Origin of the sequence: Rummeliibacillus pycnus, assembly GCF_044359855.1 — a bacterium.
Lineage (GTDB): Bacteria > Bacillota > Bacilli > Bacillales_A > Planococcaceae > Rummeliibacillus > Rummeliibacillus pycnus_A.
This window is the reverse complement of sequence record NZ_CP132291.1, coordinates 2,249,190-2,364,532: the sequence shown is the minus strand read 5'-3', so window position 1 is coordinate 2,364,532 and position 115,343 is coordinate 2,249,190. Positions and strand designations below refer to the sequence as shown.

The 115,343-nt window shown below is 35.3% G+C and carries 116 protein-coding genes, 2 riboswitches and 1 other annotated feature (2 of these 119 cut by a window edge); of the genes, 79 read left to right on the top strand and 37 right to left on the bottom strand.

The features are described 5' to 3' along the window. Window positions 1–113, bottom strand: the 5' end (the start) of a protein-coding gene (locus Q8X41_RS11525) for a VOC family protein (protein ID WP_397536485.1). Its footprint begins 274 nt before the window's first position; only the first 113 of its 387 coding nucleotides appear in the window; its start codon is at window positions 111–113; its stop codon lies beyond the left edge, outside the window. A gap of 18 nt (window positions 114–131) precedes the next feature. Beyond that, window positions 132–785, bottom strand: coding sequence for a YdeI/OmpD-associated family protein (locus Q8X41_RS11520; RefSeq protein ID WP_397536484.1), 654 nt, complete (start codon window positions 783–785; stop codon window positions 132–134). 149 nt (window positions 786–934) lie between these two features. On the opposite strand from Q8X41_RS11520, the gene Q8X41_RS11515 reads away from it, so the two are divergent. From Q8X41_RS11515 to Q8X41_RS11465, 11 genes are all read left to right on the top strand, one after another. Next, window positions 935–1,834 (top strand): hypothetical protein, encoded by a 900-nt coding sequence (locus Q8X41_RS11515; RefSeq protein WP_397536483.1) that lies wholly within the window; start codon window positions 935–937, stop codon window positions 1,832–1,834. A 145-nt stretch (window positions 1,835–1,979) separates the two neighbouring features. Next, window positions 1,980–2,483, top strand: coding sequence for a GNAT family N-acetyltransferase (locus tag Q8X41_RS11510; protein ID WP_397536482.1), 504 nt, complete (start codon window positions 1,980–1,982; stop codon window positions 2,481–2,483). Between the two features lie 21 nt (window positions 2,484–2,504). Then, on the top strand, window positions 2,505–2,744 hold the full coding sequence (locus Q8X41_RS11505; RefSeq protein ID WP_397540256.1) for a DUF3977 family protein: 240 nt from the start codon (window positions 2,505–2,507) through the stop codon (window positions 2,742–2,744). A 27-nt stretch (window positions 2,745–2,771) separates the two neighbouring features. Continuing rightward, window positions 2,772–3,317 carry a histidine phosphatase family protein gene (locus Q8X41_RS11500; RefSeq protein WP_397540255.1) on the top strand — a complete coding sequence of 182 codons (546 nt, stop codon included), beginning with the start codon at window positions 2,772–2,774 and terminating at the stop codon, window positions 3,315–3,317. Window positions 3,318–3,424: 107 nt separating this feature from the next. Then, window positions 3,425–4,132 carry a YjjG family noncanonical pyrimidine nucleotidase gene (locus Q8X41_RS11495; RefSeq protein WP_397536481.1) on the top strand — a complete coding sequence of 236 codons (708 nt, stop codon included), beginning with the start codon at window positions 3,425–3,427 and terminating at the stop codon, window positions 4,130–4,132. A gap of 419 nt (window positions 4,133–4,551) precedes the next feature. Beyond that, window positions 4,552–4,699, top strand: a riboswitch (cyclic di-AMP (ydaO/yuaA leader). A gap of 118 nt (window positions 4,700–4,817) precedes the next feature. Continuing rightward, the gene (locus Q8X41_RS11490) at window positions 4,818–6,647 is read left to right on the top strand and encodes an APC family permease (RefSeq protein ID WP_397536480.1); all 1,830 of its coding nucleotides are present in this window, start codon (window positions 4,818–4,820) and stop codon (window positions 6,645–6,647) included. A gap of 164 nt (window positions 6,648–6,811) precedes the next feature. Then, window positions 6,812–6,976 carry a hypothetical protein gene (locus Q8X41_RS11485; protein ID WP_397536479.1) on the top strand — a complete coding sequence of 55 codons (165 nt, stop codon included), beginning with the start codon at window positions 6,812–6,814 and terminating at the stop codon, window positions 6,974–6,976. Window positions 6,977–7,029: 53 nt separating this feature from the next. Further along, window positions 7,030–7,452 (top strand): GyrI-like domain-containing protein, encoded by a 423-nt coding sequence (locus Q8X41_RS11480; protein WP_397536478.1) that lies wholly within the window; start codon window positions 7,030–7,032, stop codon window positions 7,450–7,452. Window positions 7,453–7,731: 279 nt separating this feature from the next. Continuing rightward, window positions 7,732–8,508, top strand: a complete 777-nt coding sequence (locus Q8X41_RS11475) for a tyrosine-protein phosphatase (protein ID WP_397536477.1) — start codon at window positions 7,732–7,734, stop codon at window positions 8,506–8,508. Between the two features lie 564 nt (window positions 8,509–9,072). Beyond that, on the top strand, window positions 9,073–10,584 hold the full coding sequence (locus tag Q8X41_RS11470) for an MDR family MFS transporter (protein WP_397536476.1): 1,512 nt from the start codon (window positions 9,073–9,075) through the stop codon (window positions 10,582–10,584). Window positions 10,585–10,834: 250 nt separating this feature from the next. After that, window positions 10,835–11,707 carry a DMT family transporter gene (locus Q8X41_RS11465; RefSeq protein WP_397536475.1) on the top strand — a complete coding sequence of 291 codons (873 nt, stop codon included), beginning with the start codon at window positions 10,835–10,837 and terminating at the stop codon, window positions 11,705–11,707. 86 nt (window positions 11,708–11,793) lie between these two features. Here Q8X41_RS11465 and Q8X41_RS11460 read toward each other — a convergent pair whose 3' ends face one another. The 7 genes from Q8X41_RS11460 to asnB form a co-directional block, all read right to left on the bottom strand. Continuing rightward, window positions 11,794–12,231, bottom strand: coding sequence for a GNAT family N-acetyltransferase (locus tag Q8X41_RS11460; protein WP_397536474.1), 438 nt, complete (start codon window positions 12,229–12,231; stop codon window positions 11,794–11,796). A 205-nt stretch (window positions 12,232–12,436) separates the two neighbouring features. Then, complete coding sequence (locus Q8X41_RS11455; protein ID WP_397536473.1) at window positions 12,437–12,973, bottom strand: hypothetical protein; 537 nt, start codon at window positions 12,971–12,973, stop codon at window positions 12,437–12,439. 70 nt (window positions 12,974–13,043) lie between these two features. Beyond that, window positions 13,044–13,358: a DMT family transporter gene (locus Q8X41_RS11450; protein ID WP_397536472.1), complete on the bottom strand. Its 315-nt coding sequence runs from the start codon at window positions 13,356–13,358 to the stop codon at window positions 13,044–13,046. Continuing rightward, on the bottom strand, window positions 13,358–13,696 hold the full coding sequence (locus Q8X41_RS11445) for a DMT family transporter (RefSeq protein ID WP_397536471.1): 339 nt from the start codon (window positions 13,694–13,696) through the stop codon (window positions 13,358–13,360). The genes Q8X41_RS11450 and Q8X41_RS11445 overlap by 1 nt, the downstream gene beginning before the upstream one ends. A gap of 55 nt (window positions 13,697–13,751) precedes the next feature. Continuing rightward, window positions 13,752–13,851: riboswitch (guanidine-I (ykkC/yxkD leader) on the bottom strand. A 50-nt stretch (window positions 13,852–13,901) separates the two neighbouring features. Further along, window positions 13,902–14,243, bottom strand: a complete 342-nt coding sequence (locus Q8X41_RS11440) for a GIY-YIG nuclease family protein (RefSeq protein WP_397536470.1) — start codon at window positions 14,241–14,243, stop codon at window positions 13,902–13,904. An 18-nt stretch (window positions 14,244–14,261) separates the two neighbouring features. Then, window positions 14,262–15,017, bottom strand: a complete 756-nt coding sequence (locus Q8X41_RS11435) for a DUF2087 domain-containing protein (protein ID WP_397536469.1) — start codon at window positions 15,015–15,017, stop codon at window positions 14,262–14,264. 76 nt (window positions 15,018–15,093) lie between these two features. Beyond that, window positions 15,094–16,932 carry an asparagine synthase (glutamine-hydrolyzing) gene (asnB, locus tag Q8X41_RS11430; protein WP_397536468.1) on the bottom strand — a complete coding sequence of 613 codons (1,839 nt, stop codon included), beginning with the start codon at window positions 16,930–16,932 and terminating at the stop codon, window positions 15,094–15,096. A 247-nt stretch (window positions 16,933–17,179) separates the two neighbouring features. On the opposite strand from asnB, the gene Q8X41_RS11425 reads away from it, so the two are divergent. From Q8X41_RS11425 to Q8X41_RS11415, 3 genes are all read left to right on the top strand, one after another. Then, window positions 17,180–18,109 carry a 1,4-dihydroxy-2-naphthoate polyprenyltransferase gene (locus tag Q8X41_RS11425; protein WP_397536467.1) on the top strand — a complete coding sequence of 310 codons (930 nt, stop codon included), beginning with the start codon at window positions 17,180–17,182 and terminating at the stop codon, window positions 18,107–18,109. A gap of 201 nt (window positions 18,110–18,310) precedes the next feature. Next, window positions 18,311–19,666: an MATE family efflux transporter gene (locus Q8X41_RS11420; RefSeq protein ID WP_397536466.1), complete on the top strand. Its 1,356-nt coding sequence runs from the start codon at window positions 18,311–18,313 to the stop codon at window positions 19,664–19,666. A 125-nt stretch (window positions 19,667–19,791) separates the two neighbouring features. Then, window positions 19,792–20,655 carry a putative RNA methyltransferase gene (locus Q8X41_RS11415; protein WP_397536465.1) on the top strand — a complete coding sequence of 288 codons (864 nt, stop codon included), beginning with the start codon at window positions 19,792–19,794 and terminating at the stop codon, window positions 20,653–20,655. 36 nt (window positions 20,656–20,691) lie between these two features. Here the strand turns inward: Q8X41_RS11415 and Q8X41_RS11410 are convergent, their stop codons facing one another. After that, complete coding sequence (locus Q8X41_RS11410) at window positions 20,692–21,165, bottom strand: VanZ family protein (RefSeq protein ID WP_397536464.1); 474 nt, start codon at window positions 21,163–21,165, stop codon at window positions 20,692–20,694. Between the two features lie 136 nt (window positions 21,166–21,301). On the opposite strand from Q8X41_RS11410, the gene Q8X41_RS11405 reads away from it, so the two are divergent. The 11 genes from Q8X41_RS11405 (at window position 21,302) to Q8X41_RS11355 (ending at window position 31,606) form a co-directional block, all read left to right on the top strand. Further along, complete coding sequence (locus Q8X41_RS11405) at window positions 21,302–22,291, top strand: SEC-C metal-binding domain-containing protein (RefSeq protein WP_397536463.1); 990 nt, start codon at window positions 21,302–21,304, stop codon at window positions 22,289–22,291. Between the two features lie 193 nt (window positions 22,292–22,484). Continuing rightward, complete coding sequence (locus Q8X41_RS11400; RefSeq protein ID WP_397536462.1) at window positions 22,485–23,486, top strand: GTPase; 1,002 nt, start codon at window positions 22,485–22,487, stop codon at window positions 23,484–23,486. Window positions 23,487–23,862: 376 nt separating this feature from the next. Continuing rightward, complete coding sequence (locus Q8X41_RS11395; RefSeq protein WP_397536461.1) at window positions 23,863–24,738, top strand: hypothetical protein; 876 nt, start codon at window positions 23,863–23,865, stop codon at window positions 24,736–24,738. 82 nt (window positions 24,739–24,820) lie between these two features. Next, window positions 24,821–25,024 carry a hypothetical protein gene (locus Q8X41_RS11390; RefSeq protein ID WP_397536460.1) on the top strand — a complete coding sequence of 68 codons (204 nt, stop codon included), beginning with the start codon at window positions 24,821–24,823 and terminating at the stop codon, window positions 25,022–25,024. A 500-nt stretch (window positions 25,025–25,524) separates the two neighbouring features. Beyond that, entirely contained in the window at window positions 25,525–26,130 is a 606-nt protein-coding gene (locus tag Q8X41_RS11385) for a lysophospholipid acyltransferase family protein (protein ID WP_397536459.1), read from the top strand. Between the two features lie 121 nt (window positions 26,131–26,251). Beyond that, the gene (locus tag Q8X41_RS11380) at window positions 26,252–26,539 is read left to right on the top strand and encodes a helix-turn-helix domain-containing protein (RefSeq protein WP_397536458.1); all 288 of its coding nucleotides are present in this window, start codon (window positions 26,252–26,254) and stop codon (window positions 26,537–26,539) included. Between the two features lie 181 nt (window positions 26,540–26,720). Continuing rightward, window positions 26,721–27,260, top strand: a complete 540-nt coding sequence (gene lepB / locus Q8X41_RS11375; RefSeq protein ID WP_397536457.1) for a signal peptidase I — start codon at window positions 26,721–26,723, stop codon at window positions 27,258–27,260. 28 nt (window positions 27,261–27,288) lie between these two features. Continuing rightward, the gene (locus tag Q8X41_RS11370) at window positions 27,289–27,762 is read left to right on the top strand and encodes a low molecular weight protein-tyrosine-phosphatase (protein WP_397536456.1); all 474 of its coding nucleotides are present in this window, start codon (window positions 27,289–27,291) and stop codon (window positions 27,760–27,762) included. Between the two features lie 194 nt (window positions 27,763–27,956). Beyond that, entirely contained in the window at window positions 27,957–28,670 is a 714-nt protein-coding gene (locus Q8X41_RS11365) for a YebC/PmpR family DNA-binding transcriptional regulator (RefSeq protein WP_397536455.1), read from the top strand. Window positions 28,671–29,008: 338 nt separating this feature from the next. Beyond that, a complete protein-coding gene (locus tag Q8X41_RS11360; RefSeq protein WP_397536454.1) occupies window positions 29,009–30,712 on the top strand; it encodes a methyl-accepting chemotaxis protein in 1,704 nt (567 codons plus the stop codon). Between the two features lie 318 nt (window positions 30,713–31,030). Beyond that, the gene (locus Q8X41_RS11355; protein ID WP_397536453.1) at window positions 31,031–31,606 is read left to right on the top strand and encodes a YdcF family protein; all 576 of its coding nucleotides are present in this window, start codon (window positions 31,031–31,033) and stop codon (window positions 31,604–31,606) included. A gap of 209 nt (window positions 31,607–31,815) precedes the next feature. Here the strand turns inward: Q8X41_RS11355 and Q8X41_RS11350 are convergent, their stop codons facing one another. Next, window positions 31,816–32,850, bottom strand: a complete 1,035-nt coding sequence (locus Q8X41_RS11350; RefSeq protein ID WP_397536452.1) for a YecA family protein — start codon at window positions 32,848–32,850, stop codon at window positions 31,816–31,818. A gap of 217 nt (window positions 32,851–33,067) precedes the next feature. Here Q8X41_RS11350 and Q8X41_RS11345 point away from each other — a divergent pair, with 217 nt between their 5' ends. Beyond that, a complete protein-coding gene (locus Q8X41_RS11345; protein WP_397536451.1) occupies window positions 33,068–34,765 on the top strand; it encodes a M3 family oligoendopeptidase in 1,698 nt (565 codons plus the stop codon). Window positions 34,766–34,965: 200 nt separating this feature from the next. On the opposite strand, the gene Q8X41_RS11340 is transcribed toward Q8X41_RS11345, so the two are convergent. After that, window positions 34,966–35,733, bottom strand: a complete 768-nt coding sequence (locus Q8X41_RS11340; protein WP_397536450.1) for a hypothetical protein — start codon at window positions 35,731–35,733, stop codon at window positions 34,966–34,968. Window positions 35,734–36,068: 335 nt separating this feature from the next. Beyond that, window positions 36,069–36,337: a binding site (T-box leader), on the top strand. A 79-nt stretch (window positions 36,338–36,416) separates the two neighbouring features. Between Q8X41_RS11340 and Q8X41_RS11335 the strand changes: the two genes are divergently transcribed. The 4 genes from Q8X41_RS11335 to Q8X41_RS11320 all read left to right on the top strand — a co-directional run bounded on the left by Q8X41_RS11335 (window position 36,417) and on the right by Q8X41_RS11320 (window position 39,449). Continuing rightward, entirely contained in the window at window positions 36,417–37,277 is an 861-nt protein-coding gene (locus tag Q8X41_RS11335) for an S-adenosyl-l-methionine hydroxide adenosyltransferase family protein (protein ID WP_397536449.1), read from the top strand. A 145-nt stretch (window positions 37,278–37,422) separates the two neighbouring features. Further along, the gene (locus tag Q8X41_RS11330; protein WP_397536448.1) at window positions 37,423–38,502 is read left to right on the top strand and encodes an AI-2E family transporter; all 1,080 of its coding nucleotides are present in this window, start codon (window positions 37,423–37,425) and stop codon (window positions 38,500–38,502) included. Window positions 38,503–38,755: 253 nt separating this feature from the next. After that, window positions 38,756–39,223, top strand: a complete 468-nt coding sequence (locus tag Q8X41_RS11325; RefSeq protein ID WP_397536447.1) for a hypothetical protein — start codon at window positions 38,756–38,758, stop codon at window positions 39,221–39,223. 52 nt (window positions 39,224–39,275) lie between these two features. After that, window positions 39,276–39,449, top strand: a complete 174-nt coding sequence (locus tag Q8X41_RS11320; protein WP_397536446.1) for a hypothetical protein — start codon at window positions 39,276–39,278, stop codon at window positions 39,447–39,449. Window positions 39,450–39,679: 230 nt separating this feature from the next. Here Q8X41_RS11320 and Q8X41_RS11315 read toward each other — a convergent pair whose 3' ends face one another. Both Q8X41_RS11315 and Q8X41_RS11310 read right to left on the bottom strand, forming a co-directional pair. Continuing rightward, window positions 39,680–40,678, bottom strand: a complete 999-nt coding sequence (locus tag Q8X41_RS11315) for an anion permease (RefSeq protein WP_397536445.1) — start codon at window positions 40,676–40,678, stop codon at window positions 39,680–39,682. A 15-nt stretch (window positions 40,679–40,693) separates the two neighbouring features. Then, window positions 40,694–41,314, bottom strand: a complete 621-nt coding sequence (locus Q8X41_RS11310; protein ID WP_397536444.1) for a DUF47 domain-containing protein — start codon at window positions 41,312–41,314, stop codon at window positions 40,694–40,696. 243 nt (window positions 41,315–41,557) lie between these two features. Here Q8X41_RS11310 and Q8X41_RS11305 point away from each other — a divergent pair, with 243 nt between their 5' ends. From Q8X41_RS11305 to fumC, 4 genes are all read left to right on the top strand, one after another. Further along, the gene (locus Q8X41_RS11305; RefSeq protein WP_397540254.1) at window positions 41,558–42,085 is read left to right on the top strand and encodes a hypothetical protein; all 528 of its coding nucleotides are present in this window, start codon (window positions 41,558–41,560) and stop codon (window positions 42,083–42,085) included. Between the two features lie 18 nt (window positions 42,086–42,103). After that, the gene (locus Q8X41_RS11300) at window positions 42,104–43,639 is read left to right on the top strand and encodes a flotillin family protein (RefSeq protein WP_397536443.1); all 1,536 of its coding nucleotides are present in this window, start codon (window positions 42,104–42,106) and stop codon (window positions 43,637–43,639) included. A 236-nt stretch (window positions 43,640–43,875) separates the two neighbouring features. Then, the gene (locus Q8X41_RS11295) at window positions 43,876–44,418 is read left to right on the top strand and encodes a PCYCGC motif-containing (lipo)protein (RefSeq protein WP_397536442.1); all 543 of its coding nucleotides are present in this window, start codon (window positions 43,876–43,878) and stop codon (window positions 44,416–44,418) included. Between the two features lie 160 nt (window positions 44,419–44,578). Then, window positions 44,579–45,961 (top strand): class II fumarate hydratase, encoded by a 1,383-nt coding sequence (gene fumC / locus Q8X41_RS11290; protein ID WP_397536441.1) that lies wholly within the window; start codon window positions 44,579–44,581, stop codon window positions 45,959–45,961. 148 nt (window positions 45,962–46,109) lie between these two features. Here the strand turns inward: fumC and Q8X41_RS11285 are convergent, their stop codons facing one another. Next, on the bottom strand, window positions 46,110–46,958 hold the full coding sequence (locus Q8X41_RS11285) for a LysR substrate-binding domain-containing protein (RefSeq protein WP_397536440.1): 849 nt from the start codon (window positions 46,956–46,958) through the stop codon (window positions 46,110–46,112). Window positions 46,959–47,066: 108 nt separating this feature from the next. Between Q8X41_RS11285 and Q8X41_RS11280 the strand changes: the two genes are divergently transcribed. Then, window positions 47,067–48,047: a YeiH family protein gene (locus Q8X41_RS11280; RefSeq protein ID WP_397536439.1), complete on the top strand. Its 981-nt coding sequence runs from the start codon at window positions 47,067–47,069 to the stop codon at window positions 48,045–48,047. A 125-nt stretch (window positions 48,048–48,172) separates the two neighbouring features. Here Q8X41_RS11280 and Q8X41_RS11275 read toward each other — a convergent pair whose 3' ends face one another. Genes Q8X41_RS11275 through efeO form a run of 3 tightly spaced genes read right to left on the bottom strand, consistent with a single transcriptional unit; the run spans window position 48,173 to window position 52,044 of the window. Then, complete coding sequence (locus tag Q8X41_RS11275) at window positions 48,173–49,906, bottom strand: FTR1 family protein (RefSeq protein ID WP_397536438.1); 1,734 nt, start codon at window positions 49,904–49,906, stop codon at window positions 48,173–48,175. Further along, window positions 49,881–51,164, bottom strand: coding sequence for an iron uptake transporter deferrochelatase/peroxidase subunit (gene efeB / locus Q8X41_RS11270; RefSeq protein WP_397536437.1), 1,284 nt, complete (start codon window positions 51,162–51,164; stop codon window positions 49,881–49,883). The genes Q8X41_RS11275 and efeB overlap by 26 nt, the downstream gene beginning before the upstream one ends. Before the next feature lie 7 nt (window positions 51,165–51,171). Then, window positions 51,172–52,044: an iron uptake system protein EfeO gene (gene efeO / locus Q8X41_RS11265; protein ID WP_397536436.1), complete on the bottom strand. Its 873-nt coding sequence runs from the start codon at window positions 52,042–52,044 to the stop codon at window positions 51,172–51,174. A 607-nt stretch (window positions 52,045–52,651) separates the two neighbouring features. Here efeO and Q8X41_RS11260 point away from each other — a divergent pair. Continuing rightward, the gene (locus tag Q8X41_RS11260; RefSeq protein WP_397536435.1) at window positions 52,652–53,170 is read left to right on the top strand and encodes an RNA polymerase sigma factor; all 519 of its coding nucleotides are present in this window, start codon (window positions 52,652–52,654) and stop codon (window positions 53,168–53,170) included. Next, on the top strand, window positions 53,163–54,047 hold the full coding sequence (locus Q8X41_RS11255; RefSeq protein ID WP_397536434.1) for a DUF3298 domain-containing protein: 885 nt from the start codon (window positions 53,163–53,165) through the stop codon (window positions 54,045–54,047). The genes Q8X41_RS11260 and Q8X41_RS11255 overlap by 8 nt, the downstream gene beginning before the upstream one ends. Window positions 54,048–54,206: 159 nt before the next feature. Here the strand turns inward: Q8X41_RS11255 and Q8X41_RS11250 are convergent, their stop codons facing one another. From Q8X41_RS11250 to Q8X41_RS11240, 3 genes are all read right to left on the bottom strand, one after another. Beyond that, window positions 54,207–55,367 carry a class I SAM-dependent methyltransferase gene (locus tag Q8X41_RS11250; RefSeq protein ID WP_397540253.1) on the bottom strand — a complete coding sequence of 387 codons (1,161 nt, stop codon included), beginning with the start codon at window positions 55,365–55,367 and terminating at the stop codon, window positions 54,207–54,209. 82 nt (window positions 55,368–55,449) lie between these two features. Next, window positions 55,450–56,835: a Na+/H+ antiporter NhaC gene (nhaC, locus tag Q8X41_RS11245; protein ID WP_397536433.1), complete on the bottom strand. Its 1,386-nt coding sequence runs from the start codon at window positions 56,833–56,835 to the stop codon at window positions 55,450–55,452. A gap of 488 nt (window positions 56,836–57,323) precedes the next feature. Then, window positions 57,324–58,064, bottom strand: a complete 741-nt coding sequence (locus tag Q8X41_RS11240) for a FadR/GntR family transcriptional regulator (protein ID WP_397536432.1) — start codon at window positions 58,062–58,064, stop codon at window positions 57,324–57,326. Between the two features lie 568 nt (window positions 58,065–58,632). Here Q8X41_RS11240 and putP point away from each other — a divergent pair. The 9 genes from putP to Q8X41_RS11195 all read left to right on the top strand — a co-directional run bounded on the left by putP (window position 58,633) and on the right by Q8X41_RS11195 (window position 69,038). Beyond that, on the top strand, window positions 58,633–60,120 hold the full coding sequence (putP, locus tag Q8X41_RS11235) for a sodium/proline symporter PutP (protein ID WP_397536431.1): 1,488 nt from the start codon (window positions 58,633–58,635) through the stop codon (window positions 60,118–60,120). A 68-nt stretch (window positions 60,121–60,188) separates the two neighbouring features. Further along, complete coding sequence (locus Q8X41_RS11230) at window positions 60,189–60,881, top strand: VOC family protein (RefSeq protein WP_397536430.1); 693 nt, start codon at window positions 60,189–60,191, stop codon at window positions 60,879–60,881. A 160-nt stretch (window positions 60,882–61,041) separates the two neighbouring features. Further along, the gene (hflX, locus tag Q8X41_RS11225; protein ID WP_397536429.1) at window positions 61,042–62,310 is read left to right on the top strand and encodes a GTPase HflX; all 1,269 of its coding nucleotides are present in this window, start codon (window positions 61,042–61,044) and stop codon (window positions 62,308–62,310) included. Between the two features lie 456 nt (window positions 62,311–62,766). Then, window positions 62,767–64,254 (top strand): peptide MFS transporter, encoded by a 1,488-nt coding sequence (locus tag Q8X41_RS11220; protein WP_397536428.1) that lies wholly within the window; start codon window positions 62,767–62,769, stop codon window positions 64,252–64,254. A 380-nt stretch (window positions 64,255–64,634) separates the two neighbouring features. Next, entirely contained in the window at window positions 64,635–65,585 is a 951-nt protein-coding gene (locus tag Q8X41_RS11215; RefSeq protein WP_397536427.1) for an ABC transporter permease, read from the top strand. Then, window positions 65,578–66,528: an iron chelate uptake ABC transporter family permease subunit gene (locus Q8X41_RS11210; protein ID WP_397536426.1), complete on the top strand. Its 951-nt coding sequence runs from the start codon at window positions 65,578–65,580 to the stop codon at window positions 66,526–66,528. Before Q8X41_RS11215 ends, Q8X41_RS11210 begins: the two co-directional genes overlap by 8 nt. Next, window positions 66,525–67,286 carry an ABC transporter ATP-binding protein gene (locus tag Q8X41_RS11205; RefSeq protein ID WP_397536425.1) on the top strand — a complete coding sequence of 254 codons (762 nt, stop codon included), beginning with the start codon at window positions 66,525–66,527 and terminating at the stop codon, window positions 67,284–67,286. Before Q8X41_RS11210 ends, Q8X41_RS11205 begins: the two co-directional genes overlap by 4 nt. A 16-nt stretch (window positions 67,287–67,302) precedes the next feature. Next, complete coding sequence (locus Q8X41_RS11200; protein ID WP_397536424.1) at window positions 67,303–68,283, top strand: siderophore ABC transporter substrate-binding protein; 981 nt, start codon at window positions 67,303–67,305, stop codon at window positions 68,281–68,283. A gap of 146 nt (window positions 68,284–68,429) precedes the next feature. Continuing rightward, window positions 68,430–69,038 carry a phosphatase PAP2 family protein gene (locus Q8X41_RS11195; protein ID WP_397536423.1) on the top strand — a complete coding sequence of 203 codons (609 nt, stop codon included), beginning with the start codon at window positions 68,430–68,432 and terminating at the stop codon, window positions 69,036–69,038. A gap of 44 nt (window positions 69,039–69,082) precedes the next feature. On the opposite strand, the gene Q8X41_RS11190 is transcribed toward Q8X41_RS11195, so the two are convergent. After that, complete coding sequence (locus tag Q8X41_RS11190; protein ID WP_397536422.1) at window positions 69,083–70,288, bottom strand: MFS transporter; 1,206 nt, start codon at window positions 70,286–70,288, stop codon at window positions 69,083–69,085. 144 nt (window positions 70,289–70,432) lie between these two features. On the opposite strand from Q8X41_RS11190, the gene Q8X41_RS11185 reads away from it, so the two are divergent. Next, window positions 70,433–71,314 carry a LysR family transcriptional regulator gene (locus tag Q8X41_RS11185; protein ID WP_397536421.1) on the top strand — a complete coding sequence of 294 codons (882 nt, stop codon included), beginning with the start codon at window positions 70,433–70,435 and terminating at the stop codon, window positions 71,312–71,314. 99 nt (window positions 71,315–71,413) lie between these two features. Next, a complete protein-coding gene (gene zupT, locus Q8X41_RS11180) occupies window positions 71,414–72,223 on the top strand; it encodes a zinc transporter ZupT (protein WP_397536420.1) in 810 nt (269 codons plus the stop codon). Between the two features lie 77 nt (window positions 72,224–72,300). Here zupT and Q8X41_RS11175 read toward each other — a convergent pair whose 3' ends face one another. The 4 genes from Q8X41_RS11175 to thrC all read right to left on the bottom strand — a co-directional run bounded on the left by Q8X41_RS11175 (window position 72,301) and on the right by thrC (window position 75,514). Further along, window positions 72,301–72,936, bottom strand: a complete 636-nt coding sequence (locus Q8X41_RS11175) for an NAD(P)-dependent oxidoreductase (RefSeq protein ID WP_397536419.1) — start codon at window positions 72,934–72,936, stop codon at window positions 72,301–72,303. Window positions 72,937–73,014: 78 nt separating this feature from the next. Continuing rightward, on the bottom strand, window positions 73,015–73,428 hold the full coding sequence (locus Q8X41_RS11170) for an Rrf2 family transcriptional regulator (RefSeq protein WP_397536418.1): 414 nt from the start codon (window positions 73,426–73,428) through the stop codon (window positions 73,015–73,017). A gap of 125 nt (window positions 73,429–73,553) precedes the next feature. After that, on the bottom strand, window positions 73,554–74,465 hold the full coding sequence (gene thrB / locus Q8X41_RS11165; RefSeq protein WP_397536417.1) for a homoserine kinase: 912 nt from the start codon (window positions 74,463–74,465) through the stop codon (window positions 73,554–73,556). Further along, the gene (gene thrC / locus Q8X41_RS11160) at window positions 74,462–75,514 is read right to left on the bottom strand and encodes a threonine synthase (protein ID WP_397536416.1); all 1,053 of its coding nucleotides are present in this window, start codon (window positions 75,512–75,514) and stop codon (window positions 74,462–74,464) included. The genes thrB and thrC overlap by 4 nt, the downstream gene beginning before the upstream one ends. 228 nt (window positions 75,515–75,742) lie before the next feature. On the opposite strand from thrC, the gene Q8X41_RS11155 reads away from it, so the two are divergent. The 6 genes from Q8X41_RS11155 (at window position 75,743) to glpK (ending at window position 82,852) form a co-directional block, all read left to right on the top strand. Next, the gene (locus Q8X41_RS11155) at window positions 75,743–76,954 is read left to right on the top strand and encodes an MFS transporter (protein ID WP_397536415.1); all 1,212 of its coding nucleotides are present in this window, start codon (window positions 75,743–75,745) and stop codon (window positions 76,952–76,954) included. 319 nt (window positions 76,955–77,273) lie between these two features. Beyond that, window positions 77,274–78,032, top strand: coding sequence for a gluconate 2-dehydrogenase subunit 3 family protein (locus Q8X41_RS11150; RefSeq protein WP_397540252.1), 759 nt, complete (start codon window positions 77,274–77,276; stop codon window positions 78,030–78,032). Window positions 78,033–78,050: 18 nt separating this feature from the next. Next, the gene (locus Q8X41_RS11145; protein ID WP_397536414.1) at window positions 78,051–79,760 is read left to right on the top strand and encodes a GMC family oxidoreductase; all 1,710 of its coding nucleotides are present in this window, start codon (window positions 78,051–78,053) and stop codon (window positions 79,758–79,760) included. A 46-nt stretch (window positions 79,761–79,806) separates the two neighbouring features. Next, complete coding sequence (gene tatA, locus Q8X41_RS11140; RefSeq protein ID WP_397536413.1) at window positions 79,807–80,010, top strand: twin-arginine translocase TatA/TatE family subunit; 204 nt, start codon at window positions 79,807–79,809, stop codon at window positions 80,008–80,010. Window positions 80,011–80,025: 15 nt separating this feature from the next. Further along, window positions 80,026–80,955, top strand: a complete 930-nt coding sequence (gene tatC / locus Q8X41_RS11135; protein WP_397536412.1) for a twin-arginine translocase subunit TatC — start codon at window positions 80,026–80,028, stop codon at window positions 80,953–80,955. A gap of 403 nt (window positions 80,956–81,358) precedes the next feature. Further along, window positions 81,359–82,852: a glycerol kinase GlpK gene (gene glpK / locus Q8X41_RS11130; protein ID WP_397536411.1), complete on the top strand. Its 1,494-nt coding sequence runs from the start codon at window positions 81,359–81,361 to the stop codon at window positions 82,850–82,852. Between the two features lie 259 nt (window positions 82,853–83,111). Here the strand turns inward: glpK and Q8X41_RS11125 are convergent, their stop codons facing one another. Next, window positions 83,112–83,420, bottom strand: a complete 309-nt coding sequence (locus tag Q8X41_RS11125) for a nucleotide pyrophosphohydrolase (protein ID WP_397536410.1) — start codon at window positions 83,418–83,420, stop codon at window positions 83,112–83,114. A gap of 100 nt (window positions 83,421–83,520) precedes the next feature. Here Q8X41_RS11125 and Q8X41_RS11120 point away from each other — a divergent pair, with 100 nt between their 5' ends. Together Q8X41_RS11120 and menC are read left to right on the top strand one after the other, a co-directional pair. After that, on the top strand, window positions 83,521–84,669 hold the full coding sequence (locus tag Q8X41_RS11120; RefSeq protein ID WP_397536409.1) for a M20 peptidase aminoacylase family protein: 1,149 nt from the start codon (window positions 83,521–83,523) through the stop codon (window positions 84,667–84,669). 21 nt (window positions 84,670–84,690) lie between these two features. Then, a complete protein-coding gene (gene menC, locus Q8X41_RS11115) occupies window positions 84,691–85,797 on the top strand; it encodes an o-succinylbenzoate synthase (protein ID WP_397536408.1) in 1,107 nt (368 codons plus the stop codon). Window positions 85,798–85,859: 62 nt separating this feature from the next. Here menC and Q8X41_RS11110 read toward each other — a convergent pair whose 3' ends face one another. Further along, a complete protein-coding gene (locus Q8X41_RS11110; RefSeq protein WP_397540251.1) occupies window positions 85,860–86,345 on the bottom strand; it encodes a GNAT family N-acetyltransferase in 486 nt (161 codons plus the stop codon). 33 nt (window positions 86,346–86,378) lie between these two features. Beyond that, complete coding sequence (locus Q8X41_RS11105) at window positions 86,379–86,666, bottom strand: hypothetical protein (RefSeq protein WP_397536407.1); 288 nt, start codon at window positions 86,664–86,666, stop codon at window positions 86,379–86,381. A gap of 238 nt (window positions 86,667–86,904) precedes the next feature. Here Q8X41_RS11105 and Q8X41_RS11100 point away from each other — a divergent pair, with 238 nt between their 5' ends. Further along, window positions 86,905–87,831 (top strand): manganese-dependent inorganic pyrophosphatase, encoded by a 927-nt coding sequence (locus Q8X41_RS11100; RefSeq protein ID WP_397536406.1) that lies wholly within the window; start codon window positions 86,905–86,907, stop codon window positions 87,829–87,831. A 54-nt stretch (window positions 87,832–87,885) separates the two neighbouring features. Here the strand turns inward: Q8X41_RS11100 and Q8X41_RS11095 are convergent, their stop codons facing one another. Then, complete coding sequence (locus tag Q8X41_RS11095) at window positions 87,886–89,262, bottom strand: FAD-dependent oxidoreductase (RefSeq protein WP_397536405.1); 1,377 nt, start codon at window positions 89,260–89,262, stop codon at window positions 87,886–87,888. Between the two features lie 117 nt (window positions 89,263–89,379). On the opposite strand from Q8X41_RS11095, the gene Q8X41_RS11090 reads away from it, so the two are divergent. After that, a complete protein-coding gene (locus Q8X41_RS11090; protein ID WP_397536404.1) occupies window positions 89,380–90,087 on the top strand; it encodes a DsbA family oxidoreductase in 708 nt (235 codons plus the stop codon). Window positions 90,088–90,332: 245 nt separating this feature from the next. Then, the gene (locus tag Q8X41_RS11085) at window positions 90,333–90,980 is read left to right on the top strand and encodes an FMN-dependent NADH-azoreductase (protein WP_397536403.1); all 648 of its coding nucleotides are present in this window, start codon (window positions 90,333–90,335) and stop codon (window positions 90,978–90,980) included. Between the two features lie 267 nt (window positions 90,981–91,247). Here Q8X41_RS11085 and Q8X41_RS11080 read toward each other — a convergent pair whose 3' ends face one another. Together Q8X41_RS11080 and Q8X41_RS11075 are read right to left on the bottom strand one after the other, a co-directional pair. Further along, window positions 91,248–91,772, bottom strand: a complete 525-nt coding sequence (locus Q8X41_RS11080) for a YceI family protein (protein WP_397536402.1) — start codon at window positions 91,770–91,772, stop codon at window positions 91,248–91,250. A 103-nt stretch (window positions 91,773–91,875) separates the two neighbouring features. Beyond that, window positions 91,876–92,742, bottom strand: coding sequence for a VOC family protein (locus tag Q8X41_RS11075; RefSeq protein ID WP_397536401.1), 867 nt, complete (start codon window positions 92,740–92,742; stop codon window positions 91,876–91,878). A gap of 144 nt (window positions 92,743–92,886) precedes the next feature. Here Q8X41_RS11075 and Q8X41_RS11070 point away from each other — a divergent pair, with 144 nt between their 5' ends. The 6 genes from Q8X41_RS11070 (at window position 92,887) to Q8X41_RS11045 (ending at window position 98,411) form a co-directional block, all read left to right on the top strand. After that, window positions 92,887–93,192 (top strand): winged helix-turn-helix transcriptional regulator, encoded by a 306-nt coding sequence (locus tag Q8X41_RS11070; RefSeq protein WP_397536400.1) that lies wholly within the window; start codon window positions 92,887–92,889, stop codon window positions 93,190–93,192. Between the two features lie 79 nt (window positions 93,193–93,271). Then, window positions 93,272–94,210: a UDP-N-acetylmuramate dehydrogenase gene (gene murB / locus Q8X41_RS11065; protein ID WP_397540250.1), complete on the top strand. Its 939-nt coding sequence runs from the start codon at window positions 93,272–93,274 to the stop codon at window positions 94,208–94,210. Window positions 94,211–94,288: 78 nt separating this feature from the next. Continuing rightward, complete coding sequence (locus Q8X41_RS11060; RefSeq protein ID WP_397536399.1) at window positions 94,289–95,041, top strand: exodeoxyribonuclease III; 753 nt, start codon at window positions 94,289–94,291, stop codon at window positions 95,039–95,041. Window positions 95,042–95,154: 113 nt separating this feature from the next. Further along, complete coding sequence (locus Q8X41_RS11055; RefSeq protein ID WP_397536398.1) at window positions 95,155–97,521, top strand: penicillin acylase family protein; 2,367 nt, start codon at window positions 95,155–95,157, stop codon at window positions 97,519–97,521. Between the two features lie 171 nt (window positions 97,522–97,692). Continuing rightward, entirely contained in the window at window positions 97,693–98,064 is a 372-nt protein-coding gene (locus Q8X41_RS11050; protein WP_397536397.1) for a fluoride efflux transporter FluC, read from the top strand. After that, the gene (locus Q8X41_RS11045; protein WP_397536396.1) at window positions 98,064–98,411 is read left to right on the top strand and encodes a fluoride efflux transporter FluC; all 348 of its coding nucleotides are present in this window, start codon (window positions 98,064–98,066) and stop codon (window positions 98,409–98,411) included. The genes Q8X41_RS11050 and Q8X41_RS11045 overlap by 1 nt, the downstream gene beginning before the upstream one ends. A gap of 11 nt (window positions 98,412–98,422) precedes the next feature. Here Q8X41_RS11045 and Q8X41_RS11040 read toward each other — a convergent pair whose 3' ends face one another. After that, on the bottom strand, window positions 98,423–99,430 hold the full coding sequence (locus Q8X41_RS11040) for a P1 family peptidase (protein WP_397536395.1): 1,008 nt from the start codon (window positions 99,428–99,430) through the stop codon (window positions 98,423–98,425). Window positions 99,431–99,592: 162 nt separating this feature from the next. Between Q8X41_RS11040 and Q8X41_RS11035 the strand changes: the two genes are divergently transcribed. From Q8X41_RS11035 to Q8X41_RS11000, 8 genes are all read left to right on the top strand, one after another. Then, the gene (locus tag Q8X41_RS11035) at window positions 99,593–99,958 is read left to right on the top strand and encodes an ArsR/SmtB family transcription factor (protein WP_397536394.1); all 366 of its coding nucleotides are present in this window, start codon (window positions 99,593–99,595) and stop codon (window positions 99,956–99,958) included. Next, on the top strand, window positions 99,945–102,050 hold the full coding sequence (locus Q8X41_RS11030) for a heavy metal translocating P-type ATPase (RefSeq protein ID WP_397536393.1): 2,106 nt from the start codon (window positions 99,945–99,947) through the stop codon (window positions 102,048–102,050). Before Q8X41_RS11035 ends, Q8X41_RS11030 begins: the two co-directional genes overlap by 14 nt. 27 nt (window positions 102,051–102,077) lie before the next feature. Next, window positions 102,078–103,187 (top strand): GNAT family N-acetyltransferase, encoded by a 1,110-nt coding sequence (locus Q8X41_RS11025; protein WP_397536392.1) that lies wholly within the window; start codon window positions 102,078–102,080, stop codon window positions 103,185–103,187. A 161-nt stretch (window positions 103,188–103,348) separates the two neighbouring features. Beyond that, window positions 103,349–103,768: a transcriptional regulator MntR gene (gene mntR, locus Q8X41_RS11020; protein ID WP_397536391.1), complete on the top strand. Its 420-nt coding sequence runs from the start codon at window positions 103,349–103,351 to the stop codon at window positions 103,766–103,768. 28 nt (window positions 103,769–103,796) lie between these two features. Then, a complete protein-coding gene (locus Q8X41_RS11015) occupies window positions 103,797–104,654 on the top strand; it encodes a S1 RNA-binding domain-containing protein (RefSeq protein ID WP_397536390.1) in 858 nt (285 codons plus the stop codon). A 168-nt stretch (window positions 104,655–104,822) separates the two neighbouring features. Beyond that, window positions 104,823–105,758, top strand: coding sequence for a DUF1002 domain-containing protein (locus Q8X41_RS11010; RefSeq protein ID WP_397536389.1), 936 nt, complete (start codon window positions 104,823–104,825; stop codon window positions 105,756–105,758). 233 nt (window positions 105,759–105,991) lie between these two features. Further along, on the top strand, window positions 105,992–106,273 hold the full coding sequence (locus Q8X41_RS11005; RefSeq protein ID WP_397536388.1) for a GNAT family N-acetyltransferase: 282 nt from the start codon (window positions 105,992–105,994) through the stop codon (window positions 106,271–106,273). A gap of 178 nt (window positions 106,274–106,451) precedes the next feature. After that, the gene (locus Q8X41_RS11000) at window positions 106,452–106,937 is read left to right on the top strand and encodes a DUF4064 domain-containing protein (protein WP_397536387.1); all 486 of its coding nucleotides are present in this window, start codon (window positions 106,452–106,454) and stop codon (window positions 106,935–106,937) included. A gap of 293 nt (window positions 106,938–107,230) precedes the next feature. Here Q8X41_RS11000 and Q8X41_RS10995 read toward each other — a convergent pair whose 3' ends face one another. Then, complete coding sequence (locus tag Q8X41_RS10995) at window positions 107,231–107,863, bottom strand: TetR/AcrR family transcriptional regulator (protein WP_397536386.1); 633 nt, start codon at window positions 107,861–107,863, stop codon at window positions 107,231–107,233. A gap of 170 nt (window positions 107,864–108,033) precedes the next feature. Here Q8X41_RS10995 and Q8X41_RS10990 point away from each other — a divergent pair, with 170 nt between their 5' ends. Both Q8X41_RS10990 and Q8X41_RS10985 read left to right on the top strand, forming a co-directional pair. After that, the gene (locus Q8X41_RS10990; RefSeq protein WP_397536385.1) at window positions 108,034–108,486 is read left to right on the top strand and encodes a GNAT family N-acetyltransferase; all 453 of its coding nucleotides are present in this window, start codon (window positions 108,034–108,036) and stop codon (window positions 108,484–108,486) included. Window positions 108,487–108,570: 84 nt separating this feature from the next. Further along, the gene (locus tag Q8X41_RS10985; RefSeq protein WP_397536384.1) at window positions 108,571–108,906 is read left to right on the top strand and encodes a hypothetical protein; all 336 of its coding nucleotides are present in this window, start codon (window positions 108,571–108,573) and stop codon (window positions 108,904–108,906) included. 82 nt (window positions 108,907–108,988) lie between these two features. Here the strand turns inward: Q8X41_RS10985 and Q8X41_RS10980 are convergent, their stop codons facing one another. Together Q8X41_RS10980 and Q8X41_RS10975 are read right to left on the bottom strand one after the other, a co-directional pair. Further along, window positions 108,989–110,485, bottom strand: coding sequence for a succinate CoA transferase (locus Q8X41_RS10980; RefSeq protein ID WP_397540249.1), 1,497 nt, complete (start codon window positions 110,483–110,485; stop codon window positions 108,989–108,991). Window positions 110,486–110,746: 261 nt separating this feature from the next. Beyond that, the gene (locus Q8X41_RS10975; protein WP_397536383.1) at window positions 110,747–111,397 is read right to left on the bottom strand and encodes a LytTR family DNA-binding domain-containing protein; all 651 of its coding nucleotides are present in this window, start codon (window positions 111,395–111,397) and stop codon (window positions 110,747–110,749) included. 404 nt (window positions 111,398–111,801) lie between these two features. Between Q8X41_RS10975 and Q8X41_RS10970 the strand changes: the two genes are divergently transcribed. The 4 genes from Q8X41_RS10970 (at window position 111,802) to Q8X41_RS10955 (ending at window position 114,791) form a co-directional block, all read left to right on the top strand. Beyond that, the gene (locus tag Q8X41_RS10970; RefSeq protein WP_397536382.1) at window positions 111,802–112,587 is read left to right on the top strand and encodes a helix-turn-helix transcriptional regulator; all 786 of its coding nucleotides are present in this window, start codon (window positions 111,802–111,804) and stop codon (window positions 112,585–112,587) included. A gap of 105 nt (window positions 112,588–112,692) precedes the next feature. Then, the gene (yidC, locus tag Q8X41_RS10965) at window positions 112,693–113,544 is read left to right on the top strand and encodes a membrane protein insertase YidC (protein ID WP_397536381.1); all 852 of its coding nucleotides are present in this window, start codon (window positions 112,693–112,695) and stop codon (window positions 113,542–113,544) included. A gap of 115 nt (window positions 113,545–113,659) precedes the next feature. After that, window positions 113,660–113,905 carry a hypothetical protein gene (locus Q8X41_RS10960; protein ID WP_397536380.1) on the top strand — a complete coding sequence of 82 codons (246 nt, stop codon included), beginning with the start codon at window positions 113,660–113,662 and terminating at the stop codon, window positions 113,903–113,905. Window positions 113,906–114,047: 142 nt separating this feature from the next. Then, entirely contained in the window at window positions 114,048–114,791 is a 744-nt protein-coding gene (locus Q8X41_RS10955; protein WP_397536379.1) for a D-alanyl-D-alanine carboxypeptidase family protein, read from the top strand. Window positions 114,792–114,943: 152 nt separating this feature from the next. Here Q8X41_RS10955 and cls read toward each other — a convergent pair whose 3' ends face one another. Further along, window positions 114,944–115,343, bottom strand: the end of a protein-coding gene (cls, locus tag Q8X41_RS10950; RefSeq protein ID WP_397536378.1) for a cardiolipin synthase. The gene runs 1,058 nt beyond the window's last position; only the last 400 of its 1,458 coding nucleotides appear in the window; its start codon lies beyond the right edge, outside the window; it ends in the stop codon at window positions 114,944–114,946.

Sequence of the window (115,343 nt, the reverse complement as noted above, 5' to 3'; positions counted from 1 at the left end):
TCAGGCATATATGCTACTTTAATGAGTGAGAGGTCCGTAAACCATTCTTGATATTGTTCAATTGCTTCTTTTGCTTGTCCTTGGAACATTAGAAATGCTTTGGCGCCTTTCATATGACATTCCCCTTTTGTTTACGAATTTTTCTTTTGTGCTTGGCGGAAAAGTTCCTTTGTTTTAAATCCTTGTCCTAAAATGTCCTTCATTTCTTCTAGTCGATTCTTTTGTGTGTCTTCTCTTTTGGCACTATATACGTAACGTGCCCAATCTTTTTGATAGCCTGGGGTCAGTGATTCATAAAAAGAGAGTAACTTTGGGTCAGTTGATAAAGTTTCCTTTAGTTGTGGAATCATTTGGATATAATCATCGACACATTGGCTTTTGGCTGTTTTTTTCTTCCCTTTTTGCTTGTTATCAACTTTGATAGATAGAATGGAGAATGTGTCATCTAACGAAGATAGAGTGGCAAATTTATAGTCGCTACCCGCAATATATTTTTGTTCATCAACTGTTATAGCAGGGAAAATCGCATCACGATGGATGTAGGTATCATATGTTTTGTTGCCTTTTTTAGGGTAGACAAAGAATAGATATCCTTGCTCAGTAACCAATTGATGATCAATGCAATATTGTAAATAAGCGGTTAGTTCTTCGATTGAAAAGACAAATGCAATAACACGATCAAAGGGTTTAGTTGTAGCTTGTGTGACGCCATCTAATAAGAAATTATCGGGCGCGTTATGAAGATGGACTTTTGTGCTTTCAGTTAGTTTAAATTTTGAGTTCATGATAGACCTCCTTTGATGATATTATGCCATAAATGTTTGTAAATTCCTTGTCATTATATTTTAATTTCTATGTAATTCTTTTCCTTTACGTTTAGATATAATAAAAAGGGGAAGCGTAAGTATAGATAGACAAAAAAGAGGTGCAGCGAATGAAATATTCTAAACAAATTTTAAGTTGTATGCTAGCTGTGGGATTATTGAGTGCTTGTTCTGCAAATACCACGAAAAACGTTGGAAATAGTACAGATAATCCAATAGAAAAGCATGAACAAACAGATCAGGGCAAAGCTCAGGTAGAAACGAACGAAGAAACTACCAACACTGAAACCAAACAAACAGAAGATGCCCATGCATCTGCAGATGATTCATCAACTAATCAAAATGCAAATCCAAATGATAATAGTCAAACTGAAAAAAATGCAAACGATCAAGCAAAAATCATCAAGTCTATTAAAAAACAACTAAAAACGAATTTACCTGTGTCGCTCCCAAGTCAACTTCCATTAAAAGATGGGAAGTATTTAACTGCGACAACAAAAATAGAAAAAAACAAATATACAGTTGTATTTTATGAAAGTGATAAAGAAGTACCAGTAAATGATTCATTTTTAAAGAAGGCTCCAAAAAATTCGATGATTGCTAAATATACTGTAGTGAAATACAGCAGTTTAGAAAAGGCTAATGAGCAAATTAGCTTTGAAGACTTTAGTAAAGTCGGCGGGCAAAAAATGAATCTGGGACATAATATTATTGGCTATCAAGATGCAGGAGCAGGAGCATTATGGACCAGTTGGAACGAAGGTCGCTGGGCGATTGCTACCCATACAAGAACAACTAAATCAGAACTAGGACTTGAATTGGCGAAGCAAGCAGTGGACTATTTAGAAAAAAATACATTACCAATACCAAAACCAAATGGTTCCATTCGTTTAGATGCGATTAAATCAACAGGGAATAATGTTAAATGGCAAAATAAAAACATCGTGTATTCGATTGAGAAAGTAAAAGATCCAATTGATGCTTTGAAAATTGCAACATCAATGGAATAAGATTTAATGCTCATTATGGTTAAGAGAAAATAAGGTTCTTATAAGGAGCCTTATTTTTTTATGGAAAATATTACATGAATAAATCTGGTGTGCTATAATCTTCTAAATATTTAGGGGCTATTAAATAAACAAAGGGGGTATTTGTTTGCACATTAGACTGTTAAAAGAATCAGATGCTAGGGCATACCGAGAGCTGAGGCTAGAAGCATTACAAGATAGTCCTGAAGCTTTTGCTATTACATATGAAGACGAACTAAAAAAGCCGTTGGAAGACTATAGAAGTAGGCTTAGTCGAAGAGACTTTTGGACTTTTGGCGCTTTTGATAATGAAAAACTTGTTGGTGTTGTTACACTAATTAGAGAACAAGGGCGTAAATTGCAACACCGCTCATCTATTGTTGCAATGTATGTAACATCAGAAGGCCGTAGAAAAAGAATAGGAAGAAGCTTAATGCAATCGGCTATTCATCATGCTAAGCAAACAAAGGGAATTGAGCAAATTTATCTTTCTGTCGTAACCACCAATACAGCTGCAATCGGTCTATATCTATCGTTAGGCTTTGAAATGTATGGAACGGAAAAAAGAGCTATGAAATTCGGTGATTCAACATACTGGGATGAATATCATATGGTTCTGTACTTAATTTAGACTATGGGGAAAAGTATGAATATGAAATTTATCGAGTTTGGAATCGGGAATGCGTGGTCTATTCGTACAGAAACGGAGTTTGAAGACTGCACGGAAAATGAAGAAAGGGGCATTGTCGGTCCTATTCATTTTCAATCGGCGTATATAAGGATTTGGATAAGAAAGACAGTAATTATTTTGGATTTAAAAGAAGGTTTTAAGAAGACGAAGAAAAATAGGAATGCTTTTAAACTTATTTTCGGTATTGTGAGCCTTGGATGAATCTACTTTTTGAAAGGAACAGTACAGATGACGGTTATTTATTTTGTTCGCCATGCACATTCGACTTATACGCCTGATGAAATGGGAAGACCTCTTTCAGAGCAAGGGTTGCGTGATGCGGATATGGTTACAGAGCTTTTAGCTAAAGAAGCGATTGACTTAGTTATTACCAGCCCATATAAGCGTGCGATTCAAACGGTCGAAGGAGTGGCTAAAAGAATTGGGAGCGATGTTCGTATCTACCCTGATTTCCGTGAACGCTTGCTAACTATAGAACCTGTAGAGAGTTTTGAAGAGGCAATTTATAAAGTATGGACTGATCCATCCTTCTCATTTCCAGGAGGAGAATCTAACATCGAAGCGCAAAAACGCGGAGTAGAAGCTACGCTTGAAGTACTTGAACAGTATGAAGGAAAAAGAATAGTAATCGGTACACATGGTAATTTAATGGTTCTTATTATGCAATATTTTGATGAGCGTTTTGATTTTTCTTTTTGGCAGCAGTTAGCCATGCCGGATATTTATAAAATGGAATTTAAGCGGAATAACTTAAAGTCAGTAGAACGATTATGAAACGAATCTTAAAAAAGAAGGATCATGTATTTCCTAATGTAAAATATGAATCTATGTCAATTCCTCTTGATTTCTGTTATAAATAAGTAGTATTGGGGGGAATTATTTTGAGCAAATATCGAACATTATTATTTGATGTAGATGATACATTATTAGATTTTTCTGCGGCAGAGGATGAGGCCCTACATCGTCTATTTGCTGAAAATGGTCTAGACTTAACAGAAGAAGTTGAAAATTGTTATAAAGAGATTAACAGTGGCTTGTGGTCTGCATTTGAACGAGGAGAAATTTCTCGTGAAGAAATTGTTGATACACGTTTTAGTCTTCTTTTTAAAGAGTATGGTAAGGAAGTTGATGGTAAACAGTTAGGTGAACGCTATCAACAATTATTAGCAGAAAATCATGATTTTATTGATGGTGCATCTGATTTAGTACATCGTTTAGCATCTCATTTTGATCTGTATATTGTGACAAATGGAGTAACGAAAACACAATATAAACGATTAAAGGATTCAGGTTTATATCCATTATTCAAAGATATCTTTGTTTCGGAGGATACTGGGTATCAAAAACCGATGAAGGAATACTTTGACTATGTATTTGCGCGAATCCCAACATGTGATCTATCATCAACTTTGATCATAGGAGATTCTCTTTCATCCGATATAAAAGGTGGTTTAAATGCCGGAATAGATACATGCTGGTTTAATCCACATCATAAAGTGAATAAAATTTCGGTTCAACCAATGTATGAAATTGAACGTTTGGAAGACTTACATGCTATTGTTGAAGAACAACCTATTATTTCAAAGTAAATATTATTTAAAATAACTGCATCAACTTTGTATAATTCTGCAAAGTTGATGCAGTTTTATTATTGGTAATAACCTTTTTCATATAAGATGTTCGTGGTTTGAATTGATTTATTTAGACTTTTTCTTATTTATTGTGCAGGACTTAAAATGAATTATTGTGAATTGTGATATTCTCTACAATCGGTGCATTCAATAGGTGTCGCTTTTTGTATCGTTTGGCTGATGAGAACTTCGAAAATGGGTCGTCATGGCGATAAATTTACTAATTAAAAGCTTAACGTTCCCTTCTTATAGAATATAGCCTAAGCTGTCGAATTAATTTGAATATAAAAAAATGAAAATTTGTAAAATTTATTTGCTTTTTAGTATTTACTTTTTGGAGAAATGAGCGTAGTATAACCTCACAAATTAAGTTTCATATTTCTAAGTCGCTGAAGTATAATTCGCGGGGAAACCAATTATTTAGAATGTATAATTTACATACTTGGGGTGAATCCTTAAATAAGGTAGGGCTACTCATGGTCCGAATCCGACAGCTAACCTCGTAAGCGTTATAGGAGAAGAAAAATGGAGCTTGCTAGGCAAACCGTTATGTCTACAAGTCATTTTTGTTATGGCTTGTAGACTTTTTCTTTTCATTCAGCTAGAAGTAGAAACACATTTTTTACGGAGAAGGTGTTTATAATTGAAGTTTTCGTTAAAACGAATGTTAATAGGTAGACCATTAAAGTCTACAGAGTTAGGAGAACAAAAGCTAAATAAAACGAAAGCACTTGCAATTTTATCGTCTGATGCATTGTCTTCAGTAGCATATGGACCTGAGCAAATTTTAATCGTCTTAATGACTTTGGGGGCTGCAGCTTATTGGTATTCTATTCCGATTGCAGCTTTTGTAATCGTACTTTTAGTAGCTTTAATCCTCTCCTATAGACAAGTAATTTTTGCCTATCCACATGGTGGGGGAGCTTATGTTGTATCGAGGGAAAATTTAGGGGTGAACGCAGGGCTTGTATCAGGAGCGTCACTGTTAGTGGATTATATTTTAACGGTAGCCGTTAGTGTTTCAGCAGGTACAGATGCAATTACATCAGCATTTCCGGCATTACATGCATATAGTGTAGAGATGTCAATTCTATTTGTACTCATCTTAACAGTTATCAATTTACGTGGAATAACCGAATCGGCATCTGTATTAGCTTACCCGGTTTACCTTTTTGTAGCATCTTTACTTATATTAATTGTTGTTGGGATCTATAGAATTGTGACAGGTCAGGTTTCTCCAGATCTTCATGCACCAATTGGTACTCCTGTTGCAGGGATTAGTTTATTTATCTTGTTAAAAGCTTTTGCTTCTGGGAGTTCTGCATTAACTGGGGTAGAAGCGATATCAAATGCAATTCCTAATTTTAAACAACCAGCACCAATCAATGCCTCAAAGACTTTAATGGCGATGGGGGGATTATTGGCAATTCTATTTTCAGGAATTGTTTTCCTTGCATATTATTTTGGAATTGGCCCAAGTCCAACTGAAACGGTAGTATCACAAATTGCAAAAGAAAGCTTTGGGCGTTCTGTGTTTTACTTTGTCATTCAAGGGATGACAGCACTTATTTTAGTACTTGCAGCCAATACTGGGTATTCTGCTTTTCCATTACTTGCAGTAAATCTTTCGAAGGATAGATATATTCCTAGAATGTTCGAAGTTCGAGGGGATCGTTTAGGCTATTCGAATGGGATAATTTTTTTAGGTGTATTTGCTATTTTCCTTATCATATTGACACAGGGATCAACAGAAAAATTAATCCCATTGTATGCTGTTGGTGTATTTATCCCATTTACATTAGCGCAAACAGGCATGATGGTGAAATGGTGGAGAGAAAGACCAAAGGGTTGGATTGGCAAATTTGCTATTAATACAGTAGGTGCTTTTATATCTTTTGTTGTTGCCATGATTTTCTTTATCACAAAATTTGATCATGTTTGGCCAGTCCTTATCTTTTTACCAACGTTAATTTTCGTGTTTCATCGTATTAAACATCACTATAAATTGGTTGGTGAGCAACTACGTGTTGATAAATTGAATAATTTACTTCCTTCTATTGATGGGAATGTTGTGTTAGTACCTGTTGGAGGAATTAGCAAGGTAGTGGAACATTCGTTAAGCTATGCGAAGCTACTTAATCCAGAGCATTTAATTGCCATCTATGTAGGGTTTGATAAAGAAGATTTGCATACGTTTGAAGAGAAATGGACGCGTAGATTTCCTGATGTGAAGTTGTTGACCTTGTATTCACCATATCGAAGCTTAATAACACCACTTACGAAAGTCGTTGATAAAATTGAATACAAAGCAAAACAAGAAAATCGCCAAGTTTCCATTGTCATTCCTCAATTTATACCGAAAAAAGGGTGGCATAATATATTGCACAACCAATCAAGCTTACTAATCCGGACATCGCTGTTATACAGAAGAAATGTAGTAATTATTACAGTGCCATATCATCTAAAGAAATAAGTACAGGTAAGTAAATTTTCTAAGGGAATGTTTTTTTAGTGGTAAATTGGGAATAGTAACAGTACGTAAATATTCTGGTGAATGAAGCGGGACAATCAAAATTGACGAAATTACCTTAGAAGTTAAGAAATGACATTCATTTAGGTGATGGAGGCAAGAATCCAATGAGACTATTCGTGTTTTATCTAGGGCTGGTATTGTTAATAGTGGGCTTAGCATATCCACTAGGTATAGTGGAAACGAATATTTTTAAATATATGTTATACATTGGCATCATTGTTTTTGGCATCGGAGTATTATTATTACCGGGTAAATTTAATCAAAAATAAATTGATAAAGACTTTAGGTTTCTGAAAGCATGTTGTTTGGATGAGGTGAGTAGATGTTCGCACGATTCGAGGAGATAGAAGGTTTTATAGTAAAGGGCTTCGCAGTAAAAAACGGAGGGCGAGCAGACATTCCAGTTCAATGGAATAAACTTGAACAAGAATTAGATGTAGTGAATCTGCGACCTAAAATTACTTATGGCGTTTGTATTTCGATGGGTGATGAGGGGTTACACTATGTAGCAGGATTAGTGTCTAGTGCTGTCAAAGGAATTAACGCCCCAGACCAAGTTTTAGTTTCAGCAGGCCGTTATCTAGTAGGAATCGTGGAGCATGGAATAGAAGACATTCCAGCAAGTTTAGAAGCGTTATTGAATGTTAAAGGAATTAACTTTAGGCATGCTCCCTGCTTCGAAAAATATCACTTTTATGATGAAGCAGAAAATAATGAGATTGAACTATGGGTTCCAATTGAATAAGACTTTCAAGAACAACTATATGGTTATCCAATGGAGCTGTTCTAAAAGGATAACTCCTTTAACAATGCATTGAAACTGATGATATGAATAAGATATTTGAATCAAAAAGAATTCGCGGCATTCCTTCGGGAAATGGAGCGAATTCTTTTTGTTACCATGAATTTACCATATTATTCTATCCATTTATTAAACCATGGACTTTTTAGGTAATTCAATTTTGTTAATAAACTCCTTTTAGAGTGCATACATGGTAGTCTGTTATTACTAGGGGGTGTAGTGTTGAAAAATAAGATAATAACTAATCCATTTGAAAAAGTTATGAACTTTAGAGATATGGGTGGCTATCAAACAGAAGATGGAAGAAACATTAAGAAAGGTGTTTTTTATCGTTCAGGTGATTTATCGAAAATGACTGCCAATGATAAAGCTGTATTTGAAACGCTCGGTATTCGAACGATTTTCGATTATCGAGATCACGGTGAAGCAAAAGTAAAGCCGGATCCAGTATTTGCAAATGTGGTGAATATTCGTATTCCAGCTAAAGGCAATGTAGGATTTGAAATGCCGACTGTGACGTTAAAAGATATAGATAACCGAGAGTTTCTGCAGAAGATCAACGGAGAAATTTTCACTGAAATGTACAGCCAAATGGCTTTCAATAATCCTTCCTATCAAAAGTTAATGGAGATCGTCCAAGAACCAGACCAGTTAGGATTGCTACATCATTGTGCTGCTGGAAAGGATCGTACAGGTGTAGGCGGTGCCTTAATATTGCTTGCATTAGGGATACCACGCGATACGATATTAGTAGATTATTTATTGACGAATGATTATATGAAGCCTATGAGAGATGCGATGATTCCGATTTTGTCTCAGCATTTAAATAAACAAGAAATGCAACAGTTTGGGGATATTATGAGTGCAAAAGAAAGCTATTTACAAGCTGTTTTTCAAGCAATTGATCAAAATTATGGAGATACGGATCGATATTTAGAAGATGAATTTGGCTTGGATTTCTCTAAACGTCAACGATTACAACATTATTACTTAGAATGATAGAGAAGGGATGTCTCAGTGTATAGAAATTTATGAGACATCCCTTTAAATTTTAGGCGCATATTATGAAAAATCATTTAGTGGAATCATTTTTATAATGTAAAACTCATATGAAATATACGAACATGTAATGATAAAATGATAACCAATTTTGTTAATCGTGGAGCGAAAGACGGCGAGTCCTCGGAAAGCGAAGCTAATTCCACATCATGCAGATGCAAATTAATACTATTAATAATCGCTTTTAAACACTTTAAAGTACCTTAATTGTAGTGACAAGGAAATTGAAGCCAAGCCCGTGGAAAGCGCCGTCTGTAGCGGAACATCCAAATCTGAATAGCGAAAAGTAAATGTGTTGAAATGTTCGTATTTATAAACCGAAAACAGATTTATGAGATGGATTCAGTAAAATAAGAAAAAATTTATTGTTTTGCCATTTTTTATTGATTTTTGCATATGAATTGTTTATTGTTCTTTGTGTGAATATATGAAATAATAATTCTTTCTTTTATTACTGTGGAGTAAAAGGGAAACGACAATGATTAAGCTTAAAGGGGAAATGAAATGAAAACCGATAAAAGTAAACAGAAATTTATTGTTGCTGGACTGTTGCTTACAATTCTTATGTCATCTATGGACAATACCATCGTAGCTACAGCAATGGGAACAATTGTCGGAGACCTTGGAGGCATGGATAAGTTTATTTGGGTAACATCTGCTTACATGGTTGCTGAAATGGCGGGCATGCCGATTTTCGGAAAACTCTCAGATATGTTCGGTCGAAAACGATTCTTTATTATGGGTTTAAGTTTATTTATGCTTGGATCAATTTTATGTGGTACAGCTCAAAGTATTGAACAGTTGAGTATATACCGTGCAATTCAAGGAATTGGTGGCGGGGCTTTAATCCCCATTACTTTTACCATCATGTTTGATATTTTCCCTCCAGAAAAAAGAGGGAAAATGGGCGGGCTTTTCGGAGCAGTTTTCGGGTTATCTAGTGTATTTGGACCTTTGCTTGGAGCGTATATAACAGACTATATTAGCTGGCATTGGATTTTTTATATCAATCTGCCACTAGGAATTCTTTCTCTCGTTCTCATTTCGTCATATTATAAAGAATCGCTTCAACATCAGAAACAAAAAATTGATTGGCTGGGTGCTATTACACTTGTTGGAGCAGTCGTCTGTCTAATGTTTGCCCTTGAATTGGGGGGCAATAAATATGCGTGGGATTCAATCAATATTATTAGTTTATTTTCAGGATTTTTTGTTTTATTTATTCTATTTATATTTGCTGAAAGAAGGGCATCGGAACCTGTTATTTCGTTTTCAATGTTTAAAGATCGGATATTTGCTGCAAGTACCATATTAGGTCTATTTTATGGAGTAGCTTTTATAGTTGGTTCAGTATATATCCCAATTTTTATTCAAGGAGTAACAGGTGGTAGTGCAACTAACTCAGGACTAATCTTGTTACCTATGATGCTAGGGGTCGTAGTGTCTGCTCAAACGGGAGCTATCAGTGCGGCAAAGTTTGGTTATCGAAATGTAATGCTAGTCTTCGCCATTATTTTTGTTACAGGAATATATTTGTTAAGTACAGTGTCTGCTGACACTACAAGAGCGACAGTGACATGGTATATGATCATTGTTGGTCTAGGTACTGGTGCTTCTTTTTCCGTTTTAAATATGGCGGCTATTCATAATATTGGACCTGAACAGCGTGGTTCTGCAAATTCAACCGTTTCATTTGTCCGTCAATTGGGAATGACAGTGGGGATCACTGTATACGGCATTATTCAGCGTAATGTCTTTTCAGACAAAATGAAAGAGGCCTTTCATGGGGGAGGAAATACATTTAATGGCTCGAGTGACCCCCGTGCCTTGCTTTCTGAACAAGCTCGAGCAAATATCCCAGAACCTGTGCTTAATAAAATTATTCATGCACTTGCCTATTCCATTAGCTACACTTTTTCATGGGCGCTCATCCCTGCTATTTTGGTAGTTCTCTGTGTTTTCTTACTGACGAACGACCGTTTAGTAGGTGGTGAAAGAGCTGAGAAGAAATCATAGGTTCCAAAGAATGAGTAAGTTATTCTTTTTTTGAAATCCATTTTCAGGTAAATTAGAAGAAACGTGATGCCTAAGTTTTTATTCAACTTGGTCGTTACGTTTCTTCTTTTTAAGTCGATTGAAATAATGGTTTATATATGTGCTCTTAGTAGAATGCAAAAAATTTAGATGGATAAAAGCATAAAAGATGTTATGATTATTTAATAATTTAGAAAATAATTAAAATTATGTAAAGTGGGGGATTTTAAAGTTGAATATAGCAGCGATGTTGAAGATGACGCTAGCAATGGCTATCTTCGGATCAATTGGGTTTTTTACGGTTAATACCGGAATTCCTGCAGAAGAACTTGTTTTCATACGTTGTATATGTGCAACTCTTATTCTTGGTGGCTTGTGGTTTTTTTCAGGTAGCTATAAGGAAGAGAAGTGGTCACGTAAAGAAGTGGTACAAACTATTATCTGTGGAGTATTTTTAGTTTTAAACTGGGTATTTTTATTTAAAGCATTTGATGAAATGTCGATCTCTGTGGCAATTTCAATTTATAATTTAGCTCCTATTTTTGTACTGATTTTAGGTAGTTTGTTTTTAAAGGAAAAAATGACAGTAACCTCTATACTAGCAGTAATTATCTGTTTTTTAGGAAGTGTACTGATTATCGGAATGGAGCAATTCACATCATTATCGGCGTTGTTTAATTCTGGTTTTGTTTGGGCTATGCTTTCGGCAATTTGCTATGCGATGACAATGTTTGTTGGAAAAGGAATCACGCAGTTAAGTGCTTATGCATTGACCTTTATTCAGACAACTGTTGGGATTGTAATGCTATTACCATTTATGAGTTTTGGTGTTTTTCACGGTTTAACGGGATGGAATTGGTTTTATATTTTGGGGACGGGCTTGATACATACAGGTTTTGTATATTATTTATTCTTTGATAGTCTCCGTAGTTTACCTACAATTATTGTTTCAGCATTAGTATTTATGGATCCGGTTGTTGCAATTTTACTTGATATTTTGATTTTAGATTTCAGACCAACAATGTTGCAATCACTTGGTATTGTGCTAATATTCGGTGGTATAATTTATACTTTAGTGAAGCCAAGTAAAACAGCAACAGATTAAAAAGGGCACTCAATATAATTTTGAGTGCCTATTTGCTTATCCCGCAATAACGGGCGTAAGATCCCCACCACTGATGGAAGTTTCACTTATGCGAATGTTTTAACCATTAGTACATGCTCAATACCAGCGTCTAGGAAAATATCAGATTTCACTTCGTAGCCTAATTTCTCGTAAAAGCCTTTTGCTTGTAATTGACCATCTAACTTTACCTTAGGCGCGCCAAGTTCTTTTGCTTTGTCTTCTAAGGCTTGTATGATGATTCGGCCAATGCCATATGAACGATATTCTTCTAATACAGCTACACGTTGTAGTTTACCAACACCATCAACTAATCGTACTCGACCAGTACCGATTGCTTTGTTGTCATCAGTAGTTACGAGGTAGTGATAGCATTCTCCATCAAGATGGTCATAAGCATCAATTTCTTCCTCTTTAGGAACCTTTTGTTCTTCTACAAAAACTTTCATACGAATATCAAATTCTCTTTGTAAATCTTCTTGTGTTGTAATTTCAAAAACGTTCACTTATATCTTCCTCTCTCATTTTCAGTCTATACTATTTTTATTACTAGAATCATAAGAAAATTTAGATTACTTCATTGCATATTATATATGAAAAAACACTGAAAGTAGAGTTGTAAATATAAAAAGGGATCTGATTTTAAATCAGATCCTGAGGTGTTTTCCGCGTATAAACGGACAGTAAAACTTCAGCAGAGTGAATTTCACTTTATTTTTTAGATATAAGTTCGTAAGTTGTCTTCCCTTTAACTATGGTTTTAATGATGCCTGCATTTGGAGCCATATAATAGCTTGTTTTATAAGTGCTACTATAAATGTGTAAAACCTTTTTAAATGTGCCAGCTTTAACTTTTATCGTTTTTGTTTTGGATTTGACTTCCCAAATATCTTTCGAACCCATCATGCCGTTATCCCACTTTTTCCCGACCTTAATAGGTAAAGGTAGGAAAAATCCTACATCAGATTCTGGATAACCTTCATAATAAATATCAGAACGTTGATTTTCAACAAGTTGATATTTCTCAGTAACTTTTGAACCCCTTTTTTGGGTTATATTCCAATACTGTCCGTATTGATCTTTAGATGAATATTTGTAAATAATCGTATTATTTCCGCTCTTGAATGTGTACGTTTTGTTGGTACTTTTAGTGTAATTTATTGTTTTTGCACTTATAGGAAATGCACTAGAAAGGTTAAAGCTGATAGCAATGGCTAAAGTTAATAAAATCTTACACAAAGACTTCATTCAGAATACCTCCGAAGTTTTTTCTTAACGTTATCATAGACATATATAAATGACAATAAATTGTTATACACTAAGACAAAAGTTTTAGGCCTATTGCAGAAATTAAAATCATTAAGATAAATAAAATTCGCTTCCAATCTTTTGATTCACCAAAGAAGATCATGCCGATTAAAGCCCCGCCTGAAGCCCCTATACCAGTCCAAACAGCATATGCAGTACTCATTGGAACTGAATTCATAGCATATGACAGCAATGCAAGGCTTAATGCAAAACCAAGAATTAAGAACAGTATGATCGAGATTTTTTTTTCTTCCTGCCAGCGATTCATCATCGCTACTCCAAAAACTTCACAGAATCCAGCTAAAATGATTGCAACCCAAGCCATTATGCAGCACCTTCCTTTGTTTCATGCGTAGTGACTGTTTTTAACCCAATAACACCAACTAATAATAGAGATAATAGCAAAACTTTAGCTATACTTAGTGACTCACCGAAAAAGAGAACATCGACTATGACTGTACCTGCAGTCCCCAATCCGGTAAAAACGGTATATACTGTTCCGACTGGTAGAAAACGTCCTGCAAGTAATAATAGATAGAAAGTAAAGACAACAGCAAATGCTGTACCGCTCCAAGCTAAAATACTATGTGAATGTTTCAAACCAACGACCCACATTATTTCAAATAAAACTGCTAGTAATACAATGATCCAATGTTTGTTCATGAATATCATCCTTTCTACATAGAAAAAGCCTAAGAGATTACTGAATTAACCAGTCATCTCCCAGGCTTTTGTCCTTCCGTGGCATAGCAACAAGGCTATGTGATTTCTCTCGGACCAGACCAAGTATTAATTGCGGAACCCTAGAAATCATTGTCGCTATTTAGTTGTCTTTATCGTAACAAATAAATTAATACGTTTCAATAAATTAATTGTAACCTTTGTCTCCAAATGGTTGAAGCTGTTCAATCCACTTTTGTTCAAGTTTTTCCAGTTCCCTTTTCTCGTCAAAGTAACCTTCTTCGGGTTTCTTTAACATTTCGACAGTTTCAATAGTGAAGGCATCGGAACCAAATTCATTCCATTCGTTTTGTAATAATGGATTTAAACAGGTATTCGTCATTAGCATAAATTTTAACCCGTTTAAACGTTTTAAATTATTAAAACTACCAATATATACTTTACCATTTTCATTATTTGTAATTTTAAAGACGCCCGATTGAATAGGGATTTCTTTGTATTGTTCTTTCAGTTCTTTTTTTTGATCCATAGTATAAACCTACTTTCTTCATTTTTTAATCCAATATGCACTACCATCTTCTTTGCGATCCATAAATCCGTATTCGATTAGGCAACGGCGAATGAGAACGTAATCTTCATCGTATGTTTTTAAGATGGCGTTCAATTCTTTTTCTGTGAAAGTTTTATCTTCTGGAAAATGCTTAACAATTTCACGTAGTATTACAATTTTATGTTTTTCTTTTTTAGGAAATCTTAAAATATGCGCATTCGTACCGTTTGGAAAATATTTTGCAATAAGTTCTTGTTGTTCATCATTGGTGATATTGTATCGATCGTCGACCATTGTTGCAGTTGAGTGAATAGGTACAAATTCAGGAGTTAGGGTATCTTTTTCTTTTAATAATTCCATCATGGCTAAAAAGGTCTTTGCTTGTCGCTCTTTTTCCTTTAATGCAAAGCGATGTTGTCGAATGGTGGATGCACTACCGATTTCAAGTTCTTTTTGTATTTCACTATCTGTTTTACCAGCATAGAAAAGACGGAGTAAGTTACTTTGATGTTCTGTTAAACCGGTCATCTTCTTATTTAACCCGATAAGATAATCAAAAACAGATTTGTGTTCGTCATTAATGTGTGTTTGCATCATTTTTTTTGCTTCAAATAATTGATTGTTGTAAGGATAGATGATCCCTTTTTCTATGTTTTTATTGCAAAGTATGCAAGTATAGCAGTGTTCATCTTCCAAATATCCTTTTTTAAGTTCTTGAATAGAAGCATGTTCAAATAGTTCTGTGCTCTTCATTTTCCATCACCTTTTATAAACTTTTTTATATTTGTTCGTGTATTTATAAACATAATATAATTTCGTTTACAAAAAGTCAATTAGTTAAATTGATGTTGTAGTCTTCAAACCAAATATGGGTCTGAATTAGATAGGCGAGTAATTGAGGTCCTGTCATTAGTTGACCGAACCAAGGGGCAGTAAAGGATGAACCTCCAGAATCAATCAGGGAATCGAGTTGTTCTTTGTTAAAGAACTCGAGAAGTACAGAGTTTTTATTTTGTAAGATTGATGACAGCCATTTTCCGACTCCATCTGTATAGGCAGGATTATGCGTTTTAGGATATGGATTCTTTTTTCGGTAAAGTACTTCTTTTGGTAATAAATCTTCCATAGCTTTACGTAAAATACCTTTCTCCATATTTCCCGTATTTTTAATTTCCCAGGGAATGTTCCACACATATTCGACAAGGCGATGATCAGCGAAAGGTACACGTACTTCAAGACCTGTACGCATTGTTGTGCGATCTTTGCGGTCGAGTAATGTCGTCATAAACCACGTTATGTTTAAATAAAATAGTTCTCTTCTTTTTGCATCTTCAAGTGATTCGCCATCCAACATTGGTGTTTCTTTAGAGGACACTTCATATGCTTCTCGAACATAGTCCTCTATATTTATTTTTTGTTGCCATTCTGTACGAAGTAAGTTAATACGTTCTTTTGTAGACCGGATCCATGGGAATCCGTCTGCTTCATTTGCATAAAACCATGGATATCCGCCGAAAATTTCATCTGCACATTCGCCTGATAAACTTACTTTAAACTTATCTTTTATTTGTTTACTAAACCACAATAAGGAAGAGTCAATATCCGCCATTCCAGGCATATCTTTTGCGTATACAGATTCTCTCAATTCTTTTATGAGTGTTTCTTGTAGAATAACTTCTGAGTGGTGTACGGTGTGGAAAGTTTGCGACATTTCATTAATCCAGAAAGTATCGTCTGATCGTTGAAAATCATTCGCTTTGAAGAATTGTGCGTTGTTTTCATAATTGATGGAGTAAGTATGGAGAGGGAAATGATCAGTATTTGCAAATTTGTTTGCAGCAATAGCTGTAATAATGCTAGAATCCAGCCCACCTGACAATAATGTACAAACTGGCACATCTGATACGAGCTGTCGTTCCACAGCATCTACGACTAAGTCTCGAACATTTGTAACGGTATCGTCAAAGGAATCTTCGTGTGTTTTACTTTTTACATTCCAATAACGGCTTATTTTCAGACCGTTTAAGTCGTATTTTAAGAGGTGTCCTGGGCGAAGTTCTTGAATATGTTTATAAATTGTTTTGCCAGGCGTATGGGAAGGTCCTAATCCAAAGAGTTCAGCTAATCCTTCGTGGCCTACAGTTGCGGAGACATCTGGATGAGCAAGTATTGCTTTTATTTCTGAGGCAAAAAGTAATTGGTTATTCTGAGTACTATAATATAAAGGCTTTACACCTAGGCGATCACGGACAAGTAGTAAACTCTTTTCAGCAGAATCCCAAATACCAAAGGCGAAAATACCATTAAGCTTTTCAACGCATTGTTCACGCCACTCTATATAGGAAACGAGCAAAACTTCGGTATCTGATGTTGTATAGAAATGATATCCTCGTTGTTGTAATTCCTTTCGTAATTCGTCTGTGTTGTATAGTTCTCCATTATAAGTAATTGTGTAATAGCGCCCTTTCTTTTCATAGCTCATTGGTTGTTTGCCACCTTCAAGGTCAATAATTGCTAGACGCTGATGACCAAAGCCAATTGGACCGTTACACCAAATCCCCTCTGCATCTGGGCCACGTTGCTGGAGTGTTTTCGTCATCGTATGTAATAAGGACAATTGGGATGATAAATCTTTTTTAAAGTCACACCAGCCTGTAATTCCACACATATTCTCACATCCTTATCAATTTGTCACTTTGCATTATATGTAAAAGTAACGGAAAAATAGCATAAAAATTAAATGGAGATTAAAAAAATTATGGCAACGAAATGCAAGGGCTTTCAAATTTTAAGGTGTTTCTTTAAAAGGATTACATTCAGCTTAAATAGCATTTCAAAGAATTCTCTTTTGGCACGGAAGAAAAAAATCGGGTAAGATAGAATAGTTGTATATAAAGATTGAAAGGAAGTAGATTATGAGTAACAATCGTAATCAACAAATTGAAGAGATTAGTACTGCGAAGCTTATGTGGCAATTAACACGTCCGCATACGTTAACTGCAACATTTTCTCCAGTTATTTTAGGAACAGTCCTAGCGATGTTCGATGTTCAAATTGACTGGTTATTATTTATAGCAATGCTTGTATGCTGTTTATGTCTTCAAATTGCAACGAATTTATTTAACGAATACTACGATTTTAAACGTGGTTTAGATACAGCAGAATCTGTTGGGATTGGTGGAGCTTTAGTGCGCCATGGTACAAAACCTCAAACCGTATTAAACTTTGCATTATTATTATATGCAATCGCTGTTGTATTGGGCGTTTATATTTGTATGAGTAGTAGTTGGTGGCTTGTAGCAATTGGTGCTGCTGGTATGGCGGTTGGCTATTTGTACACTGGTGGCCCATTCCCTATTGCCTATACACCTTTTGGTGAGTTATTTGCGGGGCTTAGCATGGGATTTGCCTTTGTCTTGATTTCTTATTTTATACAAGCTGGAAGCATCAGTACAACTAGTCTTCTTGTATCAATACCTGTAGGAATATTAGTTGGTGGCATTAATATGTCTAATAATATTCGCGATATTAAAGAAGATACTATTGGTGGTCGAAAGACATTAGCAATTCTTCTTGGTCGTGACAAAGCGATTAATATGTTAGGATTATGGTTCGTTGTAGCATATGTATGGATGATTATTTTGATTGTGATGGGCATTGTGAGCCCTTGGCTTTTAGTAGTACTTATTAGTATCCCAAAACCAATAACAGCTATTAAAAGTTTTAAAGAAGGAGAAAAAGAACCAGCTAAATTGGGACTTGCTATGAAATCTACTGCAATGACCAATACTTTCTATGGTTTACTTTTATCAGTAGGCTTATTATTAGGTTATTTTTTCTCTTAAATTACATTAATCTTCGCAAAGCGCTTTCATATAGACAGGGCAAAAAGAACGAGGGAAATATACTTGTTTTTACTTCAAATTCGCCGAGGAATCGGCGGATTTTTTTTTCTTAAACGATAGCGTGGGTGTTTATGATGTGATAGTATACAATTTGTTTCAAAAATTTGAAAGTTGAAGAAAGGTGATGAAGTGGAAGAAGTGATGAAAGAAAAACAGTTGAAGGAAAAGTTAAGCTTATTCCATTTAACATGGCCAATTTTCTTAGAAGTGTTTTTATTTACGTTGATGGGTGTAGCAGATACTTTTATGCTTAGTGCATTAGCTGATGATTCAGTAGCAGGTGTAGGTGCAGCTAATCAATTTATTCAAATAACTATTTTAATCTTAGAAGTAATAGGTAACGGTGCTTCTATTGTTGTAGCACAATATCTAGGCTCAAAGCGCTATGAAGAGGTCCCTAAGATTGCAGCGGTTGCCATTACAATGAATCTGGCAATTGGTGTTGTTTTAAGTTCACTTTTTGTATTTTTCTCTAAGCAAATGATGATAGCGATGAATTTGCATGGTAATGTACTTAATTATGCAGATCATTATTTATCCATAATTGGGGGAGGAATATTCCTTCAAGCGTTGATCAATGCAACGGCAGCGATTGTACGTGTTCATGGCTGGACCAGACAAACAATGTATGTGTCTGTTGCGATGAATGTATTACATATTGTCGGAAACTATATTTTGATATTTGGTAAATTCGGGTTTCCAGAGTTAGGTGTACAAGGTGCCGCCATTTCGTCTGTTGTTAGTCGTGCTATTGCACTTGTTGTATTCTTCTGGCTATTATACCGGGCATTAGAATTTAGAATAGATTTCAAATATTATCTAGCATTGCCAAAGGAATATATTAAGAAGATATTAGCTATTGGTGTACCATCAGCTCTTGAGCAAGTACTTTATCAAGGTTGTCAAATTACATTTTTATATTATGTTACTTTTTTAGGTTCAGAAGCTTTAGCTGCTCGCCAATACGCTTATAATATTTCAATGTTTACGTATTTATTTGCAATGGCCATTGGATCTGGAACGGCAATAATAGTGGGGCGGTATGTTGGAGCAAATCGCAAAGATGATGCTTACAATCAACTATGGATTAGTGTGAAGTGGGCAATCTCTTTTACACTTTTGATGGTAGCGCTCGTGATGATCTTCCGTTATCCGCTTATGCGGATATTCACAGATAACCCGGAAGTTATTAAAATCGGTGCATCTGTATTGCTATTGAGTATTTTACTGGAAACAGGCAGAACGTTTAATATTACGATTATTAATACATTAAGAGCGGCTGGTGATGCGAGATATCCAGTCATTATAGGTTTCTTCTCAATGGTTTGTATGAGCTTAACACTGGGATACTTATTAGTATTCCATCTTCATTTAGGTTTAGTAGGAATTTGGCTTGCAATAGCTGCTGACGAATGGTGTCGTGCGATTTTAGTTTTCTTTAGATGGAAGAGTCGTAAATGGGAACGCTATGCACTTGTTTCACCAAATAAAGATTAAAAGTGATATATAAAGCATTAACAAAGATGAACACCAACCACTTAGTTGGTGTTTTTATTGTATTTTCTATCAATGTAGAGTTCAGTGTATACTAATGAAAGAAGAAAATTAATCGAGGTGTTTTTGTGGGATTGTCGAAAAAAGTGGCAAGTGCCAATTTTATGCGAGAACAGCAAACAATCTTTGCTTGTCCCGTATGTCATGAGCAAATGACGGTTACAGAGCAATGTGTTGTAACTTGCGAAAATCGACATACATTTGATGTAGCAAAACAAGGATATGTGAATTTTATGACGCATCCTGCAACATCCATGTATGGTAAAGAATTGTTTGAAGCACGTAAACAGATAATTGAAAGTGGACTCTATTTGCCAATGCATGAAGCTGTAATGGATTCGTTGAAAACGTTTGGACAGGATCTTACTGTATTAGATACAGGCTGCGGTGAAGGCTCACATTTAGCAATGATTAAAAATCAATTTGAAGAAACAACAGATAATAAGATTGTTGGAGCAGGAATCGACATTGCAAAAGAAGGAATTATTGCAGCAGGTCGAAATTATGAAGATATGATCTGGTGTGTTGGAGATTTAGCGAAAAGTCCATTCCAAGAGTCTAGCTTTGATGTAATCTTAAATATTTTATCCCCAGCAAATTATACGGAGTTTAGACGACTGTTAAAGCCAGAAGGAGTTGTGGTGAAGATAGTTCCACAAAGTGGATATCTTCAACAATTACGAAAATTGTTTTTTGCAGATTCCGACAAAGAATCCTATTCTAATGATAGTACAGTTGAACGTTTTAAAGAAAACTTTAGCGAAGTATCAGTAGAGCGTATTACACGAACTGTCGAAATCGATCCTACACTCGTGCCAATGCTGATGCATATGACACCAATGGGGTGGCATCAAAAGGTGGATGCAGATCAAAATAATGTAACAGAAATAACAATTGATTTGGATATTTTAATAGGTAAAGTATCATTATAAAAATGCTTTCAAATAATATAAAAAATCCACAAAAAATTAAACTTTTGTGGATTTTCTTTTTATGAGCATACATATGCATTGAAAAATAATTAAAAATGTAATAGCACCCGTCGTATCCAACATAACATCTTGAAAGGAAGCTGTACGACCAGATGTGAAATATTGATGTATTTCATCAGTTGCTGCAAATATACATGTCATAACTGCAGATATGATAAATCGATACTTCAGTCGAGGAAGAGCAATATAAACTGCTAACCCTATAGCTCCAAATGTACAAAAATGAGCTAACTTTCGGAATAAGAATTCCAAGAAATAATAATATCCTCGTGAATCTACAGAAATTTCCATGCCATAATAATGAAAATGCAGTAATGATAATAGTGGCTTTAGAGGTTCGTTTGGAAGATACTGCTCTAATGTTGGTACGATTGTCTGCTGCTCATAAGTTTGACTTGAAGAGATAAAAATAGCCAATAATAATATGAGAAGTGGAATATATTTTTTCATATAAAGAACGTACCACATGTATACACTTTTTTCATGGGTCTTCATATATAAATTACGCTTTTTAAAGAGAACTTTTGATAATGCAAAAAAAATGATATGCTAAAACAGCACTTAATAGAATAAAGGACGTGTTAAAATGCCAGGACGTAATGATCCATGTCCATGTGGTAGTGGTAAAAAGTACAAAAAATGTTGTGCTTTAAAAGAGGCTGTAACAGTTGAAGAGGTTTATGCGGAAGAACTAGAAAGAGTTTTGCAGACTTTCTATGATGTCTATCCTTTAAGAAAAGATTATAAAGATTTTGTTGAAATAGCAGATAAATGGCAAAAATCTATAGGTGAATATTTAGTAGAAGATATGATTGAAGCCATCGTATTGGATTCTTTCTTCTTCCATGAGCGAACGGATATTTGGACAGGATATTTGCAAAAAACCAAAAAGGAAACAGTTCGCCCTTCTACATTAGCTGTACTTGAAACATGGGATCATCCAACAATGATGGTTGCTAAAGTAATGGATGTTGAAGAGAACTATATGGTCGTACAAAACATATTAACAGACGAGATTGTTCACCTGCGTCGTGAGGGAGAAAAGCCAATTCCTGTAGATGTCCATGTATTTTGCTTCATTTTACCTGATGGCTCAAACAAGGAAAAGTATTACCTTGCTGTATCTAGTATGATATTCTTCCCAAAAGATCATCAAGAAGTGTTCGAAAAATTAACAGCTGACTTTAAAGAGCAATATCAACTTGACGAAGAATTTTGGAAAGAACATTCTTTAAGCTTCTGGAAAAGCCTTGGTGAAAATGGTTTTGAAGGCGGAGAATTCACTGATTTCGAAGCAGATGTATTTTTACAAGTTCTTGGGTTTTTAGAAGCTCGCGGTCGTGATCATAAAACCGTATTAGAAATTGTTGAAGATTATGTTGTTGAACGTCAACCTAAAGCACGGAAAGCTGTTGCTATTGCAGCAGGTGCTATTCGTTTTGGTGGAGAGGCAGGTCTTTTCGAACCAATCGAAATAACGGTTAAAGAATTAGCAGAAGAATTCGGAGTTTCGACGTCATCATTAAACAAATATTATAATGAACTAAAAGAATATTACGCAGAAAAAAAAGCCTAAATTTTACTTGAAAGTTATCGAGCCTATTCTAAAATAATTGACTTATTTTAGAATAGGCTATTTTTTTGTTTTAGGGAGTTCAAGAAAGTATTAATATTTCAGGTATTAGAAAGTACTAAAAAGTAAAAAATTGCAATCCTTTATCAAATCATATAGTTTAATTATAAGAACTATATGCGATAGGAGTGTAATTATGAGCGAATTTAAACCATTTACTGATGAAGAATTCGATCGGATTTTTGCCGAAAAATCAAAAGAAGTAAATGATCAACTTGAAGAAGAAATCCTAATCGCAATGATTGGTGATGTGAATGCAGGAAAGTCATCAACGGTTAACCGATTAATGGATAAAGAAGTAGCTCTTGTTGGGGCAAAACCAGGAGAAACACAGCAGATAAAAAAATATAGCTATCAGGATAAGATTATTTTTGTGGATACCCCTGGCCTTGATGATATAAAAGCAGAGAATTCTGCCGTAACGATGAATTTCTATCAGCAGGCAGATATGATTTTGTTCTTTTTAAATGCTGCTGGTACTGTGCTTTCAGATTCAGAGTTAGCTTCGTTAAAGAAAATTAGTGAAGTAAATAAAGATATCATTATTGTACTCAACAAAATTGATGCAGCTGATGATATACCTAGTCTTGTAAAATATATACAGGATCATACAGGATATGCTTATCCCGTTACTCCTATTTCGTCACGTACAGGTGAAAATATGGAGATGCTGCAAAATAAGATTTTGGAGCTGTTAGAAGGCAAAAAAAAGGAAGTACTGATGGCCAAGCATATGGCGGATAAATCAGCGACTGCAAAGAAGTGGATTCTTGGTGCGGGCGCTTCTGCAGCGGCTATCGGAGCAGTGCCTATTCCAGGGGCAGATTTTATTCCGCTAACAACCTTGCAAGTGGGGCTAATGGTTAAATTGTCCACGCTATATGATAAGCCTGTTTCAAAAGACAGAGCAAAAGAGATGGTAGTAGCTACAGTTGTGGGGAATATAGGTAAAACGATATTCCGACAAATTGTGAAGTTTATACCAGCGGCAGGGACAGTAGCAGGAGCTAGTGTAGCAGGAGCAATGACTATTTCTCTTGGCTATGCTGTGAAATACGCATACGAACATGATATGGAACTGGATGCCAAGGCATTAAAACCGCTATATGAACGGTTTTTAAAAGAGCAGAAGAAATAAATTATTCTACAAAGATGTTCAGATATATTCAATGAACGAAAGAGTGTGGGGCTAATAAGTCCTTTTCAATTCAAGTAAGAAGGCTGATTAATAGTGAGTTATTCATTCACTTTTGGTAGCCTTTTTTATTTTGCTCTGTTATACATGATTGTTGATATTTGAAAAGAATCGTTATTTTTACAGCGCGATGCTCATATAGCGTGAGAAAACTGCGCTTAGCATGTTGGCACTATAGATAAAAAATCAACAGTATCCATACCATAGTCTTGTTTTAACGTGGTAGGATACGTTTTAAAAAAAGAATATTTAGAATTTTTAGTACAGTTATGTTAAAATATATTAATCTTGAACTTCCGAATATAAAGGAGCAATTTAGATGGCAGGACATTTATTACAGGGCAAGTATTTACCTTTATATGAATACCTATCAAAACAACAAGAAAGACATATTGTACTCACTTTTGAAGAAATTGAAGAAATTTTACAAGCTAAACTACCGAAATCTGCCTATAAGTATCAAGCGTGGTGGGGAAACACTCGAAGTGGAACATATGTACAAGCAGCTGCTTGGCTTGAAGCGGGATATCGAGTAGATATTGTCCAATTTGGTCGTTGCGTGGAGTTTTTAAAAGTATCAAAGGAAATATTGACGAAAAAGAAGAACAAAGTAATGAGAGGAACATTAATTTCAAAATCAATACCAGATACTACATATAATGATATTGAATCTTTCCAAAAAATTATGGAGAAAATGGATGCTGCCCAACAATTTTTTACAGAAAACAATCACCGGCGTTTTACGGATGAAACAATCGTATCTCAATTTAAAGTATTTTGTGAATGGCGTCGGCTGTTTGGGAGAATAGAACAAGATGTGAACTATTTAGCGAAACAATTAATGTATGAATTTTTACTTGAAAAGCACCGCTTAGCACCGAATAGTTCTTTTATCAAACAACAAGATGAATATACCTTTTTGTATGAAGAAAAAACAACAACCGGAGATAAAATTGCTGCTATATTAAAAACAGCACCACCTTCCTTAACTGCTGACTTTGCTCCAGGTCAACGGAGTAGGTTATTGCAGGATTGCCGTTTATTAAACTATACTAATGCCATTATCCAATATTATTTTGTCACAGAAGAACCTGCATTTAATGTTATAGAAAAAAATTATAAGCAACATCTTGGTAATATACAGCTTATATTATTGCCAAAGGTAATTGCAGATAAGTATTCATTACATGCATAAAGAATATTTGTCTAGAAGATTCAAACAACAAGTGATACTATCAGATTATATTCAATAATCTATAGAAAAGAGGCGAGGCGCATTGTTCAAAGGGCTTACACTTTATATGGTTTTGATCGCTATAGGCTCTCTTAGTATAACTTTTGCGGTGACAAAGGATTTACCGCTTAGTGGGCAATGGGCCCTGCTGATTGGTGGTACATTATTAAATATTATTAGTTTAATCGCATTAATGATTTTTCTTTCAAAATCAGATAGTAAAGCGAACAAGTCAAAATTAAAATGATAGGATCATCCTTCAAAAGTGGATGGTCTTTTTTTGTTATTTAATGTTTAGCTACAGTAGGACGCAGTTTGTTCAGCTACCACCACTTGATAGATTTATGCAAAAAAACTTAAGCAAAATGTTTCAAAATATAATATATCTCTTTCACTTTTTTATATTCCATCCCCAGAAAACACAGTACTGATAACTTACTATTTTTATCAATTAATCCAACTGCTATTTATCTGCATTAGAAGTAATTGATGCTCGAATTTATATGCTTTCCACTTTTCTAACTTAAAATGTTTGAAAAAACAAATTATTTTTAACAATTTTTGTGCATTGGGTACACATTTTGAAAATTTCGTTTACAATATAAGGTAAGGGAAATAGAGAATGGATTCATAATATGAGTCTACTATTTATTATATAGGATTTAGTATTGCTATATATGGGAACGTTGGGGGATATAGTAGACGGGTAGAGTTGGCTATATTTCTTTAGTAGTTAGGAGTAGGGAATTGTATAGATTTGTATGTCTATTTGTTACTAAGTTTTTAGGGTTATTTAATAAGGCAAAAGTTTATAACAAGCATAACGTGCCAACAGAGGGTGGTTATTTAATTGCTTGTACACACACAGGTTGGATTGATATTTTGAATCTTGGAGTTTCTATTTACCCGAAACCAATTCATTTTATGGCTAAGAAACAGCTCTTTGATCATAAACTACTTGGCTGGTTTATAACAAAGTTGAAAGCTTTCCCGGTCGATCGTGAAAATCCAGGACCAAGCGTTGTAAAAGTACCGATGAAGTTGATTAGAGAAGGAGAAGTTGTTGGGATTTTTCCTAGTGGTACACGAAATGCGGAAGGTACTTCTCTAAAACAAGGTGCTATTACGATTGCTCAACTCTCGAAAGCACCAATTATCCCGGCTGCATACATAGGACCAAATACGCTAAAAGAAGTCTTTGCGCGCAAAAAAGGTTATTTAATTTATGGAGAACCTTTCTATGTTACAGCAAGAGGTAAAAGTGGTAGAGAGGAATTTACGCATTTCCTGGAGGAGCAATTAGTTACTTTAAAAGAGCAACTAGAAGAGAAGATTTCACAAGAAAAACTCTAGATTATTTTTGAGTTTAGAAGTGCATCTTAAGTCATCATTACTTCTTCTGGATTCAGTCATCTTGAAAGGTAACTAAATAAAAGAATACTGTAGAACACAATTTCTTTTAAGGGGTGGTTAGATGGTTACTGTAGATTTATTTGAACAGGAAGATAATAATGTGGAACAGGAGAAATCTCCTTTAGAAGTGATAGCTGAAAAACGCAGTCAAATCATTTTTAAACAACGTATGTCGGTTGGGCTAACGCAATCGGAATTGGCAGAGCGTGCAAATGTCACACAAAAAACTGTCAGCCGCATCGAACGTGGTGACAGTAAAGTCAGAGAAACAACTCTACAGAAAGTGTATGAGGTTTTGGGTATTACAGAGAAACATTTAGAAGCTCTGAAAGAGCAGCCGAATACATAGCTGCGGAATTTTATACGAGGTTGTCTGTTCAGTCATATTTAGGCTAATAGACGTCTCGTTTTTTTAGATTTAGAAGAATTCGCACCTATTTCAGTAAATATTCAATGACAGGACTCACCTATAGGTGGCATAATATTGAATAGTTATTAAAGTTAAGCCACAAATTTGAGGGTGATATAAAATGGAAAAAAGAAGTTTGAGTAAAGAAATTTTATCGTGGGTATGGCCAATTCTAATTGCAGTAGTAATTGCTGTTTTATGTAGACAATTCTTGTTCTCGCCAGTAACAGTTAAAGGCGAATCAATGGAGCCAACATACCAAAATAATAATAAGATTATCATTAGTAAAACAAGTCATATCGATCGCTTTGATATAATTGTGTTTGAATCCCCTGTAGAAGACGACCACTATATTAAACGTGTTATTGGTCTACCAGGAGATACAATAAAAGTGAAAAATGATAAGTTATATATTAACGGCAAAGAATACGAAGAACCATATTTAAAAGCTGGTATTCGTGAATATGAAAATATGGGCGATCATTTCACAGAAGACTTCACACTTAAAGGAGTGACAGGGGAAGAGAAAGTTCCTAAAGATTCCTATTTCGTATTAGGAGATAATCGCCAAAATAGTAGCGATAGCCGTGAGTATGGTTTTATCAAAAAATCTGCAATTACTGGTGAAGTGAAATTTCAATTTTACCCATTTAAATTCTAATGCAAGACATCAATAGAGGAGAGTTGTTATGAAAATAGGCGTGTTATTTGTTTGCTTAGGAAATATTTGTCGCTCTCCAATGGCTGAGGCAATTTTCCGTAATCTAGTTAAGTCACAAGGAAAGTCTGAACAATTTGATATCGATTCAGCTGGTACTGGTGATTGGCATATTGGAGATTGTCCTCATAAAGGAACAGTTCAAAAACTTACTGAGCATCATATTTCTACTGATGGAATGTTTAGCCGCCAAATAAAACAGGAAGATTATGATCGTTTCGATTATATTGTTTGTATGGATAATAGCAATATCCAAAATGCATTACCTATGCTAGGTATAAAAGAAAGTTCAAAGGTGTTCCGTTTACTTGATTTGATACAGGATTCAAGAGATGTTCCAGATCCGTATTTTACAGGCGACTTTGAAGAGACATACCAATTATGCCTAGAAGGTTGCAAAGCCTTATTACAAAAAATTGAAGCTGATAAAAGAAGCCACTCGTAATGAGAGGCTTCTTTTAGTACTTGAAAATCCCCGTTAAATCTTGGTAGAGGTACTTTTCACTTTTTGCCTGTATACAATTTATGACGAATATAGTGTATAATACTACAGTAAATTAATGGCTGATCCCATGTGGGTATCTTATGCAAACCCACGAGTAATTTATATATAGAATACATTGAAAGAGAGTGAATCCAATGGGACGTAAGTGGAACAATATTAAAGAAAAAAAAGCTGCAAAAGACCAAGGTACTGCTCGTATCTATGCTAAATTTGGTCGTGAAATTTATGTAGCTGCTAAACAAGGTGAACCAGATCCAGAATCTAATGGTGCGTTAAAAGTCGTTTTAGAACGCGCAAAAACATACAGTGTACCAAAACATATTATTGATCGTGCAATTGACAAAGCAAAAGGTGGCGGCGAAGAAAACTTCGACGAATTACGATATGAAGGTTTCGGACCGAATGGCTCTATGATTATCGTTGATGCATTATCAAACAATGTTAATCGTACAGCAGCAGATGTACGTGCAACTTATGGTAAAAACGGCGGTAACATGGGTGTCAGTGGTGCAGTATCATACATGTTCGATGCAACAGCAGTCTTTGCTTTAGAAGGCAAATCTGCAGACGAAGTTTTAGAACTTCTAATCGAAGCTGATGTAGATGTTCGCGACGTTTTCGAAGAAGGCGAATCTACAATCATCTATGCTGAACCAGATCAATTTAATGCTGTCCAAGAAGCATTAAAAGCGCAAGGTATTACAGAATACGGCGTTGCAGAATTAACAATGCTTCCACAAACAGAAGTTCAACTTGATGGTGAAGACCTTGTTAAATTCGAACGCTTAATTGACCTACTAGAAGAACTTGAAGATGTGCAACACGTATATCACAACGTAGAACTATAAAAACTGACCCCAGAGTACCTTTTTTGCATATACAAGATTGGATACGAACTTAAGTCAATAAAAGACTGCCATAAAGGCAGTCTTTTATTTTTATATAGATATAGATATAGATATAGCAGCATCTATTTTCTATTTTGATGTAATCATATGATACGTAATATTTTTACGATGATACTATCCTAATGAACTATAATTAATTAGGTCTTTAATATTATAATTACATTGCCATTTTATATGTAAAATAGTAATATAAAACTCATGTTCAATAATACATATTAATTCTAGAGAACTACATATAATACACTTTATGTAATTATTTTTTAAAAGGAGAGTACATTTTGAAAAAAAGATTTTTTAACTACAAATCATTGAAGATTAAGATATTAGTAGGCTTTGGAGCGGTCGTTTTATTAAACCTCTGCTTAGTTGCTTATAATTTTTATGCTATGAAAACCGTAAATTTAAGTATGAATGATATTGCGAAACAAGACCTTCCATTATTAGTGAACGATGAAAAGATGTCGTTTAATATTGCAGAACGAATAGCTTTAGCACGTGGCTATGTATTAACTGGTGAACAAGAATATAAAACTCAATTTAATAGCTATGCAAAGAAAAGCAAAATAATTGAAGATAACATATTATCTATAACGAATTCGGATAAAGCAAAAGTATTGGTAGACAAAAGTAAGCAGTGGGAAGATATTATTGTTAATGATGTCTTTGCAACATATGATAAGGGTAATCAAGAAGAAGCGAAAAAGTTATTAAATGGTGAAGCACAGACACTTGCACGTGACTTGATGAGTGGCTATACAGAAATTGCTTACAATCGAGAAACTCAAGTTTTGCATAATAGTAACGCTGTAATAGACACAGGTTCTCAATTATTAAAAGTGATAACAGTTGTATCTCTTGTTATATTAATTGTAAGTACGATTATCGCTATATTTACAGCAAGAACAATCATTAAACCGATTAATCGAGTTATGTATCAATTAGATCAAATTGCGAAAGGTAATTTAACCGTTGAACCATTAACAACAGATTTAAGAGATGAAACATCAAGATTAACGAAATCATCAAATGACTTATTAAGCCGTTTAACGTTTCTTATGAAAAAAGTAAAATCAGACGCAGAAATATTAAGCTCTCATAGTGAAGAACTGCATCAATCTGCTAATGAAGTTTCAGAGGGTTCCGATCAAATTGCTGTAACAATGAATGAAATTGCAAACAGTGCCGAGTCACAAGCTAATAATGCTGTGAATATGTCGAACAAAATGGATCAATTTACAAATCAAATTATCAATGTAACGCATAATGGACAAGATATTCATCTTAATTCAGAAAGTGCATTGGCCATGACAATTAAAGGCAGTCAGTTAATGGATTCTTCAATTAATCAAATGGCAACAATTGATGCTATTGTAAAAGACTCTGTGGATAAAGTGCATCATCTATACGACCAATCAAAGGAAATTTCAAAATTGGTTTTAGTAATACAAGAAATTTCAGATCAAACGAATCTTCTTGCATTGAATGCAGCGATTGAAGCAGCGAGGGCTGGTGAACACGGTAAAGGATTTGCGGTTGTTGCAGATGAAGTGCGTAAACTGGCAGTACAAGTATCAAGTTCTGTTTCCGATATTACAGATATCGTATCTAGTATTCAAAATGAAACAGGTTCAGTTGTAGCGTCACTTGTTAACGGTTACGAAGAAGTGGAAAAAGGTACGGCTAAAATTAAAACAACAGGTGAAACATTAAAGATTATTGATGATTCTGTTACGCAAGTAAATGCTAGTATTGTAAATATCTCTAAAAGTCTAGATGAAATATTGGTAGAAAGTGAACATATGACAAAATTAGTTGAAGAAACAGCTGCATTATCAGAAGAATCTGCAGCTGGTATCCAACAAACGTCAGCCTCGGTTGAACAATCAAATAGTTCGATTCATGAAGTAACGAAAAGTGCAGATGCACTTGCTAGAACGGCAGAAGATCTTATGAATATTGTTAGCAATTACCAATTGAAATAATTTATACTATCTTTAAAGCCGCTGAAACAATGGCTGTTTCAGCGGTTTTTTTACTTTAGTCAACTATTTGTAAAAAAGAGTGAAAATAATGAAATTCATTTATTTAAAAGATCTACCTGATGAGGGAAGTATTAAAGGTATCCAGGAGCTTCATACAGAAGCTTTTGATGAATCTGAACTATCAACAGGAGAATTATAGGAAAAACCGAATTTAGTATGTTGTATGGCTTTAGACGGTTGTAAAGTTGTAGGCTTCAAATTAGGTTATGATAGAAAAAGAGTTGAAGTAAAATAGAAATGATGAGGGATGATGCTGAGGTGAGAAAAAAGACGATGTTAATCTTACTAATTATTTGTATACCGATACTATTCTTTTGGGGTATTACTACAAAGTGGCTAATAGATGGTGAAAAACCAAAAGCGAATGGAAAATATAAGTACGTGATAGTATTAGGGGCGAAAGTGAAAAGGGGTGCAATACCATCTAAAGCATTGGCATTTCGTTTAGATGCAGCATTGAATTATGCTATGAAATATCCAGAAGTCCATATTATTGTTTCAGGTGGTCAAGGTCCAGATGAAGATGCAACAGAAGCTTCTGTTATGAAACGATACTTAATAGACCGAGGTTTTCCTGAGACTCAAATCATCTCTGAAGATCAGTCAACGTCTACTTATGAAAATTTATTAAATACGAAGAGAATCATTGGAGACGATTTAAAGGGGTTAACAATAATATCAAGCGATTATCATCTAGCACGTGCCAAAATGCTTGCGGAAGAACTTCATATAAAATGTGATGTGATTCCAGCGAAAACACCTAAAAGTATTGAAACAAAAGTAAGATTTCGAGAACGCTTTGCACTTTTGAAATCAGCTATTACGGGAAAATGATAAACTGGGGAGATTGACGAACTAGATGTTATGTTATAGTCTTGCGGGAAAACGAGCTAGACACAACAAGCTTAGTGAACAAGGGCTCGTTGGATCGCACGCGGAAAGCATCCGCCTGTACCGAAAACTGATGGAGCAACAGTATTGTTAAACAAAGCCAAAAATAAAAAAGCCATCTAGTGCCTAACTAGATGGCTTTTTATGTGGCATTATTTAGCGAGAAATTCACTGATTTGATCACGATATTTAGAAATAGATGATGCAGATACTCCAAAGTATGCTGCGACATCTTTGACTTTTGATACGCCGCCTTCTGGAATATTGCCATTAGCTTGTCCAGCTAAAACAGCACCAGCTGCAACTGTTTCAGCTTTTTTCGCTTTAACAGATGCGCTTTCTAGGAAGCTTGTAAGAGTTTCGATGAATTCAGAGGCATTAAGCTTGAACTCGTTTACATATTTGTTAACAAGCTCTAGAACTTCAACAGTAAATGGAGCGAGTTCAGTAGAAGCTTCAATTGTTACAGCAACTTCACTCTCAACCTTTTTCACAGTTTCCTTTTCAGCTTCTTTAGGAGCAGTAGCATCTACTGAACCATCTTGGATAAATGTTTTATAAAGATCCAATGAATCTGTATAACCATTTTGAAGTTTTGAACTTAATGCTTGTACAATATTTTCTTTCTCATCTGGAATGAAAACAACACTGCTTGTTGCAGTTAATCCATTTTCACCTTTGCGGGCATCTGGCATAAAGATACCAAACAACCAGCTACCTGAGAAAGTTTTTGCTGGTGTACCATTCATAACATAGCTTTTATTTGTGACGATATCTGTTAATGCAATTACTTCAGGACTTTGAGAATCCACTTTTGCAAGCAAATAGACAGGTTTCAACCAAGATTGAAGAATGTCTTTGACTTGTTGTCGGTTTTGGACAGTCAATTGTTTATTTATATAATTTTGCCACAGTTCAGGGCGATCGATATAAATGAATGTTTCCATGGCAATTGTATCTATTAATTTATCTGTAAATGCATGTTGTAATGAATCTTGCCAAAGATGATTTCTATTTTCTAGTTCATGATAATTTGCAGAGTGGAATGATTCTTTCACAAAGCCTTCCACAATACGATCGATTTCTTCGCTTACAAGTGTAGTAATATCGCCTAGAGCGTTTTTACCATGACACTTTTTGTATTTTTTGCCACTGCCACATGGACAAGGATCGTTACGACCTACCAATGTAAAGCACCTCACTTTAAAAATTGGGCATGAAATTAGGTTAGCACAATTTGAGCAAAAAAATAAGTGTTTTAATTGTTCTATTTCGAAATGGGTAATAAATTACCAAATTTTAGCGTATTTTTGACAACATTAGTTGCAATGTTTCAGAATATAATAAATAATAGAATAAAATACTTCGACTTTCGAAAAATGTAAAAGGAAAAGGGGAATGAGGATGGTTACATTTAAAGATTATGAATACAAACGCCCAGACTTAGCAGCGGGTAAAGAATATTTTCGCCAACTATTAACAGATTTTAATCATGCAAAATCGGTTAGCGAACAAAGCAAAGTAATTGAGAAAATCAATGCTTTCCGAAACGATTTTTCAACTCAATATAACTTAGTTTATATTCGGGCTTCTATTGACACAAATGACGAATTTTATCAAAAAGAAAGAGATTATTTAGATGAAAAGAATCCTGAAATGGAAGAACTTTCGACAGAATATTATAAAGCGCTATTAGCATCACCATTCCGAAAAGAATTAGAGGAGAAATGGGGCGCCCAATTATTTGATTTGGCAGAAAACCAAATTAAAGGTTTTTCGCCAGAAATCATGGAACTAATGCAAAAAGAAAATAAACTTAGCTCTGAATACTCTAAACTTGTGGCATCAGCCCAAATTTCTTTTGATGGTAAAGAGCTAACACTTGCGCAATTAGGGCCTTATACGGAATCGACAGATCGTGATGTCCGTAAAGCTGCAACAGAGGCACGTTTTGGATTCTTTAAAGAACATGGGGAAGACTTTGACCGTATTTATGATGAACTTGTAAAATTACGTCATAAAATGGCCATTACATTAGGCTACAAAAACTATGTAGAACTAGGCTATGTACTGATGAATCGAATCGATTATAATGCAGAAATGGTCAAAAACTATCGTGATCAAATTCGTGATGTCGTTGTACCATATGCTACAGAATTACGTAAACGCCAGGCAAAACGTATTGGGGTGGACAAAATAAAATTCCATGATGAAGGATTAAAGTTCTTAAGTGGCAATGCAACACCAAAAGGTACACCAGAATGGATTGTTGATAATGGTAAAAAAATGTATGAAGAGTTATCTTCAGAGACAGCTGAATTCTTTAACTTTATGATTGATCGCGATTTAATGGACCTTGTTGCGAAAAAAGGTAAAGAAGGCGGAGGGTACTGCACATTTATCGATGATTACGGATCACCATTTATCTTCTCAAACTTTAATGGTACTTCTGGTGATATCGATGTGTTAACGCATGAAGCAGGTCACGCATTCCAAGTATATACAAGTCGTAATATTGGTATTCCAGAGTATATTTGGCCAACATATGAATCATGTGAAATTCACTCAATGAGTATGGAATTCTTCACATGGCCATGGATGGAATTATTCTTCAAAGAAGACACTGAAAAATATAAATTTGGTCACTTAAGTGAAGCACTCTTATTCTTACCATATGGTGTAGCAGTCGATGAATTCCAACATGTTGTTTATGAAAATCCAGAAATGACACCACAAGAACGTAAAGCAGCATGGAAAAAAATCGAACAAATTTATCTACCGCATCGTGATTATGATGGTATTGACTATTTAGAACAGGGTGGCTTCTGGCAACGACAAGCCCATATCTACAATAGCCCATTCTATTATATTGATTATACATTAGCGCAAGTTTGTGCTTTCCAATTCTGGAAAAAGTCACGTGAAAATCACGAGGATGCATGGAAAGATTATATTCATCTTTGCCAACTAGGTGGTAAAATGTCATTCACAAAACTAGTGGCAGAGGCAAATCTTGTTTCACCTTTTGAAAATGGCTGTGTCGAATCAGTAATGGGTGTAATTAAAGAATACTTAGATGCTGTTGAAGATGAAGAATTATAAAGAATGTTTTGATGAAGGTTACTTATGTGAATAAGTAACGGAAAAAGATGATAACATGAGAATATATCTCGTCCTTTTCAATTTTTAAATTGAAGGGACGAGATTTTTTTATTCTATAATATTTTTGAAAAGAGATATAGTTGAAATGCAAGATGTGGTAATTTGCAGTTCCTAACGATTTAGGAACTAATTCAAACATTCTAATAGCTTTGTAATTGGCCTTCAGTTCTGCTATTTTTAATAGTTGAGTAAATAATGAAAATAATAAGAATCGAAGCCAAAACAGCTGAGGAACCCATTGTCCCTAAATCTAATCCACCTTTTTCATGTGGTTTTGTAAGAAGGTCTCCAAAGGTAGCTCCAAAAGGTCGAGTTAAGACAAAAGCGATCCAAAACAAGAACACACGAGAAACTTTTGTGAAGAAATAGGAAAGGATAATAACTGCCAATAAACTTCCTATTAAGATTGCTCCTCCTTTATATCCAAGTCCACTACTATCAGATAAGAAGTCTCCGAACGCTGTACCTAATGTATTAGAGAATAAGATTGCAGTCCAATAGAGCATTTCAACTTTACGGTTGTGGATATTATTAATATTTAATGATTTTTCACTTATATACCAATATGTAAAGATTACTAACAATATGGCGATTAATATACTTGAGCCAATGGCATAGCCTAATCCGAATGTACGGTCAATTAAGTCAGACAATGTAGTGCCTGCGATACTGGTTGTGGCCATAACACTCCAAAATAGCACTGGTAAGTATCTATTCGCCTTAAGTTGAGCAAATAATGTTACTAAAAATATTCCGAAAAATATTAAAGTACTAATTACATATCCAACGCCTAAGGTCTGTGACAACAAATCGCCAGCTGTTTCACCGAGTGTAGTGGCACAAATCTTCATAATCCAAAATATTACCGTGACTTGAGCAATTTTTCTAACAACTTTTTCTTCTTTCAATAGTTATTTCTCTCCCTAAAAAAGCTTGAATGTGAAATCGTATGTATAAATTTTTGCGATTTACATAATTTATAACATTAGAACCTTAAATTCCGCTTAATTAAAACTTAATAACTCATTAAATTAAAATTAAATATACATTAAGTAGTAAAATATACCTAAAAGTGTATGGGGTTTAAGGAATTAACCAAAATCTATGAAGAAAAGAGAAAGGGAAGATTAAAAAGTGATATTTAATTCATCGATTGAAATTTCTATTTTTATTGATTATAATGAATTTTCAATTAATTAATTGACAACTTGAGTGGTTACCTTTAAATTAATATTAGTAAATAATAAAAGCGATGATGAGAAATAGTAAAATGAACGTATTTCTAAAAGAGAGCTTCGGTAGCTGAAAAGAAGTAGAAATCTATCATTTGAAAAATGGCCTCTGAGCTCCGGTTTGAACGTGCATTTGCATTAGTAGGATGCGGCGGGAGTTGATACCCGTTATCTATATCACAGTCTAGGAAGCACTTGAAATTTCTGCACTGATGGAGGCTACTTATGTGAATAAGTAGTAAATAAAGGTGGTAACACGAGTATATATCTCGTCCTTTGCAATCATTTGGTTGTAAGGGGCGGGATTTTTTTTAGCGATAGTCCTAGACAGAAATATATTCAATGAGGAGATGTTTCAAATGGGGAAAGGTTTACTTGTTTTTCAATCAGATTTTGGCATAAGTGATGGTGCAGTTAGTGCGATGTATGGAGTAGCACATAGTGTAAATCCAGATATTAAGATTTATGATATTACGCATCAAATTCCACAGTTTAACATTTGGGAAGGAAGCTATCGTTTATTGCAAACCGTACAATATTGGCCAGAAGGTACTGTGTTTGTTTCTGTAGTTGACCCTGGGGTTGGTTCAGATCGTAAGGCTGTTGTTGTCAAAACTGTGAATGATCAATATATTGTAACCCCTGATAACGGAACGTTGACACATATAAAACGCTATTATGGTATCGCTGAAATTCGAGAAATTGATGAATCCATTAACCGTCTACCTAATTCAGGTGAATCACATACATTTCATGGACGGGATATTTTCGCCTATACAGGAGCTCGCTTAGCTTCAGGAGTTATTACGTTTGAAGAGGTTGGCCCTTCATTAAAAGTTTCAGATATTGTAGAACTAAAATTAAAAGAGTCAACGATAGAAGATGGAGTAATTACTGGAATCATTGATATTGTAGATAAACCGTTTGGAAATTTATGGACAAACGTTCGACGTAGTCAATTTAAACGATTAGCAAAAAACTATGGTGATGCTTTCGAAGTAACGATAAGCACTGATAATCGTAAAATCTATCAAAGTATCATGACTTACGGCCATTCTTTTGCAGATTTACGCGTAGGGGAACCACTTCTATATATTAATTCATTAGATAATGTCGGGATTGCCATCAATCAAGGATCCTTTGCTGATGCCTATCATGTTGGTACAGGGACTAATTGGGAAGTTTCAATCCGGAAAGCTCCAAAAATTATTTATGGATAATACGTATTTCCAAAGGATTTGATCAAAAATTACATTTGGTCAAATCCTTTTTTGAAGTGTGCATTTCCAGTTTCTTAGAGTATGAAGTATACTTGAACTATGAAAATAATACTTAGATAAAATATGTAGAAGGTAGTGAAGTTAATTGACAAAAAAACTATGGTTTCAAGCGGGTGTTGGTATACTTCTAGCATTGCTAATCGTGAAGTATTTCCTTGAAATCAAATCCCTCTTTTACCCAATCGTGGCTCTTTTAAGTGCAATATTCGTCCCACTATTAGCAGGCGGGATTTTATATTATGTAACAGAGCCGATTCAACGTTTCCTAGAAAAAAGAAAGTTCCCACGTTGGGCAAGCATATTAACAATTATTTTATTATTATGCTTAGCTATATATGGTTTCATAGCTATTATTGTCCCGCCTATTACTGCGCAAATTAATAATTTGGTAAAAGCGGCTCCAACATTAGCAAATGAATTAACAGATATGGTCGATACTGTATTAAAGAATCGTGAAAATTTCCCTACTCAATTAAATGATGCGATTAAAGGTGTAATGAATTCTATTCAAGGTTATGCAGTATCTACTAGTAAGTTTTTAGTTCAGTTTATCTCTAGTATCGTTTCAGGTGCATTTGTATTAATCCTTGTTCCATTTTTCTTTATCTACATTTTAAAGGACCACGAGAAATTTGCACCAAAAGTTTATAATCTATTTACCGGATCACGTCGTGAATGGATTAAGAAAACATTGGCAGAAATCGATGATGTACTTCGTAATTATATCCAAGGACAATTATTGATTAGTTTAATCCTAGCAACCATTATTTTCATCGGATATAAAATAATCGGGCTTGAATATGCAATATTACTAGCTCTCTTGGCGTTCTTTATGAATATGGTACCTTTCATAGGACCATGGATTGCACTTGTTCCTGCCGTAGTAGTTGGATTTTTACAGGATCCGATACTAGCTGTTTGGGTATGTGTCATAACACTTGTTGCACAACAAATAGACAGTAACTTTATCACACCAAATGTAATGGGGAAATCGCTAGATATCCATCCTTTAACTGTTATTACGATTATTTTAGCAGCAGGTAATATTGCAGGATTTGTGGGGATATTAATAGGAGTGCCAATGTATGCAGTAGGTAAAGTTGTTGTGAAAAATATATATGAGCATCGGAAGGACATTCGTTCAACAGCCACAAAGAATGTGTAAGTGAGATTTTAAAAACCTTCGATGAGCATCGCCAACAAACAGGTGTGGCTACAAGAGCTGAAATTCATGCGAAGATTTTGTGCGTATGATTGACTATATTTGACTACATTAATGAGACTATTAAAAGAAAGATTTCGGTAACGAAATAGGCTGTGGAAATTATGCAGCCTATTTCGTTCTTTTCGGTTTTAAGCGATTAAAAATGGGGATAATGGTATACTAAAAAAGACTGTTAAGGACAAAGGAGTATACTATGCTAACATTTGAACAAAAACAACAAATCATTGAAAGTTTCTCAGAACTAACACGCAAAGAAATTTCAATGAATCGCTTAAATTATCACTTTGAAGGTAGCCAATTCGAAAAAAAAATCGTTGTAGAAAAACTACATCCAAATGGCAATGGCTTCGTCTATGTTGGGGATTTACTTCGCTATAATGCTGATGAAAGAGGTCTAGTCAATATTCGTGACTTCTCAGAACAAGAACTACGCGAGGTAATTGAAGATTCTATTATGTATTTATCCGAAGTTGATGAACCTGTTGAAGAAGTGAAAATTGAGCAAATTTGGCGTAATCGCACAGGCGATCAATTACTTCTAGTAAATGATGCACCCTACTGGAACATTTATCATGGTTTTAACTTAGAAGAAAGTTTCGGCACACGTGATGATGCCGAAGACTATTTATTTGCAGAAGGATTTAAACCATCTAATAAATAATTACCGCTTGCAATAATAGAGCTTATTAGCAAGATTAGAAGGGGTGAGGAAGATGTCTGGAAAAAAGGCGACATTAATAGTTATTGGAATTGTTCTTGTTTGCATGATTCTAATCTTCTTGTCAATTTTTGCTTTTTTTAAAAATAATCCACATCAACCTAATCAAAAATCATTAGGTTTGACACCTGAAGTGGCACAGACAATTATCTCAAATTCAAGATATTAATCTTTTGCAAAGGGGATTTTTGCTATGCAGCAAATTTTTGTAAAAGCTACAGATTAGTTGGCATCAATGCTATTCCAATTGACAATGAGTGAAGTTCGTTCAGCTGCCAGTTGATATCGTAAGAATTTTAGATAAAATAAAAAGATTCTATGCGCTAATGCGGTAGAATCTTTTTTTGAGAAGACAAAAAATCTGTAAGCTTTTGAAAGATTTTTATCATATTGTTTTAATTACATAAATAGATTAAAGATGGTGAAGATTAATCCGCCTAACAATATAGCTATAGGTAATGTAATTACCCAAGTAATGACGATTCTTCGTGCAACACCCCAGTGTACACCTTTAGCATTTTGAGCAGCACCTACACCCATAATTGAAGAAGAAATAACATGAGTTGTAGAAACTGGCAATCCTAAACTAGTGGCACCGTAGATGATGATAGATGAAGATAAGTCAGCTGCAACCCCATTAACAGGGCGGATTTTCATGATTTTACCACCAACGGTTTTAATGATTTTATAACCACCGATAGAAGTACCTAGTCCCATTGCAGCGGCACAAGATACACGCACCCACATAGGTACATCATCCCCAGATTGAAATCCTGCTGCGATTAAGGCCATTGTAATAATCCCCATTGATTTTTGAGCATCATTCGTACCGTGTGTAAAAGCTTGTAGAGCAGCGGTGAGTATCTGTACTTTCCGGAAACCCTTATTAGAACGGTATAAATTTAAGTTTTTAAATAAAGCTTTAAATAAGGACATCATCAAGAAACCAATGATGATTGCGATAAATGGTGAAAAAAGTAACCCTTTAAGAATTTTGATAAAACCAGCAAAGTTAATAGCAGAAAACCCAGCAGCAGCAATTGCAGCACCAGCTAATGAGCCGATTAAGGCGTGTGATGAGCTGGAAGGGATACCGAAGTACCACGTAACTAAATTCCATATGATTGCTGATAATAATGCCGCTAAAATAATGTATATTCCATTATTCAGGGCAAATGGATCAACAATATCTTTTGCTAATGCTTTAGCAACGCCAGTGAATGTAACTGCACCGATAAAGTTCATTGTTGCAGCTAAAATTATTGCAACTCGAGGCGAAAGTGCACGTGTTGAAACAGTTGTAGCAATGGCATTTGCAGTATCATGAAAACCGTTTATGAAGTCGAATGCTAGCGCGAATATAACAACAAGAACGGTTAAAATTATTATAGTATCCATGTGTTTCTACAGCTCCTATGCATTACGCATTATAATAGTATCCATTGAGTTGGCAACATTTTGGCAATAGTCAGCAACTTCTTCAAGTTGTTCGTAAATATCTTTAAATTGAATAATGCGGATAGGATCTTTTTCATGTAAGAATAATTGTTTAATTGAAGTACGTAATACTTCATCACATTTACGTTCATAATCCTTAATGAGAATGGCATGTTCACGCATGTTAATTAATTTTTTGTTTGTCAAATGTTCCATAGCAGTAGCGATTTCATCAGTGCTAAGTACAATATATTTTAGGAAATCTCTCATATAATCATCAACTTCAGTAAGTGAGAACATTTCGAAGTGTGCGATACAGCCTTCAATGCCATCTAAGACATCATCCATACGTACAGCTAATTCTAAAATATCTTCACGTTCAATTGGTGTCATAAATGATTTATTTAACTTTTGGATTAAATCATGAATTAATGAATCTCCATCCGTTTCGTATTTCTTAAGTGTTACACTAAGCTCTTTCAGGTCTGCAACGCCTGTAATTTTGAAATCATCAGCGTAGTGAGTTGCTTCATTTACATTTTGAGCAATTTTCAACAATGCAGTAAAGAAAGGGTCTTCTTTTTTTGAGCTAAACATATAAAGCCTCCTAATTCGTATATAAATCACCGAAAATCTAATTTTGAACGCAACTATAATCATATCAAATCGTGAAAAAAATCCCTATAATAATCATATGAAATTCAACAAAATTTACATTCCTGTAACATATAGAATGTGCATAATGATTGAAATAATAATCAGAAAAAAATGAAACTTTTTTGTATATCATCCGTATTACATATTGAATGAGATAAGTAATTATTTAAGGGGGTGAAGATGATTGACATAAATTCTTGGTCCGTTGAACAGTGGTATTTGTACTCATTTATATTTTTAGCTATTTGTATGGTTTTATATCTATTCTTTGGTGATATTGTCGATGGAGTTGGAGAAGGAATTCCATTTTTTAATCCAACTGTTATTTTAGCCTTTTTAACTTTCTTTGCAGCACTTGGTTTTATCATCGAAATATTTACATCATTGAATAGTATTTTAATTGGTATTATTTCTGCAGTTCTTTCATTAATATTAGATCTTCTACTTTATTATTTCATCTTAATTCCATTAAAATCAGCCGAAGTATCAATGGCTTATACCGATGAATCTTTGGGTGGGCAAGTAGGAAAAGTAATTGTTCCGATTCCTGTTGATGGCTTTGGTGAAGTAATAGTCGAGACAGTAAATGGTATCATCTCAAAACGTGCCACAAGCTATGATAATGTGGCCATACCATATGATTCAAAGGTACTCATCGTAGAAGTTACAAAAGGAACTTTATATGTTAGAGAATATGAGCCGTTATTTTAAAAAATAGGGGGAATTGAAATGTTACCATTATTAATTGTCGGTGGGATAGTAGTTGTTATTTTGTTAGCAATTATCGGAGTTTACGTAACAAAATATCGCACAGCAGGTCCAGATGAAGCATTGATTGTAACAGGAAGTTATTTGGGCGCAAAAAATGTACATACGGATGAAGCAGGGAATCGTATTAAAATTATCCGTGGTGGAGGTACATTTGTATTACCTGTATTCCAACAAGCAGAGCCTTTAAGCTTATTATCAAGTAAACTAGAAGTGACTACACCAGAAGTTTATACAGAACAAGGTGTACCTGTAATGGCTGATGGGATTGCAATTATCAAAATCGGCGGATCTATTGCAGAAATTGCCACAGCAGCTGAACAGTTTTTAGGAAAACCGAAAGAAGAACGCGAGAATGAGGCAAGAGAAGTATTAGAAGGTCATTTGCGTTCTATTCTAGGTTCAATGACAGTAGAAGAAATATATAAAAACCGCGATAAATTCTCACAAGAAGTGCAACGTGTTGCTTCTCAAGATTTAGCGAAAATGGGTTTAACGATTGTATCCTTCACGATCAAAGATGTACGGGATAAAAACGGTTACCTAGATTCACTTGGGAAACCTCGAATTGCACAAGTTAGACGTGATGCGGATATTGCCACAGCAGATGCAGAAAAAGAAACACGTATTAAGCGTGCAGAAGCTGATAAAGAAGCTCAAAAGGCAGAACTTGAACGTGCTACTGAAATTGCCGAAGCTGAAAAAGAAAATCAACTAAAAGTGGCTGAATTCCGAAGAGAACAAGATATTGCAAAAGCACGTGCCGACCAAGCTTATGAGTTGGAAACTGCACGTTCAAAACAAGAAGTAACTGAGCAAGAAATGCAAATTAAAATTATTGAACGTCAAAAGCAAATTGAATTAGAAGAAAAGGAAATTTTACGTCGTGAGAAACAATATGACTCAGAAGTGAAGAAAAAAGCGGATGCAGATCGTTATGCAATTGAGCAAAATGCAGCAGCTGAAAAGATGAAGCAATTGGCACAAGCAGATGCAGAGAAATACCGAATTGAAGCAAAAGCAAAAGCTGAAGCTGAGAAAATTCGCTTAGATGGTATGGCAAAAGCAGATTCTGAACGAGCACAAGGGGAATCAGAAGCCGAAATTATTAGATTAAAAGGTTTAGCAGAAGCTGAAGCGAAACGTAAGATTGCAGAAGCTTTTGAACAGTTCGGCCAAGCAGCTGTATTAGATATGATTATCCGAATGATGCCGGAATATGCAAAACAAGTAGCAAGTCCATTATCTAATATTGATCAAATTACAGTTGTTGATACTGGTAGTGGTGAAGGTGGCGGAGCCAATAAAGTAACAGGTTACGCAACGGATTTAATGGCTACATTACAAGAAACATTAAAAGCATCATCAGGTATTGATATGAAAGAAATGCTAGAAAATTATTCTGGCAAGTACACAATCCGTCCAAGTATTGAGCGTTTAGCTGATGGTGTAAAGCAAACAAATAATGCATCAACCGCTGCTACCACTGAAGATTAATAAATAAAAAGATTGCTCGATTAGGTCAGCTATAACTGACTTAAGAGCAATCTTTTTTTGTTGTAAATCAATAAATTGAATAGTGTAGGATAGCTAAAATAGTTGATTGGCAAATCACATAACAGGAAATTCTAAAGTTAGAACGTCAATAAGCTCTATCTTTGAATTGTCATTACTATATTATATTATACCCTGCTAAGGTATAATGAAGAAAAAAGGTCTAAAGGGGTATTAAAGTGAAGAAAAAATGGTTATCAGTATTACTAGCAGGTACAATGCTTCTTGCAGCTTGTGGCAACAATACAGATGAGACATCAAAAGAAAACCATACAGATCTTAATCATGCACAAACAACAGAAACAGCACACACAGATCACGCAAAACATCAACGTACATTAGCAAATGGTGATATTCAAGAGGAGACTGCATCACGAGATGTACTACCTAGTTTTTTAGATGATAAATCAAAAGATTTAAAGTTGGTTTATCAAGCTGCAGGAAAAGCTACTGATGTATTAAAATGGATGCCCTGCTATTGTGGATGTGCGGAAAGTGCAAATCATAAAAGTAACTTGAATTGTTTTATTAAGGAAGTAAAAGATGATGGTGCAGTTGTCTGGGATGATCACGGGACACGCTGTATTGTCTGTGTAGAAATTGCGATAAAATCAATTAAACAAGCGCAAGAAGGGGATTCTCTTAAAGAAATCCGTCAACAAATTGATCAAGATTATAAAGAGGGCTATTCAAAACCAACTCGAACACCTATGCCATCATAGATCATGCACGCTACAGTCTTTATTTGAAAGTTTGAAATTCACTTTTTCACAAGGTTTTTACTATGTTCCGATCAGAATAGCAGACAATTGAAGAGGAAAGCGCTATCATAAGAAATGAGTGGGAACAAAACTCGTAGCAAAAGAAATGGAGATGAACAACTTGGAATATCGTATTGAACATGATTCCATGGGAGAAGTAAAAGTACCTGCAGAACATAAATGGGGTGCTCAAACGGAGCGTAGTAAACAAAACTTTAAAATTGGTTCTGAACATATGCCTATCGACTTTATTCAAGGCTATGCATTACTTAAAAAATCAGTAGCAAAAGTATGTGTTGAACTTGGTACATTATCTCAAGTAAAATCGGATGCGATTGCTTATGCAGCTGATGAAATCATGGCTGGTAAATGGGACAACGAATTCCCACTAGTTATTTGGCAAACAGGTAGTGGTACTCAAACCAATATGAACGTTAACGAAGTAATTGCTCACCTTGGTAACGAATACCTTGAAGCCAAAGGTAGTGAAGAACGCCTACACCCGAATGACGATGTGAATAAATCTCAAAGCTCGAACGACTCGTTCCCGACTGCAATTCATATTGCAACTTCAATTGCAGTAGAAAAGAATTTAATTCCCGCTTTACGTCAAATTAAAGCAACTTTAAAAGCAAAATCTGAAGAATTTATGCAACTAATCAAAATTGGTCGTACACACTTACAAGATGCGACTCCTTTAACATTAGGTCAAGAAATTAGTGGCTGGTTACACATGATCGAAAAATCAGAAGAAATGATTGAAGAAAGTTCTAAACATATGTTAGAACTTGCAATCGGTGGTACTGCAGTAGGTACTGGTTTAAATACTCCTGACGGCTTCGATGAAAAAGTAGTTGCTGTATTAGCTAAAGAAACAGGTCTAAAATTCGTTGCATCACCAAACAAATTCCATGCACTAACTTCTCATGACCAAATGGTAACAGCTCACGGTGCTATGAAAGCTCTAGCTGCAGACTTGATGAAAATTGCCAACGATGTTCGCTGGTTAGCTTCAGGTCCTCGTTCTGGTTTTGGTGAAATCTCAATCCCAGAAAACGAACCAGGTTCATCAATTATGCCAGGTAAAGTAAACCCAACTCAATGTGAAGCTGTTACAATGGTAGCTGTACAAGTTATGGGTAATGATGTAACTCTTGGTTTTGCTGCATCTCAAGGTAATTTCGAATTGAATGTATTCAAACCTGTTATTCTTTATAACTTCATGCAATCTGTTGAATTATTATCTGACGTAATCCGCAGCTTTGATGAACATTGCTTACAAGGTATTACTGCTAACGAAGATAAACTTGAACACTTCTTAAACAACTCACTAATGTTAGTAACTGCTCTTAACCCATACATCGGTTATGAAAATGCAGCAAAAATTGCTAAACATGCACATAAAAACGGTCTAACATTAAAAGAAGCAGCTCTTGAAACTGGTCTTCTAACAGAAGAACAATTCAACGAATGGGTTGTTCCAAGCAAAATGATTAAATTCTAAAACTTATTGTGGTTTTGATTATACATTTCACAATACATTAAATTCGTATAGATATGTTAAAAAGGAGTTGTCCAAATATAGCACATTTGGCAACTCCTTTTTCCTTGATATATCCACTTTGATACTATGCTTTTTCACAGGGACTTTTTTATTTTTTCAAAAACTCAAGAAATGTCTCGGTTGTTTTTGAAAGGAATGGCGTATTGAGATGAATGGCATGGAAGTCACGATTATAATTGTATTTATCCTTTAAAACAATCTGTAACTTGTTTAACTGCATTTCGTTTTTAATTGTCCATTCAGAGAGTAGTGCAACACCTAGACCATTTACAACGGCTTCTTTTATGAGCTGTGTGCTACCAAATTCTAATATACGATGAGGTACAATATTATGTTCCTTTATAAAATGTTCGAATGCTTCACGGGTACCAGATCCCTGTTCTCTAATAATCCATGTTTGATCATTTAAGTTATGCACAGTTTGTTCAGACTTTGCAACAATGACCATATGATCTGTTGCAATCTTGTGCATAACTATTCGTTTAATGGGAATAGAACCTTCAATTATCCCCAAATCTAAAGTTTGATTAATGATCTTATCAGCTATCTCTGTTGTATTATCGATACATATACGTGGATATACTTGTGGATAATCTGTTAAAAATGCAGCTAAACATTTGGGTAGAAGGTATTCACCATATGAATAACTTGCACCAAGTAGTAATTCACCAGCAACATGATTCGTCAGATCGTCCAATGCTCGATTCATTTTTGTGGATAACATGTTTATTTCTTTTCCATAGTAGATCACAATTTCCCCAGCTTTAGTAAGTTGTATCTTTTTTTTTGAACGATCAAAAAGCTGCACGTTTAGTTCTTCTTCTAAACTTTTTATATATTGGCTGACAGCCGGCTGTGTCATATACAACTCTTCTGCAGCTCGTGAAAAATTCATATGCTTTACGACAGTTAAGAAAATCTGTAGTTTATCAGCCATAGACCCTCCTATAAGTAAATACTTATGGTTTTAATAATAATCATTAATTATCTTTTTGATTAGCTACATTCTATCATGATTATAGAAAACAAAATAGGAGATGAGATTATGCAACTATCTGGAGGGGTTATTAAAGGAGTAGCATTTACCATTGTTATAGCGATTGTATCGTATTTCCTAAGCAAACTTCCATTCTTGAATTATTTAGGGCCATTGGCAATTGCTATAATTATTGCAGTTATTATTAGAAATACACGACCTTATCCACAGCAGTGGAAAAGTGGAATCGATTTTTCAGCTAAGAAAATTTTACGGTTTGCAATTATCTTATATGGAATACGATTAAATATTGCTGTTGTAGCAAATGAAGGACTTCCATTGATTGTTCGATCAGCAGGGGTCATTGTAGGTACAATCTTATTAACAGTTTTTATTGGGAAATTATTAGGCGTAGAAGAAAAGTTAACGATGCTATTGGCATTTGGTACAGGAATCTGTGGAGCAGCCGCTATAGCTGCAGTTTCGCCTATTGTAAAAGCTAAAGAAGAAGATACAGCCATGTCGGTTGGTATGATTGCTTTAATGGGAACCATTTTCTCCTTAATTTATCCAACTGTTGGTCATTTGTTGAACCTAACGCCAGAAGCTTATGGGTACTGGTCAGGATATAGTTTACATGAAATTGCACACGCTGCATTAGCAGGAGCCGCATTTGGTGATGCTTCACTAACTCCAGCTCTATTGGCAAAACTAAGTCGTGTATTATTATTGTTCCCGGTAACATTATTGCTTGTAGGGTTTATGAAAATTAAAAATGGGGGAACAGGTCAAAAAGCTTCTTTTCCATATTTCTTATTAGGATTCTTAACTGTTTCAGCCCTAGGTACGTGGGGTACACAACAAGGATGGCTTAGCGAAGGAATGCAAAATATAATCGCTCAAACAGGTACTTTCTTTTTAGCTGTAGCAATGGCTGCATTAGGAATGTCAGTTGACTTAAAAGAATTAAAAACAAGAGCTTTAAAACCACTTATCATGTTAACGATTGTATCGGTGATTTTAAGTTCTGTCGTGTTGGCTATTATTTAATTAATGTTTTGTATATAAGGGATAAATGGAAGACTTTGATTTAATTGATTTGAATCGTTAAGAACGCGTATAACAAAAAGAAAGAGCTAACGAAAATTTGTCGTTAGCTCTTTACTATGTTTGATTTATTTATGTTCGTTACGCTTTTTATAAATAACTGTTAACACAACTAAAACAAGTACAACAACTTGCCCTACAATGGTTTCAACTGTTGGATAAAATCCAATTGAAGCCGATACAGGTAATCCGTTAAGAATATGGGAAGGTAAAATATCTAAAAGTTGTAATTTGTGAATGCTGACACCAATAATTTTGAATGCCAGAATGTAAATTAATATAGTTGCAACTGCAAAGAATCGATGTACTGGGATTTTGCCACTAGCACGTAATAATAAGAAAGCTACAACAGCTAAAATGGCGATTGCAACACCGATTCCTAGAGTGAAGCTAGATGTTGACATATTCGGTGCAATTCCCATATAAAAGATTAATGTTTCAGCACCTTCGCGGAATACAGAAAGGAAACTGATAAAGGCCATTGCCCACATACTTTGTTTTGACATAGCATGGTTCATTTGTTTTGAAATATAAGCATTCCAAGATTTAATATTGGATTTGCTATGCATCCAAACACCAATACCGATCATCATAGCAGCAGCAATTAAACCTACATAACCTTCAATCATTTCACGGCTTGTATTGATCGTTCCAGAGTTAAAAATAGTTGACATTAAAATCGCTAAAACAGCACTTAAAGCAATACCAATGCCTGCCCCAATATAAATCCATTTTTCCATATGACGCTGATCGGATTTTTTTAGGAAAGCAATTAAAGCAATGATAATTAATAATGCTTCCAAGCCCTCACGTAGTAGGATTAATGCTGAATCCCAAAAACTATAATTTTGGTCACCTTGAATAAGTTGAATTTGTTGTTTAAAGTGATCAAGTTGAGACTTAATATTTTTTGTATCAACTTTGTCCTTCATCAAGTCACTGGCGATAATTGGCATATCACTTTCGATACTCGTATAAAGACCTGCATTCTTTGTGCGAATGTCTCCTTCAACATTTGGCCAAGTAGTGATGAATTTTTTGATCGTTGCAGAAGCTTTTGAATAATCTTTGGCATCAATTTGCGTTTTTGCTTCATCGATTAAGTCAACTAATGACTGTAAAGAGAAAGTACCTTTAGCAGTTGAAGCGACTTTCTTACCAGCCCCAAAATCTGTTATGGCTTTTTGTAGTTCGTTATATTGATCTTGAATTGCATCAATATTTGGTTTTTCATCAGAAAGTGCAATACGTATGAAAGACATTTTCGTTTCAATTTTACCGTATGCAGCAATATCGTATTCGCGTACTGGTGTTTCTTTTTTCTTCCAGAAGGCATTAAAGTTATTATAAGCTGTTGTAAGTTTCTCAACATTACCTTCTTTGATCGCTGCTTGTAATTGATTAAGTGCAGGAGTCATTGCAGTGGCGAAAGCCTTTCTTTCGGCCTTTTCGTCAACCGGGTTTTCAGCTTTTTCAAGAGCTGTTAATGCTTTTGAAAGTGCTGAAAGTGCAGTTAAACGATCATCTTTTGAAGATGCGTTTTGTGCCTCATCCAACGCTTGAGTAACAGCTTTTGCTTCTTTTGAATTTTTGTCGTTTGCTTGATTCCAATCTTTTTCGAAAGTTTGGATTGCGTCTTTTGCTTTTGCATCGTCACCTTGTTTGGAATTCATAATTGCATCGCTAATGGAAATATACAGATGACTGTAAGATTCCGCAGCAGCTACAGGATGAATTGCTGTTAGTGTAACAAGGAGAAGGATTATTGCAAATTGACTACAACGTATTAAATAATGCTTCACCTATATAACTCCCTTTTTTAATGCCAGGGAAGCAAGCAAAGACACCGCTGCCTCGATGGGTAATATATTCATTTAATTTATCCAAACGACCAAGGTTGTTTTGGATTTTAATAAACTGATCAGGATTTTTTTGGAATGATACAAAGACTAATCCGGCATCATAAGAACCTGTTGAATCTACAATACCTGATGAGTAAGAATAAGAACGTCTCATGATTCGGGCTTTGGATTGTTTTGCAAGGAATACATGTGAGTTTTCTGGCACAATATAGTTGCCATTCTCATCTTTACGTTCAATGTCCATAGCATCAAATTCATTTTTCTTACCAATTGGAGCGCCGCTATCACGATGGCGACCAAAAGTATTTTCTTGTTCTTTTAATGCTGTACGATCCCATGTTTCTAAATGTAATTGAATACGACGGACAATTAAATAAGAGCCACCAGTCATCCATGGTTTAGACTCGCCGGATTGTACCCAAACAACCTTATTCATATCTTTTTCACTTGATGTAATTGGATTTTCAGTACCATCTTTAAATGCAAATAAGTTACGAGGAGTTTGTTTTTTACCATTTTCAACAGGGAATGAGTTAAAGCCTGCTTGTGACCATTTCAAAGAAACTTTTCCTGATGCAGCTCTAATTAAGTTTCGTACTGCATGGAATGCAACTTGAGGATCATCCGCACAAGCTTGAATGCAAATATCTCCACCTGTATAGGCCTCTTCTAGTTGGTCTTTTGGAAAATGGGGAAGGTCTTTTAGTTCTGTTGGTTTTAGAGATGCGAGGCCAAGTTCTTTTTTATCAAATAAAGAAGGTCCTACACCAAATGTAATTGATAAGTTACGAGCATCAAGTCCTTTTGCTTCGCCTGTATCTTTTGGTGGAAGCATGCCATTCTTGTATTCCGCACCAATTGTTTCGCCATTCATCATGTGAACAGCAAGAGGTGTCCACATTTTAAACAACTCTTTCAGTTCTGCTTTTGAATTAACTAAAACATTTAAAGAAGCAAAGTAGATATGGGTTTGTACAGCAGTATCAATTCCTGATTGATGCTTACCATAAAAGTTTACTTTGTTGGTTGCGCTATTATCATCATCCAAGAAAACATCTTTACCAAATGCTTTTAAAATTCCTCCCATGCCAGATGCGCCAATAGCTATACCAGCAGCTCCAGCTCCTGTCATTTTCAACATTTGTCTGCGTGTGATTTTTTTATCAAATAGTTTTTCATCATTATGTGTTTTAGTCATTGATTACTCACTCCATAATAATTCCCATTTGACTTAATGGTTCACCTAAGTGATTAACAGCTTCCGATAAAGCCTTTGTATCGTCTTTAGTTAGTTTTGTATATGAAACATAACCACCGTTTTTAGTTTCATATTTTGCTAACAAGTCATTTACTGCTTTGAATTTTTCGGTTAAATCTTTTGCTAATTTAGGATCTTTATCTGTAATTTGATCCTCTAAAATGGTAAAGATTTTTTCTGCGCCTTCAACATTAGCTTTGAAGTCATATAAGTCAGTATGAGAATAGATTTCTTCTTCACCAGTAATTTTTGATGTAGATACTTCATTTAATAAGTCAACAGCACCAGTCATCATAAGGTCTGGCGTTACATCAACAGTTTCCACACGTGCACGTAATTCTTTTGAGTCAGCAAGTAATTGGTCAGCTGTTTTTTCATAGCCTTTTGTTGTGTTTTCTTTCCAGAGACCGTATTCGATTTTGTGATAACCAGTCCACTCTTCTTCACCTTGTCCTTCTGCTTTTAAATCTGCAAGACGAGCATCAATTCGAGGGTCAAGGTCGCCGAAGCTTTCTGCAATTGGTTCTGAACGTTCAAAATACATACGAGCAGTAGGGTAAATTTCTTTTGCCTTTTCTACATCGCCAGCTTTTACTGCTTTAACAAATTTTTCAGTTTCAATTGTGAATTTGTCCATTTGGTCCATTGCGAATTCTTTGTAAGCATCGATTTCTTTTTGTAATTTAGGTGATGTTGTGGGACCTGTTGTTGCTTCTGTTTTCGATTTGGAATCCTCTTTTTTAGCAGTATCTGAACTATTGCAGCCTGTCATGACAACGCTTCCTGCTAATAGTATGGCTACTAATGATTTTGTTTTCATCTATATCCTTCTTTCTATTGAATCATTTCACGTTTCAGTTTCACTAATAGTAATGATAATCATTATCAATAAAAAAATCAATAGAATTGGGGAAAAGAATTATAAAAGTGAGTATTAACATATGAATCTACAAAATTGTATTATGTATTACTTGAAAATAAGCATGGAATTTTTGCAATACTTTCCCATGTGAATCAATTTCATAATTCAAAGATTTAATAAAATACACGAACATTAAATAAGGCGATGGGCCATTGTTATATGTATATCTATTAGAACATTGTCTATGAAGCGCCATCTGAGCGGCATACTAAGTAAATACTGGAAATGAAATATTATCCGAATTATTGAGTTGTTTATTTAGAAAATATTTGTATTGATAACTAGAAAAGCATTTACGAAATTGATTTATGTATATGAAGAAAAGCAAACAATATTCCAAATTTCATATACATAAATATTTAGTGTTTTATATATCTAATGAGCGTTACCTAGCTGATAGATTAAATATTTCAGCTTTTGTTGCCAAAATTGCAGTAAAACTTTTTATGCATGTATAATCGTCTTTAAAATGTATACAGGAAAATTCCCTAAAGGAGCTCTAGGAATGAAAAAAAGAAAAGCGCAGCTAAAATATGATGATGATTTATTATCATTTATTCGAGCAAATAAAAAACAACTATATTGGCTAGCGTATAGTTATGTGAAAAACGAACAAGATGCGTTAGATATTGTTCAAGAAAGTATTCAAAAGTCTATGCAATATTATGATCAACTTATAGAGAAGGCAAAGCTAAAAAGCTGGTTTTATAAAATCGTCGTTAATACATCGCTTGATTTTTTAAAGAAAAATCGTAATTTACCGACTGAAGACGATACATTATTATTTTTGACACCGTCACAAGAAGATCATTATGAAAATATTGATCTTCAACAAGCGTTATCAACATTACCAACAAAATATCGTGAAGTTGTTATATTACGTTTCTTTGAAGATATGAAAATCGAAGAAGTAGGTTATGTTCTCAATGAAAACACAAATACGATTAAAACCAGGCTTTACAAAGCATTGAAACTTTTGAGAATTGAACTTCAAGAGGAAGAAGGCGAGAATTACCATGGATAAAAAACTAAAGGAATTACAAAATCAATATGAAAGCATCCCTATTCCAGACAATTTGGATGAAGTGGTAGAAATGGCTATTAAAAATGGAAAAAAGAAAAAAATAGTTCCAAGATGGCTTTTTAGTACTGTAGCAGCAGTGGCAATTTTCACTGTTGGAGTGAACATTAGTCCAGCAATGGCTCAAACATTAGATGGTATACCAGTTATAAATAAAGTAGCGAAAATTCTTACTTTCCGTGAATATAAAGTAAAAGATGAAACATATGAAGCAGATATTAAAGTACCAAATATTAAAGGTTTAAATGATGATAAATTAGAATCTAAGTTAAACGAAAAATATATTGAAGATGGAAAAAAACTTTATAGTGATTTTAAAGACACCGTTGCAGATATTAAGAAAAATGGTGGTGGCCATTATGGTGTAGAAAGTGGTTACTCAGTAAAGACAAATGACGAGCAACTTGTATCAATCGGTCGATATGTTGTAAACACAGTGGGCTCTTCATCAACAACGATGAAGTACGATACGATTGATAAAGAAAATAAAGTCGTTCTAAGTCTGCCAATGCTATTCAAAGACGATGCCTATATCAAAACCATCTCCAACTATATCGAGGAACAGATGAAGAAAGAAATGAAAGAATCTAATATGGATAAAACCTATTGGGTACAAGGTGTAGATGGGCAAGATTTTGGTACATTTGATGGATCCAAGAATATTAAACCAAATCATAACTTCTATATTAATAAGCAGCATCAATTAGTCATAGCATTTGATAAATATGAGGTAGCGCCAGGATACATGGGACTAGTTGAGTTTAAAATCCCAACCAAAATAATTCAAAAGGATTTAGTTAGCAATCAATATATTAAATAATTTCGCAGTTATAGGCTTGTCGTTTCTCCTACAGAAAGCATCCGCCTGTAGCGAAACGGATAAAGATCATCAGTATCGGTAAACGCAGTCTAAAAAATCTAAACATAAATTTAAAAAAACATGTCCCACCAAAAGGTGGGACATGTTTTTTGTTAAAGATTAATCTAGATACTCTTTTAATTCATTTTCCAAAAATGGTTTGGCGGATAACAATTCGGTAAATGCATTATAACGCGCTTTTTGTACAATAGTCGGTTTTTTACCAGTGTAGTAAGCTCGTATTAAGATATTCTTTGGTGTATGCTCCATATCGATAAATTCTAGTAGCTGTGCATCATAACCTACAAGATTTAAGATTTCAGCACGAATAGAATCTGTTGCAAGAGCTGCAAATCGTTCTTTAATAATGCCATGTTGTAACATGATATCAAGTGATGATGATTGTAGTTGACGATTTAGTTCATGTTGACAGCAAGGGACGCTTAAAATTACACGAGCACCCCATTTTACAGCACGAGCTAAAGCCATATCTGTTGCAACATCACAAGCATGAAGAGTTACGACCATATCAACGGCTGTTTCATCATTATAGTCATTAATATCGCCAACTAAAAATTCTAGTTGATCATACTGCAAGTCTTTTGCGATTTCCGCACATTCTTCAATGACTTCTTTTTTCAAATCAAGACCAGTAACGCGGATATCTAATCCTTGTTCAACCTTTAAGTAATGATATAGCGCAAATGTTAAGTATGATTTTCCAGAACCAAAATCTAAAATACGAATCGTACGGTCCTTTGGTAAATAGTCAAGTGAAACATGTATAAATTCGATAAAACGGTTAATCTGCTTAAACTTATCATATTTTTGTTTTTTAACTTTGCCTTCGGGAGATTGAACACCGAGACGAATTAAGAATGGGTATGGCTGATCGGGATCCAGTAAATAATTTTTCTTACGGTTATGTGATAAATTCACTTTTTTCTTTTCCGTTTTTTCAGCTTTCCATAGAACTTTGTTTTTCTTAGAAAGTTGAACGTGGATATTTTCCTTCATAAATTCACCCTGGAATTGTCGGAACTGTTCAAATAACTCATTTAAGCTATTGCCAATCAAAGAGAGAGGCACGTTTTCATGTTTTAAAACTCGCTCGTATTGATATTCTAATTGAATGTGATAACTGCCTTTTAATTTAATTGGTTTCATCTTAACACGTTTTAAATCACTAGATTTTGTACGTGGTTGACTGATGGTTGCTGATACAAGTTCTTCTTTTAATAAATACTCGAGCAAACCTTGTTTCATTTCATTAAAATCCATCATTTTTCGCCTTCTTTATCATTTAATCGTTGGCATAAGTGTATCATAATTTTGGATTTTCTAAACTGTGAAGGTAGATTCGCTACTTTTTATCGATATACGAAAGCGTCTTACCAGTCCAACCTGCAATGACGGTTAGGATTGGAGAGAGAAGGCAGAAAAATGCAAAAGGAAAGTAATCCCAAGTAGATACAGATAACACATTTGTGATGAAAATCCCACATACACTCCATGGGACAAGTGGATTGACAACAGTTCCTGCGTCTTCTGCAACACGTGCTAAGTTTTTGTTTTTTAAGCCTACTTTTTCAAATTGTGATTGGAATGCTTGTCCTGTTAATAAGATAGAAAGATATTGTTCGCCAATTAATGTATTAACACCAATGGCTGTTAATGCAGCACCCGTAATAACAGAGCCGAAACTTTTGAAAAGTTTTTCAATACGGGATAGTAATGTTTGGATGATACCTAAAGTAAACAAAAGCCCCCCCATACTAAGAGCTAAAATTACAAGGCCAACAGTAAACATCATGCTATTAATGCCCCCGCGAGATAATAGAGAATCGATATCTTTAATACCAGTATGAGATGTATACCCGTTAAATAGAATGTTCAAGACATCACCAAATCCATAGTGATGATGGAAATAAGAAACCAAAATAGCTACAATAGTGCTCGCAGCTAATGTTAAAACTGCCGGTGCTTTTTTCAGTGCCATTATAATAAGAACAACAAGAGGAATCAATGTGTACCAGTGAATCATACCAGTTGAAAGCAATCCCGTTTTGAATGTTGTAATTTTATGTGCGTTTTGTAATACCTTTGATGGTGACAAAATTGCATATACAATTAATGAAAGAATAAGTGCAGGAATGGTTGTCCAGCACATATTTTTAATATGTTCAAATAAATCGACGCCCATTATTGTAGAAGATAAATTGCAAGTATCAGATAATGGAGACATTTTATCACCGAAGAAAGCCCCAGATACAATGGCACCTGCAGTAATCGCAAGTGAAATATCCATTGCGCTAGCCATCCCTATAAAGGCTACTCCTACAGTTGCTGTGGTCGTAAGAGAACTACCGATCGCAATCCCTACAATACAAGTAACGATAAATACTACTGCATAGAAGAAATGTGGAGTAATCGTTTCAAATCCTAAGTAGATGAGTGTAGGAATTGTCCCACTCATCATCCAACTACTGATTAATGTGCCAATAAAGAAGAAAATGAAAATTGCACCAAGTCCTGCTGAGGCGCCTTCCACAAGCCCATTTTCTAACTCTTTGTAGGGGACTCTTTTATATAGACCATATGCCATTAATAATAGAATAGCGATTAAAATAGGCATATGAGGTACTGATTTAAAACCCGCTATGCAAAATGTCATAGTAGCAATAATTAAAATGATTAAGATGAATGCCTCTAAAAAGGAAGGGGTCATCTTGGCTTGAATACGAAACATGGTAATTCCTCCTTCAGTTTTTACAATTTATCTAGCTCTACGCGCAAACGAGCGCGTTCGCTTTAAAATAAAAAATCCTTCAATCCCATCGAAAGGGACGAAGGAGAACTCCGCGGTACCACCCTAATTGTCAAAATTACTTTGACCACTTCATTAGTCTCAAGTTTAACTGATGGTGTAATTCATCATTGTAAAAACCTAGGCTTGCAGCATCCGCCTAGTCTCTATTTGCTGTTATCTACAACACTACAGTTGGTCCATCTCTTGAATTATACTTTTTCACTTCAACGCGTTGAAGCTATAAAGTATTTTAACATGTTTTGATAACTAGTCAATACATTTGACGTAATTAATATATTACTAATAGTAAATTTATATAATAATAGCTTCCTATATATGTCAGATTATCTTATTAAGAGGTAAAACTGATTTAGTTTTAATTAAAAAAGGAGTTGCCCAAAATTATATTCCGGGCAACTCCTTATATATTATTGATGATCCAATTTTTGAATATCTGTTTCCTTAAAATATTTCATAAGGATATTTTCAACATTTTCAAGGTGTGAGAACATTGCTTGTTTAGCCTTTTCTTCGTCCTGTTTCACAATTGCATCATAGATTTGTATATGTTCTTTAAATAATTTTTCACGAGTTGTTTGTTTAGAATACAACCAAATTCTTCTAGTTTCTTTCATCGTTTCGAACATCAAACCAGATACTTGATCCAAAAAAATAGATAGTAAGGGATTATGCGATGCTTTGGAAATTGCAGTATGAAACTCAAAGTCTATTTTTTCGCCTAATTCTCCATCATCCTGTAACTTGCCCATTTCATCTAAAATGTTCTGTAAGACTGCTAAATCGGCATCTGTTCTATTTCGGGCTGCAGAACTAACGGTCCCTACTTCGATAATTTTCCGTACTTCTAGAAGATTGGATATATCTTCTTTATTCATAAGAATAGCAGTAGATAATGGAAAGACCATATGATTCGCATCAAATGATTTTACAAATGTTCCTTCTCCTTGTTTTATATCAACTAACCCCATTGCTTTAAGAGCGGATAACGCTTCTCTTATTGCGGAGCGGCTAACTTGGAAATTTTCTGCAAGCTGTTGAACTGAATCAAGTCGATCTCCAGGCCGTAGTATACCTGTTCGTATCATTTCATGTAAAGTTTCTGCCACTTCTTCGTATAATTTTTTTGCTTTTATCTTCTTGTATATCAAAATAGCTTCACCTCAGGAACACTAAAAATACACGATTGTAGCTTCATTATACACAATATTTCTCTCCCTAGTATTTCTTTTCTAAAAATAAAATGATATTACATAACTCATCCGGAGGGGTGACAGGTAAATAATCTCTCCGTAATCTATCGCTGTTTCAACAGTAGTTGTAGGACTAGCACAAAAATCAATTAAATAAGATATTGTCCATATTTCGAATCAACATATTATGTTAGTTCTTTTCCATAAGGCAGTGAATTGTTGATTGATTAAATTTGAGCATTACTTTTGAAAAATACAATAAATATACAATGTGGTAGTTTTAAACCTTATTAAATGAGTGCAAGAATACATAAATAATCAACTATTTTTAAGGTTATTAATAACTGAATTATATGATAGTATAGAAAATATAAAGAACTTTATTTGATAGAGTTGTGAAGAGCTAAAAGTATTCATCCTTAACATTTTGAATTTAACTACTATATTTAGCAATTATAATAGGGGTATTTTTTGTAATGAGAAGTATAGATGGATACAAACAGAATTATATGAAGGGGGAATCTAGATGTCCGACAATATGTTCCAATTATTGGCCATTCTCATTTATATGGTTGCAATGTTGGTCATTGGATGGTATGCATTCCGTAAAACGTCCAATTTAACAGACTATATGTTAGGCGGACGATCGTTAGGACCTGCTGTTACTGCTTTAAGTGCTGGAGCAGCAGATATGTCAGGTTGGTTATTAATGGGTTTACCAGGGGCTATTTATGCAAGTGGTTTAATAGAGGCGTGGATTGCCGTTGGTTTAACTGTAGGGGCCTATTTAAACTGGCTATTCGTGGCACCACGTTTACGTATGTATACGCAAGTATCTAATGATTCAATTACTATTCCAAGTTATTTAGATAATCGTTTAAAAGACAAAACAAAATTATTAAGAATTGCATCTGGTCTCATCATTTTAGTATTTTTCACTTTCTATGTCTCTTCAGGGATGGTAGCTGGTGGAGTATTCTTTGAGAGTTCATTTGGTTATAACTACCATACAGGTTTATTGTTAACTTCAGGTGTGGTCATTGCTTATACGTTATTTGGCGGTTTCTTAGCAGTGAGTTATACAGACTTTATACAAGGGCTTGTTATGTTTTTAGCGCTCATTATAGTTCCAATTTTTGGGTTGTTTTTAACAGGTGGTTTTTCAGAGACAGTAGCTTCGATACACGAAGTGAATCCAAAATTATTAAGTTTATTTTCGGGTGCTACGGTAACCGGAGTTATTTCAACTGTTGCTTGGGGGCTTGGTTATTTTGGACAACCCCATATCATTGTTCGATTTATGGCTATTAAAAGTGTAAAAGAAACAAAACAAGCACGACGTATAGGAATCGGGTGGATGTTATTAAGCTTAATTGGTGCGGTTGCTACTGCGTTAGTGGGGATTTCGTATTACCAACAAAAAGGTCTAACTTTGAAAAATCCAGAGACTGTATTTATAGCGCTTGGTCAAATACTATTTCATCCGTTTATCGCAGGTATTATGTTAGCGGCTATTTTAGCGGCAATCATGAGTACGATTTCTTCACAATTAATCGTTACATCTTCTGCTTTGGTAGAAGACATCTATAAAGCGGTATTTAAAACGAACGCTTCTGATAAACAATATGTATTTTTGGGACGAATGGCCGTATTACTTGTTTCTGTTTTAGCGATGTATTTGGCTTGGGAACCAGGCAATAAAATTCTAGATCTTGTATCATTTGCTTGGGCTGGGTTTGGTGCAGCGTTTGGTCCAATTATCTTGTTAACACTTTACTGGAAAAAAATTACGAACTGGGGTGCTCTAGCAGGCATGGTAGCTGGTGCTGCAACTGCTTATATTTGGGGATCTAATGAGCATTTACATAAGGTCATGTATGAGATTGTTCCAGGTTTTATCATTTGTTTAATTGTCGCAGTAATTGTTAGCTTAATTACGTATAGACCAAATAAAGAAATCGAAGATGAATTTGATAGAACAATAGAATTATTAGAACAAGAAAGAAGAGGGTAAAGGGGGCCCACCTGTAGTTTGCAAAAAAATGCGGCTACAGGCTAATTTTTTCTAAGGGGTGGTAATAAATGTTCGAATTAGATCATGTTGTATATTTTACAACAAAAAGTCCAGCTCAAGTTGTGCAGGAAGTTACAATAGAAGGAATTCATCCAGTTTTAGGTGGGCAGCATATACAATGGGGAACGTATAATGCGTTGCTATATACTAGAAATAGTTATATTGAATGGTTAGCGGTGGAAAATGCTGATGTTGCAAAGGTGACGAACCAACCACTTGTTAAACAGTTACTTTATGATATTAATGATGGTGAAGGTTTTTACTCATTATGCTTAAGGTCAGATGATTTAAAAAGGAAAAATCTCTATTTCAAAAAGCTTGGCTATCGTACGAGTGGAGTTTTGCCAGCCGAAAGAAAAACAGCAGATGGCAAGGTCATTAGATGGAATATGTTATTTATTGAGCAAAAACTAGATGAATCCCTGCCGTATCCATTTTTTATCGAGTGGGAGCAGCCTTTGCAAGAAAGGTATGACATGCTAAAAGCGGATGATACAATTCGTAAAGCAAATGAAGAATTACAAATAGAACGTTGTATTTTCAATGTGAAAGATGTAAATAGAAAACTTACACAGTGGTCACGTTTATTATCATTACCTGTAAAAGGAAATACATTGAAATTGGCTAATACGACGTTTGTTTTTCAACAATTGCAAGAAGGAAAAGAACGCCTTCATACAATCGATATTGTGAAAGTTTGAGTTATTGACATTTATTATGTTAGGATGAACATAACTTATAATACAAAGTGCTAGGAGAGTAGAATAAGCAATCTACTCTCTTTTTAATTAAGAGCAGAAGTGACCTTTAGTAAGGGACTGCTAGATAGTAAGCTTAAGACTTGTGAAGGAGGAATATTTTTTGGATCCATTTATCGAGAAAGCCATATTAGTTGGAGTCAATTTACGTAATGATTTGCACTTCGACTACTCAATAGAAGAACTAGGAAATTTGGCAGAAGCACTAAACGTAGAAGTGGTTGGTGTTGTAACCCAAAATTTAGAACGTATAAATCCTTCGCACTATGTTGGTACAGGTAAAATAGAGGAAATTAAAAATTTCTATGATGAAGCAGATGCAAATTTAGTGATATTCGATGATGAATTATCACCGTCACAAATTCGCAATTTGGAAAGAGATATGGAATGTAAGGTTATTGACCGCACAATGCTTATTCTTGATATATTTGCTAGACGTGCTAAATCGAAGGAAGCACAAATGCAAGTGGAATTAGCGCAACTGCAATACATGCTACCGCGCTTAGTTGGACTTCGAGATTCCTTAAGTCGCCAAGGTGGTGGCACAGGCGGTGGATTTAAAAACCGTGGTGCAGGTGAAACAAAACTCGAACTTGATCGCCGTAAAATTGAAGAACAAATTGCAAAACTCAATAAAGAGTTAGAGCTTGTAAAAGAGCAACGTGAGACACAAAGAAAGCAACGTCGTAAAAGTGAAATTCCAATTGTATCAATTGTAGGTTATACAAATGCAGGGAAATCTACTATTATGAATCAATTACTAAATAAAATTAATCAAGATGAGCATAAACAAGTTTTTGAAAAAAATATGCTATTTGCAACGCTTGAAACATCAGTAAGACAAATTACATTGCCTGACAAAAAGAGCTTTCTACTGACAGATACAGTTGGTTTTGTAAGTAAACTTCCGCATCATTTAGTAAAAGCTTTCCGTTCCACACTGGAAGAAGCAAGAGATGCAGATTTACTTTTGCATGTGGTGGACGCATCCAATGCAGAAAACCAATATATGATGGAAGTTACAAACGACACATTGCATGCAGTTGGTGTAGAAGACATTCCAACTATTTATGTGTTTAACAAAGCAGACCTAGCTAATCTTGCTTATCCTTATGTAAATAACAATCAAATTTGGATGTCAGCTAATGAGGGAGCGGGGCTTGATGAATTACTACAATTAATTCGTCAACACATCTTCTCTGATTATGTAACGTGTACATTTTGTATACCGTTCGATCGAGGAGACATTGTTTCTTATCTGAATGAATCTGCTCATATATTAGAAACAGCTTATGATGAAAATGGCACTGTTTTAAAAGTAGAAGTTCATGAATCGACTGCGCAAAAATATAAAAAGTTTCGGGTAAACTAGGAGATGACAAAAGTCATCTCTTTTTTTATTATGAACTGTTAAATTTGAGTATTGATTTTGAAAAGAATAGTTTGTGCAAGCACATAACTCGGATTACGATTAGTGTGCTAGCACTTTAGATAAAAATATCAACAGTATTCATTAACAGTGCCTTAATTAATAATGGATGAGCGAAATAAAATGTGTTTATGGAAAGTACATCCTTTTTAGGGGTGTTTTTCAATGTATAAAATAGTTGTAATTTTCTGATTATAAAATATATTCAAATGTTGATATTAAAGGACTTATTCTTATTAAGAAAATCAAAAAATAAACATTTTACCTTTTCAGATTATTTTTTGACATGAAACAACTGTGCGTGTATAATGGACAACATACTTCGGAAATTACTAAGATATAAACTTTATAGTTTGAATTGTGAGACTATTTTTTATATTGAAAGAAGGAGAGTTTCTTATGGCAACTAAAGAGGAAATCGTCAAGTCAGTTCCTCAAACTGGATTCTTCGGACATCCAAAGGGATTATTTAGTTTGTTCTTCACAGAATTCTGGGAACGCTTCTCATACTATGGTATGAAGGCAATCCTTATATATTTCATGTATGATACAGTACAAAAAGGTGGTTTGGGGTTAGATAAAACTACAGCCACTTCGATTATGGCAATTTATGGGTCTTTAGTGTATATGTCAGGTATTATCGGGGCATGGATTGCTGACCGTATTTTAGGTACTAGAAGAACAATCTTCTGGGGCGGTATTTTAATAATGATTGGTCATATCTGCTTAGCAGTTCCTGGTGGTTTGCCATTCTTATTTACTTCAATGGTATTTATTATTATTGGTACTGGTTTATTAAAACCAAACGTATCATCAGTTGTTGGTGATATTTATCCAGATGGTGATAACCGTCGTGATGCAGGCTTCAATATCTTCTATATGGGTATCAACGCAGGTGCGTTCATCTCTCCATTAGTTGTAGGTGCCGTAAAAGAAAATTATAACTATCATGCAGGTTTTGGTATTGCGGCAATTGGTATGGCTATTGGATTATTTATGTTCACTCTTAATCAAAAACAAAAATTGGGTCTTGCGGGTGTAGAACCTAAAAACCCATTAAATGCTAAAGAACGTAGTAGCATTCTTAAAAAATTGATTGTAGCAGTTATTGTAGTAGCGGTATTAGTTTTAATTGCAGCAATGAGTGGTAACTTATCAATTGATGGAGCTGTTAACTTCTTCACAGTGATCGGTTTATTAGCACCAATCTCAGTATTTATTTGGATGTTCTCTAGTAAAAAAACAAAAAAAGAAGAGAAGTCACATCTTCTTGCATATATCCCTTTATTTATTACGGGTACAATGTTCTGGATTATTCAAGAACAAGGTTCAACCATTCTTGCTACTTATGTAGCACAACGTACTGATTTAACAGTTGGATCATTTAAAATTCCACCTTCTTGGTTCCAATCATTAAACCCATTATTTATCATTACAATGGCTCCAATCTTTGCTTGGATTTGGGTTAAATTGGGCAATCGTCAGCCATCTACACCAATTAAATTTTCATTCTCACTATTATTTGCTGGTTTATCATTCTTAATCATGATTATCCCTGCGATATCTTCTGGCGGTAAAGAATTAATAAGCCCATTGTGGATTGTTCTTTCATTCTTCCTAGTAGTAGTTGGTGAATTACTGATGTCACCAGTTGGCTTATCAGCAACAACGAAATTAGCTCCAGCTGCATTTGCTGCACAAACCATGTCACTTTGGTTCTTAGCTAGTACTGCAGCTCAAGCACTTAACGCTCAATTTGCAAAACTATTTGCGGAAATTTCTGAAGTTCAATACTTTGGCTATCTTGGTGGAGCTTCTATAGTACTATTCTTTATCATGTTATTACTAAGCCCTTGGATTTCTAAGAAAATGGGGACCCTTAAATAAAGTTAATTTTATACAGGACCTGTCCTATCAAAGTCGGTTATGCCGATTTTGTAGGACGGGTCTTTTTTATTTCAAAGACTGTGTTAATAGATCCTGTTGATTTCGTATTCGCAGTGCCAGCACAATATAGATTTCTTTACAAATAGTAACAATCATATTTAACAGCGTCTATTTAAAAAAGGCTAAATGAGAATAGGGGAACGCAAAAAAATGAGTAATTATAGGCATTTTTCATTAATTCTCCTTTTACTTGATAATCATTTTCAATTAATCGTTGAAAATGATTATCAAGATGATATAATAAATATTGTGAGTTAAATGATAATGATTTTCATTTTCATTTTATTAACTTACAAAATGGAAAAAAGTCGGGGATTGTTATGAAGAAACGATATTTATTTTTAGCGCTGGTTGTCTTATCAATCGTATCTCTCTTCGTAGGGGTAACGGATATATCACCAAAGGATTTACTCAATATTCATTCAGAGAAAACACAAATCTTCCTTATTAGTCGTGTACCTAGGTTAATCGCGATTATCTTAGCAGGGTTTGGTATGAGCATTGCGGGCTTAATCATGCAAAGCTTAAGCCGCAATAAGTTCGTGTCACCTACAACGGCTGGAACATTAGATGCCACTCGTTTAGGAATTCTTGTATCGATGCTGTTATTTGCTAACGCTTCGATGTTGGAAAAAATGGCTGTATCATTTGTATTTGCATTAGTCGGCACACTATTATTTATGCAAATTTTGGACCGTATTAAATTTAAGGACGCAATCTTTATTCCGCTAGTTGGGTTAATGTTTGGAAATATTTTATCTTCTATTACAACTTTCTTCGCCTATAAGTCGAACGTTATCCAGAATATTTCGACTTGGTTGCAGGGGGATTTTTCAATGATTATGAAAGGTCGCTATGAATTGCTCTATATTAGTGTTCCAGTATTAATCATTGCCTATTTCTATGCAAATCGTTTTACAGTTGCGGGGATGGGGGAAGATTTTGCAAAGAACTTAGGGCTAGCCTATAAGCGTATCGTCAATTTTGGTTTAATCCTCGTAGCTTTAGTGACTACTACTGTTGTGCTCACAGTAGGCATGATTCCATTTTTAGGTTTGATCATCCCGAACATTGTTTCCATTTTTAAAGGAGATCATTTACAAAAGACTTTACCGCATACTGCATTGCTAGGAGCAATCTTCCTATTGATTTGTGATATTTTAGGACGTGTGTTGATTTATCCATATGAGATTTCGATTAGCTTAATGGTAGGCGTTATCGGCAGTGCGGTCTTCCTATTCTTGTTGTTTAGGGGGAGAGCATATGCGTAACAGAATGAAAATGATTATACTAGCGGTTCTTGCTGCTATGTTTTGTGGCTTATATCTATTTCAAGGGTTGAATGGTAATTATGATTACATATTGCCTCGCCGTGCAATTAAAGTGATTGCGATGGTGTTAACCGGTGTTTCCATTGCCTATTCAACTGTTATTTTCCAAACAATCACACATAATCGCATTTTAACCCCCAGCATTATGGGATTAGATTCGTTGTATTTGTTATTGCAAACAGTCATCATCTTCTTCCTCGGATCTAGCCATGTGGCGATTATGGATACACAAGTGAATTTCATTATTTCTGTAGTTGTAATGATTGGCTTTGCTTTATTGCTCTATCAGTTTCTATTTCGCTCAGGTGGCCGTCCGATTTACTTTTTACTTTTAGTTGGCATTATTGTTGGGACTTTTTTAGGAAGTGTTACAACTTTCATGCAAGTGTTAATTGATCCAAATGAGTTTGCTCGAGTGCAAGATAAGATGTTCGCAAGTTTTAATAATGTGAATGGCGATTTAGTATGGTTTGCATTAGTAATCGTCGTCATTGTAATGGTAATTGGTTGGCGTATGATAAATCAATTAGATGTCCTATCACTTGGTCGTGAAACAGCCATTAACTTAGGCGTTCCGTACGATAAGGTAGTAAAACGCATGCTTATCATATCTGCAGTGTTAATCGCAGTATCAACAGCATTAGTTGGACCGATTACATTCTTTGGATTAATCGTAGCAAACTTGTCTTATCAATTTTTCCAAACATACAAGCATTCGGTGCTCATTACGGGTGCAGCTCTTATAAGTCTAGTGGCATTAATCGGTGGTCAATGGATTGTTGAACGTGTATTTACTTTTTCAACAACCTTAAGTGTTATCGTCAATTTCATCGGTGGTATCTACTTTATTTACTTATTATTAAGGGAGAGTCGATCTGCATGATTCAGGTAAAAGAAATATCCAAATTCTTTGGGAAGAAAGTCGTCGTCGATAAAGTAAGCGTCGATATCAAACGTGGAAAAATTACTTCATTTATCGGTCCAAATGGTGCCGGTAAATCTACATTATTATCGATGGTAAGTCGCTTGTTAGATGCAGACACGGGTGAAGTGTTACTTGATCAAAAAGATGTGAAGAAAGTAAAATCCAATGACTTTGCAAAACGCGTATCGATTTTAAAACAATCCAACTTCATGAATGTACGCTTAACAATTCGTGAACTTGTTTCTTTTGGGCGGTTTCCATATTCACAGGGGCATTTAACAGATGAAGATAATCAGAAAGTCGATGAAGCTATTCACTATATGAATTTAGAGGTTATTCAGCATGATTATTTAGACGAGTTATCAGGTGGTCAACGCCAACGAGCATTTATTGCGATGGTAATCGCTCAAGATACCGAATATATATTGCTGGATGAACCATTAAATAACTTAGATATGAAGCATTCTGTTCAGATTATGAAAATCTTACGTAAGCTTGTGGATGAACTAGACAAAACGGTTGTTATTGTCTTGCATGATATCAATTTTGCATCTGTTTATTCGGACTACATCGTTGCATTAAAAGATGGAAAGGTCATCAAAGATGGCCCAACCAATGAAATTATTAACTCTGAATCATTAAAGGAAATATATGATATGGATATTCCTATTCAAGAGATGAATAGTTGCCGTATCTGCGTATATTTTAATTCATAATAAAGGAGATAAAAAAATGAAAAAGTGGTCGTTATTCACATTAGTATTCGCCATGCTTCTTGTATTAGGGGCATGTGGCTCTAAAGAATCAAGTAAAGAGGATTCAAATGGTGGTTCAAAAGAAGAAACAATTACAGTAACAAATGATTTTGGTATTCAAAATGAAGATGGCTCGTCTGATGCTATAAAAGACGAAGTAAAAGTACCCAAAAATCCTAAAAAAGTCGTAGTTTTTGATATGGGTTTTCTAGATACACTTGATACGCTAGGTGTTAAAGTTGCAGGTGTCCCACAAGATACTATCCCAAAATATCTTAAAAAATACGCAAGTTCAGATTATGAAAATGTTGGTGGCTTAAAAGAACCTGATTTTGAAAAGCTTGCAACAATTGCTCCGGATGTTATTTTTATCTCTGGTCGCCAAGCAAGTCTATATGAAGAGCTAAGTAAAATTGCCCCAACAGTTTATGTAGGTTTAGACACTTCAAAATACATGGATTCATTTAAAAAGAATACAGAACTAGCTGGTCAAATCTTTGGAAAAGAAGATCAAGTAAAAGATGAATTAGCAAAAGTTGATGATACAATCGCAAAAGTACAAGCTGAAACAAAAAACTTAGACAAAAAAGCTTTAATCATCTTAGGTTCTGAAGGGAAAATCAGTGCTTATGGTCCTGCATCACGCTTCGGAGTTATTCACGATGTATTTGGTTTTAAAGCTGTTGATAAAGGCATTGAAGTTTCGACACATGGACAAAACGTATCTTATGAATATGTTTTAGAAAAGAATCCAGACATCATCTTCGTAGTAGACCGTGATTCTGTTGTTACTGAAGGAGCATCTGCGAAAAAGGATATTGAAAATGATATCGTAAAGAAAACAAATGCTTATAAAGCTGGCAAGATGATTTATCTTAACCCAGAAGTTTGGTACTTATCAGGTGGCGGATTACAGTCTGTAACTGAAATGGCTAAGGAAGTAGAGGCAGCTCTATAAATTTTATAAAATACAAAAACACCTAGCAAATTCCTGCTAGGTGTTTTGCTTGTTGGAAAAATGAAATGATATTTTTTGTATTATTTCATAGAATGATAAAAAGGGATAGTAAGAAGAAAAGAATATTTTAGAAGAGGGGGAGCTTGATGACGAAATTTTTCTGCTTCTTAGCAATTGTCACTGCTAGTATCTTTTTTCTTTTCTATATCAGTTTAAATAGTGCTTGGGTAACTAGTTTAGATACAAGTGCTGCAACTCTTTTGAAAGGTAATTCTTTCATTGAATTCTTCCATTACTTTGGAAAAACAAAGTTTATTATGATAGTAGCTGTTCTACTATTAGTTTGGTTATGGATTCGAAACCACAATTATCGAGGTATGACGTTAGCACTTTTAACGATTGCTGGAGGAAATGTATTAAATCATATATTGAAGGAATGGGTTCATAGATCTCGTCCAGTTATTCCGCATCAATTGAAGAGTTTTAGTTTTCCTTCTGGTCATGCGATGGTAGGTATTCTTTATCTATTTACAATAGCTTATTTTGCAACTGAACACGAAGCATCGGAGAAAAAGAAAATACTCCTATGGTCATTTGCGATAATTATGGCTGCTCTAATAGGATTATCTCGAATTGCAGGGAGCCGTCATTTTGCATCAGATGTTATTGCAGGGTGGGCGATTGGTTATACATGGTTCATTTTGAGTATCATTTGGTACGAACGCCGGAAAAAAACTGTAGAGAGACATAAATGATAGGTATAAAGAAAAGGCACTGATTATTCATTTAGTGCCTTTTCTTATACTTGTGTTGCTACCTTTTTCGTTGTGATTTTCTGAATAATAAACGCTAAAATAGCTGCTATTAACAGGAATATTAAGATGATACTAATAACACCGCCCCAACCGAAATAAGACCAGAATATTCCACCAGTCGTACCACCAATACTTGATCCTGCATAGTAGAAGAATAAGTAAAGTGAAGAGGCTTGTGCTTTATCATGAGTTGCTCGTCTGCCGATCCAACCGCTAGCAATTGCATGTCCGCCAAAGAATCCAAAGGTGAAAAGGGCAATACCGAGAACCTTAATCAATAGGTTGCCTACTAAAGAAAGGGCTGCACCTCCAAACATTAAACCGATGCCACTTAATAAGATTTTATAACGACCATGATGATCGGCCAACCCACCCATCCATGCAGAACTAAATGTACCAACTAAGTAGATTAAGAATATCCAACCAACAATTGTTTGACTTAAAGAATAAGGAGGTTCTAATAGTTGGAATCCGATATAGTTATACATTGTTACAAATGAACCCATAAGTAAAAAACCAATCCCAAATAGACTTAGTAATGCAGAATCTTTAAGATGCATCACCATAGATTTGAATAAGGGTTTAAAGGCTAGCTTTTCAGGTTTAAAATGCTTTGATGCAGGTAGTAAAAAGTAAAAGGCGATAGCTACAAGTAAACTGATGATACCGATTGTCACCATACCAATTCGCCAGTTAAAGTAATCACTAACTGTCCCCATAATAATACGTCCAGCAAGACCGCCAATAGAGTTCCCACTAATATAAAGTCCCATTGCAGCACCTAAACTGGAAGGTTCAATTTCCTCCCCAAGATAGGCCATTGCAATTGCAGGAAGTCCTGCAAAGACAATTCCTTGAATTACTCGCAAAACAAGTAACATATGATAGCTTGGTACGAAGGCAATCAATAACGTTAAAATTGCTACAGCTATCATTGAAAAAGTCATAATTGGTTTACGACCCCAAGCTTCAGATAGAGATCCAACGATTAGCATACTAATAGCTAAAGAAATAGTTGTTAAAGACAAGGATAGACTAGCAGTAGTCGGTGAAATATGAAAAACCTTTGATAGTGTTGGTAACACTGGTTGGGTCATATATAAATTCGCAAATGTACTAAAAGCACCCGCAAACAATGCTAAGTTTGCTTTACGAAAATCCATTGTTCCTTTCTTTATATAATCATCCATTGAAAATATCACTCCATAAAATAATGGCAAATAGTAAATTGAATTGTCATTTTTTTGTTACGGTTTATTATAGAATCATTCTATTGATAAGTACAATTTATTATTTTCATCAATTTAATTCGATTTGGTTATTAGGGGGTAATGATGGATTTACAGCAATTAAAGTATTTTCAAACCGTAGCAAGAATAGAGCACATGACACATGCTGCTGAAAAATTGAATATCTCTCAACCAGCACTTAGTAAATCAATCGCGCAGTTAGAAGAGGAAGTAGGCGTCCCATTATTTGATCGAAAAGGGCGTTCCATCAAATTAAATCGTTTTGGTGAGTTATTTTTAAAAAGAACAATGCCGATTAATAAAATGTATGAGGATGTTAAACAAGAGATTACAGATATAATCACACCAGATTATGGGGTGATAACGGTTGGCTTTACGCATACAGTTGGAATGCAACTTATTCCTCGTTTGGTACGCATGTTTCGCAGAAAATATCCAAACGTACAATTTGAATTCACACAAAACAATTCCTTACATTTACTTCAACAATTAGAGGCAGGGGAGTTTGATCTTTGTTTGGTACCGTATGTCGAAACAGATATTTCATTCGAATGGGTTGAACTTTGGAGTGAAGAATTATTTGTCATTGTACCAAAAGACCATAGATTAGCAGATCGTGATCAAATTCACTTATCAGAAATAGGTGATGATCCATTTGTTTCATTAAAAGAAGGAAATTCTCTTCGGCAAATTAATGATCAATTATTAGAACTTGCGAATATTTCTCCAGAGGTAGTTTTTGAAGGAGAAGAATTCCATACACTTGCAGGGTTTGTTGAAGCAGGGTTAGGTGTCGCTTTACTTCCGAATATAAGGGGATTAAATGAGTATCATTTATCAACAATTCGTGTTAGTGAGCCAATATGTCGACGTAAATTAGGAATCGGCTATATGAAGAAAAGATACATGTCTCATGCAGCTCAAACATTTCAGGATTTTGTCGTTGGGGAATTTAGAGGGAAGTAGACTTTTTCTCGAAAAGGGAATTTTCCTTTATGAAATAATGGTGCCCATAGGATACGCATACAATGAACAAAATGTTCAAATAAAAAGAGAGGTATGCGTATGGATGGAAGTGTTTTATATGCATTGGGGTTAACTTTATTCGCTGGATTAGCAACAGGTGTAGGAAGCTTAATTGCATTCTTTACATCGAGGACCAATACGAAGTTTTTATCATTTGCACTGGGGTTTTCAGCAGGTGTAATGATTTATGTATCACTCGTTGAAATTTTCGTAAAGGCAAAGATTGCACTTGTAAATGAATTAGGTGCTAGACAAGGTTATTTGTTAACAGTTATAGGGTTCTTCAGTGGGATGCTGCTAATTGCATTGATTGATAAACTTATTCCGAAGCAAGGAAATCCTCATGAAGTGAAGATGGTAGAAGATTTGCAAAAGGGGCCATCAAATGATGACTATGCAAAGCTGATGAAAATGGGCATCTTTACAGCATTAGCAATTGGTATTCACAATTTTCCAGAGGGCATTGCGACATTTGTTTCAGCTTTAAATGATCCAAATCTTGGTTTAGCTATTGCTATTGCTGTAGCTATTCATAATATTCCAGAAGGGATTGCTGTATCTGTACCGATTTTCTTTGCAACAGGTAATCGCAAGAGGGCATTTAAGCTATCATTTTTATCAGGTTTAGCAGAACCTGTTGGAGCTTTTGTAGCATATCTAATTTTAATGCCATTTTTGAATGATGTTATGTTCGGGATGATTTTCGCTGGAGTTGCCGGAATTATGGTCTTTATTTCATTGGATGAATTATTACCAGCTGCACGAAAATACGATGAAGCACATTCATCTATTTATGGCGTTGTATTAGGAATGATTGTGATGGCTATTAGTTTAGTTTTGTTGGCATAAAGAAAAAATGAATAAGAAAGGGTACTACATCAGTTATTTATTTCACCAATGTAGTATCCTTTTTGTTTAACATATATTTATTTGTTTGATGCCACTGTAAAGCGTTCATTTACATGTTTAGGATTTTCAATTTCATCTAGTACTGCGATTGCGAAGTCAGCATATGATACATAGCTTTCACCTTGTTCGTTAACTAATAAGTGATCTTGTCCTTCAATATATTTGCCAGTACGTGAACCTTCTGGATCGAAGAATGCTGATGGGCTTAAGAATGTCCAAGTAATTGAAGATGCTTGTATATCTGCTAAGTTTTGAGCTTGGTTAGATGCAGTTGCTTTAAACATATCAGGGAAATCAGGTGTTTCAACGACACGTACAGTTTTTTCAGGATCTACGAATAGACTTCCTGCGCCACCAACTACAAATAATTTTGTATCTTTTGCATCTTTGAATATATCGATTAGGTGGCGACCAGCTTCCACATGAAGTGTTTCTTGTCCTATTGGTGCTCCAAAAGCATTTACCACAACATCGAATGCATTAATATCTGAAGTTGTTAAGTCGAATACATCTTTTTCTAATACTGCTACTGATTGATCTTGTAATTTTGCTGCGTTACGAACAATTGCTGTCACTTCATGACCACGAGAAACAGCTTCTGATAAAATTTTACTTCCTGCTTTACCTGTTGCGCCGATAATTCCAATTTTCATTATAAATTCCTCCTAAAATGGGTGTTTGTTAAATGTAACAAATTTAGTTACAGGTTGGGCGAGAAAATAGATCGTCCCTTATGGAAAGAGATGATCTAAAACGTCTTGTAATGTCTCTTCTTCTAATTTACTTTCCATTGCTTGCTGTACGGAACAGAATACATCATCTAATGTTGATTGTATTTGTTTACCAACTGCACAATTAGGATTTGGTTTGTCATGAATGGCAAATAAATCTTCGGGTGCTTGTACAGCACGATAGATATCTAATAAGGTTATGTCCCTAGGAGATACAATTAGCTCATAACCAGATACACCTGCATGTGAAGCGATTAAACCAGCTTTTTTCAACTGGCTACTAATACGACGAATAACAACTGGATTTGTATTGACACTACTTGCAATAAAATCAGATGTTAATGTATGTGTATCTTTTGATGAAGCAATTAATGAAAGTATATGAATAGCGACAGAGAACCGACTGTTTACCATGGGCTCACCACCTGTTTGTAACTATCATAGTTACAACTGGGCGGAATGTCAAATAAAATGTTTGTGAGCTTCCTTCTAGATAGAAAAAAACGAGCACCATTTTATGATGGCACTCGGTAGATAAATTATTCAACAAGTTCTGAGGTTGTTACTTGTACACCCTTTGTATCGACGTGTACAGCTTTAATATCATAGCTTGGGAATAAAGACTTCATCCTTGCAACAAAGCTTTCTACACGGTCTTTAGAAATAAGTGAGATGAGAGTAGGGCCAGCACCACTAATAGCAGTTCCATAAGCTCCCGCGTCTTTAGCTATTTGTCGAATTTCATGGTAGTTTGGAATTAAATTTGCGCGGAAAGGCTCGTGGAACAAATCATGTTCCATAAATTCACCTGCACGATTGTAATCTTTTAATATTAACGCAGCAGTTAGCATATTAGCGTTTGCACTCGCATGAACTGCATAAGCTTTATCATAATTTGCAGGTAACACTTTACGAGCTTCTTCTGTTTTCAATTTTACATTTGGAATAAAAACAGCAAATGCTGCGTCAATATCTTGTACGTTAATTAATTCAAGTTGTCCATTTGGTAATGTGGCGCCAATTGTTAGACCACCGCATACGGAAGCGGATGCATTATCTGGGTGTCCTTCTATTTTAGAAGCTAAACGACAACGTTCATCAATCGTTAGGTTTAAGTCGCATACTTGATTTGTAATTTCAATGCCAGCAACAATTGCAGAAGCGCTACTACCAAGTCCACGAGCTAAAGGTAATTCACTCCACATATCAACTTTACAAGGAGGCAAGCTAACGTTATAGCGTTCTGCAGTTTCATTTGCTACTTTATAAATTAAATGATCTTCTACTGTGAATTTTTCTGGAAGGTGAACTGAATGATGCTTAAATTCCCATCGGTCAATGATTGTAACATCTAAATTAAGATATAGTCCTAGAGCTAATCCTATTGAATCGAATCCTGGTCCGAGGTTTGCTGTACTACCAGGGACAGAAATTGACCATTTTTTACTCATACTAATCCCTCAATATATTTGCGAATTTCTTCTTCGTCATTTGGTAATGAAACCATGTCAACAACGGAAGCTTTAACGGCTGTATCTGGATCTTTTAAACCATTACCTGTTAATACGGCTACTACTCGACTACCTTTTGGAATAGAACCATTTGCAACCGATTGGAAGACTCCTGCAACTGAAGCAGCTGATCCTGGTTCAGCAAAAACGCCTTCTTTAGATGCAATTTGGCGATATGCATTTAAAATCTCTTCATCCGTAACCGAACCGATTTTTCCTTCTGATTCATCACGAGCAGCTTCTGCTAGTTTCCAACTTGCTGGGTTGCCAATGCGAATAGCAGTTGCAATTGTTTCGGGGTGTGCGATTGGTGCACCTTGAACGATTGCAGCGGCACCTTCAGCTTCAAAGCCAAACATTTTTGGTAATTTTGTTCCTTTTTTCTCATGGTATTCTTTAAAACCTTTCCAGTAAGCGCTAATGTTACCGGCATTACCAACTGGAATTGCTAGAATATCAGGTGCATCACCTAACTGATCGCAAACTTCAAATGCAGCCGTTTTTTGTCCTTCTAATCGATATGGGTTTACAGAGTTAACCAATGTAACGGCAGTTGTTTCACTAATATCACGGACAACTTGTAATGCTTCGTCAAAGTTACCGTCGATTTCAATGATTTTCGCACCGTACATGTAAGCTTGAGCAAGTTTACCAGCGGCTACTTTTCCTTTTGGAATTACGATAATTGCTTGAATACCTGCGCGAGCAGCATATGCGGCAGCAGCGGCAGAAGTGTTACCAGTTGAAGCGCAAATGACACATTTACTACCTTCCTCGATTGCCTTTGCTACAGCCATTACCATTCCACGGTCTTTAAAAGAGCCAGTTGGATTTAATCCTTCGAATTTCACATGCAAATCAATTCCTAGCTCTTTTGATAATGTATCTAAATGAATAAGAGGTGTATTACCTTCATGTAATGTTAAAGCAGGTGTTTTGTCTGTTACGGGTAATAATTCTTTATAGTGATCTAAAAGGCCCTTCCACATATGTAACATTCTCCTTTTTATAAATATTTTTATGTTCATTCTAAAAATACAATTGTTTTTCTATAAGAGACATTTTAACGCATTTTAGGTCTTGTTTTCAATAGCTTCTATATAAATTTTCGAAACTATTTGAATTTATTTTATACCTTGTCACAAAATATATTTCTGTGTATAGTTATATTTACAATCTAGTTTACAAGTGTAAAGACACATGGAGGCGTGTTAATTATGAGACAAGCAGTAAATGTACAATCGGTTTCACGTAATAAATTACTAGGTGTAGCAGGTATCGGCTGGCTATTCGATGCACTTGATGTTGGGATTCTATCATTTGTTATTGCTGCACTTGCAAAGGATTGGAATTTAACAACTACGCAGATGGGATGGATCGGTAGTGTGAATTCAATTGGTATGGCCGTAGGTGCCTTTGTATTTGGTATTTTTGCAGACCGAATTGGTCGAAAATCTGTTTTTATTTGGACATTAGTTATTTTTTCATTAGCGAGTGGATTGTCAGCTTTTGCTTCTACTTTAACGATTTTCATCGTATTACGATTTTTCATCGGAATGGGTCTTGGTGGTGAACTACCGGTTGCTTCTACATTAGTTTCTGAAAATGTAGCAGCCAATGAAAGAGGAAGAGTTGTTGTATTGTTAGAGAGCTTCTGGGCTGTAGGCTGGTTATTAGCGGCGCTTATTTCATACTTTGTGATTCCACAATACGGTTGGCGTGTAGCGTTATTATTAACGGCTATTCCGGCAATTTACGCAGTATACTTACGATTACATTTACCAGATTCACAACAGTTTACTGCAAAAAAGAATCCAACACGAAGTGTATTACAAAATCTTAAAGATGTTTGGTCAAAAACTTATATCAAACCAACATTTATGTTATGGATTGTTTGGTTCACAGTTGTATTTTCTTACTACGGAATGTTTTTATGGTTACCAAGTGTAATGGTTTTGAAAGGATTTAGTTTAATCAAAAGTTTTGAATATGTGCTATTAATGACGTTAGCTCAATTACCGGGGTACTTCACTGCGGCTTGGCTGATTGAAAAGGCAGGACGGAAATTTGTGTTAGCTACCTATTTATTAGGTACGGCAATTAGCGCACTTATATTTGGTTTAACAGATGTAACATGGATCCTAATTGTTTCTGGAATGTTATTATCATTCTTTAACTTAGGAGCATGGGGTGCACTTTATGCATATACACCTGAACAATATCCTACAGTCATAAGAGGTACTGGAGTAGGAATGGCAGCTTCCGTTGGTCGACTGGGAGGAATTTTTGGACCATTACTAGTTGGAACATTAATGGCAAATGGAGTTTCAATTGGATGGATTTTTGCTATTTTCTGTGGCGCAATATTAATTGGTATCTTTGCAATTCTATTCTTAGGAAATGAAACCAAGCAAACGGTCTTACAATAATGCTCAAACTAACATTTTGATCTTAGAAACTAGGGCATACACAGTCTCTAAACAGAAAATAGTAATGTATAGAATAAAAGGATTGGCAATTACTAGTTGCCAATCCTTTTTGTGTTGAATGCACAATTTGCGTCCAATATATACTCATATCTACTGTGAATCCCTATCACAAAAAAGAATGTGAAGTTTTTTAAAACTTTTATGAATAGGCAAGATTAGAATAATGTCGAATCGGGAAATACTTATGCTCAAGAGTAAGATTTTTCAAATTTAAATGAGTAGAAATGATAATTTCTATTATAAAGGGAGGGTTCTAATGATGAGCAATAAAGACAATAAAGATATTTCAAGACGTGACTTCCTGAAAACAACCGGTATTGCTACAGGAACATTAATCGGTGGAGGTTTAATAGGTGGTTTGATTGGCTATAACACCAACAAAACAGCCATGCCAACAAAATTACCAAATACCACTACGAATAATACAACGAACAAAACAGCTCAAACCAGTGAAGGCAAAATGTTCTTTACTACAGATAAAGACTTTAACATTATTGCTACTGCAACTGAACGTATTTTTCCAAAAGACGATTTAGGACCAGGTGCAATTGATTTAGGTGTACCATATTTTATCGACCGTCAATTAGCAGGGCAATACGGAAGCAATTCAAAGGAATATATGCTAGGACCTTTTGCTTCAGGTCTACCTACACAAGGTTACCAGTCTCGTCTAACCCGTGCAGAAATCTTCAGACAAGGGATTGAAAAACTAGATACTGAGGCTGAAAAACGGTATAAAAAAAGCTTTACAGATATTTCAGATCAAGAACGCGATGTAATCCTTACTGCTTTTCAAAAAGATGAAGTTAAAATGCAAGGTGTTACTGCAAGCTTCTTCTTTAATTTACTTCGTTCAGCAACATTAGAAGGTGCATATTCTGATCCTTTATATGGTGGGAACAGAAATATGGAAGGCTGGAAAATGAAGGGGTTCCCAGGGCACCAAATGTCTTATATTAACGTGATTGAAAAGCCAGGATACCAAAAAATCGCACCTAGATCATTAGGTATGCATTAATTTTAGGAGGTTGTAACAATGGCGAAAACTATGCCAAAAGTTGATGTAGTTACTGTTGGAGTTGGTTGGACAGGGGGGATTGTTGCTGCAGAGTGTACCAAAGCAGGTTTAAAAGTTGTAGGACTTGAAAGAGGTAAATCACGTGGGACTGTAAACTTTGCTAACGTGCATGATGAATACCGTTATGCAATTCGTTATGATTTAATGCAAGATTTATCGAAAGAAACGGTTACTTTCCGTAACAATCGTAAACAACAAGCGTTACCAATGCGCCAATTAGGTTCATTCTTACTTGGAGAAGGCCTAGGTGGATCGGGTACTCACTGGAATGGACAAACATTTCGCTTTTTGCCATATGACTTTGAAATCAAAACGATGACGGATAAAAAATATGGAAAAAATTTCTTAGGGCCAGGCTACCAATATCAAGACTGGGGTCTAAATTATGATCAATTGGAACCATACTTTGATAAGTTTGAAAAAACTGCTGGGGTTAGTGGTGAAGATAACCCTCTAGGGCCAAAACGTTCTGATAAATATCCAAACAAACCAATGAAGAAAACGCCACTACTCCAAAAATTTGAAAAGGCATCGCAAAAGTTAGGGTATCACCCATACATGATGCCTTCAGCAAACTTGTCTGCACCATACAAAAATATATATGGAGAAACCATTAACGCATGCCAATATTGTGGTTTCTGTGAACGATTCGGTTGTGAATATGGTGCAAAGTCTTCCCCGGAAGTAGCTGTTATTCCAGCTGCTTTAAAAACGGGCAAATATGAAATTCGTTTTGACTCGAATGTTGTTGAAGTTCTCACTAAAGGTGGAAAAGCAACAGGTGTTAGATATATAGATACAGTTACAGGTGAGGAATATATTCAACCTGCAGACGTGGTTGTCCTAACTTCATATATGATGAACAATGCAAAATTATTAATGGTATCCAAAATTGGTACGATGTATGATCCAGCTACTGGTAGAGGTACACTTGGACGTAACTATTGCTACCAAATAATGCCGGGAGCATCAGGCTTCTTTGATGAACAATTCAACGTATTTATGGGAGCAGGCTCACTAGGTGAATGTTTAGATGACTTTAATGGTGATAATTTCGATCATTCTAAACTTGGATTTATCCATGGTGCAAATATTGCGTTAACACAATTAGGTCTCCGTCCTATTGGGAATAACCCAACTCATGTTGATACACCAACGTGGGGAGCAGCATTCAAAAAAGATTCTATTATGAACTATACACGTTCTTTAAGTGTTGCAGGTCAAGGTGCTTCTATTCCTTACAAAGAAAATTTCTTGACTTTAGATACTAGATACAAAGATGTTTACGGTGTTCCATTATTACAAGTAAACTATGACTTCACTGATCAAGATAAAAAACTACACAAATTCATCTCTGATAAATGTGGAGAAATCCTGAAAGAAATGGGGGCTAAAAAAGTTGAAGTTCGTGGGGAGCTCACAAACTACAATATCGCACCTTACCAATCTACGCATAACACAGGTGGTACCGTTATGAGTAAAACACCAGATGAGGGTGTAGTAAATAACTACTTACAACACTGGAATTGTGAAAATTTATTTGCAGTAGGTGCTGGAGCTTTTGCAAATAACTCAGGGTATAACCCAACAGATACAGTGGGTGCTTTATCTTTCCGATGTGCGGAAGGTATTATTAAATATTCTAAAAAAGGTGGTTCATTGGTTTAATAGCTTTTGTTATTAAACTAATTTACTGAAAAAGGAGGAATTTGTCATGGGCTTTAGTTCAATTGGCATTCCGGGATTAATCGTTATTTTGGTTATCGTTTTAATTGTTTTTGGGCCAAAGAAGTTACCTGAAATTGGATCCGCAGTGGGTAAAACTTTCTCGGAATTCAAGAAGTCAACTCAGGGTTTAATAGACGACGATGACGAAACAAAAAAAGAAAAATCAACTTCTGATAAAAAGGAAATTTAACTAGAGGGTGTTCTTATGGATCCTTATGAAGAAAATGCAAAAAAGGTACTCAGCCCTTTGGATATAATGAGTGAAGATGAATTAGAAGAAACAGAGAAAGAAAAAGTAGTGGATGAGACTTCTTTTGAATCAGAAGTTTCTGAAATTGAATCTACCTCTCTTGCTAATAATCAAAATGAACAGGAGAAAGAAGTGGAAGATGATAATCCTTTAGCTGAAATGAGTGAAGCTTTTGTTGAACATTTAGCTGATCTAAGAAAACAACTAATTAAAGGTATTGCTATTTTTGTTATCTTTTTCATCATTGTATTATCAACAGTGAATAAATGGCTTCCATACGTAACAAGAGGACATAAGTTAGTTATTTTAGGGCCACTTGAAGTGATTAAATTCTATATGTCGATTTCTACAACATTAGCTCTAGGCCTTTCCTTGCCATTCTTAATGCATTTTGTATGGACATTTATCAAACCAGGATTGAAAGAAAACGAAAAAGGATTTCTAGGATTATATTCTCCAGTAATGCTTGTATTATTTGTGATGGGTATTGCATTTGGATACTTTGTTCTACACCCATTAAGTTACGATTTTCTTGTTGGTATAGGAGAATCAAATTTTAACATAATGGTCTCAGCCAGTCAGTATATGAGTTTTCTTATTATGACTACTGTTCCCGTTGGCTTGATGTTTGAATTACCGATTATTGCGATGTTTTTATCAACAATAGGTGTTTTAAACTCTAATACGATAAAGAACATTAGAAGATGGGCATATGTTATTATGGCTGTTCTATCTGCTTTAGTTACACCGTCGCCGGACTTTTTTAGTCAAATAATTTTGCTTATCCCAATGATATTATTATATGAAATCAGTGTTTTACTAGTGAAAAGAATTGAACGCAAACAAGCCGCTAAAACGGAAGAAAGCGCTAACGTTCATGTATAGCTTTTTTTTACCAGACTTGCCCAATGAGGAACTTATTATAAGTTTGTTAGTTCGTTTGAGAAAAGGCTCATTCATTTGTAATTAGCAGATGAATGAGCCTTTTGTGATTTAAGTTAAGATTCAAGAAGTTTCATGTACATATAAGCTATTCTTAGCTCAAATTCTCAGTACTTTTCTTGGTACAGTAATTGTTTATTTTGTATACTTACCTCATTGGGATGCAATGGATGATCTGGAATATAAAATTATTATGTTGAGTATTCTATACCAGCAATTAATTACCCATTATCTAACTAAAGATAAATCTAGTATTTTGTTTTGGATATCCCTTGCTATTATTTGGAAATATTTATAAGTGATCAATCAACAGTAAAAAAGTAGAAAATAAACAGGGGGTAATATTATGTCTGAGAAATACATTATGGCTTTAGATCAAGGAACAACTAGTTCACGTGCAATTTTATTTGATCAATCAGGTAATATCTTTCATACAACGCAACAAGAATTTCCACAATACTTTCCACAATCAGGTTGGGTAGAACATAATGCTGAAGAAATTTGGAGTTCTATTTTATCTGTTATAGCTGGTGTTCTTTCAGAAAAGAATGTAAGCGCTGACCAAGTTGTAGGTATTGGTATTACAAACCAACGCGAAACAACTGTTGTTTGGAATAAAAACACTGGAGACCCTATTTACAATGCGATTGTATGGCAATCTCGTCAAACAGCAGGAATCTGTGATGAGTTAAGAAAACAAGGCTATAACGATTTGTTCCGAGATAAGACAGGTTTATTAATCGATGCTTATTTCTCAGGAACAAAAGTAAAATGGATATTAGATCATGTTGAAGGAGCTCGTGAAAAAGCTGAAAATGGGGATCTGTTATTTGGTACAATCGATACTTGGTTAATCTGGAAGTTATCAGGTGGCAAAGTGCATGTTACAGACTATACCAACGCTTCTCGTACATTAATGTACAATATTCATGAGTTAAAATGGGATGAAGAATTACTGGAAATTCTAGGTATTCCAGCTTTAATGCTTCCCGAAGTTCGTCCTTCTTCAGAAATTTATGGAACAACAAGTACAACGCATTTCTTTGGTCAGCAAGTTCCAATAGCAGGAGTGGCAGGGGACCAGCAAGCAGCGTTATTTGGTCAGGCATGCTTTGAAAAGGGTATGGTAAAAAATACTTATGGTACCGGATGCTTCATGTTAATGAATACTGGTGAAACAGCAGTTAAATCTGAACATGGGCTATTAACAACAATTGCTTGGGGAGTTGACGGCAAAGTAAACTATGCATTAGAAGGTAGTATTTTTGTTGCTGGATCAGCTATTCAATGGTTACGAGATGGTTTACGTATGTTCCGTACTGCTGATGAAAGTGAACGCTACGCTCAAAAAGTAGATTCTACTGAAGGTGTATATGTAGTTCCTGCATTTGTAGGTTTAGGAACTCCATATTGGGATAGTGATGTGAGAGGAGCAGTATTTGGTTTAACTCGTGGTACGCAAAAAGAACACTTCATTCGTGCGACATTAGAATCCCTTGCTTACCAAACAAAAGACGTACTAGATGCTATGGAAGCTGATTCAGGGATCTCACTGAAAACATTACGAGTAGATGGAGGAGCAGTAGCAAACAATTTCTTAATGCAATTCCAATCTGATCTACTAAATGTACCTGTAGAACGTCCTACCATTAATGAAACGACAGCTCTAGGTGCTGCCTATCTTGCAGGGCTTGCTGTTGGGTTTTGGAAAAGTACAGATGCTATATCAAAACACTGGCATTTAAATAAACAATTCATTCCAGAAATGACTGCAGTCAAACGTGAAGAATTATACACAGGTTGGCAAAAAGCTATTCGTGCTGCACAAGCATTTAAATAGTAAAAGCGTAAGTGGCTCGTCCAGCTTTATGTAAGGAAGTTCGACTAAGATCGCCACATCGTGTGGCAACGTCGAATGCTCTCGCATCCATGCGAGGCAAATGTTCCTCTGACAGAGGGGCGCTTTTTGCCCCGTCCGAGGAGGGTTATCTGGCCCGAAAAGCTAGCCACTGAAGCTGGATAATAGTAAAAGCGTAAGTGGCTCGTCCAGAAAATAAATAAAATAATAGCTTGCTACTTAAATGTAGCAAGCTATTTTCTTATTTTGTCGTTTTTTCAGGTATTGGATATTTAATTGCGTTTTTCACCAATTTATCTTTCACTGCTTTTTCTAAATCGACGTGCATACAATCAGCCATCTGAATAAGATATATTAAGACGTCAGCCATTTCTTCGACGATAGCTTGTTTATCGTTTTCAATGGATTCTTCAGCAGTTGTCCATTGAAAACATTCAAGCAACTCGTTTGCTTCAAGTGAAATAGATATAGCTAAGTTTTTTACGTCATGGTTACCAGCCCAACCACGATCATTTCGGAACTTTAAAACTTCTTTTATTATTTCTTGCATATTGTAACCCACTTTCGATAAAGAATATAATAAATTAATTATATAGAACTTTGTCGGAATATAAAATTGCTACTAAATGTTTAAAAGGACGGGATTATAGATGAAAACACAATTGAAGGATATAGAGCCGAGGCTAAAAGAGATATTCGAGTATTTACATGCTAATCCGGAGATTGCCTGGCAAGAATATAATACTACAACATATATCACAAATCTTTTAAAGCAAGAAGGCTATGAGGTGCATACCTTTTCAAATAGCACAGGATTATATGTAGAAATTGGTCACGGTAAGCCAGTAATTGGTTTACGTACAGACATGGATGCTCTATTGCAAGAAGTGGACGGAGAAATGCGAGCAAATCATTCTTGTGGTCATGATGGGCATATGACGATGATTATTGGTGTGCTCTTACTTATTAAAAAACTTAAAATACAATTTAATGGTACATTACGAGTACTATTCCAACCTGCTGAAGAAAAAGGAGAAGGTGCCCTATCATTTGTAGAAAAAGGTCTTATAGATGATATAGATTATTTGTTTGGTGTTCATGTTAGACCGATACAAGAACTTGAAGATGGCACATTTTCACCAGCATTACATCACGGTGCATCAATGATGATTGCAGCTGAGATTTATGGTGTAGAGGCACATGCAGCTAGACCACATTTGGGGAAAAATGCGATCGAAATTGGTAGTAGCTTAGTTGAAGCATTGAAATCGATTCATATTGACACCATGATTCCTTATTCGGTTAAGGTAACAAAATTCCATTCAGGTGGAGAATCAGGAAATATAATTCCAGGAAAAGCTTTTATTAATCTAGATGTAAGAGCACAGACAAACGAAGGGATGAATGTGCTTGTGGAAGATATTCATCGTATAGTTGAAGCAGTTAGTACGTTATATGATGCAAATATAGTATTAAAAGTTTTAACGGATATTGCTGCAGCAAAAGTTGATGAGGATGCACAGGAAATTTTAGAACATGCAATTATACAATCGGTTGGACCTGAAAAAGTTCGCCCTCCTCTTTTTACACCAGGCGGAGAGGATTTCCACTTTTATACGAAGCAACGACCAAATGTGAAGACAACAATGTTAGGATTAGGCTGTGGATTAACGCCGGGTTTGCATCATCCGAACATGACATTTAATAGAGAGCAATTAATTACAGGAGTAGAGATTTTAACACGAACGGTTTTATGTGCATTTGAATATGCAAAATTGGAGCGAAAAATAACACAATGAGATTATAGGAGAGTGGTGACGTTGAAGATTGATCATGTGACCATTCGACAACTAAAAATGCGTATGAAATCGCCATTTGTAACGAGCTTTGGATCCGTACAGGATAAACAATTTTTAATTGTAGAAGTAAAAGATGCAAATGGTTTAACAGGCTATGGAGAAGGGGTAGCTTTTGAGGTACCTTGGTATACAGAAGAAACGATGAAAACAAGCTGGCATCTATTAGAGGATTTTCTTATACCAATGGTATTGCATAAGGAAATAGGACATCCATCTGAAGTAAGCACAATATTTCATTCGATTCGTCGAAATAATATGGCAAAGGCTGCTATTGAGACAGCAATGTGGGATTTATATGCAAAACAAAATAAAATACCTCTAGCAACAGCTTTAGGAGGAATGAGAAAGGCCGTAGAAGTAGGCGTTAGTATTGGTATTCAACCAACAACTGCCAAACTTTACGAAAAAATTGATCATGCATTAAAAGAAGGCTACAAACGCATTAAGGTAAAAATAAAACCAGGATTAGATATTTCTCTTATCCGTGCAATACGTGAACGATATCCTGAGGTTCCTTTAATGGCGGATGCGAATTCGTGCTATACATTAGAGAACCTTCCATTATTAAAAGCATTAGATCAATATAATTTATTAATGATAGAACAACCTCTTGCTGCAGATGATATTTTAGAACATGCAAAATTGCAGAAACAAATTAAAACACCCATTTGTTTGGACGAGAGTATTTGTTCATACGATGATGCTAAAACAGCCATTGAACTAGAAAGTTGTGGGGTAATCAATATAAAATATGCCCGTGTTGGTGGTTTAACAGAAGCAAAGAGAATTCATAATTTATGCGAAGAAAATAATATAAAAGTTTGGTGTGGCGGGATGCTGGAGGCCGGTGTAGGCCGAGCGCATGCGGTAGCATTAACAACATTATCAAATTTTGTATTGCCAGGAGATACTGCAGGGTCTAGCCATTATTGGGAGGAAGATATTATAGAGCCTAAAGTCGAAGTAAAAGAAGGACTTATCAATATCCCACACGAACCAGGCATTGGTTATCGTATCAATTTTTCTGCATTAGATCGTTATACGGTGAAACAGCATCAATATAGTTGAAATTAAAAACAGCTGATTATTCATTAATATGCAAATGAATAATCAGCTGTTTAATCCATTAATTAGATAAATATTTTACTCATATAAAGCTCATCTACGTAGTCTGAATTAATTTTGATAGATTTATTTCTTTGTCCATCAATCGAGAATCCAAATTTTTCGTATAATGAAATGGCTTTTTTGTTTGTTTTAATAACGGATAGTTCTAAACGTGTAATGTTCATTGCTTGTGCCCATTTTTCAGCTTCGCCCATTAGTGCTGTACCGATACCTTGGTTAGCAAATTTTTCGAGTACGCCAATCATTATTGAAGCACAATGTTTTGAACGAGGTGCATTATTTCCTAAAATAGAAATAACACCACCGATTTCACCATTAATAATTGCTATTAAAATGGTTCCAGAATGGCTAGTCTTCCATTTCGTAATAAGTTTGCGGAAACTCTGTACAGAAATCGTATTATCATTTTTTCCGTATAACATGTAGTCAGATTCTGCAAACAATTGTTGATATAAACCAATTACTTCACGTGCATCATCTATTTCAATCGGACGAATGATATATGTAGGGTGATTGCTAGATTATGGATATAATTCAGAATTAACAAGATTTGTAGTAGTTTTTTCGAAAGTGACATAATAGCCTAATTGAATATCTGAAACATTATATCCGTAATCAGTCCAAGCAATAAAATGCTTTAATGGAGGCTTAGTTTTCTTCCACCAGCTTTTATTTAGAAAAGAGGCGTTAGGTAGTGGTTGGCCCATAATGGTTTCAATTTCAGAGAAGGTTAAGGTAAGTTTATCTTCTGTGGTTGCTTCAAAGTAAGCAGCTAGTGGTATGTATTTTTTTTCGATCTTTTTTTCCATTTAAACCCCTCTTTATTTTTGATAAATAATATATAGAAATATTAACATAGGATGAAAATGAAATGCACTGTTTTTTCACGGAGTATTCACTTGATAGAAAAATCATTTCATTGTTTTTTAGACTAGTAAGTTCTCTTTGTGGATATCCTCTGTCCTAAAAGGAACTTTCATTCTTTTTCATCACTAGATGTGATAAAATAAAATCGAAAATTGTAGATAAATTTTAGGAGGAATTATAATGAGTAAAGTCCTTGTTTTCGGACATAAAAACCCTGATACAGATACTATTACATCTGCGTTAGTATATGCATACTTAAAACAACAAATTGGAGTCGAAGCTGAAGCTGTTCGCTTAGGTGAACCAAACAATGAAACAGCTTATGCGTTAGAAAAATTTGGATTCGAAGCACCACGCTTGGTTGAAAAAGTATCTCCTGAAGCTGCTCAAGTAATCCTAGTTGACCACAACGAACGTCAACAATCTGCAGATGATATCTCAGAAGTACAAATCACAGAAGTAATCGATCACCATCGTATTGCTAACTTTGAAACAGCGGATCCATTGTACTATCGTGCAGAACCAGTAGGTTGTACAGCGACAATACTAAATAAAATTTTCAAAGAAAATGATGTTGAAATCCCTGCAAATTATGCTGGTTTAATGCTTTCAGCTATCATTTCTGATACATTATTATTCAAATCGCCGACTTGCACAGAACAAGACGTAAAAGCTGCAAAAGAACTTGCTGAAAAAGCTGGTGTTAATGCAGAAGAATACGGTCTTGCTATGTTAAAAGCTGGTGCTGATTTAAGTGATAAATCTCTAGAAGATTTACTTTCTCTTGATGCAAAAGAATTCTCTATGGGTGATAATAAAGTAGTCATCGCACAAGTAAATGCTGTTGACGTAAACGATGTTCTTGATCGTCAAGCTGAGCTTGAAACATTACTTAATAAAGAAGTTGAAGAAAAAGGTTTGGATTTATTCTTCTTCGTTGTAACGGATATTCTAAATAATGATTCAGTAGCTGTACCAGTAGGTAAAGTAGCAGAAAAAGTAGCTCCAGCATTTGGCGCTTCTATAGAAAACAACCGTGTTGTACTAAAAGGCGTTGTATCTCGTAAAAAACAAATCGTTCCTGCATTAACTGATGCATTAAAATAATGATTGAATCCCGAAAAGGCTGTCCAATTCATCATTCGAGTTGGACAGCCTTTTTCATTTTATTAAATTTAATGGTTTTACAGCGGGCCCTTCTAATACAGAGCCGTCTTTTGCAAATCTAGAGCCATGGCATGAACAATCCCACGTTTCATCCGCTTCATTCCATCTTGTTTTACAGCCCAAATGAGTGCATCTAGGCATGGAGCTCCTAGTAACATATCCTCCTATTAAATCTACAGCCGTTTGACCACCTATCTTTAATGCTTGCCACAAAGCATCACCAATTGTCGTATGTTTTGGAGAATATAGTTCAATCCCAGCATTAGGCCGTCTTAAAATACCATCGCTTACAATTTGACCTGCAACCAGTGAATTAGATATACCCCATTTTCTAAAGCCAGTAGAAAGCCAAATATTTGGATGACTTGAACTGATTTGCCCTACGTAAGGAAGCAAATCTGGCGTTTCGGGATCTTGTGCAGCCCATTTGAATGGAATATCAGTAGCTGCAAAATTTTCGTAAGCTTCTTTTTCAATGGCGTCATAGAAAATATTTGTATTTGATAAGGCACCTGCTCGATGTGATGAACCAACGAGTAATGTGTAGTTGTCACCACCTATTTGTACTGTACGTATTGATCTACCAGGCTGATCAATTGAAAGATACTGCCCTGTATATGGTTCAGAACTTTTGAAAGCTACAATGTATGAACGATTAATTTTGAGCTTTACTAATTGCAAACCGATGATAGCCTCTAACGGATAATGAGAGCAAATAACTAAATCTTTACAGTAAACGGTTTGCTTATTTTCAAGTTCTACATAGGGTTTAGATAGATTAATATGCTGAACCCGAGAATTTTCATAAAACTTAGCGCCTGCCTTTACAGCCATATCCATAATGCTTTGCCCAAACAGTACTGGATGGATTTGTGCTTGATCTAGCATAGCAACGGATGCTTTCATTGCATATGGTATTTCTCCCTTTTCACCAAAAGTTCCAGGTATATGCAATTGTTTATAAGCAGCCCATTCGTCCTCTAGCTTCTTTATATTTTTTCCTTCTAAAGTATATAAATAGGATGTTGCAGGCTGAATGATAGAAGAGTCTACAAGATCAAAAGCAGAAGAAATTGCTTTTTGATTTAGTTCATAATAAAGTAAGGCAGAATCTAACCCAAATTTCTCGATTATTGATTGATAAACAGGACCATGTTGTGCCGTCAATTTTCCTGTGGAATGTCCGGTCGCACCGTGAAGCAATGAATTGCCTTCAAGTAAAACGACTTCTTTACCTGCTTTGGCTAAATGATAAGCAGTCATTATTCCGCTAAGACCACCACCGATGATACAAACATCTGTCTGTATGGATTCCTCGAGAGATGGTTTAGAATTGGTTCGTTTGTTTTGCAACCAGATAGATGAGTTCATTGATGAATCTCCTACTATTTTTGAGTAGCATGTGCAATAAGAACAAAATTATACAAAGCAGAAAAATTGCACAATGAATAAAGTGCCCGATAGAATAGATGCAAGAGGTGAATAAAAATGAAAATTGAAATATGGTCAGATTATGTATGTCCATTTTGTTATATCGGTAAAAGAGAATTAGAAAATGCACTTAAAAAAACAGGCTTTCAAGATCAAGTAGAGGTAGAATTTAAAAGTTATCAACTTAGTCCAGATTCTCCAGCTACTTCAGAACAGAGTATTTATGAAGAGCTAGCAGAAAAATATGGTATATCACTAGAACAAGCGAAAGTACAAACGGAAGGTGTTAAAGCACGTGCGCAAGAAGTTGGATTAGCGTATGATTTTGATCGCATGAAACCAGCCAATACTTTTAAAGCGCATCGTCTTGCAAAATATGCTGAATCTGTAGGTAAGGGTGCTGAAATGAGCGAACGATTAATGCAAGCATACTTTATTGAAACACAAGAAATCGGATTAACAGATATTTTAATAGATTTAGCAGTAGAAGTGGGCTTAGATCGAAAAACTGTGGAAAATGTCCTAAACGACGATACATTTGCAACAGATGTACTAACTGATATTCAGAAAGCATCACAAATAGGCGTTCGAGGAGTACCATTTTTTGTCATCAACGATAAATATGCAATTTCTGGTGCACAGCCTGGGGAAGTTTTTGAAAATGCAGTTCGCCAAGTTGCTGAAGAAGATGGCTTACAACCTAGCTTAAAAATGATGGGGCAAGAGGGTTCAGGAATTTGCACAGACGGCAAATGTGAACTATAAAGTGAAACTTCACTCAGTGTTAGTTGAACCAATCGGGCAATTACGGGAGTTGCCCGTCTACTTATCTTCGTGTCTCCTGCTCGAGTCTTGAAGTAATAATCTTACTACCCATTAATGAGGGGGAAATATCAGCCAAAAGTATGAAAGCACATTCGTTGACTTAGAATGTGTTTTCTTTTAAAATAAAATTATCTTGAATTGAAGATAAATAAAATTAGATTATTAAAAAGAGAGTGGTAGAGATTATGACAAACGTATTAGTAGTAAAAGCAAATAACCGTCCTGCTGACCAAGCAATTTCAAGTAAAATGTATGAAACATTTATGGAAGAACTAAAAGGTTCAGATCTTAACGTTTCTGTATATGATGTGTACGAAGAAGATACACCATACTTCGGACAAGATCTTTTTGAAGCATTTGGTAAATTGCAAAGTGGCGAAGAATTATCAGAACTTCAATCTCGCACGCTTGCTGCAAAACAAAAAGCAATGGATGCTATTACAGCAGCTGATGTAGTTGTATTTGCATTCCCACTATGGAATTTAACAATCCCTGCTAAATTACACACATTTATCGATTATGTATTTGCTGCAGGATTTGCATTCAAATATGATGAAAATGGTAACTTAGTAAGCTTAATGCCAGAGAAAAAAGCAATTTTCTTAAACGCTCGTGGTGGAATTTACTCAACTCCAGAAGCAGCACCAATGGAAATGGCTGTAAATTACATGCGTAACGTATTTGGTGGCATATTCGGTATGGAAATCATCGATGAAGTAATTATCGAAGGTCACAATGCGATGTCTGATAAAGCACAAGAAATCATTGCTAATGGTTTAGAAGAAGTTAAAGCAGCAGCAAAAAGTTTAAAAGAACTTACTGTTTTAGCTTAATAATTAAGAAATAATATGAATCCCGTCGCAAATTAGTGCGTCGGGATTTTTTGTCTATGTTAACTATCAGTTAGCACAATTTAACGGAAGAAGCGGAGTTTTTAACGTAAATTGTTGTAAGGGCGAATACAATTAAAAAAAGAGCGAATAACCCGGCCTAGAGAGCGAATAACTCAACCCAGAGAGCCAATAAAAAGCTGGATTGCAATTTAATGCAAAGAAAAAAGCCCACTCTCAATAGGGAGTGGGCTAATCGTTTAGAATTATTTACGCTGGGTTAGCTTCTAATTCGATTTTGATTTTGATATCTTCGCCAACTAGTACGCCACCTGTTTCAAGTGCTGCGTTCCAAGTTAAGCCGAATTCTTTACGGTTGATTTTACCTGTAGCTTCAAATGCTACAACTTCAACGCCCCATGGGTTAGTACCTTTACCGCCGTATTCAACTTCAAAAGTAACAGGTTTAGTAACGTCTTTGACAGTGAAATCACCAGTTAATTTGTATTCGCCTGCACCTTCAGATTTGATGTCAGTTGCAACGAAAGTCATTTTAGGGAATTGCTCTGCATCAAAGAAGTCTGCAGATTTTAAGTGGTTATCACGATCTTCGTTGTTTGTATTTACGCTGTTTACATCGATTTCAAATTTGATAGATGCACCAGTTAAATCTTCTGGGTTTGCATGAATATCAGCTGTAAATGAATCGAATCCACCTTTTACTTTTGAAATCATCATGTGTTTTACTTCGAAACCTAAGTTAGAGTGTGCTGCATCAACGTTAAATTTTGTCATTTTAAAATTCCTCCTAAAGAATGTTTGTTTTGTTATATATATCATAATACATTATTATCTCGAAATCAAGATGTATTAATTAAAGATAATAATGGGATGTGAGTCATGCATTTTTAACTGTAAAAATCATACCGTTATGATTTGGATCTTTAACAATTACTTTTCCTTCAACCTCTTCAAATGAAACTTGGCATTCAATTAAGTTTTGTTTCAATTTGTTTAATTCATCGATTGAAGAAAGGATTAAAGAGTAGTTAATCAAACCACTTGCAATACTTGGCGCTAATGGTGCACCAATACCATTCCAAACGTTTGCTGCAATATGATGGTGATAGCCGCCTGCTGACATGAAGTAAGCAGAGTTCATAAAGTTTGTTTTTAAATCCAAACCAAGTGCTTCTAAATAGAAGCGGCTTAAGTTGCTGTTAAGTTCAGAAACAGTTAAGTGCATATGTCCTAAAATAGTGCCACGTGGAAAACCTGTCCATTCACGTTCAGAATCAAATAATGCCATAATGCCATTAAAATCGACAGGTAATGTATCTGTATCAATTCCACCGTCATCATTAATTGCCCATTCACTTCGTGGTCTGTCACGGTAAATCTCAATCCCATTACCTTCAGGATCTGTTAAATAGAATGCTTCAGAGTACAAGTGATCACCAGCGCCGCTAAATGGAGCTTTCATTTTCATAAGATTGCCCACCATATATGCAAGATCTTCGCGACTGGGTACTAAAATAGCGAAATGGAAAAGGCCCGTAGTTCGTGGTGGTTTAGGTACCACATCTTCACTAACCGTTAATATAAGAATAGGTTCAGAACTTCCTGCACCAAAGATAACTTCAGTATCTGATTCGTTTAATAAATTGAAACCCAATGCTTGATAAAATTTCTTTTGAGTTTCAAGTGATTGAACACGCAATTGTACATAACCTAATTGCATATTAGGATCTAATTTGAATGTCAAAGTAGTTCCTCCTCTCAAATTCTCTCAACTTACTTTTCGTAACTTACTATAAAACAGTAAATTGATTACGTCAAGTAATTAAGTTACGAAAAGTTTACTTTTTTTTTGATTGTCGGTACAATATAGTTATTAGAGGTGAAAAATATGAAGGAAACAGCACTATGTCCACGATTATCTAAAGCGATGGATTTGATCGGCAAACGGTGGGTTGGTCTAATTTTATATGAATTACTAGAAGGGCCAAAGCGCTTTAACGAAATTGAAACAGCACTTCCTATTAGTGGTCGTTTACTGTCAGAACGTTTAAAAGAACTGGAAAAAGAGGGACTTGTAGAGCGCCAAGTTTATACAGAAGTACCAGTTCGTGTTGAATATAGTCTTACAGAAATGGGATTAAGCTTAAAAGATGCGATAGATGCTATTGAAATTTGGTCTAAAAGATGGCTTTAAGTGAATTTTGCTTGTAAAAAAGGCGTTGTATATTCATACTTAATGAAGGAAAAGAAAGTATGAAAGGAATGGACTTTCCATTATGAAAGAACAATGGGTCAAAGATTTATCTACAATTGTAAATCCTCAAGACGTTAAAATAGATGAACCACTAAAAAACTATACAATGACAAAACTTGGTGGCAATGCAGATGTATTTGTAATGCCCTCTACAGAAGAAGCAGCATCTGAAGTTGTGAAGTATGCACATCTTCACAAAGTACCAATCTTTTTATTAGGGAATGGCTCGAATATGGTCATTAGAGACGGTGGTATTCGAGGGATTGTTTTAAATCTTTCAAAACTGGATCAAATTCGTATTGACGGAACAACTGTCTATGCACAATCAGGAGCGCTTATTATAGACGTTTCAAAGGCAGCAGCTGCCAAATCTTTAACTGGGCTTGAATTTTCTTGCGGTATTCCGGGTTCTATCGGTGGAGCAATGGCGATGAATGCTGGAGCATACGGCGGTGAAATTAAAGATGTCATCGTAAGTTGTAAAGTATTAACACCGACTGGAGATATATTAGAACTTTCAAAAGAACAATTAGAACTTGGCTATCGTAAAAGTATAATTGCTAAGAATGGTTACTATGTTTTATCTTCTGTTTTTGAATTACAAAAAGGTGACCAAGAAACAATTGATGCAACGATTACTGATTTAACTTTCAAACGTCAATCAAAACAACCGCTTGAATATCCTTCAGCGGGAAGTGTATTTAAACGACCTCCGGGTAATTTTGCCGGTAAGCTAATCCAAGATAGCGGATTGCAAGGTAAAGGTGTAGGAGATGCGGAAGTTTCTACGAAGCATGCAGGCTTTATCATTAATAAGGGCAATGCAACCGCAAGTGATTACATTGATACAATTCATATGGTTCAAAGAGTTGTAAAAGAAACATTTGATATTGATCTTGAAACAGAAGTTAAAATCGTTGGGGAAGATTTACCAACTGACAAAAATAAGACACTATAGTATAGAAGCGTTTCAAAAGTGACGCCTTTCGTTAATATATACGGAAGGCGTATTTTTTTACATAGGGAGATTTTAGCAATGAAATTTATATCATGGAATGTAAACGGGATTCGTGCTTGTTTGAAAAAAGGGTTTATAGATTATTTCAATGACATGGATGCAGATTTCTTCAGTATTCAAGAAACAAAATGCCAAGAGGGACAAGTAGAAATTGAGTTACCTGGTTATTATCAATTTTGGAACTACGCACAGCGAAAGGGCTATTCTGGAACAGCTATATTCACAAAGCATGAGCCACTATCTGTGAGATATGGCGTAGGTGAAGAGGATGTACAAGAAGAAGGCCGTATTATTACGTTAGAATATGAAAATTTCTATTTAGTTAATGTCTACACGCCAAATTCAAAACGAGATTTAGCACGTTTAGAATATCGTGTGGTTTGGGAAGATGAATTACGTGCCTATTTAAAATCATTAGATGACATAAAACCGGTTATTTACTGCGGAGATTTAAATGTGGCACATGAAGAAATTGATTTGAAAAATCCTAAAGCTAATATAGGTAACTCTGGTTTTACAGATGAAGAAAGAGGCCGTATGACCAGATTATTGAATTCTGGTTTTACGGATTCATTCCGCTATTTATATCCAGATTTAACGGATCACTACACTTGGTGGTCTTATATGAATAAAGTACGCGAGCGAAATATTGGATGGCGTATCGATTACTTTATTCTTTCTAATCGCTTACAGGAAAAAATCAGGAAATCTGAGATACATGACAACATTTTAGGTAGTGATCACTGCCCGATTATGTTGGAAATACAATAAAACAACCGGTTAGATATTGAACACTCGTTTTAATAAAAAGCGGGTGTTTTTTATTTTGTTTTATGGGATAAAGCGAATCCCTTCCGAATATAGAGAAGTTAGGAGGGATTCGTATGGAGAAAAAAAGGAAACGACGATTATGGAAATGGCTCTTGTATACACTTGGTACGCTGATTGTTGTCATAGTTGGAACGACGTGGTATGTCAATTACTATATCGATAAATCTAAACCTCAAATTGAAGGAGAAGTTATTCTAGAAGGAATTGATCAAGATGTTAAAGTGACGAGAGATGAAAAAGGTGTACCTCATATAGATGCAAAAACAGATGCAGACCTTTACCGTGCACAAGGATATGTACAAGCGCAAGATCGTTTATTTCAAATGGATTTATCTAGAAGACAAGCAAGCGGCATGCTATCAGAGGTAGTTGGCAAATCTACACTTAAGACCGATAAATTTTTTAGAACCTTCAGTCTTAGGGATGCTGCCAAAAAGTCTTACGATGGCTATTCGAAGGAAGCGAAACAAGTGCTTGCTTGGTATGCAGAAGGGGTTAATGATTTTATCAAACAAGCTAAAAAAGAAGGCACCTTACCATATGAGTTTAAATTATTAGGGTATGAACCTGAGCCATGGACAGAAATTGATTCCTTAACTATTGGAAAATACATGGCGTATGATTTAGGGGGAAATTGGGATATGCTCGCTTTTAGGCATTGGGCGTTAACGAATTTATCTCCAGACGAGGTTCAAGAGCTGATGATCCATTATCCTGATAACGCGAAAGCTATTATTGAGGAGAACCTTGCACATACAGTCAAAGTATCTGGTCAATTTGATTCGTCACTTATTCCAAATGAATTTAATGGTAGTAATAACTGGGTTATATCGGGTGAAAAAACCAAAAGTGGAAAGCCATTACTAGCAGATGACCCACATTTAGGATTAAGCACACCTTCCGTATGGTATCAAATGCATCTTACTTCTCCAACGCAAAATGTAAGCGGAGTTATTTTCGCAGGCATTCCAGGGATTATATTAGGACATAATGAAGATATTGCTTGGGGCGTTACAAATGTAGGACCGGATGTACAGGATTTATATATTGAAATGCCAAATCCCGATAATCCGACTCAATTCAAATATGAAAACAAATGGGAGCAAGCAAAAGTACGGAAAGAAACGATTAAAGTAAAGGGCCAGAAGCCTGTAAATTATAAAGTCATTGTTACGAGACATGGACCTGTTATTTCAAATCTGGCATTCAAAAAGGAAAAGCCAACAGCTGTCTTTTCAATGCAGTGGACGGCTTTACAGTCAACCCAGGAATTACAAGCGGTTTTGAATATGGACCGAGCTACCAATTGGACTGAATTTGAAAAAGCTCTAAGAGATTTCAAGGCACCTGCTCAAAACTTTGTGTTTGCTTCAGCAAAAGATGGAACTATTGCTTATAAAGCAAATGGGCTTATTCCCATTCGCAAAAGAGGAGATGGTCAATTCCCTGTACCAGGTTATTCAGCAGATTATGGTTGGAAAGGGTATATTGATTTTGATAAATTACCGACGGTCATCAATCCAGAGAATGGTTATATCGCGACAGCTAATAATAAGGTAGTAGGTAGTGGATATCCATATCATATTACGGATTTTTGGGCACAGCCATATCGCTATGAGCGAATCGTAAGGATGTTAGAGGAAAAAGACGATTTCACTGTAGAAGATATGGAGAAAATGCAGTTAGATACGGAGAATTTATATGCGGAAGAATTTTTGCCTAATATGATTCACTCTGTTGAAAAGCAAGGAAAGTTAAAGACTGTCGTGAAATTAATGAAAGATTGGGATTACCAAGATTCTATTTCCGAAGGCGCACCACTTGTTTACCATCTATGGATGCTTAATATTCAAAAGCAACTCTTTAAGAAATCCATGCCTGCGGATGTTTATGACATGATGCCTGGAAAATATAATATTGCAGATGAATTGTTACGCCAAGCATATAAAGGGAAACCAGGGGAATTTGTTGATAAGGCTGGTGGCGTCGATGAACTTGTAACGAAAGCTTTGCAAGAAACAGTAAATGAAATAAAAGAATCCTATGGAGATGATTTAACAAAATGGCGGTGGGGAGATTATCATCAAGTTGTATTCAAGCATCCTTTATCTTCTGCATCTCCAATTTTAGCTTATCTACTAGATTCAGAGAAAATGCCAGTATCGGGTTCAAAGGTGACTGTTCGGGCAGCTGCCCCAGATAAATCGGGTATCGTTAATCATGGTGCATCCTGGCGATTTGTAGCCGATTTAAGTGACTTATCGAAGGCCTATCATATCGTTGGACCAGGGCAAAGCGGACATTTAAAATCCAAGTGGTATCATGATCAAGTTGACGATTGGGTGAAAGGAACATATCATGAAACTGTGATCAATGGTAAGATATCAAACGGTTATATACTAATATTGAAAGCGAAGTAAAGAAAAACTTCACTTGAGAAGGGGACACTCCGCACCATCTTGTGTGTTAGCTAAACCAAGCGGGCTTTTACGGGGTGTTGATCTACTATTCATCAACATAACCTAGGAGTAAGTCATGGAGAGTGGAGTTTTTATTGCTCGTTAAATCGGGTTAAATTGAAGGTGCGTTATGTGTTAAAAAATATGATAGCGGTAGTACTAGGTGGAATGTTAGGCACTTTGATGCGTTATGGTGTCATTCTTAACGCGCCAACTGAATGGGTGCTGTGGATAGAAAACGGTTTAGGTAGTTTCGTTATGGGTGTGTTTAATGGTTTATTCACACGTTTTCCGCAGTATTCAGGTTGGAAGCTATTTTTGACGACTGGAATGCTCGGTGCATTCACAACGTTTTCCACATTTTCAGTAAACTGGTTTAAATTAATGCAAGAAAATGTAGTAATGGCGATTGTTTATGCAATCATGATGACCGTAGTATGTATTGTATTAGCATCATTTGGCTTTTTACTAACTGCGCCTAAAAAGAAAGCAGGTGAGCGGTGATGATTTGGCTTGTACTTGCTATAGGTGGTGGGATAGGTGCTGCGGCACGTTATGGCATAGTTTTATGGATGGAGCATAAAGAACAGCCATATTACGTATCAACATTTATCGTGAATAGTGTTGGTTCATTGCTAATGGGGTTATCACTTCATATCTCAGTAGACCAACAGTTATCCACAGCTTTCTTTGCTACTGGCTTTTTAGGAGCATTTACGACGTTTTCCACATTTGCATTTGATACGGTTAAATTGATACAAGAAAAAGATGGCCGTGGTGTATTCTTGTATCCGGTTTTAACACTATTTGCAGGGATTATCCTGGTAACACTTGGATGGCAAATAATATGAAAAAAGATTGGCTATGAGCCAATCTTTTTTTTATTAAATTCAGCTTTCTTTACAACACGATTTTTTCGTCCAACAGTCGTTTCAGCATGTAATAAAGATTGGTAAATAGATTCTTCAGTAGCTTCAATGGTTGCTTGGAAAAGATCATTCATTAATTTTGAATCATCTCGTACAAATGCTACAGGTTCGCCAATCGGAGAAGCTGATTGATGTGGGATTGTATAAGCCGTTGAAAAAGCGATAATAATATCGCCACTGCCATTATGAATATGTGTGCCTGTGCGCCCAAGTCCAATAGCAGCCCTTTTTGCAAGGCGTTTTAACTGGCGATCGCTAACTAGTGCATCAGTTGCAACGACAATGATAACGGAGCCATCAGGCTTTTCGATAGGAGAATCTTGCTGCCAGTTTGCAAAACGACATTCACCAGCATTGCCAAAATTCGTGAGTGACAACACTCCTACTGTAAAACGTTCGCCATCTCGCTCGGCAATTCTTGAAGATGACCCGATACCACCTTTTTGTTCATAACAAATCATCCCTTTTCCAGCCCCAACAGCCCCTTGTTTGAATGGTGCTTGTTTCGCATTATGTATAGCAGATATAGCGTGTTCAGGCTTCACTGCACGAACTCTCATGCTATTTAAATGACTATCATTACATTCACCAATAATAATATTAAGAGAACTGGTTGAATCACCAATGCTAGGATTTTGCTCGAGCATATAATCTAAAGTGCCCTCTAAAACGGCTGCCACACTAAATGTATTGGTAAGCATAATAGGAGACTCAACAACACCCAATTCTTCCACTTGAACAAGTCCAACAGTTTTGCCAAAACCATTTAGCACAAAGCTTGCTGCAGGAACCTTTTGTTCAAATAGATTGCCTTCGTGTGGCAAAATAGCCGTTACCCCTGTGCAAATCGTATCCTCTTCGTTTAATTTTTCGTATAACGTAACATGACCAACATGAACATTCGGAACATCTGTAATCAGATTCCAGTGCCCTTTTTTCATAGAACCACCCCTTTTGCTATTTTTACCAATATACCTAATTAGTTACTCTTTCTCAATTCTTTTTAACAATCAAACGGATATTTGAATAACATATAGAAAACAGTTATACTAAGACTATCAAAAACACTCAAACATACATTTGAATGAAGGAAGTGAAGAAATATGGATAAAGAAATATGTGAAATCACAAAAGTAAATGAAGAGGCAGTTGAAAGAGTTCAAAATCAAATGCCTGAGTTAACAGATTTAGCTCAATTTTTTAAAGCATTAGCAGATGAAACACGACTCAAAATAACTTATGCTCTAACTATTGAGGAATCACTTTGTGTCTGTGATGTAGCAACCGTTATTGGATCATCAAATGCAACAGCATCACATCATTTAAGGTACCTAAAGGACCATGGTTTAGCAAATTCACACCGGAAAGGTAAGATGGTATATTACGCATTAGCGGATTCCCATGTTAAACAGCTCGTTGAAATTGCTTATGAACATTCGAAAGAAGGCGCATGCAATGAAAAAAACTAACACTCAAGAATATCGATTACAAAATTTGTCCTGTGCTAATTGTGCAATGAAATTCGAAAAAAATGTACAAAGTATTCCTACAGTAGAAGAGGTACAATTAAATTTTGGAGCAGCTAAGCTGACGGTGAAAGGTGATGCTTCAATTGAACAACTATGTGAAGCGGGAGCATTTGATGGCATAAAAGTAGTGCCCGCTTCATCCAGAGAAGAAGTGCATATTCCGTTTTATATGAAAAAAGAAAATATTCTAGCTGGTATTTCGTTATTATTTGTAATTGCAGGTTACTTAATGAGTGTATTGCAAGGTGAGGACCACATAGCAACGATTGGTCTATTCTTTATCGCCATTGTGATAGGTGGCTTTACTATTTTCAAAGATGGGTTTAAAAACTTATTCCATTTTGAATTTGATATGAAAACATTAATGACCATTGCGGTCATCGGTGCGGCCGTTATTGGTGAGTGGAAAGAAGGAGCCGTTGTCGTTTTTCTCTTTGCAGTTAGTGAGGCACTTGAGGGCTATTCCATGAATAAGGCAAGACAGTCAATTCGGCAGTTAATGGATATTGCACCAGCTACAGCGCTTGTTCGTCGTAATGGTGAACTGGTCGAATTAGCTACAGAAGATGTACAAATAGGTGATGTCCTTATCGTGAAGCCAGGACAAAAAATTGCTATGGACGGAGAAATCGTTGGTGGAATGTCGACAGTGAACCAAGCACCCATTACGGGCGAATCTATTCCAGTCAAAAAAGCGGTTGGAGATGAAGTTTTCGCAGGTACATTAAATGAAGAAGGTGTACTTGAAGTTAACGTCACAAAACACGTGAAAGATACAACAATTGCAAAAATCATCACTTTAGTAGAAGAAGCCCAAGCAGAAAAAGCACCTTCTCAAAAATTTGTAGATAAATTTGCGAAATATTACACTCCTGCTGTTATTCTTATTGCAATAATTGTAGCAATTGTACCTTCACTGATTGTCGGTGATTGGCATCACTGGATTTATCAAGGGCTTGCAGTACTCGTTGTTGGATGTCCGTGTGCTTTAGTCATTTCTACACCAGTAGCCATTGTTACTGCGATTGGTAATGCAGCAAGACAAGGGGTGCTGATTAAAGGTGGCATACATCTTGAACAGCTTGGACATATCGAAGCCATCGCATTTGATAAAACAGGTACTCTAACAAAGGGTGTACCAGAAGTGACAAACATATTAGCCCTACAAGGCACTTCAGAAGAGCTTTTGATTAGATTAGTGGCTGGTGTTGAACATAGCTCGCAGCACCCTTTAGCAAAAGCCATTTTAAATTATGCAGAAAATGCTTCGATTATCATAGAAAAAGGCATAGATTTTCAATCTGTAACTGGTAAAGGTGCGTACGCAACAGTAGATTTCCAACAAATTTTTGTTGGAAGTGTTCAATGGATTCAAGAATTAACTGACATACCAAAAGATATTCTGAAAGAGGTTGAATCACTACAATATGAAGGGAAATCAGTTGTTGTAGCAGCTTCTAAAACCACTTTATTAGGAATCATTGCAATTGCTGATCAGGTTCGCTCAAACAGTAGATCTGTATTGCAGGATTTACAATCAATTGGAATCAAGAATACAGTCATGTTAACAGGTGACGCAAAACCAACAGCAGAAACCATTGCAAAACAATTGCATTTAACAGATATTAAAGCAGACTTATTACCAGAAGATAAATTAGAAGCAATGAAAGAATTACAACAGCAATATGGTTTTGTAGCAATGGTTGGGGATGGAGTGAATGATGCTCCAGCATTGGCGGCAGCGTCTGTAGGTATTGCTATGGGTGGAGCTGGGACAGATACAGCACTTGAAACAGCAGATGTCGCTTTAATGGCTGATGACCTTGGAAAGTTGCCTTATACAATAAGACTTAGTCGAAAAACGTTGCGAATTATTAAAGAAAATATTATGTTTGCATTAGGGTTGAAAATTTTAGCATTACTACTAATTATTCCAGGGTGGTTAACATTATGGATTGCGATTTTTGCAGATATGGGTGCAACATTGTTAGTCGTGCTAAATTCACTACGCTTAATTCGCATTCAAAAATAATACCAATGCAATCGGGGGTTAACTATTGTGAAATTAATCGAATGGACAATGGAAGAACAAGAGCAACTTATTGAGTTTATGACAACAAACGTATGGCCATACCATGAAAATTCACATCCTGCTCGAGATATTGTTGAAAAAGCAATTGATGAAGGTGGCTATGAATCAGATGAATCTAAAACATTTTGGCTTGTAAACGATGACGACCTACAAGTGGGAATGGTGAAAATATATGACCTGCAAGATGACATTCCGCTATTTGACTTACGTATAGCTGGAAAATGGCGAGGAGTAGGTTATGGTACCAAAGCTTTAAAATTAATAAGTGAATATGTTTTTTCATTGCCGAACAATAAAATACGCTTAGAAGGTCATACTAGACAAGATAATATTGCCATGCGTAAGACATTTGAAAATGCTGGTTTTGTAAAAGAAGCGCATTTACGACAAGCTTGGTACGTTCCTAAGGAAAATGCATATTACGATGCCATTACGTATGGTATTACACGCCAAGATTATTTAGAAGGAAAAACAACACCTGTTAGCTGGGATGACGAGGTCAAAATTGATACGATCAATTATAAAGAAAATTGGGATTTTCCAAGTAGCTTTGAGTCAGAAAGGCTAATCATTAGAATGCCTATTATGGAAGATGTAGATACTGTTTGGGAAGCAATCGTACATTCTGCCAAAACATTAAAGCCTTTTATGAATTGGGCACAGACATTGCCTGAAAAAGAAAAAACGAGAGAAAACATTCGTCAGGCAATTGGTGATTTTGTCACAAGAAAAGATTTAAGATTACATGTATTTCTGAAGGATAGTGGAGAATTTGTCGGTTCTACAGGATTACATAATATCGATTGGACAATTCCGAAATTTGAAATTGGTTATTGGTTAGACGCACGATTTGAAGGAAAAGGCTATATGACGGAAGCTGTTCAAAGAATTTCTCAATTTGCCTTTGAAGAATTAAGAGCTAAACGTCTGGAAATTCGCTGTGATAGTGATAATATTAGAAGTCGGGCTGTAGCAAGTCGTGCACAATTTGAATTAGAAGGTATATTAAAACAAGATAGTAGATCAGCTGATGGAAAAACGCTTCGTGATACTTGTATTTATGCTAAGATTCAATAATACTCATTGAAATGGAAAGTTATTAATGTAATACTTGTTTTCGGCGAGAACGCATCTCATTAATTTATGAATAAAATACAACTGTTTTGTGCTTATTGTTACGTTTTGTAGTTTCATGTAGTAAACTAGAGAGATAGGAAATCGAAAGAGAGGGAATTGAGATGCCGACACCGAGTATGGAAGATCACATCGAACAAATCTATTTACTAATTGACCAGAAAGGTTATGCACGTGTATCGGACATCGCAGAAGCATTGTCAGTTCTTCCTTCCTCTGTTACCAAAATGGTTCAGAAACTTGATAAAGATGGTTATTTAATATACGAACGCTATAGAGGCTTAACTTTAACAGCAAAAGGCTTAAAGTTAGGAAAACGATTAGTAGAGAGACATAGCTTATTGGAGCAGTTTTTAAGACTTATTGGTGTGGATGAAGAACGAATATACAATGATGTAGAAGGAATCGAGCATCATTTGAGCTGGAATTCCATTGAATGCATTGCTGATCTCATACAAGTTTTAGAAGAGAACCCCGATTTTATTCACAAATTGGAAGAGCTAAAAGCTCATACAGGTGAATAATACATGTCATATGAAAGGAGCAAGAAATATGGCAGAATTACAATCAGGTGAGGTAGTAAAATTAGTAGTAAAAGAACAACAAGAATCTAAGTATATATTAACAAACGATGAATTAGATATTCCGTTAAATGCTTCTGAAGTAATCGAACCGTTAAAAGTTAATGACAAAATAGAAGTGTTTTTGTATGCAGATCGTAGAGGAAATCTATCTGCAACAACAGCGATACCGCATATTCGTAAAGACGAATATGGATGGGCACGTGTACTACATGTAAAAGATCGTGAAGGTGCTTATGTGGATATCGGTACTTCAAGAGAAGTACTTGTTCCTGCTGAAGATTTACCAAAATTAAAACCGCTTTGGCCAGAACCTGGACAACATCTTTATATCACATTGCGTACAGACCGTGAAGGTGGCCTATTTGGTCGTCTTATTACGGAAGAAAAAGTATTAGAAATGTATGAAGATGCAGAACCAGAACTATTTAATAAGAATATTTTAGCTCGCCCTTATCGTGTATTGCCAGTTGGAACATTTTTACTCGGTGTAGATAAACCGTATCGTATTTTCGTTCATGAATCTGAACGTGGAGCAGAACCTCGTCTAGGCTCAGATGTTAATGTACGTGTTATTGAAGTAAAAGAAGATGGTACCATTAATGCTTCTATGCTTCCACGTAAATATGAACGATTATCAGATGATGCTGAGCAAATCTTTAAGTATCTTCAAGAAGTTGGCGGTAAAATGCCATTTGGTGATAAATCTTCGCCTGATGAAATTAAAGAAATGTTCCATATGAGTAAAGGTGCATTTAAACGTGCATTGGGTACTTTGATGAAAGCCGATCGTATCGAACAAGAAGACGGCTGGACTCTAATTAAATAAGTGAACTAAAGAGCAAAAGGAGAAAGTTTTAGCCGCTTTCAGAAACTTTTTGCTCTTTTTGACGTATTATTATTGAGGGTCTAATACGTATATTCAAAATTAATAGCAAGTAGGCAGCATAAACTGTACACGAATAAGTAACAAAAGGTTTAAGGGGGAAATTAATTAATGAAAAAACAAATATTTGCTGTGGTAGCAGCTATGTGTTTAACAACTGCTGTAGTTGCGCCAACAACGAGCTATGCAAGTACTAATTCATCGCAATCGTCAGATGAAGTAGTTAATGAAAAATTAGGTGTTCCAATCGTAGTCTACGGTGGAAGTCTATCAGAAAGCGAAAAAGCAAGCGTAAAAAATAGTTTAGGCGTTGCAAATAATTCTGATATTCAAGAAATTACAATTACAGGTGCAGACATTGCCAAATATATTGAAAATGGAAATTCTAGTGCACGTCTTTATTCATCAGCTAAAATTACACCAAAAGATGCTGGTTCGGGTTTAGTCATTAATATCGTGACACCTGAGAACATTACTGAAGTAACAGCTGATATGTACTCTAACGCGATGTTAACAGCGGGGATTGAGGATGCAACTGTTGAAGTTGCAGCTCCTAAAAAAGTAACGGGTCATTCAGCGTTAGCTGGTATCTACAAGGCATATGAAGTAACAACAGGAAAAAAATTAGACAAAGATCGTACAGATGTAGCAAACCAAGAATTATCAGTTGCCACTGACATTGCCCAAAATTCTGGGGTCGATAACGAAAAAGTTAGTCAACTATTAACAGATATTAAAAAGCAAATCGCAGAACAAAACCCTGCTACAAAAGCAGACGTTGAAAAAATCGTCGATGAACAACTACAAAAGTTAGAAATCAATTTAAGTGATAAAGACCGTCAACTGTTAATTGATCTTATGAATAAAATTAGTAAACTTGATATTGACTTTAGTAAATGGTCTACACAATTGGATGATTTAAGTGGGCATATCAAAGACCAATTAGGCAAGATCAATGAAGATATAAAAAGTGATTCAGGCTTCTGGGCGAGTGTGAAAAACTTCTTCCAAAAAATAATTGATGGTATTAGTAGCATTTTTGGCTAATACTTGTTATGTATTAATAAATCCTTACGTAGCTTATGCTATGTAAGGATTTTAAATATAAAAGAGGAAATGCTCGTTTCTCTTTTATACAACGCATCTGTAGTTCTGAACCGAATGACAGTTAAATTGTAATTGAAATCTCGACGTAAAATACTTGAAGCAAAATTACGTCTACTATCATTACAAGAATAAAATGTGCTAAACTATATTTTAAAATATGGGGGTGTTATTAAATGGAATTTCAATTAAGTAATAGAAGTCATGAAGAATATGCTTTCGAAAATAAAAAAGATGGGCAAGTAGTAGCAGAAATTATTTGGACACAGTTAGGGGATGTCATGGTAGTAGACCATACTTATGTTGATGGTTCATTACGTGGTCAAGGCATTGCTAAACAATTACTAGACCGAGCTGCAGATTATGCTCGTGAAAATGAGTATAAAATTGATGCGGTTTGTTCATATGTTGTAAAAGCTTTTGAAACATCACACGAATATGATGATGTAAAAGCTTAGGTTTAAAGCAGTGGTGGCTAGTCGCTGTGTCGGGATAGAATAAAAGAATCTAAAATGGCTGTCTTTTAAGTATAGAAAATTACTTATAAGATGGCTTTTTTTGGGGAATGAAAAATTTCGAAACTTTTCAGAGTGAGTCACGTATAGTAATCTATAACAATAAAATTGAGGTGATTGAGTGAAAAGAACAATTGAAATTGTATTTGGAGTTATTGGCTCATTTTTCAATATAATTGCAATTGGATTTATGGGCCTTATGCTGGTTTTTATAAATGAATTCCAAAATAATACCCAAGCGCAAGATGAATTCATTGCAGAATTCCAAAAGCAATTATCAGAAGATCCACAATTTCAAGATGTAGACATGCAAAGTTTTTCTGATAGCATGTTGTCAATTATAAACTTTTTTGGACCTACTGCATGGTTTATTATCATATTCTTTATCATAAGCTTTATAGTGGGCATTATTGCTATGGTACAAGTCGCGAGGGTAAAAGATAAAACGGCAAATTTGGCAGGAGCTATGTTTATTATTGCTGCTGTTTTTGCTGGTATTCTTTCACCTACCTCTCTCATCTATTACATTGCTGCAATTATTTGTTTCGTACGTAAGCCGAAGGTAGAAGTATCTGACTCAACTTATAGTGACCAATCTGTAATATAATACGAAAGGAGTTCTCGCTTAATCCGTTGTAAGGAGAGCTCCTTTTGTCTTTTATTCAGCAAAGGTAATAACTTCGAAAGAATTTATCCGGCATTAACGGGCAGTAATACCCCCACCTCAAGATTGAGAGAAAAGCAAAGATGATAGGTGGGGGATAACTGCCCGTAAAAGCCCGATTGGTTCGGTCCAACAGGATGTTGGACACTCAGTTGTTGCCATAGGACGTGGCGAAATTAAACTGAGTTCTTTTTTTTATGGGGGATGAAGAAAACCCCACTGATGGAAGTTTCACTTTATTTGAATAACTGGCCTTCAACAATACCTATAATAGTCTGTCGAATATCTGCAGGGAATTCATCTAAATGGAGAGTATGATCATAAATACGCTTATGCGTGATCATGGCGAGCAATGCGCCGATAATACCTACTTGAAAGAGTATTAAATCGAGTTTAGGTAAACTTTCTTCATCCATTCGTTTTATAAGTTCCTGGTCTGCAAAGGACATTCTATGAATGTTGGCAATATATTGTTCTGAAAGTTCTGGGTGTATAGCGGATTCATTGAATAGTATTGTATATTGTGGACGATTGTAAAAAACGTTGTCTAAAAGCTCTTCAGTCCATACATGTAAAAGTTCATGATCAGATAATTCATGGTAATGGTTTTCTTCTTGAAAATCTAACCACTTGGGTTCGACAGTTGCTAATAATAGCTCCATCTTTCCTTTAAAGTATTTATACAAAGCTGCTTCAGATACACCGACCTCTTTTGCGATGATTGAGGTAGAAGTAGCATCGTAGCCCTTTTTATAAAAAAGATTGCGGGCAGTTTGGACAATCTTCTCTCTTGTTAAAGTTCCTTTTGTTTGTTTATTTGAATGATGGGCCTCATTCATTGAGCATAACCACACTTCCGTTAAATACATACATCGTTTCTTTTAATGATAGCAGATAAATAGCATTGGCAATAGTCACAGAACTACTTAGCATATATTTAGTGTCGTAAGCAGTTTTTAAGTTAAATGATTGATGTGACGTATTTTATTCGAAAAGAAATAGTATTTGTGGAATAATGGTGCTAGAGGAGTGATGCAAAGTGGCATGGAAAGAACAACGCTTTGAAGAACTATCGACTGAAGAATTATATAAAATTATTCAATTAAGAATTAATATCTTTGTTGTTGAACAAGAAGCTTATTATGAAGATCTAGATAATCATGACCAAAATAGTATTCATATTACATATGAAGAAGATGGTAAACTCATTGCATATGCAAGAGCCGTTCCTCCAAATGAAAAATATGAAAACATGGCATCATTTGGTCGTGTAATTGTTCTACCAGAAGCTCGTGGTACAGGTCTAGCACAAGAACTGTTAAAAAGAGTCATTGCGGTAACTGATAGAGAATGGCCAGAATATGATTTGTTTATACAAGCACAGGCGTATCTTCAAAACTTTTATGGTAAATTTGGCTTTGAAGCAATTTCTGAACCATATGAGTTTGAATGCTTACCACATATTGATATGGTGTGTAAATGTGACAAATAATTATAATATCGCATGAAAATGTGTATTTTCTAAAAAATGGGGTATAGTTATTTTAGAACGGTAAAATGGGAGGGAATGATGAAGATGGCAAAAGGCAAATCTTTATTAATAGCAGGACTTGCAGCAGGTGCATATGCTTATTTTCGTAAAAAGGAAAATCGTGATAAGGCAGTAGAAGCATTTAGTTGCACAAAGAACAAACTAAATGAGTTTATAGACAAACTCTCTGATTCATCTGTTGAAGTAGCAGGAGATGCGATTAATACAACAACAGCGGATGGCTATGCAAACGCACATCATACTTATAACGATGATGATACCAAAATGATTTATGAAGGTTCTGCAACTGCAATTCATTATGAAAACGAAGAACAACATGAACATTTGAATGGTGTAAAACCTCCAAATGATCAAAACTAAGAACATTAAATTCAAAAAAAGACTCAGCATAATTGCTGAGTCTTTTTATATTATATCGTTCTTTAACGATTAAAAGTCACTCTTAGTTTTCTTCAGGAAGCATTGTTCCGTATTTTGCTAAGTTTGTGTGGAATGATAATGCTTTTTCTAAAACGTGAGGAGTCTGTCCACCACGTTCTTTTGCTTCTTCGAAATATGCACGTAGAGCAGGTTTAAATGCAGGGTGTACGCAGTTTTCAATGATAAGTTCCGCACGTTCACGAGGAGCTAAACCACGTAAGTCTGCAAGACCTTGTTCTGTAACAACGACGTCAACATCATGTTCTGAGTGATCAACGTGTGATACAAATGGAACTACTGATGAAATTTTACCATCTTTAGCATCTGATTTTGTAATGAAAATGGAAATACGAGCAGCACGAGCGAAGTCGCCTGAACCACCAATACCGTTCATCATTTTTGTACCTAATACGTGAGTAGAGTTTACGTTTCCGTAAATATCGAACTCAAGAGCTGTATTCATCGCGATTAAGCCCATACGACGAACTAATTCTGGGTGGTTCGAAATTTCTTGAGGACGTAATACAAGTTTTTCTTTGTATTTGTCTAAGTTACCGTATACAGATTCCATTTTTTCAGCTGTTAATGAAGTTGCGCAACCTGAAGCAAACTTAACTTTGCCAGCATCGATTAAGTCGAATACTGCATCTTGAAGTACTTCAGAATATACTTCTAAATCTTTGAATTCAGAGTTTGCCATACCACCAAGTACAGCATTGGCAACAGAACCAACACCTGATTGAAGTGGAGCTAATGTTTCAGTTAATCGGCCTTCTTTAATCTCATTACGGAAGAAATCAAGAATGTGGTCTGCGATTTGTTGAGTTCCTGGGTCAATTGGTGTGATTGTAGTTGGTGAATCTGGTTGATCTGTAATTACAACTGCAGCCACTTTATCTAAATCTAAAGGAATACCGATTGTACCGATACGATCTGAAGCATGGATTAATGGAATTGGACCACGTTCACCTTGTGCTTCTGGTACATAAATATCATGAATACCTTCTAGTTGTGGATAAGAAGCTAAGTTTAATTCGATAATAACTTTATCAGCATTTTGAATGTAAATAGGTGAGTTACCAACAGAAGTTGTTGGGATTAACATACCGTCTTCTGTTACAGCTACTGCTTCAACAACAGCAACGTCAATTTTATTAATTGCATTTTGACGTAAATATTCAGCAGTTACTGATAAATGTTGGTCAACAAATAGCATATCAGCTTTGTTAATATGACCACGCATTGTACGATCTAGTTGGAATGGTAAACGTTTGTTAACGATACCGGCATCAGACATTAAAGCATCAATGTCTGAACCTAAAGAAGCACCTGTGAATACATTTACTTTAAAGTCTTCTGATTTTGCACGTTCTACTAGTGCCATAGGAATAGCTTTCGCATCACCAGCGCGAGTGAATCCACTTAGTCCAAGTGTCATTCCATCTTTAATGATTAGGGCAGCTTCATCAGCTGACATTACTTTTTTTGCAAGTTCGGAATTACGAAGTCTTTCTTCCATTTTTACTGTCACGGAAATCTCTCCTTCTATTTAACGGAAAATTTTATATCAATTCTGTAAAAAGATTCTACTTGGAGTATAAGTTATTAGAATAATTATATTACCATTTTTAATATTATCACCGAAATGTCACATTTTGTTTATAAGAGCATGAAAGGGTTTAAAAAACGAATCAGGCAGAAATTTGTCGAGTAAAAGAGAAAAGGAGTTGTACCAAGATAGTTTTGGTCAACTCCTTTATAATATCCGCGGAAATTATTCCTAGAATCCTAAAGAGCGGCGGAAATAACTTGCATAGCGTTGGCTAACAGGAATTCGTGTACCGTCCTTCATAATTAGTAGGAATGTAGAATGTGAATCTGGTTGAATTTCTTCGATAAAGTCAATGTTCACGATATATGAACGGTGGCATCGGATAAAAGTATCAGGAGATAAGAATAACTCAAGATCACTTAAATTTAAACGATGGTAACCTTCTTTTTGCATAGTTTTGACGAATGTTTTACGAAGTTGAGTCTCTAAATAGATGACTTCATTATGTTTTACTGGGTACCAACAGTCGTCAATTTTAATCGTGATGTAATTTGTTAAGAAAGGAGAAGGTTTTTGTGGGAATATTGCTGTGATTGCACCTTTTGTTTCCCCTTCTTCCATTAATGGAATACTCATTCCATAATAAGGAATACCGAATACTTCAGGCTCAATGAAAGAATTTATTTTTTGACCATAGTCAATTGCTTTTTGAGTTGCAGAACCTTCTGGTATTTCGTCACCGGGTTTTATCTTCAAGTCAATTTTCTTACTTGGTTGATAATATAAATATTTTTTTGTATCTGAAATAACGATTGAAGTGTTATCAGGGAAGAATTCCTTTATAACTTGTATCAATTCCTCGATAGATCGTGGATCCATTAATTCCTACCTCGTTTCTTTCCATTCTTAAAAGTTCTTTCACAACATATTACTATAGATTAATTATTAAATTAAGTATAGCTAATAATTGTATAGGTTCATACATAAAATGTGACATGAATTTGTCCATATTAATACTATAGTTTGATACATTCCAAAAATAAAGATAAATATTTCATAAAAAACACATTTTTATTTTTTCATTTATTTGACAAAAATAATACTTTTTTTGCATAAAATCCATTTTCCAATTGTATATTTATTGAGAATAAGGTCCCATTACGAAAATACGTAAAATTTCTTTATAGTTGGGTAATAAAACTATTTTCATATTACCATTTTCGTTATATAGTAAGAATAATGTAATAAAAAAGTATGTGACTTTATAGAAAGATGGGGAGTTTATGCTACAACAACAATATTCCATTTCAGAGGCTATTTCTAAAAGGTATTTCCAAGAAATTGAGACGATGAATCACTACGAGGGCATAGAGAGATTCTTCGATATTGAGGCTCAATTATTGCGAGAAGTATATCAATTGGAAGCAAAAGCTGCGAAAGATTCGTTGCGTGAATTACTTGATATATTATCAGTACGTTCGGGAAAACAGTTTTTTAGAGCAATCAGACATTATTTTGTTATCTTATCATCAGTTGTCACAAGAAAATTGATTGAGAATCAAGCGCCATCTAAGAAAGTTTTTGCTTTTAATGTTGCATGCGTAGAGATGATTGACGATCGCTTAAATGATGCAGAATATTTGCAATTTGCAGATGAGCTAATTGAATTTTACATTTATGTCATCTCAGAAAGAAAACAACCTTCATATAAGCACCAAACAGTCAATAAAGTTATTATGTACATCGATGATGAGGTTGAAACAGATCTATCAGTAGAAGATATTGCACTGTACTTTTCTATTAGTACAAGTCACTTATCTCGTATTTTTAAAGAACATGTAGGTATTACTCTAGTAGAGTACTTAAATGTTCGTAGAGTAGAAGAATCTCAATATTATTTACGACATACAAATAAAAGTATTTCTGATATTTCGGAACAGTTCCATTTTTGTAACCAAAGCTACTATACTCGCATCTTTAAAAAATACGTTGGCATCACACCAAAGCACTTTAGAGATCGTCCAGATTACGAATATTTTCGCTTCCAATTACCTGAAAGACTTTTATAATGAAAATAATTACATATAATTTATGCTTTGCATGACTTTGATTTGATTAGTATCCTTTAAATAATGTATACTTCAATATAGCTTGAGAAATTGTAGGTGAAAATATTGAAGAAGAAACTTGGGTTAATCTCGATGCTTGGTTTAGTGCCATTTGTGCTAGCTGGCTGTGATTCAGTTAAGAACCAAGAAGGCTTTTTTTATAGTACTTTTGTAAAACCAATGGAGTTCCTGTTAGATTTCATCGGTAATACTGTATTTGCCGGTAATTACGGTGCAGCTATTATCACAATAACTGTTCTTGTTCGTTTAATATTGATGCCATTCATGCTTAAAAACTATAAGAATCAGCAAGGCATGAAAGAAAAAATGGATAAATTGAAGCCAGAAATGGACGAAATCCAAAAGAAATTAAAAGCAGCAAAAACAAAAGAAGAACAAATGGCATTGCAACAAGAAATGATGGGCTTGTATAAAAAGCATAATGTCAACCCTATGAATATGGGATGTCTTCCTGTTCTTATTCAAATGCCGATTATTATGGGCTTGTATTATTCAATTTTGTATTCTAGTGAAGTTCAAGCGCATCACTTCTTATGGTTTAAACTAGGTCAACCAGATGTTGTTATGACGATAATTGCTGGTATAGTTTACTTTGTCCAAGCACAAGTATCATTATGGACGGTACCAGAGCAACAAAAAGGTCAAATGAAGATGATGATGTACATTTCACCAATTATGATTATGTTCATCTCGTTCTCTAGTATGGCGGCATTACCACTATACTGGTCAGTCAGTGGTGCCCTTTTAATTTTCCAAACATACCTAGGCCGTAAATTCTATTCAAAACACCCTGAAAAAGCAGTAAAAGAAGCTGCAAATGCACCAGAAGAGAATAGAAAACTAACGCCAGCAGAAAAACAAGCTGCAAAATCAGCGAAGAATAAACCAAAAAAATAGGTTTAAACTAAATCGGGGCGAACTTTGTCTCGATTTTTTATTTTAAAGTTTACAAGCCTTTAATAAGGAAAAAAAGCCTACCTGACGTGTGGAGCTGGATAAGGAGGATTATTACATGAACCTAAAAGTAATATCAGGTGTACTCGTAACTATTACGAGTATTCTTGCCGTCTTTTTTGTCATTAAACAAAACTTTAACCTAGCTGTTCTGTTCATATCACTAATGTTTACCATTACAAATACATTCCGTGCAAAAGATATGGCAAGACAAGGTTATGAGAAAGAAGCAAAATGGATGAAAGCTATGGCAACTTTCTTCGGAATTGCAACTCTAGTTGTATTAGTTACGATTATTTTTTAGTATAAAACGGTATCAATGCATCTTGATGTATGATATCGTTTTTTTGTATAGTTAAGTGACCGTAGTATTGGTTATTTGATTTTTGTATTTTATTGCTATAGAAATAATGTTTATGTTAAAAGTTTGATAGAGGTGTATGAAAGTGAGTAAAAAAAAATATTATAGATTTCCAATTGCTCTAGCATCGATTGTTGCTATTTCTGGTAGTCTATTAGCAGGTTGTGGTGGTCAAAAAACGGAAGACCATCCTACTAAAAACGAACAAAAAGCAGTGACACATGATACGACTGCTGCTACAACTACTAAAAAGGCGCAAAAGGTGGATGCGGGTGGTTATATAGAGGGGCAAAAGTTGCCTAAGAAAGCGACGTATATTCAAGGTGTTTTGGTGGCTAGTAAACAATATCCATTACCAGCTGATTTTGCACCAGGAGAAAATGTTGAAGCCCGTCATGCTTTTGAAGAGTTAAATGCAGCAGCTTTATTAGATGGCTTTAAATTTAATGCCTTTAGTACATATCGCTCTTATGATAGACAAGTAGAGTTGTATAATGCATATGTGAAACGGGATGGTAAAAAGGCTGCCGATACTTACAGTGCACGTCCAGGGTATTCTGAACATCAAACAGGCTTAGCTTTTGATATTGGAGAAGTTGGAAGCGAAGAAGATTTTGCTGACAATAAATTTGGAGATACTGAAGCGGGCAAATGGATTGCAAAAAATGCTCATAATTATGGTTTTATCATGCGTTACCCAGAGGGGAAAGAAGATAATACAGGTTATATGCACGAATCTTGGCATTTCCGTTATGTTGGCAAAAAAATTGCTACAGAGATTTATGAAAAAAATGAAACATTAGAAGATTATTTAGGCATTAGTAAATAATGATGAGAATGAAAAAGCTTAAAGTACGGAAATCATTACGTACTTTAAGCTTTTTGTTTTATATTCGATCAAACGGGTTCTATACTAATTTTCTAGTATATGTGGAAAACAAAGGGGAACGTGTAGTTGTTCATGCAGATTTTCCTATTCTTTTATAGAATCGGAGAAAGTAAGCGAGAAATTGACTCTTTCATTTTAATAATGCGTGAACGGTTTGCATATAATTCTGGTGTAAGTTCGGTTGATAATAACATATCTTCTTCAAACAGTTCTGCTAGTTGATGTGAAGTATCACGGTGGTATATGAATGCATTTACTTCAAAGTTAAGTTTAAAACTACGGAAATCAATATTTGCTGTACCGACAGTAGATGCTTCATCATCGATGACAATCATCTTTGTATGCAAAAAACCATTTTCGTAAATATAAATTTTGGCTCCTGCCTTAATCAATTGACCAACATTAGAATACGTTGCCCAATAAACAAACATATGATCCGGTTTATTAGGAATCATGATGCGAACATCAATTCCTGATAAGCAAGCAATACGA

Coding starts and splice junctions, on each gene's coding strand:
- Q8X41_RS11185 (WP_397536421.1), top strand. CDS start 70,433: ATGGATTTACAGCAATTAAAGTATTTTCAAACCGTAGCAAGAATAGAG.
- Q8X41_RS11500 (WP_397540255.1), top strand. CDS start 2,772: ATGACGGTTATTTATTTTGTTCGCCATGCACATTCGACTTATACGCCT.
- Q8X41_RS11170 (WP_397536418.1), bottom strand. CDS start 73,428: ATGGTAAACAGTCGGTTCTCTGTCGCTATTCATATACTTTCATTAATT.
- Q8X41_RS10985 (WP_397536384.1), top strand. CDS start 108,571: ATGGCAAAAGGCAAATCTTTATTAATAGCAGGACTTGCAGCAGGTGCA.
- Q8X41_RS11380 (WP_397536458.1), top strand. CDS start 26,252: ATGGTTACTGTAGATTTATTTGAACAGGAAGATAATAATGTGGAACAG.
- Q8X41_RS11315 (WP_397536445.1), bottom strand. CDS start 40,678: ATGGATACTATAATAATTTTAACCGTTCTTGTTGTTATATTCGCGCTA.
- asnB (WP_397536468.1), bottom strand. CDS start 16,932: ATGTGTGGAATTACAGGCTGGTGTGACTTTAAAAAAGATTTATCATCC.
- Q8X41_RS11285 (WP_397536440.1), bottom strand. CDS start 46,958: ATGGCTGATAAACTACAGATTTTCTTAACTGTCGTAAAGCATATGAAT.
- zupT (WP_397536420.1), top strand. CDS start 71,414: ATGGATGGAAGTGTTTTATATGCATTGGGGTTAACTTTATTCGCTGGA.
- Q8X41_RS11005 (WP_397536388.1), top strand. CDS start 105,992: ATGGAATTTCAATTAAGTAATAGAAGTCATGAAGAATATGCTTTCGAA.
- Q8X41_RS10980 (WP_397540249.1), bottom strand. CDS start 110,485: ATGGAAGAAAGACTTCGTAATTCCGAACTTGCAAAAAAAGTAATGTCA.
- Q8X41_RS11200 (WP_397536424.1), top strand. CDS start 67,303: ATGAAAAAGTGGTCGTTATTCACATTAGTATTCGCCATGCTTCTTGTA.
- thrB (WP_397536417.1), bottom strand. CDS start 74,465: ATGAGTAAAAAATGGTCAATTTCTGTCCCTGGTAGTACAGCAAACCTC.
- Q8X41_RS11015 (WP_397536390.1), top strand. CDS start 103,797: ATGGCAGAATTACAATCAGGTGAGGTAGTAAAATTAGTAGTAAAAGAA.
- Q8X41_RS11100 (WP_397536406.1), top strand. CDS start 86,905: ATGAGTAAAGTCCTTGTTTTCGGACATAAAAACCCTGATACAGATACT.
- putP (WP_397536431.1), top strand. CDS start 58,633: ATGTCCGACAATATGTTCCAATTATTGGCCATTCTCATTTATATGGTT.
- Q8X41_RS11175 (WP_397536419.1), bottom strand. CDS start 72,936: ATGAAAATTGGAATTATCGGCGCAACAGGTAAAGCAGGAAGTAAAATT.
- Q8X41_RS11410 (WP_397536464.1), bottom strand. CDS start 21,165: ATGAAAAAATATATTCCACTTCTCATATTATTATTGGCTATTTTTATC.
- tatC (WP_397536412.1), top strand. CDS start 80,026: ATGGATCCTTATGAAGAAAATGCAAAAAAGGTACTCAGCCCTTTGGAT.
- Q8X41_RS11345 (WP_397536451.1), top strand. CDS start 33,068: ATGGTTACATTTAAAGATTATGAATACAAACGCCCAGACTTAGCAGCG.
- Q8X41_RS11125 (WP_397536410.1), bottom strand. CDS start 83,420: ATGCAAGAAATAATAAAAGAAGTTTTAAAGTTCCGAAATGATCGTGGT.
- Q8X41_RS11405 (WP_397536463.1), top strand. CDS start 21,302: ATGCCAGGACGTAATGATCCATGTCCATGTGGTAGTGGTAAAAAGTAC.
- Q8X41_RS10970 (WP_397536382.1), top strand. CDS start 111,802: ATGCTACAACAACAATATTCCATTTCAGAGGCTATTTCTAAAAGGTAT.
- Q8X41_RS10975 (WP_397536383.1), bottom strand. CDS start 111,397: ATGGATCCACGATCTATCGAGGAATTGATACAAGTTATAAAGGAATTC.
- Q8X41_RS11150 (WP_397540252.1), top strand. CDS start 77,274: ATGAGCAATAAAGACAATAAAGATATTTCAAGACGTGACTTCCTGAAA.
- Q8X41_RS11470 (WP_397536476.1), top strand. CDS start 9,073: ATGAAAACCGATAAAAGTAAACAGAAATTTATTGTTGCTGGACTGTTG.
- Q8X41_RS11400 (WP_397536462.1), top strand. CDS start 22,485: ATGAGCGAATTTAAACCATTTACTGATGAAGAATTCGATCGGATTTTT.
- Q8X41_RS11425 (WP_397536467.1), top strand. CDS start 17,180: ATGAGTAACAATCGTAATCAACAAATTGAAGAGATTAGTACTGCGAAG.
- Q8X41_RS11255 (WP_397536434.1), top strand. CDS start 53,163: ATGGATAAAAAACTAAAGGAATTACAAAATCAATATGAAAGCATCCCT.
- Q8X41_RS11370 (WP_397536456.1), top strand. CDS start 27,289: ATGAAAATAGGCGTGTTATTTGTTTGCTTAGGAAATATTTGTCGCTCT.
- Q8X41_RS11280 (WP_397536439.1), top strand. CDS start 47,067: ATGCAACTATCTGGAGGGGTTATTAAAGGAGTAGCATTTACCATTGTT.
- Q8X41_RS11155 (WP_397536415.1), top strand. CDS start 75,743: ATGAGACAAGCAGTAAATGTACAATCGGTTTCACGTAATAAATTACTA.
- Q8X41_RS11210 (WP_397536426.1), top strand. CDS start 65,578: ATGCGTAACAGAATGAAAATGATTATACTAGCGGTTCTTGCTGCTATG.
- Q8X41_RS11085 (WP_397536403.1), top strand. CDS start 90,333: ATGACAAACGTATTAGTAGTAAAAGCAAATAACCGTCCTGCTGACCAA.
- Q8X41_RS11440 (WP_397536470.1), bottom strand. CDS start 14,243: ATGGATCAAAAAAAAGAACTGAAAGAACAATACAAAGAAATCCCTATT.
- Q8X41_RS10995 (WP_397536386.1), bottom strand. CDS start 107,863: ATGTATTTAACGGAAGTGTGGTTATGCTCAATGAATGAGGCCCATCAT.
- Q8X41_RS11310 (WP_397536444.1), bottom strand. CDS start 41,314: ATGTTTAGCTCAAAAAAAGAAGACCCTTTCTTTACTGCATTGTTGAAA.
- Q8X41_RS11190 (WP_397536422.1), bottom strand. CDS start 70,288: ATGGATGATTATATAAAGAAAGGAACAATGGATTTTCGTAAAGCAAAC.
- Q8X41_RS11045 (WP_397536396.1), top strand. CDS start 98,064: ATGATTTGGCTTGTACTTGCTATAGGTGGTGGGATAGGTGCTGCGGCA.
- Q8X41_RS11515 (WP_397536483.1), top strand. CDS start 935: ATGAAATATTCTAAACAAATTTTAAGTTGTATGCTAGCTGTGGGATTA.
- thrC (WP_397536416.1), bottom strand. CDS start 75,514: ATGTGGAAGGGCCTTTTAGATCACTATAAAGAATTATTACCCGTAACA.
- Q8X41_RS11325 (WP_397536447.1), top strand. CDS start 38,756: ATGCTAACATTTGAACAAAAACAACAAATCATTGAAAGTTTCTCAGAA.
- Q8X41_RS11105 (WP_397536407.1), bottom strand. CDS start 86,666: ATGGAAAAAAAGATCGAAAAAAAATACATACCACTAGCTGCTTACTTT.
- nhaC (WP_397536433.1), bottom strand. CDS start 56,835: ATGTTTCGTATTCAAGCCAAGATGACCCCTTCCTTTTTAGAGGCATTC.
- lepB (WP_397536457.1), top strand. CDS start 26,721: ATGGAAAAAAGAAGTTTGAGTAAAGAAATTTTATCGTGGGTATGGCCA.
- Q8X41_RS11300 (WP_397536443.1), top strand. CDS start 42,104: ATGTTACCATTATTAATTGTCGGTGGGATAGTAGTTGTTATTTTGTTA.
- Q8X41_RS11215 (WP_397536427.1), top strand. CDS start 64,635: ATGAAGAAACGATATTTATTTTTAGCGCTGGTTGTCTTATCAATCGTA.
- Q8X41_RS11505 (WP_397540256.1), top strand. CDS start 2,505: ATGAAATTTATCGAGTTTGGAATCGGGAATGCGTGGTCTATTCGTACA.
- Q8X41_RS11435 (WP_397536469.1), bottom strand. CDS start 15,017: ATGAAGAGCACAGAACTATTTGAACATGCTTCTATTCAAGAACTTAAA.
- glpK (WP_397536411.1), top strand. CDS start 81,359: ATGTCTGAGAAATACATTATGGCTTTAGATCAAGGAACAACTAGTTCA.
- Q8X41_RS11145 (WP_397536414.1), top strand. CDS start 78,051: ATGGCGAAAACTATGCCAAAAGTTGATGTAGTTACTGTTGGAGTTGGT.
- Q8X41_RS11520 (WP_397536484.1), bottom strand. CDS start 785: ATGAACTCAAAATTTAAACTAACTGAAAGCACAAAAGTCCATCTTCAT.
- tatA (WP_397536413.1), top strand. CDS start 79,807: ATGGGCTTTAGTTCAATTGGCATTCCGGGATTAATCGTTATTTTGGTT.
- Q8X41_RS11010 (WP_397536389.1), top strand. CDS start 104,823: ATGAAAAAACAAATATTTGCTGTGGTAGCAGCTATGTGTTTAACAACT.
- Q8X41_RS11485 (WP_397536479.1), top strand. CDS start 6,812: ATGAGACTATTCGTGTTTTATCTAGGGCTGGTATTGTTAATAGTGGGC.
- mntR (WP_397536391.1), top strand. CDS start 103,349: ATGCCGACACCGAGTATGGAAGATCACATCGAACAAATCTATTTACTA.
- Q8X41_RS11060 (WP_397536399.1), top strand. CDS start 94,289: ATGAAATTTATATCATGGAATGTAAACGGGATTCGTGCTTGTTTGAAA.
- Q8X41_RS11080 (WP_397536402.1), bottom strand. CDS start 91,772: ATGACAAAATTTAACGTTGATGCAGCACACTCTAACTTAGGTTTCGAA.
- Q8X41_RS11455 (WP_397536473.1), bottom strand. CDS start 12,973: ATGAAGTCTTTGTGTAAGATTTTATTAACTTTAGCCATTGCTATCAGC.
- Q8X41_RS11230 (WP_397536430.1), top strand. CDS start 60,189: ATGTTCGAATTAGATCATGTTGTATATTTTACAACAAAAAGTCCAGCT.
- efeB (WP_397536437.1), bottom strand. CDS start 51,164: ATGACTAAAACACATAATGATGAAAAACTATTTGATAAAAAAATCACA.
- Q8X41_RS11220 (WP_397536428.1), top strand. CDS start 62,767: ATGGCAACTAAAGAGGAAATCGTCAAGTCAGTTCCTCAAACTGGATTC.
- Q8X41_RS11055 (WP_397536398.1), top strand. CDS start 95,155: ATGGAGAAAAAAAGGAAACGACGATTATGGAAATGGCTCTTGTATACA.
- Q8X41_RS11040 (WP_397536395.1), bottom strand. CDS start 99,430: ATGAAAAAAGGGCACTGGAATCTGATTACAGATGTTCCGAATGTTCAT.
- Q8X41_RS11030 (WP_397536393.1), top strand. CDS start 99,945: ATGAAAAAAACTAACACTCAAGAATATCGATTACAAAATTTGTCCTGT.
- Q8X41_RS11250 (WP_397540253.1), bottom strand. CDS start 55,367: ATGGATTTTAATGAAATGAAACAAGGTTTGCTCGAGTATTTATTAAAA.
- Q8X41_RS11090 (WP_397536404.1), top strand. CDS start 89,380: ATGAAAATTGAAATATGGTCAGATTATGTATGTCCATTTTGTTATATC.
- Q8X41_RS11035 (WP_397536394.1), top strand. CDS start 99,593: ATGGATAAAGAAATATGTGAAATCACAAAAGTAAATGAAGAGGCAGTT.
- Q8X41_RS11365 (WP_397536455.1), top strand. CDS start 27,957: ATGGGACGTAAGTGGAACAATATTAAAGAAAAAAAAGCTGCAAAAGAC.
- Q8X41_RS11450 (WP_397536472.1), bottom strand. CDS start 13,358: ATGGCTTGGGTTGCAATCATTTTAGCTGGATTCTGTGAAGTTTTTGGA.
- Q8X41_RS11395 (WP_397536461.1), top strand. CDS start 23,863: ATGGCAGGACATTTATTACAGGGCAAGTATTTACCTTTATATGAATAC.
- Q8X41_RS11195 (WP_397536423.1), top strand. CDS start 68,430: ATGACGAAATTTTTCTGCTTCTTAGCAATTGTCACTGCTAGTATCTTT.
- Q8X41_RS11095 (WP_397536405.1), bottom strand. CDS start 89,262: ATGAACTCATCTATCTGGTTGCAAAACAAACGAACCAATTCTAAACCA.
- Q8X41_RS11320 (WP_397536446.1), top strand. CDS start 39,276: ATGTCTGGAAAAAAGGCGACATTAATAGTTATTGGAATTGTTCTTGTT.
- Q8X41_RS11445 (WP_397536471.1), bottom strand. CDS start 13,696: ATGAACAAACATTGGATCATTGTATTACTAGCAGTTTTATTTGAAATA.
- Q8X41_RS10960 (WP_397536380.1), top strand. CDS start 113,660: ATGAACCTAAAAGTAATATCAGGTGTACTCGTAACTATTACGAGTATT.
- Q8X41_RS11335 (WP_397536449.1), top strand. CDS start 36,417: ATGGGGAAAGGTTTACTTGTTTTTCAATCAGATTTTGGCATAAGTGAT.
- efeO (WP_397536436.1), bottom strand. CDS start 52,044: ATGAAAACAAAATCATTAGTAGCCATACTATTAGCAGGAAGCGTTGTC.
- Q8X41_RS11480 (WP_397536478.1), top strand. CDS start 7,030: ATGTTCGCACGATTCGAGGAGATAGAAGGTTTTATAGTAAAGGGCTTC.
- Q8X41_RS11205 (WP_397536425.1), top strand. CDS start 66,525: ATGATTCAGGTAAAAGAAATATCCAAATTCTTTGGGAAGAAAGTCGTC.
- Q8X41_RS11260 (WP_397536435.1), top strand. CDS start 52,652: ATGAAAAAAAGAAAAGCGCAGCTAAAATATGATGATGATTTATTATCA.
- Q8X41_RS11420 (WP_397536466.1), top strand. CDS start 18,311: ATGAAAGAAAAACAGTTGAAGGAAAAGTTAAGCTTATTCCATTTAACA.
- Q8X41_RS11120 (WP_397536409.1), top strand. CDS start 83,521: ATGAAAACACAATTGAAGGATATAGAGCCGAGGCTAAAAGAGATATTC.
- Q8X41_RS11070 (WP_397536400.1), top strand. CDS start 92,887: ATGAAGGAAACAGCACTATGTCCACGATTATCTAAAGCGATGGATTTG.